Below are 100,201 nucleotides of genomic sequence, written 5' to 3' on the forward strand. Positions count from 1 at the left end.
GCTCGACGGGCCCTACCCCGACGGGATGGAGACGGCGTTGTTCGGCCTCGGCTGTTTCTGGGGGGCCGAGAAGTTCTTCTGGGGCCTCGACGGCGTCCACACGACAGCCGTCGGCTACGCGGGCGGCTTCACGCCGAATCCCACCTATGAAGAGGTGTGCACCGGGCGCACCGGTCACAACGAGGTGGCGTTGGTGGTGTTCGACCCCAGCGTGGTCTCCTACGAGCAGCTCCTGAAGGTCTTCTGGGAGGTCCACGACCCCACCCAGTTCATGCGTCAGCACAACGACATCGGCACCCAGTACCGCAGCGAGATCTACGTCTACTCCGACGAGCAGCGGGCGACGGCCGAGGCGAGCAAGGCCCGCTACCAGGACGCGTTGAGCAGCCGCGGTTTCGGCGAGATCGAGACCACCATCGTCGATGCGCCGACGTTCTATTTCGCCGAGCCGTACCACCAGCAGTATCTCCACCGGAACCCCGGCGGCTACTGCAACCACGGCGTCTGCCAGGTCCCCTACGCCCTTGCCGAGACCTGACGCCCCTCCATCACCCACCCCAAAACCCGGCAACTTGATGGAGTTGACCACCGCGAAGGTGGTCAACCCGCATCAATTTGCGGGGTGGGGGGGTCAGATGGATTGGGCGGGGAAGCCGGGGCCCTCGTGGTCGGTGCCGTTCATGTTGGCGTTGAGTCGGGCGGCCTTCATCAGCTTCTCCATGACGGGGCCGAGATCCGACGGGTCGTCGGTCTGGGTCTCGACCGGGCCGAGGTGCCAGCCCTCGGCGATGCCGAGCTTGGGACCACGGATGTCGAACACGCGACCGGTGACGTTGGCACCCTCGGGCGAGGCGAGCCAGGTGGTCACGATCGAGATCCAGCGCGGCGACATGGCTTCCATCATCTCGTCGGTGAGGTTGTCCTCGCCGCCCATCAGCGGGATGGTGAGCCGCGAGACCGCGGTGGGGGCGAGACAGTTGACGGTGACGCCGTACTTCACGAGCTCCTGCGCGGCGATCACGGAGAACGCGGCGATGCCGGCCTTGGCGGCGCCGTAGTTGGTCTGGCCGACGTTGCCGTAGATGCCGGAGGGCGACGCGGTGTTGATGATGCGGCCGTAGACCTCTTCGCCGGCCTTGGCCTTGGCGCGCCAGTGCACGGAGGCGTGGTGGGCCGGGCCGAAGGTGCCCTTGAGGTGGACGGCCATGATGGCGTCCCAGTCCTCTTCGGTCATCGAGAACAGCATGCGATCGCGCAGGATGCCGGCGTTGTTGACGACGATGTGGATGTCGCCGAACGTGTCGATGGCCTGATCGATCATGGCCTTGGCCTCGTCGAACTTCGCGACGTTGCCGCCGTTGACGACGGCCTTGCCGCCCATGGCCTCGATCTCGGCCACGACCTCCTGGGCCGGGCTGGCGTCGCCGCCCTCGCCGTGGATGTCGCCGCCCAGGTCGTTGACGACCACGGACGCGCCGTGCTCGGCGAACATCAGGGCGTGTTCGCGGCCGATTCCTCGTCCGGCACCGGTGATGAGAGCGACCTTGCCCTCGAGAAGCTTGCTCATGTCCCCTCCCGGGGGTTTGGTTCTCGTCCCGGCCCGCCGCGTTGGGCGGTGTCCGGTCCGCCGGATGGCGGGATGTGAACGATCGTTAGCGTGCCACGGACAGCGGCAAACGGCTACTCGCGCCTACGGATCGACCCACCCGTTGGGCAGGCACCCGTCGAGGCCCTTGGTCTGTTGCATCATCACCGGAGCGACCTCGCCGACACCGGGACACGACTCGTGGTCGGGGCCGACGATGTAGTGACCGACCTCGTGGTTCACGAGATAGTGCCGGTAGGTCTCCAGGTCGGTGGGCCAGTCGTCGGTGGCACCGAACCAGCGCAACGAGTTGAAGGCGATCCATCCGTTGCGGGCACAGGAGTAGCGCCCGACCGTCTGGAGCGGGGCGCACATCTCGTCGACGTCATCGGGCAGGGCGACGATCATCGTGAAGTCGCCGCCGTCGTCGAGGAGCTCGAAGCCGACGCCGCGCCCGACCCAACTGCGTTCGTCCCGGAGGGTGTCGGCCACGAACCGGGCCACCTCGTCTCGGGTGAGGTCGACACCGTCGCCCACCTCGACGGAGAAGCGGATCATCGGTGACCCGTCGATCCGCAGCTCGGGTGGCCCGCCGGGCAGGCTCGTCGTCGGCGTGGTTGTCGTCGTCGGGGTGGGCGTCGATGTGGTGGTCGTCGGGGTCGTCGTCGGGGTCGTCGTCGTTGTCGGGGTGGGCTTCGATGTGGTGGTGGTGGTCGTCGTGGCGGGCGCCACGTCGACGTCGGAGGTGCCGCAGCCGGCCAGCCAGATCGCCGCGACGACGACCACGCTCATCGCGCACCCTCTCCTCGTGTGCCTGTTCATCATGCGCCTGTCTCTCCAGCGCGCTGGAGCGCCCAGGTGAGTCCGCCGGCATGGCATTCGTGCTTGCGGCCGTCGGCGATGAGGCCGGGCATGATCGCAGCGGATCGCTGGATGGCTTCGTCCACCCCGATACCGGCGGTCTCGTAGATCGTCATGTGGTTGGCGCCGCCCGTGCGTGGCTTCGTTCGGCGCCAACGAGTGCCGGCCACGAACGCGCCGCTCTCCATCATGTCGGGCAGATGCCGGGTCTCGTACCAGTCGTCCCACTCGTCGATGCGAGTCGGATCGGTGCTCAAGACGTGGGCGATGATCAGCCCGCTCACCTCTACGTCGGCCTCGCCGGACGGGGGGTCGACCACGATGCCGTCGCCGGCGCGGGTCCAGTGGTCGCGTTGGATCTCAGCGTGATGGAACACCACTGCCTGCCGATCTTCTGCCTCTCGATCTGTGTTGCGAGCGGTCGCGATGGCATGGTCGTGGTCGTGGGTCCGGTCGCCGGGCAGGTGCAGGACGTGGCTGTGACCGGCTCCGGGAAGGCCGGGGCGGGCCGGGTCGAGCAGCCTCCAGAGGGCACCATCGTGGGCCGCGGCGTGCGGCGCCAACCACTCGACCCACGCATCCTGCTCGCCGGCGCGGGTGGTCTTCGTCGCAATGAGCACGAGATCCGCCAGCGCGTGCAGTGCGACCATCGGGGTCAGCGAACCCGGAGCAGCATGGCGTCGCCCTGGCCGCCACCACCGCAGAGCGCGGCGGCACCGACACCGCCACCCCGGCGGGCCAGCTCGTAGGCGAGGGTGATCGCCAGCCGAGTGCCACTCATGCCGATCGGGTGTCCGAGGGCGATGGCACCACCGTTGACGTTGACGACGTCGTCGGGCAGCCCGAGCTCGGCCATCGAGGCGATGGAGACGGCGGCGAACGCTTCGTTGAACTCGAACAGGTCGACGTCGGACAGCGCCATCCCGGCCCGCTCCAATGCACGGGCGGTGGCCCGACTGGGCTGGGTGAGCAGCGAGGTGTCGGGGCCGGCGACCTCGGCGTAGTCGATGATCTCGGCCAGCGGCGCGACGCCGAGCTTCTCGGCCATCGACTTGGTGGTGACGACCACCGCGGCGCCACCGTCGGACAGCTGCGACGCATTGCCGGCAGTGACGTTGCCGCCGTCGGCGAACGCGGCTCGAAGGCCGCCCAACGACTCGGCCGTGGTGCCGACCCGGATGCCTTCGTCGTCCGCGACGATCACGGGATCGCCCTTTCGTTGGGGGATCGCCACCGGCACGATCTCGTCGACGAAGAGGCCGTCCTTCTGGGCTCGGGCCGCCCGGTCGTGGGACTGGGCCGACACCTCGTCCATGGCGGCGCGACCGATGTCGGCTTCGGCGGCGTGCCGTTCGGTGCCGGCGCCCATGAGTTCGTTCTCGAACGAGCAGTAGAGGCCGTCGTAGGTGAGCGAATCGGGCATCGTCGCGTTGCCGTAGCCGTAGCCGTTGCGGGCCTGGGGCAGGAGGTAGGGCGCCTGGGTCATCGACTCCATGCCACCCGCCACCACGATCTCGGCCTCGCCGAGCGCGATCATGCGATGTGCCTGTTGGATTGCGTTGAGACCCGACGGGCAGGCCTTGTTGAGTCCCGTCGACGGCACGCTCATGGGGATGCCACCGGCAACGGCCGCCTGGCGGGCGGGGACCTGCCCGGCGCCGGCCTGCACGACCTGCCCCATGTAGACGTAGTCGACCTGGTCGCCGCTGAGTCCGGCGCGCTTCAGCGCCTCCGCGATGGCGATGCCGCCGAGCTCGGTGCCGCTGAGGCCGGCGAGTCCGCCGTTGAACCTGCCGATCGGGGTGCGGGCACCGCTGAGAATCACGGACTCGGCCACGATGAACTCCTGTCGTTCGAGCGTGGTGCCGAGGGTATCGGAGCAGCGGCGCAGCGGAGAAACAGCGCCGAGGAGGGTGTCGTTATGCGGTGGCGGGTACCCGCAGCAGCAGCCGCAGGATGTCGTTGGCGAAGTCGTTGGCCCGGTGGTCCGACGGCAGGTCGAACTGGGCGACGGACCAGTCCGCGAAGGTGAAGCGGATCTTCGCCAACGCGATGCGGGCCGGAACGATCTCGACCTGGTGGACCGCACCGAGTGAGTCGGAGCCGCAGATCGCGACCTCGTTGCCGATGCGGCCCTTGTGGCACCAGAGGACCCGGCGGTCGGTCACGACCACGAGGTTGGTGCGGTTGGGCATGGCACCCTCACCGGTCATGGCGCCCTTGGGGGCCTGGTTGAAGACCGACGGGCCGAGCAGCGCGAGGGTGGTCTCGTAGGCCCGATCCTCGACCTTGCCGCCGGCGACGACCGGGCGGAAAGCCTCGACGCGCTCGCCCGGTTCCAGAGCGTGGCGCAGTGCGTCTTCGATCTGATCACGGGTGCTCATGTTCGGGTCTCCTGGTGGTCGAGTCCTCGGCGGACGGTGGCTGACCTTTCTTCGGACCGAATGACATCAGGCTTCGCGTGATCGGGTCGTACGGTCCACGCGGATGGACCACTCGGCCCAGTTCTCCCACCTCGGAAGGGCCCGCACGGGCGGACGACGCGGGAATCGGGTGGTGCCGGTGTGCGACGATGCCGGGATGCGGATCATCGGCACGCACGAGACCGGACCGGTCGGCGGACGAGCCGCCACCACCGTCGCGCGGTTTCGTCGGATCCCGTCACCCGATCTGGACCGACTGCGCGCCGCGGTCGATGAGGTGAGGGCAAGTGAGGACAGGTCGGAGCAGGCCACGGGCACCGATCCCCGGTTCGTGCTCGAGCGCGGGTTCTCGGCCGGTGGGCGGGCGATCGCTCGGCTGATCGTGGGGCTCGGCGTGGTGGTGGTGCTCCTCGGCGCGGTCGTTGCCTTCCTCGCCCCGTCCACGACGGTGCCGGTGTCGGGTTTCGTCGTCGCCCCCGCGATCGTCGCGGTCCTGCTCACCGTGGTGTTCGCGGCGACCCATGACACCGGACTGGTGATCGGGCGGGACGGTCGTCTGCGAGTCGAGAGTTGGCAGGGGATCACCGACGTCGATCTGACGTCGTTCGCCGATGTGACGGTGGCGGGGCGCGGCGCCTGACGGCGTCTACCAGCCGCGGGCGGCCCACTCGTCGAACGACGGCGCCTCGGCGCCGATCGTGGTGTCGTCGCCGTGGCCGGGAAGCACCAGCGTGTCGCGGTCGAACACGCGGAACATCCGTTCCTCGATGCTCTCGAGAATGGTGGCGAAGTCGCCGCCCTCGAAGCCGGTGGCGCCGGGCCCACCGGGAAAGAGGGTGTCGCCGGTGAACAGCAACGGGGTGTCCTCGACACTGAACGACATCGAGCCGGGGGTGTGACCCGGTGTGTGGTGGGTGTGGATGCGAAGACGGCCGATCTCGACGACCGATTCGTCTTCGAGCAGGTAGTCGTAGCTCGGCAGCATGGCCGCGTCCTCGGCGGTGATGCCGACGCGATAGCCGGCATCACGGACGGCGGGCACGGCCTGGATGTGGTCCCAGTGGCCGTGGGTCTCGAGCACGGTTCGCACGCCCAGCTGTTCGCAGAGTTGCAGGAGTCGCTCGTGCTCGTTGGCCGCGTCGAGCAGGACCGCCTCACCGGTCTCTCGACACCGGACGACGAAGACGTTGTTGTCCATCGGTCCGACGACGACTCGATGGACCTCGGTGCGGGCGTCACTCCAGTGCAGCGTCATGCCGACAGGCTAGCGACCCGGAGGGTCGCCGTCGGGACGGTGCCGGAGGGTCGCCGACCGGACGGGGCGGCACTGCAATACTCGGTCCGTCTCGATGCGGCCCGTCAGGAGAGTGAATGCGCCACGGGATCGTCGCCGCGAGCGCTCTGCTGCTCGTGCTGACGTTGGGAAGCTGGATTCTCGTCGACCCGGCCACGACCGGGGCGTCGGTCGATGCCGTCACGGCCACCGCGACCGTTCTCCCGTCGACGACGCCCGTGCCGAGCACGACCGTTCCCTCGACGACCCTGCCGTCGACGAGCCTGCCGTCCACGAGCCTGCCCTCCACGAGCCTGCCCACCGCGAGCCCGGTGACGCCCCCGGTCGAGCTCGCCTTCCTCGATGCATTGAACGCCGTGCGCGGCAACGAGGATCTCGTCGATTTCACCCGCGAGACTGCACTCGACGGGCTGGCCCAGTCCTGGGTCGAGAACATGGTGCAAGAGGGTGAGCTCCGCCATTCGACACTGATCTACGACGTCATCGCCGGGTCGTGGACCACCGCCGGCGAGAACGTCGGCTTCGGGCCGACGACGGGCGTGATCGTCGATGCCTTCATGGACAGCCCCGGGCACCGGGCGAACATCGTCAACCCGTCGTTCACCGAGGTGGGCATCGGCGTGGCGATCGTCGACGGGGTCGTCTGGACCGCCCACCTGTTCGCCGGCTGATCCGCCGACGGCTCGGTCAGGCGGCCGAATCGTCCTCGACGATGCGGACCTCGCCGCGCGGCTGGCCGGGGTCGCCGCACACCCAGCACACGTCACCCTCGACGCCGCGCCACGCGACGTCGCAGCGGCCACACCGCAGCGGGTGGTCGAGGTCGGTGACGGTGCCGTGGGAAGCGGTCATTTCCTGCACGCGGATCACCCTATGCACCCCGGAAACCTCGACGGGGTGATCCCCCGTTCGCCGCCGTACCCTTTCCGGGGTCCGCCGCGAGTGCCGGTCGGTCCGACGAGAGGAATTTCCATGGCCACCCCATGCCCCAACGCCGATGGTTCGAGCCCGCAGCAGCGTGAGTTCTCGGCGGCGCCCGAGATGTGCATCGACCCGTCGAAGCGCTACACGGCGACGATGACCACGACCCTCGGCGAGTTGGTGATCTCTCTCGACGCGTCGACCGCCCCGAAGACGGTCAACAACTTCGTCACCCTCGCTCGCTACCACTACTACGACGGCATCATCTTCCATCGCATCATCAACGGCTTCATGTGTCAGGGCGGCGATCCCACCGGCACCGGCCGTGGTGGCCCCGGCTACAAGTTCGAGGACGAGCTGCCCTCGCCCGGGCGCTACGAGATCGGCTCGCTGGCCATGGCCAACGCCGGGCCCAACACCAACGGCAGTCAGTTCTTCATCGTCTCCGGCGCCAGTGGCGTCGGCCTCCCGCCCCAGTACTCGCTGTTCGGCAAGGTCGTGAAGGGCCTCGAGGTCGTCGACGAGATGCAGAAGGTCGACACCGATCGCAGCGACAAGCCGACCACCGATGTGGTCATCCAGTCCGTCACGATCGACGAGGCCGACTGAGATGGCGGTCGACACGCTCGGCATCGTCGGCGCCGGCGCGATGGGCAGTGGCATCATCGAAGTGGCGGCGAAGGCCGGCGTGTCGATCGTCGCTCGCGACATCAGCCCCGAGGCCGTCGAGGCGGGCAAGGCTCGGGTCGAGGGTTCGATGAACAAGGCCGTCGAGCGGGGCAAGCTCGACGAGGCCGCCCGCGACGCGGCGATCGCGCGCATCGCATGGACCACCGACATCGCCGATCTGGGCGGATGTCAGATGGTCATCGAGGCCGCGCCGGAGATCCTCGAACTCAAGCTCGAGATCTTCCGCGAACTCGACGCCGCTCTGCCGGCCGGTGCCGTGATCACCACCAACACGTCGTCGATCCCCATCATCGACATCGCGATGGCCACCAGTCGTCCCGAGTCGGTGTGTGGCATGCACTTCTTCAACCCCGCCACGGTGATGCAGCTGGTCGAGGTGATCGAAACGCAGCGCACGGCCACCGAGGTGCGCGAGGCCGCTACTGCGTTCGCGACCGACGTTCTCGGCAAGCGGGTCGTGTTGTGCAAGGACCGGGCCGGGTTCATCGTCAACGCGTTGCTGGTGCCCTACCTGTGCCAGGCGATCGCCATGTTCGAGGCCGGCCACGCCTCGGCCGAGGACATCGACGAGGCCATGAAGCTCGGCGCCGGTCACCCGATGGGCCCGCTCACCCTCGCCGACATGGTCGGGCTCGACATCGTGTTGTGGACGGCCGAGTCGTTGTACGGCGAGTACCAGGAGCGCTTCCTGGCGCCGCCGCCGCTGCTGCGCCGCATGGTGAGCGCCGGTCAGCTCGGTCGCAAGAGCGGCCAGGGCTTCTACGACTACTGACGAATTCGTGGGGTGTCGACCGTCGCCAGGTCGGGCGCGGTCGGCAGGCTCGCGTTGGACCGCGTCGGCTCGCCTCGGTCCGGCGGACCCGGGTCCGGGAATCTGATCGCGCCGGCGGTGATGATCGCCAGCACCGAGACACCGGCGGCGATCAGGAAGACGGCGAGGAACTGGCCCGGCGTCGATCCCTCGGTGACGAGGGCGGAGAGCAGGCTGATCCCCGCGGCGGCGCCGATCTGACCGGTCATGTTCAACATGCCGGTGCCCACACCCATGTCCTGTTCGCCCACCGCATCGGTGAGCGCCGCGATGATCGGCGGCCGGGCGATACCGCTGCCGGTTCCCGCGATGCTCACGCCGACCACAACGAACACGAGTGAGGTGGTCACTGCGCCGAGTCCGATGGCGGCCAGGCCCGCGAAGATGCCGACGCAACCGAGGATCACCACCGGCCGCGCCCCCAACCGGTTCACCAGCCGGTCGGCCAGCCATGCACCCAGCGCGAACATGATCGGTCGGGGAAGGATCATCAGCGAGATCGCGGTCGTGCTGTAGGCGAACGTCGAGTCGGCGCCGAGCATCAACGAGGTCAGCACGAGTCCGGCCATGTAGGGGCCGTTGAGGAAGAGTTGGCTCACGAGTGGCAGGGCGACGTTGCGCTCGGCGAGCACAGGCAGCTCGATGAGTGGATGGGAGGTGCGCTGTTCCCACCGGATGAAGAGGGCGAGGGCGACCGGCGCGAGGACCAGACCACCCCACACCACCGGATGGTCCCAGCCGAGTGATCCGGCCCGATTGAGCGGGATGAGTATCGCGGCGATGCCCACCCCGAGGAAGACCCCACCGAGCAGATCGAAGGTGAGGTCGTCGCGGCGTTCGCTTTCGGGCAGGACCCGTGACGAGACGATCACGGCGACCACCATGCCGACGCCCTGGATGAGGAAGAGTGTCCGCCAGCTGGTGGCATCGATCAGCGGACCGCCGATGACCACGCCGAGCGCCGGCGACGCGGCGAGCACCGCGCTCCAGACCCCGGCCACCGACGTGCGTTCGTCGTCGGGAAAGGCCCGCATCATGATCGCCAGGGCCGACGGGCCGGTCGACGACGAGAACGCCTGGGCGAGGATGCGGCCGGCGATGAGGAAGCCGGCATTGGGTGCAGCGGCGGTCGCGAACGAGAACACGGCGGCACCGGTGAAACCGATCAGGTACATCCGGCGGTGGCCGTAGAGATCGCCCAACTTTCCCGCCATCGGCGTGAACACGGCGAAGGCCAGGAGTGGGCCGGCGATCACCCATGTGATGGTGCTCGTCGACGAGTCGAGGTCCTCGGCGATGTCGGGCAGCGCCGCCGACAGCACGGTGATCGTGAACGAACTCGCCGCGACGCCGATGAGGGCCACGATCTGGATCACCCGCGGCGAGAATTGCCGGGCCGGGGGGTCGAGGAAGCTCATCGGGGTGGAGGGTAGGTCCGCAGCCGGTCAGTGAGCCGCGGGTATGACGCGCGTCACCGTCGAGCCGCCCACGCCGCCGCCTCGGCCCGGGCATCGACCTCGGCGGGAATGGCCAGATAGGCCCGGCGGTGGTTGCGAAGGCGGCGGAGTTCGACCACGTAATCGCGGAAGTAGCGGAGCAGGAAGCGGGCCACCCCGACCTCTGCGTACTGGCGGACGTGGACCAGTTCGTGGGCGAGCAGGGTGCGGCCGCCGGAGCGATCGACGTCGGTCGTCAGGAACACGAACCGACCGATGGTCATGCCCGAACTTCCCGGCGCGAGGGCCGGCACGCGGATGATGCGCACCCGCTCGGCCAGCGAGAAGTCGATGAGGTCGTAGGCCGCGAGCTCGGGCCCCTCGAGCTTTCTCATCGGGGTGGGTCGGCGTCAGGGGGGAACGGACGGGCGAACGTGAAGGCGCTCGGGCTCGGGCCGTCGGCCTCGAGCCGAGCGAGTCGGGACTCGGCCTCGTCGATCGACGGCTCGTGGCCGGCGGGCACCCACCAGAGCACCAGATGGGCGCGGTCGCGTGGCTCGAACCACTCGAGACGACGGCGCATGAACTCGACATGACCGTCGCCGTAGGTGAACGCCTTCAGACTCTCGATCGAATCCCACACCGACAGGTTGAGAATGCGCAGCGGATCGCCGTCGCGGACGAAGCCGGTGGCGTTGCCGCTGTCGTCCTTCAACCGCCAGACGAACCCCGGTGCAGCCTCGGCGGCGGCGTTCACGGGATCGAGGTTGTCGGCGAATCCGGCCGTGTCGGGATGATCGACCGGTGCACGAAGTCGCCCCACGTTGAGCTGGGCCAGCTGCCAGGTGGTCATGTCCAGTCCGCCAGCAGGTCGGGGAGGTCGCCGAGGCGGTCGATGGTGGGGATGTCGTGGCCGTGGTCGCCGTCGTGGATCTCGTGGACCCAGGTGACGTGGTAGGGCACGTGCACCCCCCGTCCGCCGAGCTCGATCACCGGCAGCACGTCGGAACGCAGCGAGTTGCCGACCATGACGAAATCGTCGATGGGAACCCGGTGCAGGTCGAGCAAACGCGCATAGGTGTCGACGTCCTTCTGCGCCACGACCTCGATGCGCCAGAACCGCTCGGCCAGACCGCTCTCGGCGATCCGAGCGTGTTGTGCGTAGAGATCGCCCTTGGTGATGAGCATCAGCGTGTGGTGGGAGAGCCGGTCGAGCACGTCGAGGACGTCGTCGAGCAGTTCGGGTGACCGGTCGAGGATGGCATGACCGAAGTCGATGATGCGGGCGATCTCGGACCCCGGGATCGCGCCGCCGGACAGGTCGATCGCCGTCTCCGTCATCGACAGCACGAAGGCCTTGGCGCCGTAGCCGTAGCGGCGGAGGTTGCGCATCTGCACCTCGTGGAGGCGCGCCGAGACCTCGGTTGCCGTTCCCCATTCGGCGAGCAGCTGTTCGAACGCCCGGTGGGTCGAATCGAACTGATCCTCGTTGTGCCAGAGGGTGTCGTCGGCATCGAAGGCAACGATCATGCGAGCACGAGGGTACTCAGCGTGGCTGTCCACCGTTCGGGGTTGTCGCGCCATTACGGTCGACGTATGTCGTCGTGCGCTCGTCCTGGATGTTCTCGTCCCGGGGCCGGCGTGCTGCTCTTGCATCGCGGCGATCGACGGGCCGAACTCGTGTCCCTCGACGACCAGGCGGGCGAACGCTACGGCACCCCACTCTGCGAGGAACATCTGTCGCGTTCGACGCCCCCGAGCGGATGGACGCTCGTCGACCGACGGGCGGCGGTACCAACGGCCCCCGGTCGACCGCGCCGCCACGGTGCCGTCGGCAGCACCACGAATCCGGCGCCGTGGGTCCCGCGTCGGGAGCTCGACGAGATCCCCGATGCGGTCAGCTCGGCCCGGTCACCCCTTCTTCGCCGTGCGTTCCTCGGTGCCTCCGACAGCCTCGCCGGGCTCGAGCGGGTTCATGAGAAGGTCGACGGCGACCCACAGCGTCTTGGCCGTGGGGTGGAGGAGCAACGGGACCAGCACGGCGATGGGCAGCATCGGCAACAGGAGTCCGACGAGGCTCACATCGGGCCAGCTGATGGCGACGCCGGCCACCAGGGTGATGAGCAGCAGACCGAACGTGGCGATGGTGCTCATGCCGACCGCACCCACGAAGTGTCCCGGCTTGCGTTCGAAGTGAAAGCCACACCGCGGGCAATCCTCGAGAAGCGTCACCCCTCGGCGGGTAAGGCCGCGCTCGCCGCACACCGCGCAAGCCCGGGTGAAGCCACGCCACAGCAGGGTGCCACGGCTGGGGGTGGGCCTGGTGGTCATACGGACGAGCCTACGGTTCACCAGCTCCGACTCGTGGTTTGAGTTCGACACTTCGACGCCTCAACATCGGACTGGCGGCCGTTGCCGTGCTGTTGCTGCTCACCCTCGTCTGGCCCGACCCCACCGACGATGTCGTCGTCCCCGACGCGAGCATCGCCGACCCGAGCGGGACGTCGACGGTCACGGCGACGAGTTCGAGCACCACGGTCACGACGAGCAGCCCGACCACCACGACCACCACCGCTCCCTACGACGGGTGGGTCGATCCCGCGTCGGCCGGCCAGCCGTGGGGCAACACCGTCGAGGGTCTCCTCACGTTTCGCGGCAACCCCACCCGCACGTTCTACGGCGCCGGCCCGGTGCCGACCGATCCCGAGGTGGTGTGGCGATTCCCCGAGGGCGGTGCCATGTGTTCCAACTCGTCGGTGGGCAGCGAGGTCATCAACTGGTGCGGCACGGGGTGGACCGGCCAGCCGTCGATCTTCGAGCGCGACGGCACGACGTGGGTGGCCGTCGGCGCCTACAGCCGCAACGTGCACTTCCTCGATGCCGACGACGGAAGTCGACTGCTGCCCGACTTCCCGACCGGCGACATCATCAAGGGGTCGGTCACGATCGACCCGGACGGGTACCCGCTGCTCTACACCGGCAGTCGCGACAACTTCTACCGGGTGGTGGCCTTCGACGGTGACGAGCCACGAGAGCTCTGGGCGCTGGCCGCCGACGACGTCTCGCCGACGAAGTGGAACAACGACTGGGACGGCGCCGGGCTCGTCATCGACGACCACCTCTTCATCGGCGGCGAGAACAGCCAGTTCCACATCGTGAAACTCAACCGGGGCTACGACACCGACGGCCGGGTCACGGTCGATCCCGTCCTGGTGTTCAACACGCCGGGCTGGGACGATGAACTGCTGCAGGTCGTCGACGGCAACGTCTCGATCGAGAACTCGGTCGCGATCTCCGGCGACGTCGTCTATTTCGCGAACTCCGGAGGCCTCATTCAGGGGTGGGACCTGTCCGGTCTCGAGGACGGGATCGATCCCACGCGGGTGTTCCGCTACTGGGCCGGCGACGACATCGACGCGTCACTCGTGATCGACGAAGAGGGGATGATCTACGCCGGCATCGAGTACGAGCGGGGGAATGCCCGCAGCCAGGAGGTCGGACAGATCATCAAGCTCGACCCGAGCCGTCCCGACGACCCGCTGGTCTGGGGTGTCGACGAGCGCCCTCGTCTGGACTCCGGGGTGTGGGCCACGCCCGGGCTCCACGGTGACCTGCTGATCGTGCCCACCGACAGCGGCCGGATCCTGGGGTTGGATCGCGACACGGGCGAGGAACGCTGGTCGAAGGAGCTGGCCGGACCGACGTGGCAGTCGCCGGTCATCGTGGACGACGTGTGGATCCAGGGCGATTGTGCCGGGATGCTGCGGGGGTTCGACGTCAGCGACACGATGGTCGACCCACCGTTGCTGTGGGAGGTCGAGCTGTCCGGCTGTATCGAATCGACGCCGGCGGTCTGGGACGGCCGCATCGTGGTGGGCACCCGGGCCGGCTTCATCTACGCACTGGGTTAGCAAGCACTCGGGTAGCAAGCACTGGTCAGCGGGGCGTGATCGCGGTGCTGGTCACCACGTAGCTGGTGATGTGGGCCTGCCCGGGCAGCGTGGCCAGTTCGTTGCGGATGACGTGGTCGTAGGCGTCGAGGTCGGCGACGTCGACACGGATGAGGTAGTCGACATCACCGGTGACGTGGTGGGCCTCGGTGACGGCATCGAGCGCCCGTAGCCCCGCCTCGAACCCGTGTTGGGCCTCGGGATCGCCCACCGCCAACCGGGCGGTCACCCACACGCTGAACCCGCGGTCGATGGCCTCTGGTTCGATGTCGGCGCGATAGCCGCGGATCACGCCCGCGGACTCGAGGCGGCGCAGGCGGCGCAGTGTCGGGGAACCGGACAGCCCGATGCGATCGGCGAGATCGTTGACCGTGATCCGCCCGTCGGCCCGCAGGGTGGCAACGATTCGTCGATCGATCTCATCGAGCGGTTCCATGCGCATGAGTCTGCCATCAGCTGCCGTAGATGCGCAGTAATACTGCGTCAAGACGCAGTGCAGGGGCGGAGAACGCAGCCATGCGCCGGGCGACGTCGGTCATTGTGAGCGGATGCGTCGTGCTCCGTCCCCCGTGTCCTCGTTGGTGCTCGCCGGCACGTGCTGGGGCACGTCCTACGCGGTCGTCGGGTTGGTGGACGGCGCCACGCCGATGCTCATCGCCGGATCCCGGTTCGCCATCTTCGGTCTCGTTGCGGCCGCGCTCCTGCACGGCACCGGTGGGTTCGCCGGTATCCCGTGGGCGACGGCGGGATTGCACGCGGTGGGTGGCTCGGTCGGTCTCTACCTGGCCGAGCTGACCGCGATCTCGATGGCCGGCGCCGGGCCGACGATCGCCGTCGTCGGATCGATTCCCGTCGTCTACGCGGTGGTGGGTGCTCATCGCGACGGGACCGGCTTCCTGGCGTTGGTGCCGTCCGTCGGGCTCACGCTGATCTCCCACGTCGTGATCCATCGGGACTCCTGGCCGTCCGATGGCCGGGGCGTCGGCGGCGTGATCGTCGGGCTGGGGGTTGCCGGTCTCGGCGTCGCCGGGTTCTGTGCGTATGCCCTTCACCTCACCGAACACCTGCGGACCCGCCCCGACCTCGGGCCTCAACGGTGGTCCAGCGCGGTGGGAGTGGCGAGCGGTGTCTGTTCGATCCCGCTGTTGGCGCTCGGATTCCTCGGTGGAATCCCGGGCAATCCGGCGGGGCTGGCGGCCCTGGCCTTCTTCCTTGCCGTCGTACCGTCGTGGCTCGCGACGAGCCTGTGGAATCGGGCGGTGGTCGATGTCCCGCGGGCGTTGGCCGGTCAACTCCTCGTGTTCGAACCGCTCACCGCGTTCGTCTTCGTGCACCTCGTCACGGGCACGCTGCCCGGGTTCACGCTCGTGATCGGCGAGCTGCTGCTCCTGTCCGGTGCATTGCTGGCGGTGCGCGGGGTTCGCACGCCGACCGTCGCTCAGTCGAGAAAGGCTCTGCTCGGATAGTCCGAGGAGTCGAAGGCCACCCAGGCGTCGCCGCCCGACGTCAGCGGCACACTCAGCCCGATGAGGAGATAGTCGCCGGCGGGCACGATGGTGTCGATCGCCGGCATCACCACGGAGACCCGGCCGAAGCCTCCGCCGAAGTCCGCTTGGCGGAACGCCACGGAGCGGGTGCTCAGCTCCTCGCACTCGAGGTAGCCGTGGCAGGTCGAGAGGCTGGCGGTCAGCTCGATGGTCGCGTTTCGATCGAAGTCGGCGGCGGCCGCCCACAGTTCGAGGCGGGGGGTTCCCACGGCGTGGTAGGACTCCTTCACGGGCACGTTCCAGAACTGGACGCGATGCACGTCGGGCAACGGATCGCCGGCGGTGCGCACGATGGTCCGACCGGGGTCGTCGTCGTGGTTCGTGTCGTAGTTCGGCAATGGGCCCTGTGTGGTCCCGCTGCCGACGGGAAGAACCCAGTTGGCCGGGCCGGCGCCGTTGCTGCCGAGATACATCTGCGCGAAGTAGCCGGAGGCGACGGTCGTCGTCGGCGGTGGGGATGTGGTCGCCGGTGCGACCGTCGTGGCCACGGTCGTCGTACTCGTCGGGGGGCGCGGGGGAAGAGTCGGTCCGACGGTGGTCGACGGGACCACGCCGGTGGTCGTCGGTCGGGTGGTGACCGTGCTCGACGGGGGCACCGGGGTGCTCTGGGTGGTCGTCGCCGCATCGATGGTCGTGGTCGTCGACGTGCTGGTGGTGGTCATCGAATCGACGACGGCATCGCCGATGACGACCGTCGATGGCGTGGGCTGATCGGGCGTCGAGGTGACCACCCGGGCGACCGATGTCGTCGGATTCGAGGTTTCGGTGGTGGTCTGGTTCAGCGTGATCGCCGTGGCGATGGCGAGACCGGCCAGGAGCGCGGTGATGCGCGTCAGCCTCGAGCCGAGGCTCCGACGAGGAGTTTCGAGCACGTCGTCCACAGAGACCTATCGGCACGACAGCGCCGAGGGTGAATGACCCGCGATGACGATCTTGCCATGATCAGTCGAAGAGAGCGAGCAACTCGTCGAACCAGGCCACCGGTGTGGGGTAGTCCTCCTCGGCGGTCTTGCCGAGCCGGACGACCACGAGGTCGCTCGAGGGCACGCACGCCACCCGCTGCCACTCGAACCCACTGGCATAGAAACGGCCGCGGCCGTCGGACGAGGTCCACCAGTGCTCGCCGTACTCGCCACCGTCGACGTCTCGGGCTCGTGTGGCGCGGCCGGAGTCGACCCACTCCGCGGGGACGAGTTGGCGGTCGTCCCAGTGGCCGCCGCGCAGGTGGAGCAGTCCGAAACGGGCCCAGTCCCGGGCGGTGGCGTAGAGGTAGCTCGATCCGACGAAGTCGCCCGACTCGGCGAAGCGCGGGTCGGCGGACGTCATCCCGATCGGTGCGAACAGGTGCTCGTGCATCCATGTCCGCGCCTCGTCCCCCCGTCCGATCAGATCGCCGACGATGCGGGCGACGATGTTCGACGTGCCACTCGAGTAGTTGAAGACCGTGCCCGGCGGGTGGGCGAGCGGACGGGCCGCCGCGTAGCCGGCCGGGTCGTCCATGCCTTCGCCGAAGAGCATGTCGATGCAGTGCGACCAGGGCGCACCCTCGCCGCTCGCCGGCAACGCATAGGCCTCGTTGAACTCCAGACCGTCGGTCATGCGCAGGAGATGGCGAAGAGTGATCCCATGGCGAGGATCGTCGGGGTCGGACCACTCGGGCACTGCGGCACGCTCATCGGGGGCGAGACGGCCCGCCTCGACGAGGATGCCGACCAGGGCGTGGGTGACGGATTTCGCCATGGACCACGACAGCAGCGGTGTGGTTTCGTCGATGTCGAGTCCGTAGCGCTCGACCACGATCCGTCCGGACTTCACGACGATGGTGGCGTGGGACTCGCCGAAACCGGGGTCGGGATCGGGCCCGAAGGCTCGATCGAGGAGTGCGTCGAGGGCGTCGCGGTCCACGCTGTCGGGGATCGGGCCGGTGGGCCAGTCGGTGGTCGGCCAGGGAACGTCGTCAGCCTGGGGCGGCAGCGGGTGCAGGGTCACCGGCGGATCGAGAAGCGACATGGGCCGACGCTAGACGCTCGACACCTCAGGCCTCGGGCTGACGAGATCAGCCGCGATGCCAGACCGGACCGTTGGCGGTGTCCTCCACCACGATGCCGCGGGCGGTGAGTTCATCGCGTACGCGGTCGGCCTCGGCGAAGTCCTTGGCCTCGCGGGCGGCGGTGCGAGCCTCGACGAGGGCGTCGATCTCGGCGTCGTCGACGCCGGCGCTGGACGCCCCGATCGTCAGACCGAGTGCACCGGCCAGATCGATCACCGTGGCGACGAGCGAGGCCGCCGCAGGATCGTCGTGATCGAGCGCGGCATTGGCCCGGCGCACGGTCTCGAAGATGGTGGCGACCGCCTCGGGTGTGCCCATGTCGTCGTCCATCGCGGAGCGGAAGGCCTCGACCGCCGCGGAATCGAGCGCTGCGCCGTGCAGGTCGAGGTCGGCGGCGTCGGCCTTGCGGGCCATGGCGTCGAGGCGCTCGACGGCGCCGCGCGCCTGGGCCATCACCTCGGCGTTGATCTCCATGGTCTTGCGATAGTGCGTCTGCAACAGCAGCAGACGGAGGGCACGGGCATTGAGCGGATGCTCGTCGAGCAGATCCTGGATGGTCGTGAAGTTGTTGAGCGACTTCGACATCTTCTCGCCGCCGATGTTGAGCATCGCGTTGTGCATCCAGTGGCGGGCGAACTCGCGGCCGGCGGCGATTGCCTCGGCCCGCTCGTTGGTGTGGTGCGGGAACACGAGATCGGTGCCCCCACCGTGGAGGTCGAACCCGTCGCCGAGCACATCGAGGCTCATGGCGACGCACTCGATGTGCCAGCCGGGGCGTCCATCGCCCCACGGTGACGGCCAGCTCGGCTCGTCCGGCTTCGCCGTCTTCCAGAGCGCGAAGTCGAGCGGGTCCTCCTTGGCGTCGTCGACCTCGACGCGCGCACCGGCACCCTCACGCAGCTCGTCGACGCTGCGGTGCACGAGCGCGCCGTAGTCCTTCACGGCGTGCACCCTGAGGTAGACGCCGGTTTCGTTCGCGTAGGCGCTGCCGTTGTCGACGAGGGCCTGGACGAAGTCGACCATCTGATCGACGTACTCGGTGGCGTGGGGCCGGTCGTGGGGACGGAGAATGCCGAGCGAGTCGAAGATCGCCGCGTCGTAGACGGCCTTCCACGTGGTCGCGATCTCCGATTCGGTGGCGCCCTCGCGGTTGGCCCGGTTGATGATGTTGTCGTCGATGTCGGTGACGTTGGCGACGTGATGGACGATGAGACCTGTCCACTCGAGGTAGCGACGCACGATGTCGTACGTGAACGCCTGCCGAGCGTGGCCGAGATGGGGATGGTCGTAGACCGTGGGCCCGCAGGCATAGAGCGACACTTTGCCCTCGTCGCGGAGTTCGAGCGGGCGGATCTCTCCGCTGAGGGTGTCGTAGAGGCGCATCAGGTGAAGGGAGTGGACGGGTGGTCGAGGCGGACGCCCACCAGGGCGCCGAGCTCTGCCAACACCGTAGGTGCGGTCGTGTCGTCGCCCCCGGCGATTATCGCGTCGCCCAACTCGACGAGCGCGGCACGAGCCGTCGGGCCATCGAGGTCGTCGTCGAGTGCGTCTCGCACCCGCGCGGCGTAGGGCGCGGGATCGGGTCCGCTCGTGTGATCCCTCGCGGTGAGGAGCCGGTCGAGAATCGCCGCGGCGTCGTCGATGTCGGAGTCGAACCACTCCCAGTCGTCGCGATAGTGATGTCCCATCAGCGCCAGCCGGATGGCTCTGGGATCGGCCGTCTTCGAGAGCTCGCTGATGAACACGAGGTTCCCGAGCGACTTCGACATCTTCGTGCCCTCGTAGGCGACCAGGCCGCAGTGCATCCAGTGTCGGACGAACGGCACGCCGGTCGCCGCCTCGCTCTGCGCTCGTTCGCACTCGTGATGGGGGAAGATCAGGTCGCTGCCGCCACCGTGGAGGTCGATCGTGTCGCCGAGAATGCCCATCGACATCGCGCTGCACTCGATGTGCCAGCCGGGGCGACCCGGTCCCCACGGTGAATCCCAGCTCGGTTCGTCGTCGAGCGACGGTTGCCAGAGGACGAAGTCGAGCGGATTGCGCTGACGCGGGTCGTCGGGCTTTCCGCCTCTCTCGCGGGCGAGATCGATCATCGTCGTCTCGTCGTAGCCCGACACCGCGCCGAACGAGTCGAACGTCGCAACGTCGAAGAAGACGGTGCCGTCGTCGACGTAGACATGACCGCCGGCGTCGAGCCGTGAGATGAGCTCGACCATCTCGCCCACCCACTTCGTGGCGTGGGGTTCCGCCTCGACCGGACGGGTGTCGAGGGCCACCATGTCGCCGTGGAAGCGAGCGGTCTCGGCCGCAGCGAGCTCGAGGAAGTCGATGCCGAGCTCGCGGGCCTTCGGGAGGATCGAGTCGTCGACATCGGTGATGTTGCGCACGAGACGAACCGTGTGGCCCAGATCTTCGAGCCGCCGGATCAACAGGTCGTAGGTGATGTAGGTGTTGGCGTGGCCGAGGTGGGTCGAGTCATAGGGCGTGATGCCACAGACGTAGATCGAGACCACCTCGCCCGGTTCGAACGGAACGATCTCGGCGCGAGCCGTGTCGAAGAGACGCACGGCGACACGGTAGCGGCCGATCGCGGTGGCCCCTGTCGCTGCGGCGGTGGCGTTCAGGTCGGTGCCGTTCAGGTCGGTGGCGTAGGGTCGTCGTGGGCCGCGTCGTCGACGGGGTCGGCGGCTCCTTGGAGGAACCGGGCGACCACGAGACCCAACAGCGCCAGTCCGACGAGCATCACGCCGGCCGCGGTGAACGCGGTGACGTCGATGTCGTCCCACTGGGATTCGGCGAGGATCGCCAGGCCGGCGAGACCGAAGAAGAGTCCGGTGACGAGAGCGACGGGGTCGATCGGGTGTGAGTCCATCAGGGTTCCTTGGTGAGCTGGTCGAGCAGGACGGCGATCATGAGGCCGAGCATCCAGAAGCTGATCACGGGCACGGCACGGTCTCGCTTCCGCAGATGATCACTTCGGCCTCGCCGATACCGAGGTCGACATCGAGCAACAGCGTGCCGCCGCTCGGGTCACCCGTGGTGCGGTCGATCGCGACCTCGTGGCCATCGTCGTTGCGTCGGGCGCCCTGATCATCGATGATCACGGAACCGAGGTTGCCGTCGAGGTCGATGTCGGTCTCGAAGGTTTCCGGCACCCAGATCTTCAGCTCGCCGATCGTGAGGCCGATCGCCAGTTCTCGGGTCTCTCCGTCGAGGTCGAGGTCGGCCAGGTTCACGTGGAACTCGCCGACGCCCCATCGGTACTCGTCGTCGAGCGAGCCGAGATCATCGACGACCACGAGTTCCTCGCCGATGCCCTCCCACCAGGTCAGGTCCACCGCCGTGATCGCCCAGGCGATCGGCAGCAACAGCAGGCCCAACCACACGAGGCCCCGGGCCCGTCCGACGAAGGCCGACACGACCAGCACGGCGCCGAGGATCATCAGGCAGATGGCGAGGAACGCCCCCGGGTCGGTGTGCCACCAGTCGACACGATCGGCGAAGACGGTGAGACCGGTGAAGAGCAGCACGAGGGCGAGGCCGACAGGTCCCAGAAAGGGAGTGGGGCGTCGCCGACGACGGTGACGGGGACGCGGCGGCTGTGGTTCCGACACATCCGCCGCCGGTTCGTCGCGGTGGAAGCCCTGCCGATAGCCGTGTTGCCAGTCGGGGCGAACCTCGCTGTCGCGGTCGCCGTCGCGGTCGCCGTCCACACCGCCATGGCCGGGTTGGCGACCCCGCCATCCGGTGCCATCACTGGGCCACACGAGCAATGCGATGCCGGCGGCGAGGACGAGGAGAGGGAGGAAGAGCTCGTCACCGCCCGGGAACCAGAAGAACGAACCCGAGAACACGATCACACCGAGAAGGAGCAGGCCCAGCGCGAACAGGGAGCGACCCCGCGGCCGACGACGAGTCCGCAGCGCACTGACCGCTGCGCTCTCGTCCTCGTGGGCGTCGGGCATGACGAGCCAGGCGAGGAGATAGAGCCCGATGCCGCTGCCGCCGAGCAGGGTCAGCGCGACGAAGCCGAGGCGGACGATGATCGGGTCGATGCCGAAGTGCTCGCCGATGCCGCCGCTCACGCCGCTGATCATCCGGTCGTAGTCGCTCCGGCGGAGCCGCGGGGGACCGGTGGGGCCGCCGGGGAGCGGCGGCGACGGCTCGTCCGTCGTGTCGTAGCTGGTGGTCTCGTCGTTCATGGGTTCCACTCTGACGGGTCGGTCCCCCTTCGACCATCGGGGTCAACCCTGAGTTGACCCCGAGAGTCGGGGGTCGTCTCCGGGATGGCCCCGAGCCGCGACCGGGCGCGTTCGTGGGACCATGGAGTGGTGACCGAGGCCATCGCCACACCGAGCCGAAATCTCCCTCGACGCTCCACCGACGATCGCGTGGTGGCGGGTGTCTGTGCGGGCCTGGCCCGGACCGTGGGCGTCGCCCCTCCGGTCGTGCGCATCGCGGCGATCGTGCTCGGCGTCACGGGGACCGGGGGGCTTCTCTATCTGATCGGCTGGGCGCTGCTCCCGGCCGGTGATACGGCGGACCCCGACCAACAGGCGTCACCCGAGGTTCGTCGCGGGGTCGGGCTCGCCCTCGTCGTGGTCGGCGTGGTGCTCACCCAGCATGCGCTGGGTCTGGGCTTCCCGCCGGCGGTCGTCTGGCCGGTGGTCGTGGTCGGGATCGGTGTGGGGGTCGTCGTCTGGCAGGTGAAGCCGCAGCTCGAGGCCACTCGTTCGGAGGCGGTCCGCATCGGTGCGGGCATCGTGGTCGTCGGCTCGGGTATCGCCGCGCTCATCGCCGGCAATCTCTCGTTCGAGGTCATCCGCAGCAGCCTTCTGGCCACCACACTCGTGCTCGGAGGTGTGGCGTTGATCGTCGGTCCGTGGATCGCCGTGCTGATGCGCGAGCGCACCGACGAACGGCGCCGCCGACTCCACGCCGACGCCCGAGCCGACATGGCCGCGCACCTGCACGACTCGGTGCTCCAGACCCTGGCGCTGATCCAGCGCACCGACGACCCGTCGGCGATCGCCCAGCTCGCCCGCCAACAGGAACGTGAACTGCGGCGGTGGCTCTACGCCGACTCCGACGACCCGGAGGCGACCACCTTGAAGAACGCCGTCGACCGTGTCGCCGGCGTGGTCGAGAGTCGATTCGATGTGTCGGTCGAGACCGTGGTGGTGGGCGATGTCGCCCTCGACACCACGCTCGAAGCGCTGATGGGTGCCATGGGAGAGGCGGCCACCAACGCCGCCAAGTGGTCCGGTTGCGGTCAGGTCTCCGTCTACGCCGAGGTGGAGGACGACGGAGTACGGGTCTTCGTACGCGACACAGGCGACGGCTTCGATCCCGCCACCGTGGCCGATGATCGTCTCGGGGTGCGCGAGTCGATCGTCGGGCGGATCGAGCGCGTCGGGGGCAGTGCCGAGATCCGATCGGTCCTCGGTGCCGGCACCGAGGTGGAGTTGTTCGTCCCGCTGGTCAAGGCGGCCCGCAGGGATACGGTCTGAGGATGCCGGTCGCCCCTCCACGAGTCGTGCTCGTCGACGATCATCAGATGTTCCGCAGCGGTGTGCGGTCCGAGATCGGCGACCGCGTCACCGTGGTGGCCGAGGCCGACGACATCGCCGACGCAGTCGCCGTCATCGAGCAGTGGTCGCCCGATGTCGTGCTGCTGGACGTGCACCTGCCTTCGGGGACGGGTCGTGAAGTCATCGAGGCGATCGACGCGGCGGGTGTCGACACGCGGTTCCTGGCGCTCTCGGTGTCCGACGCGGCCGAGGACGTGATCGACGTCGTGCGGGCGGGCGCCCGGGGCTATGTCACCAAGACCATCTCGGCCGATGACCTCGTCGACGCCATCATCCGGGTGAGCGAGGGCGATGCGGTGTTCTCGCCCCGGCTCGCCGGCTTCGTGCTGGATGCCTTCGCCGGTGGCGCTCCGGCCGCGGAACTCGAGGATCCGGCCGATGATCTCGACGTGCTGACGAAGCGGGAGAAGGAGGTGCTGCGGCACCTGGCCCGGGGCTACGCCTACAAGGAGATCGCCCAACAGCTCACGATCTCGGTGAAGACGGTCGAGACCCACGCGTCGGCGGTTCTACGCAAGCTCCAGCTCTCGAACCGCAACGAACTCAGCCGCTGGGCGGCAGCCCGCCGCATCTGGTGATTGCGGTCCGGGTCGGCGACGGACTCGGCAACCGGCCCGGTGCTGCGCCACTATGGCCGCCATGCGCACCCGACTGACCGACGACGAGGAGGCGGTGAAGTCCGTCTTCGACGGGTTCTTCGCCAACGAGTGTCCGATCGAGGTCGTGAGGGCCGCGGCTCCCGGCGGCCACGACGCCGACCTCTGGGCGAAACTCGCCGCCACCGGCGCCCCCGGAATGGCCGTTCCTGAAGCCGCCGGCGGCGGAGGCGCGACCCTTCGCGATCTCGCGCTGGTCGTCGAGAGCTGGGGTCACCACCTCGCGCCGGCGCCGCTCGTCGAACACGCAGTGGCGACGCGCCTGCTCCATCACGTCGGCGCCGATGTGGCGGCGCTCGTCGACGGTGACCGCATCGCCACCCTGGCGTTGCGGGATCCCTCCGACGGACGGGCCCGCCTCGTGCCGGCCGGTGCGGTGGCAACGACGGTCGTGGCTCGCGTCGACGACGCTGTGGTGCGTATCGACGGCGATGCTCCCGGAACCGGACCGCGCAACACGGGCGACCTGCCGATCGCCGACCGCTCGCTCGGCGGCGCCGTGACCCTCGGTTCCGCCGACGCCTGGCCGCGTGCGCTCGACGAATGGCGGGCCCTGATGGCGGTCGCCTATTGCGGGCTGGCCCGGCGGGCTCTCGACATCGGTCTGGACTACGTGAAGGAGCGCATCCAGTTCGATGTGTTGGTCGGGAGCTTCCAGGCGGTACAACACGGGTTCGCCGACGCCGCGACCAGGCTCGAGGGCGCCCGTCTTCTCGCTCATCGGGCGGTGTGGGCGCTCGACACCGACCAACCCGAGGGAAGCGCCGACGATCCGGCCCGGCTCGCGGGCATGGCCCTGCTGTTCGCGGCCGAGACCGCCCGGTTCGTGACCGACCGGTCGCTCCAGTACCACGGCGGCTACGGGTTCTCCGAGGAGTACGACATCCAGCTCTACCACCGACGTGCATCGGCCTGGCTGCTCCAGCTCGGTGAGCCCGCGCTCGAGTACGCACGTCTGGCCACCGCCGAGTTCGGCCCGGTCGGATCGACCAAGGAGGCTTGCTGATGGACTTCTCCTTCCCGCCCGAGGTCGAGGCGTTTCGCGCCGAGGTCCGCGAGTTCCTGGCCGAACACCTCACCGAGGAGATGATCGAGGCCACCCACGACGGCACGGTGCATGCACCGGCCCTCCACGCGGCGATGGCGGAGCGGGGCTGGTTGTCCGGCCCCGTCCCCGAGGCGCTCGGGGGCGGGGGCCGCTCCGCGCTCGAGTCGGTGGTGCTCAACGAGGAGCTCCAGCTCGCCCGGGCCCCGATCGACGCGATGGCCGTTTCGATCGTGGTCGCGTCGATCCTGCTCGAACACGGCAGCGACCATCTGAAGGAGACGGTCGTACCCCGTCTCCTCGACGGCACCGCCCTCGGCTGCTTCGGCTACACCGAACCCGAGAGCGGATCCGATGTCGCGGCTGCCCAGACCAAGGCCGTGCTCGACGGAGACCAGTGGGTCATCAACGGCGCCAAGATGTGGACCACCCTGGCCCACATCTCCGATTACGTGATCCTGCTCACACGCACCGACCCCGAGGTGCCCAAGCACAAGGGCCTCACCTTCTTCCTCGTGCCGCTCGACACGCCGGGCATCGAGATCCAGCCGGTGCCGACGATGGCCGTCGAGCGCTCGAACGCGACCTTCTACGACGACGTGCGACTCGACGACGAATGGCGCGTCGGCGAGGTGAACGGCGGATGGGCCGTCATGAAGACCGCGCTGAAGTACGAGCGCGGCATCGCCGGCGGCCAGTTCCCGTCGCCGCCGGTGATCGATGCGGCCGTCGACTGGTCAGAGACCCACGTTCGTTCCGATGGCTCTCGTCCGATCGACGACGCGACGACCCGCGAGAAGCTGATACGGGCGCTCATCGACGTCGAGGTGTGCCGAGGCTTCGCCTACCACACCGCCGCGTTGGCCGAGGAGGGTGTGATGTTCGGCGTCGAGGGCTCGATGACGAAGCTCTTTGCGTCCGAGAGCTACAAGCGCCACTGCCGTGAGTTCCACGACCTCATGGGGGTCGAGGGTCTCCTCACCCATCACAACGCCGATGCCCACCTTTCGGGACGAATCGAGGAGAACCTGCGACATTCGCCGGTGACCACGATCTACGGCGGCACCAGCGAGATCAGCCGCAATCTGATCGCCGAAGGCCACCTCGGTCTTCCCCGCGCTCGCTGACCGCCTGGCGCGGGCAGTGCCCCTGGGCAGAATCGAACTGCCGCTCACGGTTTAGGAAACCGATGCTCTATCCACTGAGCTACAGGGGCTGGCCGGGTGCTCGACGAGCGCCCGATCCGGGGCTGATCGTACTTGTGACCGGCCGGCACCCCCACGGCTAGGGTCGGCCGACATGAGCGACTTCTCTGACCAGTACGGGCCGTGGGCAGTGGTGACGGGGGCGGCGATGGGTGTGGGCCTGGCGTTCGTCCAGGAGCTTCACGACCGTGGAGTGGCCGTGGTCATGGTCGATCGCAACGAGGTCGTGGGCGAGGTCGCCGCCGGTCTCGAAGGCGAGACGCGCGCGGTGGTCGTCGACGTGACCGACCCCGACTGGACCGACGCGCTCGACGCGGCGGTCGACGGTCTCGAGATCGGCTGTGCCGTCGCCAACGCCGGCGTCAGCTACGTGAAGAACTTCCTCGACATGACAGCGCAGGAACGGCGACTCACCGTCGACGTCAACGCCCAGGCCGTCACCGACCTGGCCGCATGGTCGTTGCCGCCGATGGTCGAGCGGGGTCGAGGTGGCTTCGTGGTGACCAGCAGCGGTTCGGCGCTCGCCGGCACCGCGGGCGTCGGCCTCTACAGCGCCACCAAGGCCTTCACCGTGAACCTGGTCGAGTCGATCGGCTGGGAGATCCGCAACACCGGTGTGCAGACCCTGGCGGTCGTCGCGCCGAGCATGGAGACGCCGGCATTCCTGAACAACGGCGCCGACCACTCACGGATGATGGCGCCGCCCGTGGACCCGCGCACCGTGGTCTCGAGCGCGCTCGACGCACTCCCGGCGGGCGGACGCTGGCTGGCCGATGCCGGTCTCGAGTTCGCAGCCACCGTGCCCCGCGCCGAACGCGTCGACATGATGAGCCAGGCGACCACCGCGATGTACCCCCAGATCTTCGGCGAGTAGCCCCCGAGGGCGCCGGGTCAGCCGCCGCGGCTGGCGAGGGCCCCGCTCGAGCGTTTGGCCGCGAGTTGGGTGGCGAACACGGCCGCTTCGGTGCGGGTGTCCTTGCCGAGCTTGCGCAGCATGACCGAGACGTAGTTCTTCACCGTCTTCTCGGAAAGGTGCAGACGCTCACCGATCTGGCGATTCGTGAGTCCCTCGGCGACCAGTTCCAGCAGAGTCCGTTCGCGCTCGCTCAGCTCGGCCAGACGCTCCTCCTCTTCGGACTGCCCGGACCGGAGACGGTCGAACATGCGGTCGGTGAGCCGCGGGTCGACGAGCGACTCGCCGGCGTGCACACTGCGGACCGATCTGATCAGTTCGTCGGAGCCGACCCGCTTGAGGACATAGCCCGACGCGCCGGCGTTGATCGCGGCGAAGAGGGTCTCGTCGTCGGAGAACGAGGTGAGTACGAGGATCTTCACGTCGGGTGCATGGGCGCTCAGCGCCTCGCACACGGCGACCCCGTCGCCGTCGGGCAGGACCACGTCGACGAGCGCGATGTCGGGCCGCAGTTCGACGATGGCGCGCACGCCGTCGTTGACCGTGCCGGCCTCACCGATGATCTCGAGGTCCTCTTCGGCCGAGAGGATGTCACGGAGCCCTCGCCGCACCATCTCGTGGTCGTCGAGCAGGAAGATCTTGATACTCATCTGGTTGTCGGGTCCTTCCGCTTCGGCGCTGCGACTCGTCGCCCGCCCGGTGGGTGTCTGTCGGATTTTGTGGACAAGACCTGAGAAGTCCGCCGGTATTGCCGATGGATCACCAGGAGGGTGGGTGAGATTCAGATGGCTGACGCGACGGCGACAAACGAACGAACGGGACGGATCGGGCCGACGGTCGATCCTGGCGCCCTCCTCGCGGCGACGATCGAGCACACAGGCGAGTTCCACACACTTCTCTCGGCTGATCTGGACACGCTGTGGGTGTCCGAGTCGGTTCGTACCGTGCTCGATCTCACCCCGAGTGCCTACCTCAACGTCGCCGCGTCGATGCACATCCACCCCGATGATCTCGAGCGGTGGCACCGAGCGATGGGCGAGCTCCTCAAGGAGCGTGGTGGCCGTCGCCGCGTCCAATACCGGACACATCACGCCGACGGCACCTGGCGGTGGGTCGAGTGCGTCTCCTCGAACCTGCTGCACAAGCCGGATGTCGCCGGCGTGGTCTCGACCCATCGCGACGTCACGACCCGGGTGCTGGCCAAGCGGCGACTCTCCCAGAGCGAGCGCCGCCTTCGGTCGATCGTGTCGAGCGCAGCCGACATCATCGCCATTCTCGATGACGAGGGCTCGATCGAGTACATCACGCCGACGGTCGCCACCATTCTCGAACGCTCGACCTCGTCGATGCAGGACGGCTGGATGGCATTCGTCCACGATGACGACCACGAGACCATCGAACGGCTCTTCTCCGCGGCGCTCGCGGACCCGGGCGTGACAAAGGGACCGGCCGACCTGCGTCTGCTGCGGGGCGACGGCGAGTGGGTGCTGATGGAGGCGCTCTTCACCGACTATCGGTCCGACCCGATCGTGCGCGGCATCGTGTGCAACGCCCGCGACGTCACCGCCCGGCGCCGGGCCGAAGCCGAGAAACAGGCCAACCAGACGATCTTCAACGCGCTCGTCGAGATGGCCCCGATCGGCATCTTCCTCGCCGACGCGGACAACACCTGGAGCTATGTCAACGCCCGGATCGCCAACGAGCTCGGTGTCGGTCCCGAGAAGCTGCTCGGCACCGGATGGATGTCCGTCTTCGACGCCGCCGACGTGGTTCGGCTCCGCAGCGAGATAGCCCGTTGGGACGGCGAACGACCGTTGGTCACCGAACTGCGAACACGAACGAGTCCTGATGCACGCGAGCTGCGACTGACGATGAGCCGCCCGCAGGATGGGCTCGACACCCACGGCCTGGTCGGCACGCTCGAGGATGTCACCGACCGTCGAGCCGTCGACGACATGCTGGTCGAGGGTGCCGCGCTCGGTTCGGTAGCGGGCGTGGTCGGCAGTGCCGCCCACGACCTCCACAACCTGCTGGCGTCGATCGGCATGCAGCTGGGACTCCTCGATCGCGAAGCCGAGGGCTCGGCTCGTGTCCATGCCGCCGAGGAGGCGGTCGACCGGGCCTGCAACATCGCCGAGGACCTGATGGCGATGAGCCGTCCGAGTCGCGGTCGCGTGCAGCCGCTCGACGTCGGGCCCATCGTCGCCGACCTCACGAACATGTTGCGTGTCCTCGTCGACCACCAAGCCGATCTGGTCTTCGACGATTGGTCGGATGGAACGCTCGTTGCCGCCGATCGTTCCGGCCTCGAACGCATCGTGACGAACCTGGTCGTCAACGCCCGCGATGCCGTCGAGCCCCGAGGAAGGATCCGTATCGAGGTCGCCCCCATCGAGCTCGACGAGCACGAGCGACCCGAGAAATCCCGCGGGGCGACGTATGTGGCGATCAAAGTGATCGATGACGGCTGCGGTATACCCGACGCCTTGGCGGAGCGCGTGTTCGAGCCGGACTTCACGACCAAGGAGGACGGCAACGGCATCGGCCTCGCCGCCTCCCGGCGCAACGTCCGTGCGTGGAACGGTGATCTGCGGTTCACCTCGACGGAGGGACGCGGCACCACGTTCACGGTGCTGCTGCCGGCACTCGGCTAACGGCCCTGCCAGCGGGGAGGCCGCTTCTCGACCCGCGCGGCGCGGCCTTCGGCTGTGTCCTCGCTCTGGGACACGACCCGACGCATGGCTTCGCCCATGCGTACGGCGTCGGTCCACGGCAGATCGCGGCCGCGATGGGCCATCTCGTTGGTGGCCCGAACCGCCAACGGTGCGCCCTGACACAGTCGGCGGGCCAACGCGTTTGCCGCGGTCAGGAGCTCGTCGTGGTCGTGGACCCGCCACGCCAGGCCCATCTCGCGGGCCCGCTCGGCATCGATGGTGTCCCCGGTGAGCAGCAGCTCGAGTGCGTCCGGCATCGACACATGGTCGGGCAGTCGCAGGGCGCCGACGATCGTGGCGACGCCGATGGTCACTTCGGGGTAGGCGAACGTCGCTCGATCGCTGGCCAGCACGAAGTCGCAGGCGAGCGCGGCGGTCAGGCCGTAGCCGATGCAGGGACCGTTGATCGCGGCGATGGTCGGCTTCCAGATCTCCATGCCGCTCTCGAACGTGGTGATGGTCGGCCACTCCCAGAACGATCCCGGCCACGTGCCGGTGGAACCGGCCCCGTCCCGCAGATCGGCGCCGGCACAGAACGCACGGCCGCGTCCGGTCACGATCGCGACCCATGCCTCTTCGTCCTCGCGAAACCGTGTCCATGCCGCGTCCAGAGCGACCCGCATCTCACCGTTGACGGCGTTGAGCGCATCGGGTCGGTTGTAGGTGATCGTCGCGACGTGGCCATCGCGCTCGTAGGTGGCGGCCGAGTTCGTGGGCATGGTCCGAGAGCTTTCCCTACGCTGCGGCCCATGGCCACCATCACCGCAGATCTGTCCACCGGTTTCGCCGTCGAACTACGCGCCGGCGACCACGTCTGGCATGCCGACGAGCCCGCTGAGCTCGGTGGCACCGACTCGGGTCCCAACCCGTACGAACTGCTGCTGTCCGCCGTGGCTGCGTGCACCTGCATCACCGTGTCGATGTACTGCCAGCGCAAGGGTTGGCCGCTCGAGTCGATCTCGGCCCGCTACGAGTTCGACAAGGTCCACGCCGACGATTGCGAGGAATGCGACGACGACACGAGTGGCCACATCGACCGGGTTCGCAGCGAGATCTTCATCGAGGGCCACTTCGACGAGGAGCAGCGAGAACGACTCGCCGACGTCGCCCGGAGGTGCCCCGTCCACAAGACGCTCGACCACGGGGTGAGCTTCACCATCGAAACCGTCTTCGTCGGCTGACCGAGAAACGGCGAACGGGCGACCCCGAAGGGCCGCCCGTCACGCCTGCGACGGGAGTGACTACCGGTTGGCGAGCGAGTCTCGGATCTCGGTGAGGAGGTCGATTTCGCTGGGTCCTGCCTCGTCTTCCTCGACCGGACGCTTCATGGCGTTGTAGGCCTTCACCACGAAGAACACCGCCAGCGCGATGAACAGGAAGCTGATGAGCGCCGTCAGGAAGGTGCCGATGTAGATCGGCGTGTCACTGATGGTGATCTTGACGTTGCTGAAGTCGGGCTCACCGAAGATCAGCGCCACGATCTGCATGAGGACATTGTCGACGAACGACGTCACGACGGCGCCGAAGGCGGCGCCCAAGACCACGGCAACGGCCAGGTCGACGACGTTCCCCTTGTTGATGAAGTCCTTGAATTCCTGGATCACGTGACTACTCCCTCTCGAGGGCCACGGAGTGTGACCCGCCAATGCATCCCGACGCCGAAAGCTCGCCGAAAGTCGCGCCCGAGACTACGGCAGCCCCGGTCGCGCCGCTCGAAAGGTCCGGCAGAGCCGGACTGACTAGAGTCCGCTCGAGGACGAAGGCAATGGGGGCACAGGCATGACGGACGGTTCGATCGAGGTCTACGAGAGCGAAAAGCGCACGTTCGCGCCGAGCCCGACGTTCGCCGCGTCGGCGCTGACCAGCGATCGTTCGCTCTACGAAGAGGCCGATGCCGACTACGAAGCGTTCTGGGCCCGACAGGCCCGCGAGCTGCTGACCTGGTCCAAGGACTTCGACACCGTGCTCGAATGGGACCTGCCGTTCGCCAAGTGGTTCCCCGGCGGTGAACTCAACGTGAGCGAGAACTGCCTCGATCGTCATGTCGCCGCCGGCCGCGGCGACAGGGTGGCGTTCCACTTCGAGGGTGAGCCCGGCGACACCCGGACGATCACCTACGCCGACCTCCTCGCCGAGGTCGAACGGTTCGCCAACGTGTTGAAGAGCCTGGGGCTCGAGAAGGGCGACCGCATCGCCATCTACATGCCGATGATCCCCGAACTGCCGATTGCCATGCTCGCCTGCACCCGGATCGGCGTGGCCCACTCCGTGATCTTCGGCGGGTTCTCGCCCGACGCGATCACCGATCGCTGTGTCGACGCCGATGCCAAGGTGATCATCACCGCCGACGCCGGCTATCGCCGAGGCGAGCCGTCGGCGCTGAAGCCCAATGTCGATGCCGCGCTCGCCGCAGGCGCGCCCTCGGTCGAGAACGTGATCGTGGTCGACCGCTGTGGCACCTCACCCGCGATGGTCGAGGGCCGCGATCACTGGTGGCACGACCTCATGGACGCGGCCGAGGCCCACTGCCCGGCCGAGCCGATGGACGCCGAGCAACTGCTCTACCTGCTCTACACCTCGGGCACCACCGCCAAGCCCAAGGGCATCATGCACACCACCGGCGGCTACCTGACCCAGGTCGCGTTCACCCACAAGTACGTCTTCGACCTCCAACCCGACACCGACGTCTACTGGTGCGCGGCCGACATCGGCTGGGTCACGGGCCACAGCTACATCGTCTACGGCCCGCTGGCCAACGGTTGCACCTCGGTGATGTACGAGGGGACACCCGATACGCCGCGCCCCGAGGAACGTGAGGGGGACCGGGCGGGGTGGAAGAAGGACCGACTCTGGGACATCATCGAGCGCTACGGCGTCACCCAGCTCTACACCGCGCCCACCGCGATTCGCACCTTCATGAAGTGGGGCGAGGAATGGCCCGCCGGCCACGACCTGTCCTCGCTACGCGTGCTCGGCACCGTCGGCGAGCCGATCAATCCCGAAGCCTGGATGTGGTACCACCGCAACATCGGTGCCGAGTCGTGCCCGATCGTCGACACCTGGTGGCAGACCGAGACGGGTGGACACATGATCACCCCGCTGCCCGGTGTCACCACGACCAAGCCGGGCACCGCCACCACCACCATTCCCGGCGTCTACGCCGAGGTGGTCGACGACGCGGGCAACCCGGTGGTCGAAGGCGGCGGCTACCTCACGCTCACCAGGCCGTGGCCGTCGATGCTCCGCGGGATCTGGGGTGACGAGGCGCGCTATCGCGCAACCTACTGGTCCACCTACGAGGGTCGCTACTTCGCCGGTGACGGCGCCCGGGTCGACGAGGACGGCTACTTCTGGCTGCTCGGCCGGGTCGACGATGTGATGAACATCTCGGGTCACCGCATCTCCACCGCCGAGGTCGAGAGCGCGCTCGTGGACCATCCTGCGGTGGCCGAGGCCGCCGTCGTGGGGGCCACCGACGACATCACCGGGCAGGCCATCGTCGGTTATGTGATCCTGCGCGGGACCGCGGTCGCGTCCGACGAGCTGGGTGAGGAGATTCGCCAGCACGTGGCGAAGAAGCTCGGTCCGACGGCGCGGCCCAAGGCGGTCTTCCTGGTGCCCGACCTGCCGAAGACCCGTTCGGGCAAGATCATGCGTCGGCTGCTGCGGGACGTGGCCGACGGGCGCGACCTCGGCGACACCACCACCTTGGCCGACCCGGGCGTCGTCGCAGCGATTCGCGAGGGAGTAGCGACCGGCGACGAGGAGTGAGAGATCCTGAGCCGGGAAACTGGCGATGGCGAGGTGAACGGCGCTTCGACGCGCCGGTGGCCGTCTTCGACATGGACGGCGTGCTCTCCGATGCCTCCCGCCGGCAGAAGTATCTCGCCGTCGATCCGCCCGACTGGGAGAGCTTCAACAGCCGCGCCTGGCAGGACGGGCCGATTCTCGACGGGATCGACGCCCTCCATGCCGCGGCCGTCGATCATGTGATCGTGGTGGTCACGGCCCGACCGTTGACGTCGATCGACATGACCGATCGCTGGCTCGAGGACCACGAGGTACCCGTGGACCTGCTCGTGTTGAGAGACCGTGACGACGAGCGCCACAGCCCCGCGGTGAAACGCAGCGAGCTGGCCAAGCTCCGGGCGGCCGGTGCCGACGTCGTGATGGCGGTCGAGGACCATCCGGGCATCGTCGCAATGTACGAGGAGGAAGGCGTGGCCGTGCGCTACGTCCACTCGGGTTACTACGAAATCGGCGAGGTTTGACCGGGAATTTCGGTGCCTGCTCCTACTGTTGAGTCGTTCAGGCGGTTCCCGACCGCCCCGGACCCGGAGGTTCCCGACCGAGATGGTCAACACCGCAAAGACGTTCACCCTGCTCGCCGCTCTGGGCGGTCTCATCATCGTTGCCGGTGGCGCGCTCGGAGGCCAGGGCGGTCTGGTCATCGGTCTGGTCATCGGCCTCGTGATGGCCGGCGGTTCGTACTGGTTCAGCGACAAGCTCGCGATCAAGTCGGCCAAGGCGCAGCCGGTCACCCGCGAACAGATGCCCGAGTACTTCCAGATCATGGAGGAGCTGACGGCCAAGGCGAACATGCCGATGCCGAAGCTCTACGTGGCGCCCAACCCGCAGCCCAACGCCTTCGCCACCGGCCGCAATCCGAATCATGCCGCAGTGGCCGTCACCGTCGGCCTGCTCGACGCGATGAACTGGGACGAGGTGCGAGGCGTGCTCGCCCACGAGCTCGCCCACATCCGCAATCGCGACATCCTCATCGGCTCGGTGGCCGCCGCCATCGGCATGGGCATCACCTTCGCCGCCCGTATGGCGATGTGGGGCGCGATGTTCAGCGGTGGTCGGGGACGCGACCGCAACCCGATCGGAGAGATCGCGTTCGCGATCCTCGCCCCGATCGCCGCGGCCGTGATCCAGGCCGCGGTCAGTCGCAGCCGCGAGTTCCAGGCCGACGAGTCGGCCGCCAAGCTCATCGGCACCGGCGAGCCCCTGGCCCGGGCGCTCGAGAAGCTCGACGCCTACGCCATGCGCATTCCGGCCGATGTCGACCCGAACCAGGCCAGCGCCTACATCATCAATCCGCTGTCGGCCCAGGCCGCCGGCCGGGGCGGTGGCGGGCTGGGCAAGTGGTTCAGCACCCACCCGCCGACCGAACAGCGCATCGCCCGTCTCCGCGCCTTCTGACCCGGGGCCAGGGAGTCAGTCGCGGAAGTTGTTGAACTGGAGTGGGAGACCGAAGTCGCCCTCCTTCAGTTTCGCGATCACTTCCTGGAGCTGATCGCGCTTCTTGCCCGAGACCCGCAACTGATCACCCTGGGTCGACGACTGCACGCCCTTGATGCCGAGTGTCTTGATGAACTTGTTGAGCTCGCGGGCCTTGTCGGCGCTGATGCCGGACTGCAATGTCGCGGTCTGGCGAACGGTGCCGCCCGATGCGGGCTCGATGTTGCCGTAGTCGAGCACCTTCAGACTCACCTTGCGCTTCACCAACTTCTCTTCGAGCACCTGGCGCAGGGCGGCGAGACGATCCTCTGAGAGGGACGCCATGTCGACGACGCCATCCCCCAGCTCGATCGAGGAGTTGGTGTTCTTGAAATCGAACCGCTGGGCCACCTCGCGCGCCGCCTGATCGACGGCGTTGCGCACTTCTTGCTGATCGACCTCTGAAACCACATCGAATGTCGGCATGAACAGGAACGTACCAAACGGCATGCGCCGTACGAACCAGCACGCCGGACTCCGCTCATGTCGGGCGACTTCGTGCCGAACGGAGAACCATGTCTCCCTTCCGATTCTGCGCGATCGTCACCGGCGTCGTCTATCTGACCTGGCGGCTGATCTTCACCTGGGAGGGAGCGAACCCGGTGTTGTTCTTCCTGCTGCTGGCCGCCGAGGCCTTCGGATTCGTGCGGGTGCTCACCGAGACGTCGCTGCTCGGTGATGTCCGTCCGGCCATCCGGAATCCCGAGAAGACCATGGCCCCCGACGGCGATGTCATCCTCGTCGTCACCGACGAGCCGGCGAGCGAGGTCCATGCGGCCGTGCTCTCCGCCCGCGTCATCTCGGGCTACAACAACCTCCGCATCGTCGACCGGGACAACCGCCCTGATGTCGCCAACCTCGCCCGGCGACTCGGTCTCGTCCGCATCGTCGGCAGCCCTCGCGCCGACCTGGGCGAGCTGATCGACCGGGCCATGGGTGACTGCACCTCGCTCTTCGCGCTCCTCATGCCCGCCGATCTCGTCGTGATGCCCGACATCCTCGAGGTGACCGCGAGCGCGTTCGACGACCCGTCGGTCGCGGTCGTCGCATGCCGAGTCGAGAACGTGAACGCCGTCGACGCCGTGGACTTCGGCGGCTACGGGGAACACCGACGACGCGATGAACTCATGGTGGCGAAACTCGACGACGCCGAGGCGCTGCCGTGGTGGCCGGGCCTCGCGGTCGTCCGCCGTAGCGCGGTGAGTGAGATCGGGGGAATGAGTCGTGGTCGCCAGGGGGTGACGATGTCGACCGGCGTGCGTCTCCAGGCCGTCGGCTGGAAGATCACCGATGTGCCGGTGATCGTCGGTCGTCGACTCGCCCCGTGGACCGACGATCGGCACCTGCATCGCTGGGCTCGCGACCTGCACGAGCGGCTGTCGGTGCTCGTCGACGACGAGGCTCCGCATCGCAACGAACACGCGACACCGCTTCGTCGTCGGGTCTATCGAGCCGCCGATCTCCACATCGGACGCAGCATCCAACGCCTCGTCCTCCTCGGCGTCCTCTTCACCGTGCTCTACTCGTCGTCGTTGCCGCTCGTCGCCGACGCCCGAGTCCTGGTTCCGCTCTGGGGTGCCTGGCAGTTCGCATCGCTGCTCTATCGGCGCAAGGCCCAGGAACCGGTGGGGTTCACGAACTGGATCACCAACGATCTCCGCCTTCTCTCGACCGATCTCTACGTCGCGTTCCGGGCGCTGCCCGGCAAGCCTCTGGGTGTCGACCTGGTCGACCGGGCTCCCGGACGCATCGCCCGGACGGTCTTCCTCGTCGGCCTCCAGATCGCACTGGCGGGCTCGCTGGCCGTCTTCGGGCTCGGCATCGCTCGGCCGCCGCATGGGGATTTCGCGACCCTCGCCTCGCTCGCGGTCGCTGCCTGGCTGTGGGGTATGAGCCTTCAGGCCCGGACCGCGTCACGCCTCCACCAGAAGCGGCAGAACTTCCGAGCGAGCGACGAACTGCGGGTGCTCGCCAGCAAGGATCGCATGGGCGTGATCGGCGTATCACCGTTCGGCATCGACGTGGTCTCGGCGGATCCGCTGGGCATTGGTGAAAAGGTCCGTCTCGCCTTCGCTCTCCCCCAGGCCGACGGCTCCTCGATCAGATTCGACTGCCCCACGGCCGTGCGCCGCTGCTCCAAGACCCGCGGCGCCTACGTGTCCTACCTCCGCTTCGCCCAACTGAGCGACGCCGAGGTCGACCAGATCGCCGAATACACCGCCGTCGTCGCCGGCGTACACGGGCTGCGCGACAACCTCGAGAGCCCCCTGGAACATCTCGTCCCGATCGAAGCCACGCTGGTGAAGCCCCGAGCCGAGGTCGCAGAAGTCTGAACGGCAGATAGTCTTTTCTCGTCCAGGGGTCGGTGCCCGAGCGGCCAAAGGGAACGGGCTGTAAACCCGTCGGCTTTCGCCTACGAAGGTTCGAATCCTTCTCGGCCCACGTGACACGAGACCCGGCGCCCAGCGCCGGGTCTCGCAGTTTTCTCAACTGTTGGCTCACGCCAACATGCGGTTCTCACGCCAACATGCGCTGCATCACGACGACGTCGAGCCAGCGGCCGAACTTGCGGCCGACCTCTCGCTCGGTGCCCACCACCTGGAATCCGCAGGACTGGTGCAACCCGATGCTGGCATCGTGACCCCCGACGACTCGGGCCATGATCGTGTGGAAGCCGCGGCTCGTCGCAACATCGATCAGTTCGTCCATGAGGGCCCGTCCCACTCCGGCCCCCCGGGCGGACTCGGCGACATAGACGCTGTTCTCCACCGATGTGCGGTAGGCGGCCCGGGGCCGATACGGCGAGAGCGACGCGAAGCCGGCGACCTCCGTGTCGATCTCGGCGACCACCACCCCGAACGCACCCTCGCGCTCGCGGATCCATTCCTGCTGTGCTTCCAGCGAGCGGGGCTCGAGATCGAAGGTGTGGGTCGTTTCCAGGACTTCGCGGTTGTAGATCGTGCGCAGCGCCTCGGCGTCGTCGATCGTGGCAAGTCGCAGCTTCATGGGTTTGCGGCCACCTTGCCGGTGACGCGCCGCAGGGCCGCCAACGGCGCGACCTTCAACAGGCCGACTGCGACGGTGTTGAGCGCGCCGGGTACGACGCGGGCCTTGCCCTCCGCGACGGCGGCCAGCGCGCTCGCGGCCACCGTGTCGGCGTCCTGCCAGAACGCGTTCGGGTAGCGACTCGCGTCGGCCTCGGCCCGCTCGTGGAACTCGGTCCGCGTGAAGCCTGGGCACGACACCGTCACGGTCACCCCGGAGCCGGCGAGCTCCTGGTGCAGCGACTCGCTGAAGCTGTTCACGAATGCCTTGGTGGCGGCATAGGTCGCACTCCCGGCGGACGGGAGGTAACCGGCGACGCTGGCGATGTTGAGGATGCCGCCCGAGCCGGCGCGGACCATCGTCGCGGCCGCGGCGTGCGACAGCTCGTGCAGGGCCAGCACGTTGACGGCCACCACCCGCCGTTCCTTCTCGTAGTCGAGCGCGGCGAAGGATCCGGAGAAGCCCAGGCCCGCATTGTTGACCAGGAGGTCGATCGGATCCTCGCTCGATGCCAGGCGGGCACCGATACGAGCGACGTCGTGGGGATCGGCGAGGTCGGCCACCAGGACCTCCACGTCGACGGGGACATCGGCGGCCAGGGCATCGAGTCGGGCCTCGTCACGGGCGACCACGACCAGTGGGGTGCCCTGCTCGGCGAGCTGGCGCGCGATCGACGCGCCGATACCGCTCGACGCGCCGGTGACCAGTGCGCGTTTCCAACGGGACATGTGACCTCGATCGTGGTGGGCGATGGCAGCTCCGAATCTACTGCCGTGGTTGTATGTGGGATGCCCCTGCCCCACGACGCTCGAAATGTTCTCGGCGGCGCGCTCGCCGAATGCGGCACCGATCCCGTCACCGGCTTCTTTCGCGACGGCTGCTGCAACACCTCGGACGACGACGTCGGCTCCCACACCGTGTGCACCACGGTGACGGCTCGCTTCCTCGAGTTCTCCAAGGAGTCCGGCAACGACCTCTCGACCCCCCGACCCGAGTGGGGATTCGCCGGTCTGCAGCCGGGCGACGGATGGTGTGTGTGCGCGGCTCGTTGGCTCGAAGCCGCATTGGCCGGTGCCGCCGCGCCGGTGCGACTCAGCGCCACCCACGAGCGCGCACTCGAGGTGGTGCCGCTCCAGATGCTGCGGGCGCACGCGGTCGACGCCGAGAACTGATCGGCGCGTCAGGCGGCCGCCACGTCGCGTGCCACCTGGGCCCACCGATCGAGGATGTCGGGATGGGTCCGCAGCTGACTCGACGCGGTGTAGGTCATCAGCCGGGTCGAGGGCGCGACGTCACGGTAGCGAGAAACGAGATTCGCGCCGAGCGTCGACCACGATCCGGAGACGGTGTAGTGATCGAGGATGTCGTCGGTGATCAGGCCGACCATGCCGGCGAGATCGCCGTCGCGCTGGCGGGCGTGGAGTTGCTCCGACAGCCCGTCGAAGCCGTGGGTCTCGAACACGGGTGAGTAGGTGCGGGTCGACCCGTAGAAGGCGATCATCTGTCGGGCGTGCTCGCGGGTTGCCGCGAGTTCCTCGTCGGTGTCGCCGACCGGCGTCATCACCGGGATCTCGAAGGTGATGTCACCCAGTTCACGACCGCTGCGCGCCGCGCCCTCCGCCACATGCGGCCGCTGCCGTTCGACGATGTACTCGGGCGAGTTGAACGGATGGATGTGGATGCCGTCGCACACCTCGCCGGCCATTCGACTCATCCAGGGGAGCACGGCGGACACGAAGATCCGCGGGTCGGGCGCGTCGATCGGGCCGGGCGACCATTGCGCAGGGAGCAACGAGAACTGGTAGAAGTCACCCTCGAAGTGGAGCTTCTCCTCACCGCGGAAGGCCCGAAAGATCGCCTGGATCGAGCGGACGTACTCCTTCATCCGCGGGCCCGGCGGCGCGTACTCCGACGAGTAGCGGCGTTCGACATGGGCCTTGACCTGTGTGCCCAGGCCGAGGGTGAAACGACCGTTGGTCGCGTCGGCGAGCTCCCAGGCCGTGGACGCAGTGATCATCGGGCTGCGCGGGAAGGCAACGGCGACCGCGGTGCCGATACCGAGCTGCTCGGTCGCGAGCCCGGCGGCGGCGGCAGACAGGTAGGCGGTCCGCCCCGACTCGGTGAGCCAGAGCGTGCCGAACCCGGCGGCCTCGACCGCGTGCGCGTGGCGTTGCATCGAATGCAGTTCCATCGAGCCGGACATGATGTCGAGTTCCATGATCCCCCGTGTGCCGGCCCCGAGAAGGGCCGCTCCGTCCACGCGAACGTAGTGGGGCCGTTGCCTCTGGGCCTCAACTCGTCGGCAGGGAGGCCGATCGAAAAGCAAACGACTCACGAATCGGTGCCCCTTGCCGTCATCCACCTCCGACGTTCACGATTCCGCATCGAGCCCGTCATCGCGCAACCCGCTGGCCATCGTCGACGGGGTCGGTGGCGCGCTCGCAGCCGCGGATGGGGAGAGCGTCGCTGCCGGCTTCGCAGAGTCTCTCCGGCTACTGGCCGAGGGCTTCGACGCGAGCCTCAGCACGATGTTGCGGTTCGCAGACGACGGTGCGCATCTCATCGGGCTCTGGGCCGGTGGGCGATTCGTTCGCGATCCGCAGATTCGCATCGGCAACGAACACCTGCCGCGCGGGATGCCGTTGCGATCGAGCCGCGAACCGCTCACGCTGGCGCCGGAGTTCTTCGGCGCCGAGTTCGCCTCGTTGCTCCGTGACCTCGGTGACGGTCAGGTGTTGCTCATCGCCCCGATCAGTGATGCGAACCAGGTGACCGGTGCCGTGGCCGTGCTCGCGCCGGGAGACTTCACCGAGGAAGATCGGGTGGCACTGCAACTCAGTGGGGAGCTCCTCTGGCGCCACGTTCGTCACCACGACTCGCGTGACGAGCTGCACGAACGGGCCGAGATCGCCGAGATCCTCGCCCGGGTGGGGGCCCGCTTGCACGAAGGGGGGCTCGACGAGGCCGGTGCGATGACTGCCGACGTCGTCGAGTTGGCGGGCGGCTATGTCGGCGCCGACCGGATCGTCATCTACGAACGGACTGCGTCGGGCGTGCTCGCCGTGGTGGAGTGGCCACCGCGTGATCCGCGCACGAGCGCGGGGACCGTGGACTTCGCCGAGACTGACTGGGCTCGGATCGGGCAGGGGCCGATCAGCTGGAGCGAACTCGAGTCGGATCCCGTCGTGTCGAAGATCCGTGGGCTGCACAACGCCGGTCTCGTGGTCCCCGGCATCGTCGAGGGTGAGGTCGTCGGGGCATGGGTCCTCGCGAAGTACGACAATCGTCCCTTCTCACGAGCGCACCGTGAGCTGTGCGTCTCGATCGTCGACCTGCTCGGCCAGTTCAGGATTCGGCTGAGAGCTGAGTATGCGCTCGAGCGCCGCGGACTCGTCGAGCAGTGTCGTACCGAACTCGCCGAAACGTTCGTCAACTCATCACCGTCCGCCGTGGACGCCGCATTGGCGGCCGCCCTCGAGCGGATCGGTGGGGTGTTCGACGCCCGCCAGGTGCGTTGGGTCGAGCCTTCACCCGACCGGGCCGGCTCGTTCGTCGCGATCGAGTGGTCAGACGAGACGGATCCCGACACACCACCGGTGTTCCGGCCGACCACCCTCGTCCTCGACCCCGGGGGTGCCACGGAACCGTTCTTCCTGCCGTCCGAGGACGATGCCGATCCGAATCCCGAGGAGTCGGCGTTGTCCACGCTCGTCATCCCTGCAGTGGTCGGCGACCGGACGTGCGGTGCGCTCACGCTCTCCGACGAGGGTCTCAGTCGCGCGTTGCCGCCGGTCGAGCTGCGTGCTCTGGTCGACCTGGCCGGACTCGTCCACCAGGCCCGCCGTCGTGCGCATCAAGAAATCGAGGCCGAATACCGGAACCGACTCGACGGACTGCAGCTCCGACTTGCCCACCGCTTTCTGGACCGCACCGTCGTCGACGACGGACCGGTGCTCGAGTGGGTGCTCGGCGAGATCGGTGATGCGCTCGAGTGCGACCTGATCGCGTTCGCAGAGTTCGTCGGCTCGACCGAGGGCGAGATCCACTGGTGGTCGCGCCAGGACACCCACGCCGAGGTCGCGGTGGCGATGTCGAATCGTCAGGCCACCTTCGACGACCATTTCCGACAGTGTCTCGAGGCCGGGGAACCGACGGTGACCCGCAGTCGACTCCTGCCGGAACACGTCCGGCAAGGGGCCGAGATCATTGCCGGCGATGAGTTCTCGATGCTCCTGGTGCCGTTTCGGGCACCCGGCATCGCCCTGATGCTGGGGGTTTGCACGCTGGGCGATCGCGAATGGCAGACCGTCGAGACGGCGATGCTCCAGAAGGTGATCGGCCAGGTTCGCCAGTTCATCGAAGTGGTGGCGAGTCGCCGTCGCCTGGAGTACGACGCGACGCACGACGAGCTCACCGGCCTCGCCAACCGCCGCCGGCTGCACGAGGAGTTCGCGGCCCTGGTCGGCGCCGGTCGGCGGGGCGCGATGCTGATGATCGACATCGACCGCTTCAAGGTCGTCAACGACTCCCTCGGTCACAGTGCCGGCGACGCCGTGCTGGTGGCGCTGGCCGACCGCATCCGTACGTCGGTACGAGATTGCGACCTGGTGGGACGTTTCGGCGGCGACGAGTTCGCGGTGGTGGTCCCCGACGGTGTGGGTGAGATGGAGTTGGCGGCCACCGCCGATCGTCTCATCGAAGTGATCCGTGAGCCGATCGTGGTGCGCGGTACGACGATCATCCCGACCTGCAGTATCGGCATCGCAGTGTCCGGGGAGAGCGACGATGTGGAAGCGGTGTTGCGCCACGCCGATGCGGCGCTCTACGAGGCGAAGGCCAAGGGTCGCGATCGCTATGAGTTCTTCGACGACGCTCGCCGACAATCCCTCACGGACCGATTGCACCTGGAGACCGCGCTCCGTAGCGGGGTCGCCGCCGGTGAGTTCGAACCATGGTTTCAGCCCGAGTACGACATCGAGACCGGTCTGGTCGTCGGCGTCGAGGCGTTGGTTCGCTGGCACCATCCCGAGAAGGGCATCATCGAGGCCGGCGACTTCATCGAGGCCGCCGAGGAGATCGGGCTCGCTCCCGAGCTGAGTCGGATCGTGATCGCGAAGAGTTTCGCCGCACTCGAGGGCTGGATCGTCGAAGGGTTCGACACCCGCCTTCGGGTGAACGTCGCCATCGCGCAGCTGCACTCGGCCGACGTCGCTGCGCAGCTCGCCACTGCGCTCGATGCGTACGGCATCCCAGCCGAACGGCTCTGCATCGAGATCACGGAACGTTGTCTGATGCTCGATCCCGGGAGCGCGTTGGAGGCGCTCGAGGCGGTGCGCGGACTCGGGGTCGAGGTGGCGATCGACGACTTCGGAACCGGCCTGAGTTCACTTGCCCGACTCAAGCACCTGCCCGTCGACACGCTCAAGATCGATCGCACCTTCGTCTCGGGCATCGTCACGAACGCGACTCATCGTGAGATCGTGCGCACGATCATCGGACTGGCCCGCGGTCTCGGCCTGGGCGTGGTCGCCGAAGGAGTCGAACACGTCGAACAGGCGGAGTTGCTTCTCGAGCTCGGCTGCCGGCGAGCCCAGGGATGGCTCTGGTCCCCGGCCCTCCCTGCTGCCGAGGTGCCCCGCCTGGCCCGAGTGTGAATACTCTGTAGGAAACTTCGAGGAGGGCGCCATGGAGCCGACCGACACACAGGACCGCACCACAACCGACGATTCGGCTGCCGAGGTGGCCGACACCGCCGAACTCGTCGAGGAAGAACTCCTCGTCGAGGAGATCTCCATCGACGGGATGTGCGGCGTCTACTAGTCCCGTGGATTTCGATGCCGGCCGTCGCTACCGCTTGCACGAACGTGTCGCGCTGCGCCCCGAGCCGTTCGGCGCGCTTGCGTATCACTACGGCAACCGGCGCCTGAACTTCCTGCGGGCGCCCGAACTCGTCACGCTCGTCGAGTCGCTGGCCGATCACGACAACCCCCGGGCGGCCTTCGACGCGTCCGGAATCGAATCACGACGCTGGCCGTCGTTCGAGAAGGCGCTCGCCTCTCTCGCCGCCTCCGACTTCCTGGTGACCGCATGACCGACCTGCAACTCCCTCCCACTGCAATCCCGCCCACGGCAGTCCCTTCCACGCCGGCCCCCGACAATCTCGTGCTGTCGCCGGTGAAGCAGAGCGGTCTCGGCGAACAGATGAAGGCCGGCCTCGACGCGCCGATCTGTCTCACCTGGGAACTGACCTACGCGTGCAACCTCCGGTGCGTGCATTGTCTGTCGTCGAGCGGACGGCGTGACCCACGCGAGCTCAGCACTGCCGAGGCCGAGGCCGTCATCGACGAGCTCGAGCGCATGCAGGTCTTCTACATCAACATCGGGGGCGGCGAACCCACCATTCGTCCCGACTTCTGGCATCTCGTCGAGTACGCGGTGGACCACGGTGTCGGGGTCAAGTTCTCCACCAACGGCTCGAAGATCGACGCTGCGGTCGCCGAGAAGCTCGCCGGCATGGACTACGTCGACGTCCAGATCTCGATCGACGGCGCCGACGCCGCCACCAACGACGATGTCCGCGGCGAGGGCTCGTTCGCCACGGCCGTCGCAGCCATGGAGCGCCTCCACGCTGCGGGCTTCGGCGAGTTCAAGATCTCGGTCGTGATGACCCGGCACAACATCCCGCAGGTCGACGAGTTCAAGGCAATGGCCGACGCCTACGGCGCCCAGCTCCGACTCACCCGCTTCCGCCCCTCGGGGCGGGGCGCCGACAGCTGGCACGAGCTGCACCCCACCGACCAACAGCAGCGCGACCTCTACCACTGGCTCCTCGACCGGCCCGACGTGCTCACCGGTGACTCGTTCTTCCATCTGTCCGCCCTCGGCGAGGCGCTCCCCGGACTCAACCTCTGTGGTGCCGGTCGGGTGGTCTGCCTGATCGACCCGCTGGGCGACGTCTACGCCTGCCCGTTCGTGCTCCACGACGAGTTCCTGGCCGGCAGTGTGCGCGACGAGGGTGGTTTTCAGAAGGTGTGGCAGGAGAGCGAGCTGTTCCGCGAGCTTCGGGAACCCCAATCCGCGGGCGCGTGCGCATCGTGTGGCCACTTCGACGCCTGTCAGGGCGGCTGCATGGCTGCGAAGTTCTTCACCGGGATCCCGCTCGACGGCCCCGATCCCGAGTGTGTGCTCGGTCACGGCGAGGCGCTCGTCGAGGCCGCCGATCAGGCCCTACGTCCCGTCGGGCAAGACCACTCTCGGCCGACGCCCGTAGCGTTCCTCGGTCGCAAGTGACCATCCGGCTCGCCGCGGCTCTCGCCGTGGTGGCGCTGTGCGGCGTCGCCTGCGGCGACGACTCGGCCGACGCTCCCGAGTCGGCCACGACCACCGCAGCCGTCGACGATGTCACCTCGACCACAGCCACCTCCACGACGACGCCCACGGCGACCCTGGAGTCGACCGCCCAGGACGCCACGACCACTTCGTCGCCGGCCCTGGTCGACCCGCTCGGGGTAGGCGGATGCGCGGCCGATCCGGCCGAGACGCGGACCTTCGTCGACGACACGCGCGTGACGCCGGCGACTGCGCAGTCCGACGAGATCGATTCCCGCACGCTCGACGTGTGGATCGATCGGCCCGCCGGCACGACCGGGGTGCCGCTCGTGATCTTCGCTCATGGCCTCACCGGCCATCCCCGTTCCCACGAGATGCATCGGCAGTCGCTGGCCGAGGACTGCTTCCTCGTCGTGGCACCGGCGTTCCCACTCACGAACAACGACGTGCCCGGCGCGGTCGCCAACTCGGGCGACGTCAATGCGCAGATGGTCGATGTGTCCTTCCTCATCGACGAGGTGTTGGCCGACCCCGAGCTGGGCCCGCTCGTCGACCCCGAGCGCATCGGCGTCATCGGCCACTCGCTCGGTGGCCTCACCACCGCCGGCGCCGCCGTCAGCCCCGAGGGTGATCCTCGTGTCGACGCGGCCGTCGTGATGTCGGCCGGTTTCGGACAGGCTCGCGACGACATCTCGGTGATGGTTCTCCACGGCGACAGCGATCCGGTGGTCCCTTACGCCAGCGGTGACGGTTCCTATGACCTCCTGACCGGGCGCCGCATGCTCGTCACGCTCTTGGGCGGCGACCACAACACCGGCATCCTCGACGACGATTCCGACCTGGGTGTGCTCGTGCGCGGCCTGACCGGGGCGTTCTTCGTGCACGAGTTCAGCGGCGAGCCCATGCCCGCGGGGGTGTTCGACGAGCTCCCGCTCGATGCCGTCGACGTCGAGGCCGGTACCGCCGACGGGGCGCTCGACGACTGGCGCGACTACTTCGCAGCGTGATCGGCGCGGCTACGGCCGCTGATCCCGGACCTCTTGTACGCGATCGATCGCCTCGCGCAGGTCGTGGATCCAGTCGTGCTCGTGCTCGCCGACCAGCCGCACGCACCAGGCCAGGGCCTCACTGCGGCTGCGGGCGATGCCTGCATCGATGAGGGTGTCGAGCACCTGCCGTTCCTCGAGTCGCAGGCGGGTCATGGCCGGTGCGTTCACCGTGGTGAAGCGGATCTCGTGATCGCCGCAGACGACGCCCCAGCTGACGGTGCGACGGAATCGGGCCTCGGCCTCGTCGGCGATGGCCATACGTTGCTCACGGGTGGCCTCGCGGAACGCGGCGATCTGTTGCTCGTGGCTGAGACCGGCGCCCGGGGGACCGAGGTCGCCGGTCACCAGTATCTCGTCGGCATCGTGGCGCACGGTCAGATCGCTGCTGAACCAGCCGTCGGGAAGTGCGTCGGCGAACCAGTCGGTCAGCGAGGCGCCGTCGACGGGTGGTGGCGGGGGCGAAGCCTCGCGGCGGGAGCGGGATGTTCGCGGTGGGGTCATGGGAATGCCGTCATGGGAATACGGGGCATCCTAGGAGGTTGTAAGCATGTAATCAAGCCGTCTCAGGAGTCTGTTACATGAGTCACGACACGCCGTCGACCGAATCCGACCCGACCCGTCCCGCCGGCGCGGTCCGCACCGTCCCCGTCCTTCCCACCAGCGGCGTGGTACTCCCCGAGATGGTCGTGACCATTCGCGTCGAGTCGGCCGAGGCGGCTGCGGCAGTCGCGGCAGCCGCCGACCACGACGACCATGTCGTCCTGGTGCCGCGCGACCTCGACGCAACCCAGGCCATCGGCACGCTGGCCCACATCGAGCAACGCGGCCCGCTTCCGGGTGGCGGCGACGGTCTCGTGATCCGGGGCGTCGGTCGCGTGAAGGTCGGCCGCGGTTCACTCGACGGATCCGGTGCATTGCTGGTCGACGCCACCGAACTCGACCCCGGCGAACCCACCGCGGCCACCGAGGAACTGGCGGCCCGGTATCGCGCCGCGGCCACCCGTCTCCTCGAGGCCGTCGGTGGTTCGCGGATGGCCCGACTGCTCCACGACGTCGGCGATCCCGGCGCGCTGGCCGACACCATCGCGTGGTGGCCCGAGCTCAGCGACGAACAACGGGTCCGGCTGCTCGAGACGGTCGCCACCGATGCTCGGCTCGAGCTCGCCACCGGGTGGGCCGAGGCGGCTGCGGCGGAAGCCGAGGTCTCCGGCGACATCCACCGGCAGGTGAGCGAGGACCTCGATGCCACCCAGCGCGAGGCGATCCTGCGGCGCCAGATGGCCGCGATCCAGAGCGAGCTGGGCGAGGGCGACAGCGACGGCGTCGGTGAGTACCGAGTGCAGCTGGCCGCTCGACGTGACGCGGGACTGGCCTCCGAGGTCGGCGACGCCATCGAGAAGGAGATCGACCGCCTGGAGCGGGCCGGTGGCCAGAGCCAGGAGTCGGGCTGGATCCGCACCTGGCTCGACACGATGTTCGAGGTGCCATGGACCGACCGCACCGAGGACGATCTCGACCTCGAACGCGCTCGCGCGGTGCTCGACGCCGACCACACCGGTCTCGACGACGTGAAGGAACGCATCATCGAGTTCCTGGCCGTGCGCCGGCTTCGGGAGGAACGGGCCGTCGATCGCGCCGCGGGGCGCGGCGGGACCATCCTGGCGTTGGCCGGTCCCCCCGGCGTGGGCAAGACCTCGCTGGGCCGCTCGGTGGCCCGCACGCTCGGTCGCGAGTTCGTGCGGATGTCGCTCGGCGGCATCCACGATGAGGCCGAGATCCGCGGTCACCGGCGGACCTATGTCGGCGCCCGACCCGGTCGCATCGTCCGGGCGCTCACCGAGGCCGGCGCCATGAACCCGGTCGTCCTGCTCGACGAGATCGACAAGATCGGCAGTGACTACCGGGGCGACCCGTCGGCTGCGTTGCTCGAGGTGCTCGACCCTGCGCAGAACGACACGTTCCGCGACCACTATCTCGAGGTCGATCTCGATCTGAGCGACGTGGTGTTCATCGCCACGGCCAACGAGATCGAACGCCTCCCGGCCGCCCTGCTCGACCGGATGGAGGTCATCCGTCTCCGGGGCTACAGCGAGGACGAGAAGGTCGCGATCGCCCGTGACCACCTACTGCCCCGCCTCTACGAAGAGAACGCGGTCCGGCCCAAGGAGGTCGTGATCTCCGACGATCTCGTGAAGACGATCGTTGGCGACTACACGAGGGAAGCCGGCGTGCGCTCGCTCGAACGGCGTCTCGATCGGTTGATCCGGCGCGCCGCGACCAAAGTCGCGACCGGCGCCGACGAAGTGATCGTCGTCACCGACGAGGAGCTGATCGACGCGCTCGGCCGGCCCGCATTGCGCGAGGACCCGGTCGATCGCACGGTCGACCCGGGCGTGGCCACCGGGCTCGCCGTCACCGGCGCCGGCGGCGACGTACTCTTCGTCGAGACGGCGGTGATGCCCGGCGACGGCGGCCTCACCCTCACGGGCCAGCTCGGCGACGTGATGCAGGAGTCGGCGCAGATCGCGCTGAGTTTCCTGCGGGCCAACGGCGAGCGGCTGGGCATCGAGCTGCCCGACGACCGGCGTGTCCACGTCCACTTTCCGGCCGGTGCGGTTCCCAAGGACGGACCGTCGGCCGGCGTCACCATGACGGTGGCGCTGGTGAGTCTGCTGAGCGGACGACGGGTGCGTGGCGACGTGGCCATGACCGGCGAGGTCACCCTCCAGGGCCGGGTCCTGCCCATCGGCGGCGTGAAGGAGAAGGTGCTCGCCGCGCATAGAGCGGGGGTCACCCACGTGATCCTGCCCATCGCCAACGAGGGCGATGTCGACGACATCCCGCAGGCCGTGCGCGATGACGTGACCATCCACCTGGTCACCCGGGTGGAAGAAGCCGTCGAACTCGCCCTTGTCGCCTGAGCAACGCGAGGCGTTGCTGAAGCGTTGCCTAGCGGCGGCTGAGGAGGCTCAGCACGTACCAGAACATCGTCATCACTGACGAGAAGAGCCCGAGCGCCGCGGCAACGTGGGCCTGCGACGGGTACTTCCGGATGATGGTCTGGGTCTGGTAGAGGATCGCCACGCCCGAAAGGGCGATCATGGCGACCGAGAACCAGACGCCGAGGTTGAAGCCGAAGAGGATCGCACCGAGGATCAACACCCCGGCCACGACGAATCCGTACATCACCATGGGCCGCAGGAACGAGAGGTCCTTGCGGGTGACGAAGCCGACCACGGTGAGGCCGGCGAAGGCGACACCGGTGATCAGGGCGGCGGCGGCCACCGTGGTGCCGCCGTCCTGTGTGCGAAAGACGTAGTGGAGCATCGGCGCGAACAGCACCGCGTAGACGAGGGCCGAACCGAACAGGCCCGCGTACTGCTTCTGGGGGTTGAGGAGGTCCGCTGCCGCGTTGGCCGCGATCCACTGGCCGACCATGAAGAGACCCAGGATGAGCAGCCAGGTCATGCCGCCGCCGCTGCTCACGAAATCGTAGATGCTCTCGGCGATCGGCGTATTGAGGAAAATCGCCTCGATGCCGGCGAACACGAGGATCGCGGCCATCAGGTGTTGGTACACCCGCACCACGAAATCGCCGCGGGCCTCGTCGTCGAGAACGGCTACCGGTCGGAGGTCGAGTTCGCCATAGGACATGTTTCCAGTCTACCGCTTGCGCGGGCGCACAGCCGTTCGGGACGCACCGCCGTTCGGGGCGCCCGACCCGGAGGTCGATCTCTGGAGTGCCTTTCTCGACCTGGCCCCCGACACGTCGCGATGCCGGAGTTCCGTGGCTGGAGGAGCCGGAGCGATTCGCCCTACGTCTACTCGTCCAACGCCGGGGCGCCGGGTGCCGAGGACTCCGGCGCCTTGATCACTCCGGCGTCCAGCAGGGCTCGTCGCTGTTCCGCGGTGATGCCGATCTCGGCGAGAACCTCGTCGACGTGTTCGTTGAGAACCGGGGCCGATGCCTTGAACGGCGGCGGCGTTGCGCTGAAGGTGGCGGACATGCGAGGGCTGCGGATACGGCCGGCCGTCTCGTGCTCCCACTCGACGAACGTACCGCTGTGCACGATCTGCGGATCGGTGGGCAGATCCTCCATCTGATTCACGTGACCGCACGGCACCGAGTTCTCGTGCATGCGCGGCAGGAGGTCGGCGAGCTTCCATTCGAGGAACGCGTTGCCGAGCAGTGCCCCGAGTTCCTCTCGATGCTCCTGGCGATACTGCGCGTCGCCGTAGGTGTCCATCCACTCCGGGTGACCGAGTGCGGTGAAGAGGCCGCGGAACTGCTCGTCGGAGATGACGAAGTAGACGAGGTGGCCGTCGGCACATTCGCTGAGTGTGTAGATCTGGCTGAGACGGAAGCTGGGCGGGATGTCGGGATCGAGCATGGTGTCGGCCATGCCGCCGTCGGGCCAGAGGAACTGCACGGCGATGTCGAGCATCGAGAGCTCGATGTGCTGGCCGCCCTTGCCTTCAGCGCGGGCGAAGAGCGCGCTGGTGATGGCGAGCGCGGCCATCCACGCGGCGGCCTTGTCGACCACGCCGTTGCGTACGAGATCGGGAATCGGGACCTGCGGGTTGACCTGCAGGGCGACATAGCCGGCCATTGCCTGGATGATCGGGTCGTAGACGGCCCGGTCGGCATACGGGCCGGTGGCGCCGTAGCCCGACATCGAGCAGTAGATGATGTCGGGATTGACGGCCGAGCTGCCGTCCCATCCGACGCCCAGGCGTTCCATCACGCCGGGGCGCATGTTCTGCACCACGACATCGGCGTCCTTGATCATCTCGAGCACGAGGTCGCGACCGTCTGGTTGCGCGATGTCGATCTGTATCGAGCGCTTTCCCCGGTTGTTGCTGACCACCGAACTGTTGAGTCCGCCCTTCGAGAACTGGGCGAGCCGGGTGAGATCGCCGAACGCCGGAGGCTCGACCTTGATCACCTCGGCCCCCAGGTCGCTGAGCAACATGCAGGCCAGCGGACCAGCGATCACTTGGGTCATGTCGATGACCTTGATTCCCTCGAGCGGGCCGGGCATCGGCACTCCCTTCTTCGGTGAATCGGACAATAGCGGGTAGTGTCGAATCGTAGTTTTGACCACGAGGTCAAATCGAAGACCAGGAGGCCCCATGGGCATTCTCGACAAGATCAAGGGCCTTGTGGGCGGCAACGCCGGCAAGGTGGAAGGCGCCATCGACAAGGCCGCCGACGTCGCCAAGGACAAGCTCCCCGATGAGCACGATGGCAAGGTCGACCAGGCCGCCGACAAGGCGAAGGACGTCATCGACGGCCTGAGCGGCGACGAGGCCTGAGTCTCTTCGTGTCGATGAACCGCGCCCTGCGGGGCGCGGTTTTTCGCGTCCGGCGGGCACACGCGTTGCCGCCGCTCGGCGGTACCGTCGACAGTCGGACGAGAGGGCACGAGCGTGGGTAATCCTTGGTTTGAAACGGTCGCAATCGCTCAGCAGCGTGCGAAGAAACGAATCCCGAAGTCGGTCTACGGCGCACTGATCGCCGGTTCCGAAGCCGGCATCTCGATGAACGACAACGTGACGGCCTTCAACGAGTTGGGTTTCCGCCCGGTCACCGCCGGCCAGGCGGCTGAGCGCACGATCGATGTCAACGTCATGGGCCAGCCGGCGTCGATGCCGGTGATCATCTCGCCCACCGGCGTGCAGGCCGTTCACCCCGACGGCGAGGTGGCGGTCGCTCGCGCCTCCGCCAACCGTGGTGTCCCCATGGGCCTGAGCTCGTTCGGCTCGAAGCCGGTCGAAGAAGTGGCCGCCGCCAACCCGCAGCTGTTCTTCCAGCTCTACTGGGCCGGTGATCGAGACTCGATGATCGCCCGCATGGAGCGCGCCAAGGCTGCCGGCGCGGTCGGCCTCATCCTCACCCTCGACTGGTCGTTCTCCCATGGTCGCGACTGGGGCAGCCCGGCGATCCCGCAGGCGTTCACCGTCAAGGAACTGCTGCCCCACGTGCCCGATGTGATCAAGAAGCCTCGCTATGCGTGGGAATGGGCCAAGTCACGTCAGATCCCGTTGCTCACCGTCCCCAACTTCGTCACCGGCGACGACGAGCCCCCGGTTTTCTTCGAGGCCTACGGCACCTGGATGGGGACGCCGCCGCCCACCTGGGACGACGTCGCCTGGCTGCGTTCGCAGTGGGACGGGCCGTTCATGGTGAAGGGCGTCGTGCGGGCCGACGAGGCCCGCCGGGCGGTCGATGCCGGCGCCACCTGCGTGTCGGTGTCCAACCACGGCGGCAACAACGTCGACGGCGCCCCGGCATCGATCCGCATGCTGCCCGAGATCGTCGCCGCCGTCGGTGATCAGATCGAGGTCGTCCTCGACGGTGGTGTCCGACGCGGCTCCGATGTCGTCAAGGCCTGTGCCCTCGGCGCCGACGCGGTGCTCATCGGGCGCGCCTACCTCTGGGGCTTGGCGGCCAACGGCCAGGCCGGGGTCGAGAACGTCCTCGACATCCTGCGTGGCGGTATCGACGCAACCCTGCGCGGTATCGGCGTCGACTCGATCGCCGACCTCACCCCCGACGACCTCATCGTCCCCGACAACTTCTCCCCACCCCCCACCTGACTCCCCACACCCCGGCAAATTGATGCGAGTTCACCACCTCAGCGGTGGTCAACTCCATCAAGAACCGCCGGGTGAGCTCGGCGAAGCGCATCGCGGACGGTCGCGACGAGCACAATCGGCCGTTCGTAGTACTGCTGGTAGGTGAAGGCGAGCGGTGTCCAGCCGGCGTTCACCACCTGGTTGCGCCGCGCCGGGTCCCGCTCGAACGACTCTCGGTTGAGGTGCCAGCGCACGCTCTCCAACTCGATCGCGACTCCCTCGGCCGGGTAGGCGAGATCGACTTCGGCCAGTACGACACCACCGCGCGTCGTGACCGGGTACTCGAACTCGGGTTTGGGAAGGCCGTGGTCGACCAGCAGACGAGCGACGTGTCGACTCCAATCGCTGCGTGGCACACCGATCTCACCGACTCGTTCGTCGAGCACGGCGCGCAGTCGCCCGCACCCGTCGCGTCCCTTCCGGGAGTGGCGGGCGAGCACGTGGACGAGATCGTCGAGGCCGAGACGTTTGCTCCTGATCAGCGAATCGATGACACCGTTGGTGCGGATCAAGCTGGATACGGCGGCGAAGTCGAGAACGGTCCGGGCCAGACCGGTGACGGGGATCGCGTCGATCGTCGTTGGTTCGGCCAGGCGCATCTGGGTCGATTGGTGAAGGTGCACACCCTCCGGGTCCCGAAAGCGTCCGTGACCCACGCTCACTTCGACAATCGGGGTCGTGACGCCATCGACGGCATGGAGACGGGCTGCCGCCCGATGGCTGGCCAACGCATCGAACGCGAGGCACGCCGCGAGGACTCGAGCGTGCCAGCCAGCCGGCGCGATGTGATGGCGGTAGACGCCGCGGTGGGTAGCGATCCACTCGCCGCCACTGATGCGTCGGTCGATCTGGCGGTCGGTCAGGCCGAGACGTCGGGCCTGTGACCGCGAGACGACACCGTGCTGGTCGCGCATCAGCTGGGCGAGGGATTCGGGTGGGAACATGGACTTCCTCCGTGAGAGAAGGAGGAAGTGGCGCTCAGTCTGGCGTACCCGGGCGCGATCGCGTCAACCGCCCCGTTCTTGATGGAGTTGACCACCGTTGGGGTGGTGAACTCGCATCAATTTCGGGAAGGTGGGGGTCAGGAGGCGAGGGACTTTCCGAGGGTGCGGAGCTGTTGGCTGGCGGCGCCGAGGGTGACCTCGAGGTGCTTGTTCCACAGGGTGTAGCGATGCAACGGATAGTCGACGTCGACACCGATACCGCCGTGCATGTGCTGGGCACCGTGGGCGACGAAATGGGCGCCCTCGGAACCGAACCACTTCGCGATGCGCAGGTCCTCCCACGGGTCGATGTCGTTCGCGATCCGCCACAAGGCGGACTGTGTCATCAGGCGCAGGCCCTCGACCTGGATGAAGCAGTCGGCGAGCCGCTGGGTGACCGCCTGGAACGTGGCGATCGGGCGACCGAACTGCTCGCGTTCGCTGGTGTACTGCGCCGTCAGGCGGAGTTGACCCTCGACCACGCCGAGCTGGGTGGCGCACACCAGGGCGAGACAGCGGGCCTCGAACCAGCGGACCGCGTCGTCGCCCGACGCCAACAGTGTGGCCGGGGTCGACGCGAAGGTGAGCTCGTGGACGGGTTCCCGCCGACTCGTCGTTCCGGCCTGCGAGGCGACGCCGTCGAGCTCGACCAGGTGGAGGCCCACGCCGTCGGGACCGATCGCATTGACGACGGCGTGGGTTGCCGAGTCGGCGAACTCGACGACGGACTTCACGCCCGTCAGCGAGCCGTCGGCGGACGCGGTGACGCCGGGACGCGTCAGGTCGTCGCGCAGGTACTCGGCGGTCGCGACCGTGAGGATCCGTGAGCCGTCAGACACGCCGGGGAGGAGCTCCGCGGAAATCGCGTCGTCGGCGAACTCGGCGATGGTCAGCGCGGCGAGCATCGTCGGCAGCGCAGGCACCGGCGCCACGTGGCGTCCGACAGCCTCGCAGACCAGCCCGGCCTCGATGATGCCGAGCCCTCCGCCCCCGTGCGCCTCCGGGAGGGCGATGCCGATGAGGCCGGCATCGGCCATCAACGCCCATTCGTCGGCGGCGAACCACCGGTCCCCGGCCTCGATCTGCTTGAGCCGCTCGTGGTCGATCTTGTCGCCGAGGATCTGCATCGCCAGGTCGCTGACGGCCTGCTCGGTCTCGTTGAGGTTGAAGTCCATCGTTACTTCCTGCGCTTCTCGCGGGGCAGGGCCATGCCGGCCCACCCGATGATGTCTCGTTGCAATTCGTTGGTTCCGCCGCCGAAGGTGAGGACCCACACGCCGCGGTACAGCTCCTCGATCCGTCCGGCCAGGATGGCACCGGGCGAGCCCGGCCGGAGGGCGCCGAGGGCGCCGAACAACTCGGTCGCCTCCTTGTAGATCGTGTGCATCGACTCGGAGCCCCACACCTTCACCGAGCTGGCCACTGCCGGGTTGAGCACCCCGGTGGTCTGGTTGTAGGCGACCTTCCAGTTGAGCAGGTCGAGGAAACGGACTCGCGCCCGCATCTCGGCCAACTTCACCTGCACCCACTCCTGGTCGATCACACGACCGCCGTCGGGATGCTCGGTCTCGCGGGCCCAGTCGATGATCTGGTTCACGGTGTTGGTGATGCCACCGGCCGCGCACAGCGACACCCGCTCCTGGTTGAGCTGGCTGGTGATGAGGTTCCAGCCGCCGTGGACCTCGCCGACGACGGCCGACTCGGGCACCCGTACGTCGTCGTAGAACGTGGCCGTGGTGTTGGTCGTGCCCATCGTGATGAACGGCGTGATCGAGAAGCCGGGATCACTCGTGGGCACGAGGAAGATGGTGATGCCCTTGTGGGCGGGTGCGTCGGGATCGGTGCGGGCTGCGAGCCAGATGTAGTCGGCGTCCCACGCGAGCGAGGTGTAGAGCTTCTGGCCGTTGATGACCCACTCGTCACCGTCCTTCACCGCCTTCGTCTGCAGCGAGGCGAGGTCGGACCCGGCGCCCGGCTCGGAGTAGCCGATGGAGAAGAACATGTCGCCGGTGAGGATCTTGGGCAGGAAGTCGTTCTTCTGCTCTTCGGTGCCGAAGTTGCGCAGCGTGGGACCGACCGTGTTGGTCGTGAGGAACGGGATGGGGCAGCCCGCCTTCTGGGCTTCGTTGAAGAAGATGTAGTTCTCCACGGGTGAGTAGCCCTTGCCCCCGTACTCCTCGGGCCACGCCACCCCGAGCCAGCCGTCGGCGCCGATCTTGCGGATGAGATCCCGGTAGGGCTCGTTGGCACTGAGCTCGTCGTTGCGAATCGACGCCTTCACCTCGTCGGTCATCAACGTCGTGAAGTAGTCGCGGAGCTCGGCCTGGAGGTCCTTCTGGTCGGGTGTCAGGTCGACATGCATGCCGCGACTGTCTCAGACCGGATCGCCGACCGCCATTCGGGCCATCTCGCGACGCGCCGGGAAGTGGCCGGCGCCGGCAAAGTGCTGCGTCGACCGCGGCGCCCAGGTCACATCGGTGTGCCGGCGGATCTCGAAGGCAGCCATGGCGGGACAGTACCGTCGAGGACGATGCACCTCGGAATCCACACATCGCCGCAGCTGTCGGGCCGCAAGCTCACCCTGCTCGTCCCACTCGGGGCGACCGAGCAGCACGGACCACACCTCCCCCTCGACACCGACACCCGCATCGCGGTGGCGGTGGCCGACGGCGTGGCCGGTCGACTCGACGATGTCGCGGTCGGGCCGCCCATCGCCATCGGTGCGTCGGGAGAACATGAGGGGTTCGCCGGTACCTTGTCGATCGGCACGCAAGTGCTGGCCGACCTGCTCGTCGAGCTCGTGCGTACGGCGGGGCCCGAGTTCGCCCGCATCGTGGTGATCAACGCCCACGGCGGCAACGCGTATGCGCTACGGGCTGCGTCGGCCACCTGCACGGAGGAGGGACGGGCGCTCGAGGTCTGGTCCGTCCGGGTCGCCGGCGCCGATGCCCACGCGGGCCGCACCGAGACGTCACTCATGCTGCACCTGGCCCCCGAGCTGGTGGACCTCCCGTCAGCGGTAGCCGGCAACACCGAACCGCTCACCGAACTGCTGCCGGAGATGATCGAGTCGGGCGTGCGCGGCGTGTCGCCCAGCGGTGTTCTGGGTGACCCCGCCGGGGCGTCGGCCGAAGAGGGCGGCGCGCTGCTGGCGTCACTGGTCGACGACGCGGCGGCCCGGATCGATGTGAGGTAGCCACCACGGCCGGTACCTGCGACGCTGGGCGGATGACCCGACCTGTCGCCCTCGTCACCGGAGCTGCCCGCGGGATGGGGGCGGCCACCGTCGCCCGCCTCGTCGCCGATGGCTGGTCCGTGGTCGCCACCGACATCTGTGCCGACGAACCCGCGATTCCGTACGGACTGGGCACCCGTGACCAGCTCGAGGCGGTCGCCGCCGAGGGTGGCGAGCACGTTCACGCGATGGTCGCCGACGTGCGGGACCAGGCCGCGGTGCGCACTGCGGTCGAGGCGGCCGTCGATCTCTACGGCCGCCTCGACGCCGCGATCGCGATCGCCGGTGTGTTCGCGGCCGGCAAGCGCATGTGGGAGGTGTCCGACGAGGAGTGGGATGCAGTGGTCGACATCGACCTGCGTGGCGTGTTCCACACCGCCCGCGCGGCCATCCCCGCGATCCTCGAGAGCCCCGAGCCGTGGCGCGGCCGCTTCGTCGGCGTCGCGTCGACCGCCGCCATCGTCGGTCTCCAGAACATGGCGCCCTATGTCGCGGCGAAGCACGGTGTGGTCGGGCTCGTCCGCGCGCTCGCCGTCGACCTCGCGGGAACGGGCGTGACCTCGAACGCCATCGCCCCCGGGTCGACCCGCACGGCCATCCTCGAGGCCTCCGCCACCGCCTACGACACCGACATCGACGAGTTCGCGACCCACCAGCGGCCCATCGGTCGGTTGGTCGAGGCCGAGGAGATCGCCGGAGCGGTCGCCTACCTGTGCTCGGAATCGGCAGCCGCCGTCACCGGCGTCGTCCTGCCCGTCGACGGCGGGATGACCAGCACCATCTGAGGTGGTCCTCTCCGGGTCGGTGCATCTGACTCGGCGGTGGGGCCGGGACTACGGTTCGCTCATTCACCGGACGGAGGAACGAACCGAGATGATGACGCGTGCTGCAGTGCTCTACGGGGCCAACCAGGAATGGAAGGTCCAGGACGTCGAGCTCGACGCGCCGGGCAAGGGCGAAGTGCTCGTCAAGACCCACGCGGCCGGTCTCTGTCACAGCGACGAGCACCTCGTCACCGGCGACCTCGGCAGCCCCGAGGGTTCGATGTTCCCGGTCATCGGTGGCCACGAAGGATCCGGGGTCGTCATCGAACTCGGTGAGGGCGTCACCGACTTCGAGGTGGGCGACCATGTCGCCGTCTCCTTCGTGCCCGCCTGCGGCAAGTGCCGCTGGTGCGCATCCGGTCAGCAGAACCTCTGCAACCTCGGCGCCGGCACGCTCGGCCCGGGGATGATCAGCGACGGCCGGTGCGGTCACCACGGCCCCGACGGCGAAGACGTCAACACGATGGCGAAGCTCGGTACGTTCGCCGAACACATGCTCCTGCACCAGGACTCACTCATCAAGGTCGACAAGGACCTGCCGCTCATCCCCGTCGCGCTCGTGAGCTGCGGCGTCGCCACGGGCTACGGCAGCGCCGTCAACCGGGCCGAGGTGACGGCGGGCGACACCGTGGTGGTGGTCGGTTGTGGCGGCATCGGGGCCAACGCACTCCAGGGGGCGAAGGTCGCCGGGGCCAAGAACGTCGTCGCCGTCGATCCGTCGGAGTTCAAGCGGGAGAAGGCCGCCGAGTTCGGCGCCACCCACACGGCATCGTCGATGGAAGAAGCGATGGAACTCGTCGGCGGTCTCACCGAGGGCGTGATGGCCGACAGCGTGATCCTCTCCGCGGGCGTCATCCACGGCGACATGCTCGCGCCGGCCCAGTTCCTCACCCGCAAGGGCGGCACGATCGTGGTCACCGGGCTCGCCCCGATGATGCAGATGGACGTGTCACTCAACCTCTTCGAGTTCGCCATGATGAACAAGCAGATCAAGGGCACCATCTTCGGATCGGACAGCCCCCGCCGCGCCGTGCCGCACCTGCTGGGCATGTACCAGGCCGGTCAGCTGAAGCTCGACGAGCTCGTCACCCAGACCTACTCCCTCGACCAGATCAACGAGGGCTACCAGGACATGCGCGACGACAAGAACATCCGCGGCGTGCTCGTCTTCGACTGACCTCGCCGGCCGCCCGGACCTCAGACCGTGTCGGCGGGCTCAGCTCTCGGTCGGCGCCGGTCGGCAGAGAAGGGTGCTGCCGCCGATGGCGAGCAGGCGGTGGTCCTCGGACCAGACCTCGGATTCCACGCCGATCAACCCGGCCCGCCCCACCGGCGCGTCGCCCCAGCTCAGCAGCCACTCGTACTCGTGGGCGGGTTGCAGGAAGCGGCAGGTGAGTTCGATGGTCGGGGCGAACCAGGCGAGCTCGCCGGTGTGGGCGTTGGTTGCGGCCCCCCATGCATCGAGGTCGGTCAGGATCAGCAGCCGGGTGTCGTCCAGCCACGGTTCGTCGAAACGGGGACCATCGACGAACCGGTACCACGAGCTCTGTGCCGGCTCGGTCGGCGCCCGGTTCATCCAGTCGTCGGTCCACTCGGTCGGGCGGAAGTCGAGCCGATTCCAGAACTCGTACATCACCGCTTCGTCCTGCGCGGCGAGGCGTTCGTGGAAGCTGGGCAGGGTGGAATGATGGGGGACGTCGGGCGCCCGCCGGGTCGTGTGGTGTTCGAGCCCGTCGGTGGTGTCGGTGCCCCAGACGGTGGCTTCGATCACGGGCCGTTCGTCCTGGACGACCGTGACCCGCACGCAGGTGGCGACCCGCGTGGTCCGCAGCGTGGTCGCCTGCACGGTCACCGGCGCGAACGCAGCGGCGGCCAGGAAATTCGCGTTGATCGACGCGGGACGAGCGCGACCGCAGTGCTCGCCGGCGGCGCGGAGCGCGATCGACGCGATGTAGCCGCCCATCGGTCCCCATATCGCCCATTCGGCGGAGATGTCGGCGGTGAAGTGGGTGAACGACTCAGCCCGGTCGGTCGTGACCACCGAGGTGTCGTGCGCGAGGTCTGCCACGGAGCGACCGTAGTCCTCATCCCGGACGAGGCCCGAGGATTATCGTTCGGAGCCGTCGGGCCTCGGCACGTGCGGCCGGTAGCCGCTCGGCAGAGTTCTCGATGGCGCCCGGCCGTGTGCTGCCGACGGCCGGTCAGCCACCGGGCGGGAGATCTAGAAGCACACCGGGATCTGCTCGTGCGGGTAGGTCGACGGCGCGAAGAACCATGTCTCCAGCGCGTAGCGGGTTTTCGTCATGGTTTCGGGATCGCGGCCCGTCTGGTGCAGCGTCTTCTCGTCGAACAGCATCGCGTCGCCGGCGTTGAACACCGGCCGCTCGAGCACATCGCCGCCCTTCTCCCGCGCCAACTGTTCGCTCACCGACCAGGTGAACTGTGCGCCTTCAGTTCCCGTTTCCAGAATCTCTTCGAAGCTTCGGTGCACGACATCGAGGCCAGGGGCGTCGACCCCCGAGTCGGTGAGTGACGTCCACACATTCACCGACCGCGTCGACTTGCCGAGAAAGGCGCCGTCCTGGTGCCACCCGTTGCGGCAGTCCGGTCCGGCACGACGCAGCGTTGTCTTCTTCGCCGAGAGCGCGGGCCGTTCGCCGAGGTAGCCCGCGATGACATCACCGATGCCGGTTGCTCGCAAGGTCTCGACCACGTGGAACCATGCTCTCGGGGAATCGACGGCGTGGACTCCACCGCCGTACGTGACGAAGAGACGTTCCCACGCTCCGAGTGAGTACCCCTCGTCCGGCTGGAACTCGACGAACCAGGGCGAGAGATCCGCCTCTGGGTCGACTTCCCAGGCCGCCATCGCGTCGAAGGCGCGATCGATCATCGTCCGCAGGAACTCGTGGTGATCCGGAGCGATGAACTCACGGACGATCAGTGACCCGTGGTGTTGCAGCGCCGAGGCCAGGTGTTCCGCAGTCAGCTCGGAACCAAGAATCTCGGGAATCGCATCGTGATCGGTGAAGAAATCGGGGACAGTCGGCGGCCATTCCGGCGGACCGTCCTCATCGGCGAGCGTGGCGAACGCAGAGTGTTGCCCCTGCACGAACGCCGACTCCAATGCGAGATCCTCTGAAACGACCAGTTGGCCCCGGAGCAGATCGACTGCATCGGGCCACCGGCCTGCGTCACGAAGCGTCTCAACCTGCTCGAGCACGTGGTGAGTCATCCCTGTCCTCCTCGCTCATCACCGTCCTGCTGCACACAAGGGCTCCGGACCGTGGGTTCAGCAAACCACAGACTGCTCTCGACGGGAAAGTGCACGCCGTTCATCCGGGCTCCGGCGGCTACTCTCGCCGCGTGTCCATGCCAGTGATCGTCAACGTCCTCAGAGGTGGCGACATCGAGAGCTGCCACGAAGTCGATGTCGTCGCGGTCGATCCCGAGGGGCGCATTCTGTGGTCGCGTGGCGTCGGGAAGCGTGACGTCTTCGCTCGTTCTGCGCTCAAGCCGGTGCAGGCGCTGCCGTTCGTGCGCAGCGGCGCGGCCGACCGGTTCGCCATCAGCGACGAACGACTGGCGGTTGCTTGCGGCAGTCACGGCGGCGAGCCCCGCCACGTCGAGGTCGTGGGTGACTGGCTCGCGGACCTCGGCCTCGGCCCCGACGATCTCGAGTGCGGAGCTCACGTGCCGGTGCACCGTGCGAGCGCCGATGCGCTGGCAGCGGCGGCCACCGCCCCCACGCCACTGCACAACAACTGCTCAGGCAAGCACGCCGGGTTCCTCTCGGTGTGCCGTCAACTCGATCTCGACCACCGCGGCTACCTCGCTCCCGGCCATGCCCTCCAGGCCGACCATCTCACCCCGGCGATCGAGGAGTGCTGCGGCGTCGACCTCGCCGGGACCACGCCGGGCATCGACGGATGCGGCATCCCCGTGTGGGCGATGCCACTCGACCGACTCGCTGCCGGGTGGGCCGTGCTGGGTCGGACCGATGAGGGTCGCAGGATCTTCGCCGCCATGACGGCGCAACCCTTCATGGTCGCCGGCACCGACCGTGCGTGCACGCGACTCATGGAGGCCGGTCGGGGTGCGTTCGCGGTGAAGACCGGGGCCGAAGGTGTGTTCTGCGGCATCGATCTCGCTTCGGGTGCCGCCATCGCGCTCAAGGCTCGAGACGGTGCCACCCGGGCGGCGGACCTGGCCATCGAGTGGGCGCTGGCGGAGCTCGGCCTCGTCCCCGCGCCGGTGCCACGTGTCCTGCGCAACTGGGTCGGCACCGAGGTCGGATCGGTTCGCGTCGCCGGCTGAGGGCCTCGAACTGTCCGAAGCACGGGCGTCGCTGGTACGTTCTCGACGTTCGCCAGAACTCGTTCAGAACCACGTCCTTCGAAGGAATCGTCATGAAGACCAGAGCAGCAATTCTCCGCGAAGTCGGCTCCGACTGGAGCGTCGAAGAGATCGAGCTCGACGATCCTCGTGAAGGGGAGATCCTCGTCAAGACGCTCGCCGCGGGCATGTGCCACTCCGACGAGCACGCCCACGACGGCTCCATGCCGGTCACCCTGCCGCTGGTCGGTGGCCACGAGGGCGCCGGCGAGGTCATCGCCCTCGGTCCCGGCGTCACCGAGTTCGAGATCGGCGATCACATCTCGTGCTCGTTCATCCCGTCGTGTGGCAAGTGCCGCTGGTGCGCATCCGGTCAGCAGAACCTGTGTGACCTCGGTGCGCACCTGATGGAGCCCGGCATGATGGCCGGTGGTTTCCGCCACCACACCGCCGCCGGGGAAGACCTCACCCCGCTGCTGAAGCTCGGCACCTTCGCCGAGCACATGGTCCTCAGCGTCGACTCGGCCATCAAGATCCCGAAGGACATCCCGGCCGGTCCGGCTGCCCTCGTGAGCTGCGGCGTCACCACCGGCTACGGCTCGGCCGTCAACCGGGCCGACGTCACCGCGGGCGACACCGTGGTCATCGTCGGTTGCGGTGGTCTCGGCACCGCGGCGATCCAGGGCGCCAAGGTGGCCGGCGCCAAGAACGTCGTCGCCGTGGATCCCTCGGAGTTCAAGCGCGAGAGCGCCCAGGAGTTCGGCGCCACCCACGCGGCCGCGTCGATGGAGGAGGCGATGGCGCTCGTCGGCGGCATCACCGAGGGCGTGATGGCCGACAGCGTCATCCTCACCCCGGGTCTGCTCACCGGCGACATGATCGCCCCGGCCCAGTTCCTCACCCGCAAGGGCGGCACCATCGTGGTCACCGCGGTGGCCAACGCCATGTCGATGGACGTGTCGCTCAACCTCTTCGAGTTCGCCATGATGAACAAGGAGATCAAGGGCTGCCTGTTCGGTTCCACCGCTCCCCGCAAGGAGATCCCGCACCTGCTCTCGATGTATCAGGCCGGTCAGCTCAAGCTCGACGAGATGATCACCACCACCTACACGCTCGACCAGGTCAACGAGGGCTACGCCGACATGCTGGCGGACAAGAACATCCGCGGCGTCATCACGTTCGACTGAGCCGCTCGACGAATGACGGAGACGGTGACCGCGCTCGACGACGCCGCGATTCTCGACGCCCTCGACGCAGCCCTCGTCGGGCGTCGTCGCGAGCTCGAGCTGCTCGTCGCCGCGCTGGCGGCCGATCGCCATGTGCTGCTCGAGGGACCGCCCGGCACCGGCAAGTCCACGATGCTGCGCGAAGTGGCCGGCACCGCGGGCACCGGATTCGTCTTCGTGGAGGGCAACGCCGAACTCACCCCGGCCCGCCTGGCCGGTCAGTTCGATCCGGCCCGCGTGCTCGAAGAGGGATACGTGCCCGACGTCTTCGTCGACGGCCCGCTGGTCGAGGCGCTGCGGGCGGGATCGTTGCTCTATGTCGAGGAACTCAACCGGGTGCCCGAGGAGACCGTCAATCTCCTGATCTCGGTGATGTCCGAGGGTGAGCTCCATCTGCCGCGTATCGGGCGCATCGAGGCCGCGCCGGGTTTCCGACTCGTCGCCGCGATGAACCCGTTCGACAATGTCGGCACCGCCCGTGTCTCGGGTGCGGTCTACGACCGCATGTGTCGGATCTCGATGGGTTACCAGTCCCGCAGCGACGAGGCCGACATCGTTGCCCGACGGGCCTGCGAGTCGGGCGACCTGATCCTCGTGCGCGCCGTGCTGGCCACCCGCGGTACCCGTAACCACGAGGACGTCCGAGTCGGATCGTCGGTACGCGGGGCGATCGATCTCGTCGAAGTCGCCACCCGTCTGGCTCGTATCCGGGGCACCGACGTGACCGACCCCGAGGTCGGCCTCGACGCGGCGCTCGTCGCGTTGTCCGGCCGCATCCGTTTGCACGAAGGCGGCGAGACCCAGCCCGAGGACGTGATCCGCGATCTGTGGTCGCAGGTCCTCGCCGCCGAGAATCCCGATCCCGTCCCCGACGGCGACCAGGGAAAAGTGACCGCCCCGTAGGGGGCGACCCGGGGGCGCCGCTCACGCTCGAGGGCGACGACGCCCAGGAGGCGCTGGCCGACGAGAACCAACGAACCACACCGCGCGAACAGTTGCGCCGCGACCCCGCGTTCGACGACATCTCGCCCGAAGTGGGCGAGATCGACGAGCAGGCGCTCGCTGACCTCGTGGAGGACGACGCCGAGCACGCGCTCGCCCTGCTGGCCGAGATGACCGCAGCGACCGACCCGGTGCTCGCCTCGCTCGCCGCCCGACTCGCCGGGCGCCTGATGCTCGATGTCGCTCGCGTGGGCCCGACCGACAGCCGGGGCATCGGCCGCATCGTCTCGGCCCCCGCCGACCGGGCCGACGGCGACCTCGACCTCGATGCCAGCATCGAGGCGCTCGTGCAGGCTCGGGCCGGGCACTCCGCCATCGCGGCCGACGAGCTGCGGGTCCGCCACTGGACCAAGCCGACGATGGCGATCACGTTGCTCGTCGATCGCAGCGGCTCGATGAGCGGCGACCGTCTCGCCATCGCCGCAGTTGCTGCGGCGGCGTGCTCGTGGCGAGCGCCGGCCGACTGGTCGGTGCTGGCCTTCTCGGATCGTCAGCTCGCCCTGAAGTCGCAGGACGACAACCGTGCACCGGCGGCCGTCGTCAACGATCTGCTGCGGTTGCGGGGGAAGGGCACGACCGATCTCGCCGGCGCACTTCAGGGCGCGGCCCGTCAGCTCGAACGCTCCCGAGCCAGACGTCGAGTGACGATCCTGCTGTCGGACTGCCGGTCCACGGCCGGCGTCGACCCCGATTCGATGGCCCGTCGCCTCGACGAGCTCTGTGTGATCGCCCCCGCGGACGACCGTGACGACGCGACAGAGTTCGCTCGGCGGGCCGGGGCCCGCTTCGCCACTGTCAGTGGTGCGTTCGACATCCCCGCGGCCCTCGCTGCCGTGCTCTGAGCGACCCCCGCTCGGTGGCTTTTCGTATACGCAGAGTGACGAGTAGTGTGGGTGGGATGCAGGTGGGCAGCCCTACGGCTTCGAGTGACCCCGCGCCCGCCGCACCGGCGGGGCGGCAGGTACGCGCGTTCGGTGGCTATCTGGTCGGGTTCGACGGGCTGCGCGGATTCACCATTTTCTGCGTGCTGTTCTACCACGCTCGTCTCGGTCCCTATGAGGGGTTCTATCTCTCGCTCTCACTGTTCTTCGTCCTCTCCGGATTCCTGATCACGGCGATCCTCCTCGACGACCGCCAACGGTCCGGCCGCATCGATTTCCGCCGGTTCTGGTCGCGTCGGATCCGCCGCCTCGCCCCCGCGGCCATTCTCGGCGCGGTTCTCGCGGTCGTCTACGGGGCGACGCTGGCCACCCGCAGTCAAGCCGAACAGTTGCCCGGCGATCTCGTCGGCGTGGTCTTCTACGTCGTCAACTGGACCTTCATCACCACGTCGCAGTCGTACACCGACATCTTCGCGGCGCCGTCGCCGGTGCAGCACTACTGGTCGCTGGCGGTCGAAGAGCAGTTCTACCTCGTCATCCCGTTGCTGCTGGGCTTTCTGCTCCGCTCCAAGGTGTCGTATCGGGCGATCGTGGCCGTCGTCAGCGCCACGATCCTCGCCTCGACTGTCTGGATGGTGGTGCTCTTCGACGGGGGCGCCGACGTGGACCGCCTCTACTTCGGCACCGACACTCGCATCGCCGAGGTCATGGTGGGTGTGCTGATCGCGGTGGTCATGGACCAGCGCCGGGCGGTGCTGAGCGAGCGGGCACGGAACCTCTGGGCCCTCGCCGGATTCCCGGCGGTGGTGGCCCTCGGCTGGCTGTGGACGACGGTCGGCGTCACCGAGTCGTTCGCCTACCGCGGCGGTTTCCTGCTCAATGCCGTTCTGACCGGTGTGCTCATCATGGTGCTGGTCGCCGATCGCGGTTTCCTCGTCCGCATCTTCAAGTTCCCGCCGGCCGTGTTCATCGGCCGCTTCAGCTACGGGATCTACATCTACCACTTCGTGATTTTCCTGACGCTCACCGAAGAGCGAACCGGGCTGGACACGTGGCCGAACTGCGCCCTTCGCTTCGCGGTGACGCTGTTGGTCGCGTGGCTGTCGTACCGCTACATCGAGGGACCGATCCGCAGTGGCGCGTCGCTCGGTCTTGGTCGGCCCGGCATCGCGCTCGCCTATCCCGTGGCCGGGCTATTGCTGGTCGTCGGCGCGTACCTCACCGCCAACACCGATGGTGACGATCCGCTCGCAACCCTCCGAGACGACGGCCGCTCGTTGCGGGCACCGGTGGCGACCGCCGACGGCGTGCTCGACATCGTGGTCATCCACAGCGCCGAGAGCGCGGCAGTGGTCGACGAGTTGGACGAGATCCTCGCCGGCGAGGACACGATTCGCCTCGCGGCGCGATCGGTGTTCGGGTGCGAAGGTGGCGCAGTGCCGGTGGGCGCGGGCACGACGTGCGGGAACTGGGTGGACGACTGGCCGGATCTCGTCGCCGAACACGATCCCGACAGTGTGCTCTTCTTCGTCGATGGATGGGTGGACGACGATACGTCGCCGCTGAGCGACCAGCCGGGAGTCGCCCAGGCCGAGATCGCCGATCGACTCGACGTCGGATTCGACCTTCTGACGTCGAACGGCGCCTCGGTTGTCGCCGTCGGTTCCGGGCACGACTACGCCACTGGCTACCTCCGGGGGCTGGCGCCGTTCGGACGGGCGCTCGCAACGCTCGGCGAGCGCGCGGACGTCAACGTCGTGCTGTCCGACGTGATGCCGGACCCGACCGACATCAGCGACGACACCTATGTCGAGACCTCGGCGGAAACCCTGGTCGATCTCGCCGCGCTGTACCAACGCGCCGACCGGGCCGATGCGCCGAGAGTGCTGATCGTCGGCGACTCGCAGGCTCGTTCACTGGGGTTCGGTTTGGAGCGGTGGGCGGCCGACAACGGTGTGTGGGTCTGGAACGCGGCGACCAACGGGTGTGGTCTGGCCGACGAGGGTTTCAAGTACGACACCGGGGAGCCCCGTGCGATCAGCGACGAATGCGTCGATGCCGTCGGCGGTCTGGATGCGAAGGTCCGCAGCTTCGAACCCGACATGGTCGTGGTCTTGACGAGTGCCTGGGACGTCGGTGATCGACGTCTCGAAGCGTGGCCCGAGCCGCTCTCGATCGGCGATCCACAGTTCGACGCATATCTCACTGACGAGTACAGGCAGGTCGCCGACACGCTCACCGGAGGCGGCGCCACCGTCGTGTGGATGCTGGCGCCGTGCTTCGACCGTGGTCTCGAGAACAATCCGCTCGGCGTCAGCGGCGACTGGGGAGGCGCACGGGAACTCGCGGTGCTCAACGACGACATCCTTCCGAGCGTTGCGGCGCACAACCCGGGCCGGGTCGTGCTCTACGATCTTGCCGACGTGCTCTGCCCTGACGGCGAACCGTTGCGCGAGGCCGACGGGGTGTCGCCCATACGCAGCGACGGCGTGCACTTCAGCGTCGACGGCAGTGCGTGGTTCGCCGAGAACCACTCGACGGAACTCCTCGCCTCCGGCGGAATCGGCGAAGGCTGAACGACGCCCTCGTCAACCCTGTCGCGAGCGAGGATCGGCCTGCGGGCCGCGTAGTAGGCGCCCCGGACGTTCACCGGTGAACTCGTCGTCGACGACGGTCACGACGCCGCGGCACACGGTCGCCCCGTAGCCCGTGGCTCGCTGCACATAACGGTTCGCTCCGGTCGGCAGGTCGCCGACGAGATGGGGGAGTTCGACGCCGAGGCCGTCCATGTCGATGACATTGAGATCGGCTCGCATGCCCGGGGCGACGAGGCCGCGGTCGAGCAGGCCGTAGAGCTCGGCGGTCTGGCGCGTCTGACGATGGATCACCCACTCGAGCGGCATGTGGTCGCCGCGCACCCGGTCGCGGGCCCAGAACTGGAGCATGAACGTGGGCATGCCGCCGTCGGCGATGGTGCCGCAGTGGGCGCCCGCGTCGGCGAGCCCCATGCGCGTGTGGGGATGCTGGTGGAGTTCCCACAGGTGATCGAGGTTGTGGTTCGTGTAGTTGAAGAGCGGGAAGTAGAGCAGCCCGCGCCCGTCCTCGGTCATCAGATGGTCGTAGGCGATCTCCGCAGGAGTGCGGCTGTCGTCGGTCGACCTCGCCGCGCAGGTGGTCGACGGATCCGGCTCGTAGTCGGCCTCGCCGGCGAAGGGGTAGAGCTTCTCCCAGTCGCGGGTGACCGAGGTCATGAAGTCGCTCCACACGGCGGGCGCCTCCGTGGTGAGCGAGGTCCGGACGTCGTCGCGGCGCAGATGGGCCAGGCGTTCCTCGGTTGCGAGCCGGCCGATCAAGCCCCACGTGGGGCACAGCATGAACGGGTTCACGGTTGCGGACCAGGACTCGAGGATGCCGACCGGGCGACCGGAGACCTGGGCGAGGACGTTGAGACCATCGGCCTGCGCCTCGTCGAGGAGACGCAGATCCTCGCGCCACAGGTCGGGCGCGTAGTCGGGCTGATTGAGGTTGAAGATCACCGGCTGACCGGTGACCTCGGCAACCGCCCGCATCCAGCCGAACGAGTCGGGCACGTCAGCGTGGTGTGAGGCGGTCTGGAACACGCCGTGGCCGACGGTGCGGATCGCCTCGGCGATGGCGAGCAGTTCCCGGTCGGGAGCGAAGGTGCCGGGCACCAGTTCGCCGTCGACCGACTTGTGCAGCGGCGTACGCGAGGTGGAGAACCCCAGGGCGCCGACCTCGAGCGCTTCCTGCACGAGGGCCGACATGGCGGCGATGTGGGACTCGTCCGGATCGTCGAGCGCCCGCTCACCCATCACGTAGGCCCGCAGGGCACCGTGGGGGATCTGCGAACCGAGGTCGAGCACCCACGAGCGTTGGGCGAGGTCGTCGAGATACTCGGGGAACGTCTCCCAGCCCCACTCGATGCCGTCGGTGAGCGCGGCCCCGGGAATGTCCTCGACGCCCTCCATCAGCTCGATCAGCCAGTCGCGCTTGTCGGCGGCCACCGGGGCGAATCCCACGCCGCAGTTGCCCATGACGACCGAGGTGACGCCGTGCCACCCGGACGGCGTCAGCTCGGGGTCCCAGGTGGCCTGGGCGTCGTAGTGCGTGTGGGTGTCGACGAACCCGGGGGTGACGATGCGGCCGTCGGCGTCGATCTCTCGGCGCCCGGATCCCACGTCGGTACCGACGTCGACGATGGTCTCGCCCTCGACGGCCACGTCGGCCGCAACGGCCGCCGATCCCGATCCGTCGATGACCCGACCGTTGCGAATCACCAGATCATGCATGCGACCGATGGTAGGTCGACGAAGGGGGTACCGTCCCGTGCATGCACTCCGAGACGACCTCGGGCCCCGCGACGGCCGCGCTTCCGCCGGCCGGGATCGGGCTCGTGGCCGATGCCGGTCTCCGCCGGACCGACGCGGGTCGCACCCTGATCGGCGGCTCGCCGCTGCGCATCATCAGGCTGTCCGGGGCCGGTGCTGCCGTGGTGACGGCCTGGCTCGAGGGGACACCGCTGGCCGCGGTGAAGTCGGCCCGGGGTCTGGCCCGCCGCCTTCTCGATGCCGGCATGGTGCATCCGGTCGTCGTGCCGATGACGGATCCGCCGCCGGTCACCGTGGTGGTGCCGGCCAAGGACGACGCCGATCATCTCGCCCACCTCCTCCCGTCGATCGGTCAACCCACGCTGGTCGTCGACGATGCCTCCGACCGCCCGAGCGAGATCGAGTCGGTGGGCCGTGTCCATGGCGCGCGCGTGGTCCGCCGCGAGGTCAACGGTGGCCCGGGCGCCGCGCGGATGACGGGTCTGGGCGCGGTCGACACCGAGCTCGTGGTGTTCGTCGACGCCGATGTGGTGCTGCCCGACGGATGGTGGCCGGCGCTGGCTGCGCACTTCGACGACCCCGCGGTGGTCGCGGTCGCCCCGCGTGTCCGCAGTGCCCCCGGGCCGTCCCTGCGCGAACGGTACGAAGAGATCCACTCCCCGTTGGACCTGGGTGCCGAGCCGGCCAACGTGGCACCTCGTCGGAGGGTGGCCTACGTGCCCACCGCCGTCCTCGCAGTTCGAGCCTCGGCCGTGGACCGGGTCGGCGGCTTCGACCCGGCGCTGCGAGTGGGAGAGGACGTCGACCTCGTCTGGCGGCTGGCCGCCGAGGCCGGCACGGTGCGCTACGCGCCGGAGGTGGTGGCCCACCATCGGCCGCGGGCCTCGTGGCTGGGTCTGCTGCGCCAGCGGCATGCCTATGGCGGTTCGGCCGTGGACCTCTCGGCTCGCCACGGACGCCTCGTCGCACCTGCTCGTTGCTCGCGTTGGAGCATGACCGCCTGGTCGGTGACGGCGGTCGGTCACCCCTTCGTCGGCACCGGCATCGCGGCCGGCGCCGGTGTCGCCCTCGCCGGGAAGCTCTCGGCCGTGCCCGACGGGTCCGCCGAGGCCGCCCGTCTCGCGGGGTGGGGACACATCCAGGCGGGTCGGGGATTGGCGAGCGCGATATCGCGGGTGTGGTGGCCGTTCGCCCTCGGCGCCCTGACGGTCCGTCGACTGCGGCCCGCGGTCCTGGCGGCCATGGTGGGCCCGGCGGCGTGGCAGTGGTGGCGGGGCGAACGGGTCGCCGACCCGATCCGTTCCGTCGGTCTCCGCATCGCCGACGACATGGCGTACGGGTCGGGCGTGTGGCGCCAGGTGCTGCGCCGGACAGATGGCCGCGCTCTGGTGCCCGACCTCGTGGAATGGCCTGGCGGGCAGGCTGCGGTCGAGACCGCTACGGTCGCCGAACGATGAGCAGCTCTTCCCCCGACCGTGTGATCCCCGCCCGCATGACCAAGCTGATCGACCGGTGCGCCCGCGAGGTCGACGAGGGCCGGGTGCCCGGCTGCCAGGTGGCCATCGGCTTCGAGGGTGAGATCGTGCTCTTCGAGGCGTTCGGTGACGTCACCACCGACCATCGCTTCCACACCTACTCGGCCGTGAAGCCCACGGTCTCGCTCACTGTGCTCGAGCTGGCCGCCGAGGGGCTGCTCGATCTCGCTGCCCCGGTCGCGTCGGTGCTGCCCACGTTCGCCACCAACGGCAAGGACGTGATCACGTTGTCGCAGGTGCTGCTCCATGCGGGCGGCTTCCCCCACGCGCCCGTGTCGATCGGAGAGTTCAGCGACCGGGAGGCCCGCCTGGCCCGCTACGAACGCTGGCGCACCACCTGGGAACCCGGTTCGGCGTTCGAGTACCACGCGTCGGCCGCCCACTGGGTCTTGGCCGACTGCATCACCGCGGTGACGGGGCGACACCACGCGGACGTCGTCACCGAGCGGGTCATGGCGCCCGCCGGTTGCGCTCGCTGGCTCGCGATCCCGGTCGACGAGCAGGACGACATCGCCTCGGTCGTCTCGGTGGGCGACGCCCCCGACCTCGAGGAGTTGGCCCGCCAGTTCGGGCTCGACTCCCTCCCGGCCTCCGAGGTGACCGACGACGCGTTGCTCGCCTTCAACGACCCTGCGGTCCGCGCGGCCGGCCACCCTGGCGGCGGTGGGATCGCCTCGGCGGCCGAGCTGGCCCGCTGGTACCAGGGCGTGCTCCACAACGTCGGCGGGTTCCTGCGTCCCGAGGTCCATCGCGACGCGCTGGAGGTCGTCCGTCAGAACCATGCCGACTGGATGAACGTTCCGGCCAACCGCACCCACGCGTTCACGATCGGTGGCGACGACGGCCAGGCGCTCATGCGCGGCTTCGGTCACACGACGGGACCGGCGACCTTCGGCCACGGCGGGGCCAAGGGCCAGCGTGGCTGGGCCGATCCGGACACCGGCCTCTCGCTGGGCTTCGTCACCCACGGCCTCGATCGTGACGATCTCGTCCACGCCCGTCGCGGCGCCGGTGTGTCGTCCGCGGCCGGCGCGCTCACGCAGCCCGTCTGATCCTCTTCGTGCCGACCCTGCCCCTGTCCCTCCGTCAGCGGGGCGTGAGGTCGGCCTGCGCGACCCGTTCGATGGACCACCAGAGCACGCCGAGGGCAACGACGCTCACCAGCGTCACCGGCGCGGTGACACCCACGTCACGGCGATCGGCGAGCACGCCGATCAATGCGGGAAGAGCGATCGCCCCGACCGAGCTCGCGCCGATCTGGTGGCCGACCGCTCGGGTCGCCCGGGCCTCGCCGAGGTACACCGCAGTGCGACTCATGACGAGTGGGAACATCGCCGAGAAGGTCAGCCCGATCACCGGGAGCGAGAGTCCACCGACGCCGGCGGGGTCGGCCCAGAGGACAACGACGGCGAGCGCCGCAGCGGCCGTCGACAGGCGCAGTGTCCGTTCCGGTGGCGTGCGATGGCCCACCGACGCGAGCAGCAGGCGGCCACCCATCAGCCCGCCCCAATAGCCGGCGGTGACGATGCCCGCCGACGCGTCGGAGAAGCCCCGGGACTCGGTGAGGAAGGTGTAGGCCCACGATCCGACGGCGACCTCGATGCCGACATAGAGCGAGAACCAAGCGACCATCAGGGCCCCGAGACGAGGCGAGCCGATCATGGCGGTGTCCTGCGCGCTGATCGACGCGCTCACCCGGGCGGCCCCGAACCCGTCCCGGAACCGCAGCACCACCGCCACGGAGACCGCAGTGAGCGCTGCGCACGCAACGTAGGGACCGCGCCAGGCGATGCCGTCGGCCACGAAGGGGGTGGCCAGCAGAGGTCCGAGAAAGGCGCCGATGCCGTAGGACGCGTGCAACATCCCCATCGCCCTCGGTCCCTGGGTCAACGCCATCCACGCGTTCACCCCCGAATCGGCGAGACCCCAGACGACGCCCAGCGCGAGGTAGCCGACCGTCACCACCCACCACTCGGGGGCGGCGGCAACCATCACGAGCGCGACCAGCGCGCCGGTCATCGACGCGGGCAACAGGCGTCCGACCGTGAACCGATCGGTGAGGTGGCCCGAGGCGAAACCGCCCACGGCGTAGCCGACGGAGATGGCGACGATCAGCAGGCCGAGGCTGCCGTCGGAGCGGCCGAAGTCGTCACGCAGGTTGGGCCAGACCGTGCCGAACACCCCATCGGGCAGCCCGAAGGCGGCGTACAGCACGAACGACGCAACCATCGCCCGCCTGATGCGACGGGTGTTCTGCAGCGGCGTCAACGATCGCTCGATCGGGCCCGCTCGGCCAGATAGCGGCCGGCGACTTCGCGACTCTCGGGATCGTGCATCGCGGTGACGAACTGGTCGGCGTCGGCCCACGCGCCGTTGGTCGGCACCAGCGCCTCGGCTGCCGCGTCGACGGCATCGAGCGTGGCGCGCAGGGTGTACTCGGACTTCGTGGCGAGCGCCTCGGCGAGGGCCTCGACCTCCTGCTCGAGTCGGACGTCGACGGCGACGCGGCCGACCATGCCGAGGCCGTGGGCTTCCGCAGCCGAGAACGGCCGACAGGACAACACGAGGTCGCGAGTGGCGGCGGGACCGATCTCCCGCACGAGCCGGGGAATGCCGCCCCAGGTCAGCGGAATGCCGAGGTCGACCTCGGGGATCGCGAAGCTGGTCGACGCCGCGGCGATGCGGAGATCGCAGGCCATCGCCAGGAGCACGCCCCCGCCGATGCAGTGACCGTGGATGGCGGCGATCGTGACCGCTCGCATCCCCTCGATCGACTCGACCATCAGGCGGCCCGCATCGGCGCCTGCCCGCAGGGATCGCTCGCCGGGCCCGGTGAAGCCGGCCAGGTCCGCTCCCGCGGAGAACGCCCGTCCGGCGCCGGTCACCACGACCACCCGCACGTCGTCCAGTGCGTCGAACCAGCCGGCTGCGGCGGCGAGTTCGTCGAGACACCGCGTGGACAGAGGGTTGAGCTTCGCCGGGCGGTTCAGCGTGAGTCGGCCGATGCGGCCGTCGACCGCGACGGTGAGGGTCTCGAACTCGGGTGGGGCGACGTCGTCCATGCGCGACGATGCCACGCCCGTCGAAGGGGCGTGGCACCGAAGCATGCGACTGGCGAGTCGCCGCTCGCCATCTGCGGCGCTCCCTCTCGGGGACGCCAGCTCTTGTTCGCCTGGATCAGGCGATCTTCAGCGAGGCATCGGCACCGACGGTCGCCGGCTCGTCGGCGGCCGTGGGCTCGAGGATCGAGAGGTCCCCGGTGATCGCCTCGACGCGGGCCCAGTCGGTGACGTCGGCGTCCTCGGTGAGGAAGACGATCTGCTGCGATTCGCTCGAGCGCACGAGCATCTCGAGAAGGGGCGCCTTGAGGGCCATGTCGAGCCCGTGGAGCGAGTCGTCGAGGATCAGCGGCAGGTTCTCGCCCGCTGGGCCGATACCCCGGGTCTCCTCGAGCTTCAACATGAGGGCGTGGGCGAGGGCGGCGACCTCGTCGTTCTCGGGATCGATGGGCAGCGGGCCGAGGTTGAGAGCATCGACGCCCTTCGCCCGCAGGGCCGCGTCCTCGATCTCGGCACGATGCTCGTAGGCCCAGTCGACGACGATCTCTCCGGCGACACCGAACCATTCGGCCAGGGCGGTCTCGTGGTCGGCACCGGCCTGGATGAGACGCTGACGCGACGCCTGGCTGTCGAGCAGGCCGTTGACCCGCTGGAGATGGAAGCCGAGGTAGGACTGGGCGCCGGCTTCGGCGAGGGCGGCCTCTTCTCCCGAGCGGGCCCGCTCCATGCGCTGGTTCTGGATGAACGAGAGCGCGGTGACCATCGCCGCCAGGATGAGCAGGCCCATGGCTGCGGGGCGGCTGATCCACATCACCGACGGGACGGCGAGGAGGGTCGCGGCCACACCGACGAAGAAGGAGATCTTGCGGACCTTCTCGGCCCGGGCCTGTGCCTCCTCGAACTCGGCGTGGCGTTCCTCGATGCGGGCCACGACGGATGCATCCTCGGGGGCCGAACCCGAGGCCTGCGCCTCTTCGTCGAGGATCTGCTGTGCGGCGGTCACGCGGTCGGCGAGCTCCCACAGCCGGGCCGGCTCGACCGATGCCAGGCGTCGGATGATCTGGTCGTGGTGCGTGCTCGTGGTGAGATCGCTCGAGGTGAGGCGCAGCCGGCGCTTGGCACCGCGAGCGTCGAGGCCGGCGACCCGGAGCAGGTCGATGTTGCCCTCGGCGTCGGCGAAGCGGGAGCTGACGTCGGCCGCCGCCTCGACGTCGATGACCCGAGCGCGGGCACCGAACGGCCGGAACACGGCGAAGCGGTTGCCGTTGTCGGCAACGATCTCCGCGTGCACCCCGGCGCGACTGGAACTCAGCGAGCCGACGAGCTCGGTGATGAGTCCTTCACGCTCGAGCCGTCCGACACCGCCGATGACGGTGAGACGGGGGTGGAATTCCAACGAGAAAGTGTTCTCGTCGGCCTCGATGACAAGCCGGTCGAATCGCATGGTTTCTCTACGGCGCGTGCACCCACGGACTTGAGTCGTACGACCCAATTCACCGAGCCGTTCCGCCTACTCGACGGATTGGGTCGGAAGCGGGTTGGAGGTGGTCCGGTCGCGTGGCATCATTGCCGACGCTTCCTCGGTCGATTTCGCCCGCGGTCGCAGGCTCCCTTAGCTCAGTCGGCAGAGCGTCTCCATGGTAAGGAGAAGGTCGTCAGTTCAATTCTGACAGGGAGCTCCACGGAACGGTCCGCCGATCCGAGGGCGGCGACGTAGCTCAGTTGGTGAGAGCGCTCGACTCATAATCGAGAGGCCGACAGTTCGAATCTGTCCGTCGCTACGCAGGTTCCCGATCAACCCGATCATCTCGATCAACTCCCGTGCGGGTAGCGCACGATCTCATGGCCGACTCGTCTGTAGCTCCCCGCCCCCTCCGGATCGTCACCGATCCGCCACGCGGTGGCGCAGCGGCGGGCGGGGGCGGCCTCGTGACCGCGGCGATGGACGAGCTGGTCCAGCGGGCGGTGGCCGGCGAACGCGAGGCGTTCGACGAGATGGTGCGGCGTACGCACCGAGACGCCTACGGTCTCGCGTTGCGGTTGACGAGCAACGAGGACGATGCGAGCGACGTGGTGCAGGACGCCTACCTCCGCGCCTATCGCAGCATCGATCGCTTTCGCGGCGACGCGAAGTTCTCCACCTGGCTCTACCGCATCGTCGCGAACTGTGCGTCCACCGCGATGGGGAAGCGTCGTCGCCATCGTCACGACCCACTGCCCGACGAGGCACACGTGGTCGATCTTCGACCCGAGAGCGACCCTGTGGCCCAGGCCGACGCCAACGCCCTGCGGGCCCAGCTCGACGAGGCGATCCGCGAGCTGCCCCCACGACTGCGGTCGGTGGTGGTGCTGCGCGACGTCTACGACCTGCCGCACGACGCCATCGCGGACGAGCTCGGCATCTCGGTGAGCGCGGCCAAGGTGCGGCTCCATCGCGCTCGACGACGGCTGAGGGAACGGGTGTTCCCGCTGCCCGGAGAGGAACTCCATGCAATCTGATCGCCAGTCCGATGGCTCGCCGTCGTGTGACGACCTGCTCGAGGCCCTGTCCGCAATCGACGACGGCACCGAAGCCGCGCTCATGTCCGAACCGGCCCGCCGCCACGTTGCGCAGTGCCTGCGTTGCCAGGCCGAGGTGGCGAACTACCGGCGGCTGCGCCGTGCGATGCGCGACCTCGCCTCGTCGGGTGTGCCGGTCGACCCCACCCTCGAGCACGAGATCCTCCTGACCCTCGACGAGTACGACGGCCGTAGCGGTCGCCGGGTGCCGGGCTATGCGGCGGCCACGATCGGCGGCCTCGCGGCCGCCGCCGGCGTGATCGCGCTGGCCACCCGGCAACGACGCGGCGGCCGGCTGGTCGGCTGAACGCGCGTTGTCGCCCCTACCCGGGGCAGGTATTTCCGAGGCCAGTGATATCGTTGTCCACCGTTCTCAGGGGCGTGGCTCAATTGGTAGAGCATCGGTCTCCAAAACCGAAGGTTGCAGGTTCAAGTCCTGTCGCCCCTGCATGGCGACGCCGTCACACGGTGGCGCCGCTCACTGATCCAAGGATTTCCTCATGTCGATGAACCGACAGCAGAAGCGCATGATGCAGAAGCAGGGCGAGCTCGGCGCGGACGGCGAGCCGGTCCGCGCCCGTCGCCAGCAGCCGAGCGCCGCGCCGCCGCAGGAGCGCACCAGCCCCGTGCAGTTCCTCCGCGAGGTGCGCGGCGAACTCCGCAAGGTCGCATGGCCGTCGCGTCCGGAGACGATCAACTACTCGATCGTCGTACTGGTCACCATCGTGGTCCTCGGCGCGATCATCTACGGCCTCGACTGGCTGTTCTCCACCTTCATCCTCGAGCTCTTCGAGGCCTGATCGACATGACTGACGAGAACGATATGAACGAAGAGACCGTGGCCGAGGAAACCGCCGCCCCGGCCGAGGCCGAGGAGACCGTTGCCGAGGCCGCCGGCGAAGCGAACCCATCGAGCGCACCGATCGGCGCCGGCCTTTCCAATCAGTGGACCGGCGCGTCGGCCGAGGCCGCTCCGGTCGACGTCGTGGTCGACGAGGACGAGCTGCTCGACGACGACGGCGAAGAGGCCGAGGCCTACGTCTCGCCCTACGACCGTCCGGGTCGTTGGTTCGTGCTCCACACCCAGTCGGGCTACGAGAAGAAGGTCAAGCAGAACCTGGAAGCTCGTATCGCCTCGATGAACATGGAGGAGCGGATCTACGAGGTGGTCATCCCCACCCGCGAGATCCCCGAGTTCAAGAACGGCAAGAAGGTCATGACCGAGAAGAAGCTCTTCCCGGGCTATCTCCTCTGTCGCACCTCGCTCGACGACGACGCCTGGTACGTCATCCGCAACACGCCCGGTGTCACCGGCTTCGTCAACCAGGGCGGCAAGCCGTCGCCGATGCGCCGCAAGGACGTCGAGAACTTCCTCGGCGTCGAGGCCGATCGCACCCAGGAAGCCACCAAGAAGTCCAAGCCGATGTTCGAATACGACATGGGGGAGACGGTACGGGTCAAGGAAGGCCCCTTCGCCGACTTCTCGGGCGAGATCATCGAGATCAACGAGGATCAGCTCAAGGTCAAGGTGCTCGTCAACATCTTCGGCCGCGAGACCCCGGTCGAGCTCGAGTTCGCCCAAGTGGCGCGCCTCTGACTTCTCGCCCGTGATTCCCCGCTCGCGCGGGTTGTCGCGCGGGCAGTCTCCGTCCAGACTTAACGGTTCCCGCGTTTCGCGGGGCCTCTCTTCTACAGGAACGTGTCATGGCCAAGAAGCAGGTCGCTGCAACCGTCAGAATCCAGATCCCGGCCGGGCAGGCCTCGCCGGCTCCGCCCGTGGGCACCGCGCTCGGCCCCCACGGTGTCGCGATCATGGACTTCTGCAAGGACTACAACGCCCGCACCGAGGATCAGCGCGGCCAGATCGTGCCGGCCGAGATCACGATCTACGAAGACCGTTCGTTCTCGTTCATCCTGAAGACTCCGCCCACCGCGTTCCTGATCAAGAAGGCCGCCGGTCTCGACCTGGCCTCCAACAACCCCGGTCGTGAGACCGCCGGTTCGATCACCGACGCCCAGGTCACCGAGATCGCCGAACTCAAGATGCCCGACCTCAACGCCATCGACATGGACGGCGCCAAGCTGCAGGTCGCCGGCACCGCCCGCTCCATGGGTATCGACGTCGTCGGCTAGCAAGTTCGCTGAGTCGAAGTTCGACTCACCTGCTCGACCCGGATCACCTCGCCGGGCGGCAGTACACAGAGGGAGCCACACATGGCGCAGAGCAAGCAGTACAGGGACAACGCCCAGAAGTACGATCGCGACCGGCTGCATTCCGATGCCGAAGCCATCGCCATCATCAAGTCGCTGGGCACCAAGAAGTTCGACGAGACCGTCGACGTCGTGATCCGTCTCGGCGTCGATCCCCGTAAGGCGGATCAGATGATCCGGTCCACGGTGGCGCTCCCGTCGGGCACCGGCAAGGACGTGCGCATCGCCGTGTTCGCCCAGGGCGAGGCCGCCCAGGCGGCGCGCGATGCCGGCGCCGAACACGTCGGTGGCGACGATCTCGCGGCCGAGGTCGAGGCCGGGATGACCGACTTCGATCTGGCGATCGCCACCCCCGACATGATGCCCACGGTCGGCAAGCTCGGTCGTGTTCTCGGTCCGCGTGGTCTGATGCCCAATCCGAAGACCGGCACCGTCACCGCCGATGTCGCCAAGGCGATCGAGGAGTTCAAGGGTGGCATGGTCGAGTACCGCACCGACCGCTTCGCCAATGTGCACGTGCCGATCGGCAAGGTCTCGTTCGACGAGGCTGCGCTGCTCACCAACCTGCGTGCGCTGGTGACCGAGCTCGATCGTGTGCGTCCGGCGTCGGCCAAGGGCCACTACATGCGCAAGGTCGTCCTGAGCAGCACGATGGGTCCCGGCGTGCGCGTCGATCCCAGCCAGATCGCCTCTGCCTGAGCGGAGGATCTGCTCGGCCGGCGCTCTACGCTGGCGGGCACAACTGAAGAATCTTGTTCACCGAAGACCTCCGGTGCGCTCCACGGGGAGCACCAATGAGCCAGCTGGCTCGCCGGACGAGGAGAACCTCCTGAATCCCACGGCTTCCGTGGCATGTCTGGGCGTTCGCCGATCGGTGGGCGCCCAGTTCGCATTTTCGGATGAGAACGCCAGAAGGAAATGAACCAGGGAGTCGGCTCCGGTCGCCTTCCGCGAGTCCGGCCACATGTGCCGGAATGAAGAAGAGGAGGTGACAGTAATGGGAGACCCAAGACCAGAGAAGGTTGCGGTCGTCGACGAGGTGAAGCAGATGCTCGCCGATTCCGACGGCGCAATGCTGACCGAGTATCGCGGCCTCAACGTGCGGGCACTGGCCGAGCTGCGGAGTGCGCTGCGTGACGCGGGTGGCGAGTACAAGATCTACAAGAACACCCTCGTGCGCCTCGCGGCGCGTGAGGCAGGGCTTGAGATCGACGACCTTCTGACCGGTCCGACGGCCATCGCCTTCGTGGGCGAGCGTGCCGATGGATCCGCCGGTGATGTCGCGGCCGTTGCGAAGGCCCTCAAGGAATTCGCGAAGACCAACGACGCACTGGTGATCAAGGGTGGTGTGGTCGACGATCAGCTGCTCAGCGCAGACGATCTCAAGGCCCTCGCCGAACTGCCGTCGCGTGAGGTGCTGCTGGCGATGATCGCCGGTGCCTTCCAGGCGCCGATGGCGAAGTTCGCCGGTCTGCTCGCTGCCGTTCCGCGCGACTTCGCGTACGGCTTGCAGGCACTCATCGAGAAGGGCGGTGGCCCCGATGCCGCTGCCGATGCGCCGGCTGTCGAGGCCGCTGAAGAACCTGGTGACGCCCCCGAGGCCGAAGCCACCGAAGAAACCGAAGTAAGCGAAGAAACCCCAGAAACCGAGGCGTCAGCCGACGCCGCCGATGAGTCCGGCGATGCCGGTGAAGAACAGGAGGCCTGATCATGGCTACCAAGGATGAGATTCTCGACGCGATCGGCGCCATGAGCGTCCTCGAGCTGAGCGAACTGCTGTCGGAGTTCGAAGAGAAGTTCGGCGTGACCGCGGCCGCTCCGGTTGCCGTCGCTGCGGCGCCCGGCGCCGGTGGTGGCGATGCCGCTGCGGAGGAGGAGAAGGACTCCTTCGACGTCGTGCTCACCAGCGCCGGCGACAAGAAGATTCAGGTCATCAAGGAGGTCCGCGGTCTCACGTCCCTCGGGCTCAAGGAGGCCAAGGAGCTCGTGGACAGCGCCCCCAAGCCGATCCTCGAAGGTGCGTCCAAGGCTGACGCCGAGAAGGCCAAGGAGGCCCTCGAAGCTGCCGGCGGCACCGTCGAACTCCAGTAGTACCTGCCCCTCGGGGCACGCGCTGTTGCAGACCGCGCCGGCCTTCGGGTCGGCGCGGTTCGCTGTTTTCGCCCGCTGCGTGGCTCTAGGGTGCGAATGTGCCTGACACTGTCCCCCTCACCCCCGTCTCCCATGTGAACGTCGTCGCGGTCGGGGAGGAGCTGCTCGTCACGTGGCGGGGTGGATCCGACGAGATGTCGGTGTTCCTCTCGGCCGACCCCGATGACGCCGGTACCGATGTACGGGCCCCCGACGCACCCGGGCATGTCGCACTGCCGATGCCGCGGCACAGGGCCTACGTCCATCTGTTCGAACCGACGCAGGGCTTCGTCGTCGCGGCCGAACGTCGTCTCGCCATGGACGGACCGGCGAACTTCCGTGATCTCGGCGGCTATCCGACCCTGGACGACTCGTGGACCCGGTGGGGACGGGTCTTTCGCAGTGACGGGCTCCATGCCCTCAGCGCCGCCGATCACGACCGCATGCTCGAGCTGGGCATCTCGGTCGTCTTCGACCTCCGATCCGACAGCGAGGTCGAGCAGGCGCCCGACCGTCTGCCCGCCGGCGTGCGCCATGTGCACCTTCCGATGTCGAGCGATGTCGCCCAGGGGCGGTCGATGTTGCAGCGGATCCTCGACGGTGACCTTCCCAAGTTCGACGACGACGACATGGCGGAGGGGTATCTCCGCATGCTCGACGGCTTTCCCGGCCATCTCGCCGAGATCGTGTCGGCGGTCGCGGACGGCGAACGCGTGCTCTTCCACTGCACCGCCGGCAAGGACCGGACCGGCATCGCGGCGATGACGCTGCTCGGTCTCGCCGGCGTCGCCGACCCGTACATCCTCGATGACTACGAAATCACCAGTCGCTTCCGAGCAACCTCCGCCGAGGGCACCAAATGGTTCGAGGACCAGATTCGCGGCGCCGGGTTCGACCCGGCGGATTTCACGGCGCTCTGGGGTTCACCGCGACCGGTGATGCGCAAGACGCTCGACGGCCTCCGCTCGCAGTGGGGTGACCACGACGGCTACCTCCGCCGTATCGGCGTGGTCGATGACATCGCCGCCCGGGCCAGGGTTGCGCTGCGCGTCGACTGAACGCCGTCGTTCGCCTCGCGCCGTGCTCGTGACGACTCCGTTGCAGACCACCGGGAGTGCTTGACCTCGCTCGTGGGAACCTTTACCGTTCGCGTTCAATCCGCCCGCCTCTCCGGCTCCGGATCGTGCACCGCCCGCCACGGCCGGTGCCGGTTCTGGTTGCCCGAGAGTTGTTGGACCGCCGCGGAACCACTAGCGTGCAAAGCAACGTGGTCGTCCTCGCGCCTGTTCCGACTTTTTCAAGTCGTTGCGTCGCGCCCGGGCGACCCTGTTGTCGTCCTCATCCACGGCCAACTTTGGAGCCAAGGTGACCACACGCGCCGCTCATCGCGAACGCTACTCGTTCGGAAATCTCCCTGAGGTTCTCGAACTCCCCGATCTCATCGCTGTGCAGCGTGAGTCTTTCAAATGGCTACTCGACGAGGGTCTCGCGCAGACCTTCCGCGACATCAGCCCGATCAAGGACTTCACGGAGACCCTGCAACTCGAACTCGAGTTCGATCCCGACGACGAGGACCTGCGCCCCCCGCCGAAGTTCACGGTGGAGGAGTGCAAAGAGAAGGACATGACCTACAGCGCGCCGATCTTCGTGCGCGCCCGCTTCATGAACGCCAACACCGGCGAGATCAAGGAACAGACGGTCTTCATGGGCGACTTCCCCATGATGACCGACAAGGGCACCTTCATCATCAACGGCACCGAGCGTGTCGTCGTGTCGCAGCTCGTGCGTTCCCCCGGCGTCATCTTCCAGCCGGGCGAGCGGTTCCGTCTGCGCAACCTGAGCAAGCACCAGCTCGTCACCGGCACCGTGCATCCGTACCGCGGCGAGTGGATCGAGTTCGACGTCGAACAGAAGCCCGGCAAGGACGTCACCGCCGGCGCCCGTGTGGCCCGCAAGCGCCGCATCTCGCTGTTCACCCTGCTGCGTGCCCTCGGCTACGACGAGGAGAACGAGCCCGGGTTCCTCGACAAGTTCGTCCAGTACTTCGACTTCCTCGAGGGGCAGTGGGAGAAGGACAAGGAGATCTCGCCGACGCAGGAAGAATCCCTGCTCGAGATCTACAAGCGTGCCCGCCCGGGCGAACCGCCCACGGTCGAGTCGGCTCGCGCCTACTTCCGCAACGCCTTCTTCGAGCCGCGTCGCTACGACCTCAGCCGGGTCGGTCGCTACAAGCTCAACCGCAAGCTCGGCCCCGAACTCGACTTCCTCGAGAAGCAGTTCAAGCTCGATCTCGATCGCCCCGACGCCGACCAGTCGGTGTTGGCGCAGGCCGAGATGCTCGCCGCCACCACCTACCTGCTGAATCTGGCCAAGGGCGAGCCCGGCTACCGCCTCGATGATCAGGACCACTTCGCCAACCGCCGCATCCGCAGCGTCGGCGAGCTGATCCAGAACCAGGTCCGCATCGGTCTCTCCCGCATGGAGCGGGTCGTGCGCGAGCGCATGACCACCCAGGACGTCGAGGCCATCACCCCGCAGACGCTCATCAACATCCGACCCGTGGTCGCGGCGATCAAGGAGTTCTTCGGAACCTCCCAGCTCTCGCAGTTCATGGATCAGGTCAACCCGCTGTCGGGCCTCACCCACCGTCGGCGCCTGTCGGCGCTCGGCCCGGGTGGTCTGTCCCGCGAGCGTGCCGGCTTCGAAGTGCGAGACGTGCACTTCTCCCACTACGGCCGCATGTGCCCGATCGAGACGCCGGAAGGCCCCAACATCGGCCTCATCGGTGGTCTCGCGTCGTTCGCACGCGTCAACCCCTTCGGCTTCATCGAGACGCCCTATCGGGTGGTGAAGAAGGGCGTCGTCAGCAACGAGATCGTCTATCTCACCGCCGACGAGGAAGAGGACTACGTCGTCGCCCAGGCCAACGCGCCGATCGACGCCAAGGGCAACTTCCTCGCCGACCGCGTCCTCGTGCGACGGTCTCCCCAGGCGGCCAGCCTCCAGGACCTCCGTCTCCAGCTGGAGCAGGAAGTGTTCTTCGGCGCCACCACCGAGATCTCTTCGGTGGTGCCGGAAGAAGTCCAGATGATGGACGTCTCGCCGAAGCAGATCGTCTCGGTGGCCACCGCGCTGATCCCCTTCCTCGAGCACGACGACGCCAACCGTGCCCTCATGGGCGCCAACATGCAGCGCCAGGCCGTGCCGCTGGTCCGGGCCGAAGCGCCCTACATCGGCACGGGCATCGAGGCCCGTTGCGCCACCGACGCCGCCGACATGGTGCTGGCCGAGGACGACGGCACCGTCGTCGAACTCGACGGTGACCACATCGTCATGGACTACAAGAACCTCGGTCAGCAGACGATCCGCCTGAAGCGCTTCGAACGGTCCAACCAGGACTCCTGCATCTCCCAGAAGCCCCGCGTGGCCGAGGGCGACAAGGTCAAGGCCGGCCAACTCCTCGCCGACGGCCCCAGCACCGACAACGGTGAGCTGGCGCTCGGCAAGAACCTCCTCGTGGCCTTCATGCCGTGGGAGGGCTACAACTTCGAGGACGCCATCATCCTCTCCGAGCGACTGGTGAAGGACGACGTGCTCACGTCGGTCCACATCCATGAGCACGAGATCGATGCCCGTGACACGAAGCTCGGCCCCGAAGAGATCACCCGCGACATCCCGAACCTGAGCGAGGAGATCCTCGCCGACCTCGACGAGCGCGGCATCATCCGCGTCGGCGCCGAGGTCGGCCCGGGCGACGTGCTCGTCGGCAAGGTCACGCCCAAGGGCGAGACCGAGCTGACCCCCGAAGAGCGCCTCCTGCGCGCCATCTTCGGCGAGAAGGCCCGCGAGGTCCGTGACACCTCGCTGAAGGTCCCCCACGGCGAGACCGGCAAGGTCATCGACGTCAAGGTCTTCAACCGCGACGATGCCCACGAGCTGCCCCCCGGGGTCAACCAGCTCGTGCGGGTCTACGTCGCCCAGAAGCGCAAGATCAGCGTGGGCGACAAGCTCGCCGGTCGCCACGGCAACAAGGGCGTCATCTCCAAGATCCTCCCGATCGAGGACATGCCGTTCAACGCCGACGGCCAGCAGGTCGACATCATCCTCAACCCGCTCGGCGTGCCGTCTCGCATGAACGTCGGTCAGGTGCTCGAGGCCCACCTGGGCTACTGCGCCCGCTGGGGTTGGAGCATCGACGGCGAGCAGGTCGGCGACGACCCGGTCCGTGGCACCGAGCGCAAGACGCGTCCGACCACCAAGCCCGCCACCTTCGTGGCCACGCCGGTGTTCGACGGTGCGAAGTGGGACGAGTACGAACTCGCCGGTGACAAGCCGGTGATCGTCGACATCCTGAAGAACCTGAATCCCGAGTCCAAGGACGGCGAAACCCGTCTGATCGGCGTCAACGGCAAGCAGCCGCTGTTCAACGGCCGTACCGGCGAGCCCTACGACAACGACATCATGACGGGCTACGTCTACATCCTGAAGCTGGCCCACCTGGTCGACGACAAGATCCACGCCCGGTCCACCGGCCCGTACTCCATGATCACCCAGCAGCCGCTCGGTGGTAAGGCCCAGTTCGGCGGCCAGCGCTTCGGCGAGATGGAAGTGTGGGCCCTCGAGGCCTACGGCGCGGCCTACTGCCTGCAGGAGCTGCTCACCATCAAGTCCGATGACGTGCTCGGCCGGGTGAAGGTCTACGAGGCCATCGTCAAGGGCGAGAACATCCCCGAGCCCGGCATTCCCGAGTCCTTCAAGGTGCTCATCAAGGAAATGCAGGCGTTGTGCATCAACGTCGAAGTGCTCTCCAAGGACGGTCAGGAGATCGAGATGCGTGAACTCGACGAAGAGACCTTCCGCACGGTCGAGGAGCTGGGGATCGATCTCCAGCGACCCGAACGTGGATCAGATGAAGAAGACGCTGCCCGTGCCGCCGCTCGTGCGGCCCGCGGCTGAGCCCAAGAGAACTGAGAGAGGACCGTCATGCTTGACGTCAATGATTTCTCCAACCTGAAGATCGGGCTCGCGACCGCGGACAGCATCCGCATGTGGTCCAACGGCGAGGTGAAGAAGCCCGAGACCATCAACTACCGCACCCTCAAGCCCGAGAAGGACGGACTCTTCTGCGAGAAGATCTTCGGTCCGACCAAGGACTGGGAGTGCGCGTGCGGCAAGTACAAGCGGGTGCGCTTCAAGGGCATCATCTGCGAGCGTTGTGGCGTCGAGGTCACCCGTTCGAAGGTGCGTCGCGAGCGCATGGGCCACATCGAGCTCGCCGCGCCCGCGGTCCACATCTGGTACCTGCGGGGCACTCGTTCCTGGCTGGCCTACCTGCTCATGGGCACCGAGCCGAAGGAAGAGCTCAAGGCCAAGCAGCTCGAGAAGGTCATCTACTTCGCCGCCAACCTCGTCGTCACCGTCGACGAGGAGCGTCGCGATGCCGACCTCGCCTCGCTCGAAGCCGAGGTCATCGGTGAGCGCGAAGCGATCGACAAGGACATGGAACTCGACCTCGCGCGTCGGGCCGAGGACCTCGAGAAGGAACTCGGCGAACTCGAGAAGGACGGCGCCAAGGACACCGAGCTGAAGGCGGCTCGTCGTCAGGCCGACAAGGACCTGGCCGAGATCCGCGAGCAGTTCGAGTTCGAAAAGGAGATCCTCGACCGGGCGTGGGACGAGTTCAAGAGCCTGTTCGGTCGCCAGATCATCGAAGACGAGATGCTGTGGCGTGAGCTGCAGGACCGTTGGGGCGACTACTTCGTGGGCGGCATGGGTGCCGACGCGATCGCCCGTCTGGTCGAGGCCCTCGACTTCGACGAGGAAGAGGTCAAGCTCCGCGCCCAGATCGACCCGCCGGAAGGCGTCAAGGGTCTGTCGGCCCAGCGCAAGCAGAAGGCCATCAAGCGACTGAAGATCGTCGCGGCGTTCAACCGTCGTGACGAGCACGGCCGGCGGATCAACGATCCCCGCGCCATGATCCTCGACGTCGTGCCGGTGATCCCGCCGGAGCTGCGTCCGATGGTGCAGCTCGATGGTGGCCGCTTCGCGACCTCCGACCTCAACGATCTCTACCGTCGTGTGATCAACCGCAACAACCGGCTCAAGCGTCTGCTCGACCTCGGTGCGCCGGAGATCATCGTCAACAACGAGAAGCGCATGCTCCAGGAGGCCGTCGACGCCCTGTTCGACAACGGTCGTCGTGGACGTCCGGTGACGGGGCCGGGCAACCGCCCGCTCAAGTCACTGTCCGACATGCTCAAGGGCAAGCAGGGCCGGTTCCGTCAGAACCTGCTCGGCAAGCGCGTCGACTACTCGGGCCGTTCGGTCATCGTGGTCGGCCCGACGCTCAAGTTCCACCAGTGCGGTCTGCCCAAGATCATGGCGCTCGAACTCTTCAAGCCCTTCGTCATGAAGCGCCTCGTCGACGCCGAGCTGGCCCAGAACATCAAGTCGGCCAAGCGCATGGTCGAGCGTCGTCGCCCGCAGGTGTGGGACGTCCTCGAGGACGTCATCAAGGAACACCCGGTGATGCTCAACCGTGCACCGACCCTTCACCGTCTGGGTATCCAGGCGTTCGAGCCCGTGCTCGTCGAGGGCAAGGCCATCAACCTCCACCCGTTGGTCTGCACTGCGTTCAACGCCGACTTCGACGGCGATCAGATGGCGGTGCATCTTCCGCTGTCGGCCGAGGCGCAGGCCGAGGCCCGCGTGCTCATGCTCAGCGCCAACAACGTGCTCAGCCCGGCCAACGGTCGTCCGCTGGTCACCCCGACCCAGGACATGATCATCGGTGCGTTCTACCTCACCGACATCGTCCCCGGTTCCAAGGGCGAAGGTCGCGTTTTCCGCGACGTGCAGGAGCTCGAAGCGGCCTACGAACGCGGCGACGTCGCGATCCACGCCGAGATCCAGTTCCGCACACCCGACCTGATGGTCAGCCCCGCCAACGGCGAGGCCGCCAAGTACGAGCCCACCACCGTGGGCCGCGTCTTCTTCAACCAGACCCTCCCCGAGGCGTACCCCTACGTCAACGAGAAGGTCGGCAAGAAGCAGATGGGCGCCATCGTCGACACCCTGGCCCGCGGCTACGCGAAGCAGGAAGTGGCGATCAGCCTCGATGCGATCAAGGACACCTGCTTCAAGTTCGCCATGCGGTCGGGCCTCACGGTCTCGATCGACGACGTGAAGACCCCGGTCGAGAAGGCCGAGATCCTCGATCGTCACGAGAAGATGGCCGACAAGATCGAGCAGCAGTTCCGTCGCGGCATCATCACCGACGGCGAGCGTCGCCAGATGGAAGTGGAAGTCTGGTCCGAGGCCACCGAAGAGGTCACCAACCGGATGAAGGACGACCTCGAGTCGCAGCAGTTCAACCCGGTCAACATGATGGTCGAGTCGGGCGCTCGAGGAAACATGATGCAGGTGCGCCAGATCGCCGGCATGCGTGGCCTCGTCGCCAACCCGCGTGGTGACATGATCCCTCGTCCGATCAAGAGCAACTTCCGTGAAGGCCTGAAGATGCTCGAGTACTTCATCGCCACGCCGGGTGCCCGCAAGGGACTCGTCGACACGGCGCTGCGTACTGCGGACTCGGGCTACCTCACCCGTCGACTCGTCGATGTGGCCCAGGAACTCATCGTCAACGACGAGGATCCGTTCGATCGGAGCGGACCGGTCGGTGGCATCTGGATCGAAGACGTCATGCCCGACACGCCCAACAAGCGCAGTCACCTCGAGACCAAGCTGTTCGGTCGCGTGCTGGCCGATGACGTCGAGCTCGCCGATGGTTCCACCATCGCCAAGGGCACGATGGTCGGCGACGACGAGCTGGAAGCGCTGCGTGACGACGAGAAGGTCACCCGCGTGCGGGTCCTCTCACCGCTGACCGACGACTCGGCGTTCGGCATCTCGGCCAAGAGCTACGGCATGTCGCTGGCCACCGGCGGCAAGATCGAGCTCGGCGAAGCCGTGGGCGTCATCGCCGCCCAGTCGATCGGTGAGCCGGGTACCCAGCTCACCATGCGGACGTTCCACACCGGTGGTGTGGCGGGTGCGCAGGACATCGCCGGCGGTCTGCCCCGCGTCGTCGAGCTCTTCGAGGCTCGCACGCCGAAGGGCAAGGCCACACTGGCCCGCACCTCCGGTGTGGTCCGAGTGGGCGAGGACGACGGTCGTGGACGTGAGGTCCTCATCGTCGCCGACGACGGTGAGGAAGACGCCTACACGATCCCGTCGGGCGCCCGTCTCGAGGTCACCGACGGCCAGGAACTGAAGGCCGGCGACGCCATCGTCGAAGGTGCCCGCGATCCGAAGGAACTCCTCGAGATCAAGGGTGTCCGTGAGACCCAGAAGTACCTCGTCGACGAGGTGCAGAAGGTCTACCGCGACCAGGGTGTGTCGATCCACGACAAGCACATCGAGCTCATCGTGCGGCAGATGACCAAGCGGATTCTGATCAACGAGCCGGGCGACACCGATTTCCTGCCGGGCTACCAGATCGACAAGAAGACGTTCGCCGACACGAACCGTCGTGTGGTCGAAGAAGGTGGCAAGCCCGCCGAGGGACGTCCCCAGCTGATGGGTATCACCAAGGCGTCGCTGGCGACCGAGTCGTGGCTGTCCGCCGCCTCGTTCCAGGAGACCACCCGGGTGCTCACCGAAGCCGCCATCGAGTCCAAGAGCGACTCGCTGCACGGCCTCAAGGAGAACATCATCATCGGCAAGCTGATCCCGGCCGGTACCGGCATGACCGAGTACCGCAACATCAAGACCAACGCGCCCGACTACGAGCCGATGGACTACTACAGCAGCGATGATGCCGAGGAGCAGGACCTCGCCGAGTGGCTGGCGGGCCGCAGCGACGCCGGCGCCGACGTCATCGCCATGCCGACCGCCGAAGGCTGAGGCATCGACCAAGGGCCCGGGTACCACCCAGGCCCTGATCATCACCCCTTCCGCAAATTGAGGCGGGTTCTCCACCGCGACGGTGGTCAACTCGCCTCAATTTCGGGGTTTTGGCGGGGTGGATGAGGCGAGGGTCCAGGCGCGGAAGTGGGGACCGCCCACGTCGGCGGCGGTGACGACGGGGCTCGCCAACAACGTGGCGGTCCGGGCGACCGGATCGTGTCGCGGCCAGGCACCGATGGGTGCGCAGGCGGGAACGCCGGTGTGGCAGAAGGCGGCCCATGCGGCGCGCATGGCGGCGGACAGGGTGTCGGCGGCACTCGAGCGGTCGCCGTCAGCGCCGAGCACACTGCGCCAGTCGGCCACGTCGAGGGTGCCGAAATGAAACGGCAGATCGGTGGCGTGGGCGGCACCGATCCGGGGCGCCTCCCAGCCGAAGAGGTACCGCCAAACCGGTAGACCCCTCGCTGCGTGGCTGTCGGCGAGGAGCCCGGCGGGCACGTGGAGGTCGGTGTCGGCGATGGCATCGACCAGCGCGCCATCGCACGCGGCGAAGCCGGCGGCAGCCGCCGCGGCCGGGTCGTCGGAGAACGCCGCGCACTTCGCCGTGAGCCAGCCGATGGCGAACTCCTCGGGGAGGTCGGGCACCTGGTCGCGGAACAGCGCCATCTCGTCGGCCGTGGTGCCGATCACGAGGGGCACGGGAGCGAGTGCGGCGTCGAGCGGACCTTCGGTGAGCAGGTCCCCGTCGATCCAGGGGTGGAAGGGCATCATTCCGACGGTGGCGAGCACGGCTGCGTCGGCGGTGGCCTGCGCGGCGAGAAGGTCGTCGAGGTCGACGGCGGCGAGCGCCGCCGCATCGTCCACACCGGCGGCCGACAGGAACTCGGCCGCCACCGACCGGGCGGCCGCCGCGTCCAGCGTCGCCCCCGGCGCCGCGCTCGCCACGATGGCGGCGTCGAACAGGCCCTGGGCGGCGGGACTGGCGAGGAGATGGGTGATCGCTCCGGCGCCGGCCGATTCGCCGATCAGGGTGATGTTGGCCGGGTCGCCACCGAAGGCGGCGACCTCGGCTCGGATCCACTCGAGCGCGGCGATGAGATCCCGCAGCCCGAGGTTGCTGGGGACGCCGTCGGTGGCGAGGAAGCCGAGCGCGCCCAGTCGATAGTTGAGCCCGATGACCACGAGGTCGCCCTCGGCCGAGAGACGTCCGCCGTCGTAGGTGGCGAGACCGGCGCCGCCGATCTGGTAGCGCCCGCCGGGGATCCAGACGAGTACCGGACGCGCCCCCTCGGTCGACGGTGTCCAGATCTGAGCCCGTAGGCAGTCCTCGCCGATCTCGGCCACGCCCATGTCGGGAATCAACGGGTCGGTGGTGATCCGCTGGGGGGCCGCGGGTCCCACACGATCCGCGGGGACAACACCGTCCCAGGGCTCGACCGGCGATGGCGCCGCGAAGCGGGCCGCCGTGGCGTAGTGCACGCCACGGAAGCTCGCGCCGTCCTCGGTGGTGACGCCGGCCAACACACCGGCCGATGTCGTCGCGGTGGGTGCCATGGAGGTCAGTCGAGGACGTCGGGTTCGGCCGCGACCAGCTGACGTATGGCGCCGTCCCAGTAGACGTCGGCGGCCCGTTCGATGAGTGAGGCCTGGAGTTGGCGCTGGAAGACCGGGGCGATCGGCGCTGCCCTCTCACCGAACGCACGGAGGCGCCAGTGCATCTCGCAGGTCCGTTCGAAGAGGATGCTCTTGTAGATCGCCTCCTGCATCGTGGGTGCCGTGACGATCACGCCGTGGCTCACCAGCAGGGCAACGGAGGCATCGCCGATGGCGTCGGCGAGCGCGCCGCCGAGCAGGGGAGTGTCGACCTCGCCGTCGTAGTCGTCGACCAACACCATCTGGTCGGCGAGGATGCTCGAGTTCTGATGGACGAGATCGGGGAGCTCGGGCACGGCGGCGAGGACTGCCGCGTACATGGGGTGACTGTGCACCACGACCCGGGCGTCGGGGCGCCGCCGATGGAGCTCGGTGTGGATGTGGATCGCCGGCGTGACGTCCCACGATCCGGCCACGACCCGACCGTCGAGGTCGACCTCGAGAATGTCGGCCGCGCTGACCTCTCGCCACCAGTAGCCCCATGGATTGACGAGGAGGGTGTCGGCGCCCGGCGGTTGCCAGGTCACATGGCCCGTCATGTTCTCGGAGAACCCGGCCACGTCGAGGTGACGCATCGCGCAGGCGAGCTCCTGCTCGGCGGTCAGTTCCACACCCCGGGGCGGCGTTCGGCTCGGTGCCCATGCGGCGGTGCCGCCCACTCGGTCGTTCGTCGTGCTCACCCTCGGGATACTACGAGTCAGCGCCGGTCCCGTCAGAACGAGTGCTCAGGGCCGCAGCCGTCGTGCCGATGGAATGCCAGGACCGACGAGGACGAGCTTTGCCGCCCACAACCGACGACGCCCAGATCCAGGCGCCCGAGCCCGGAGCCGACCGCCCGCGAGGGGAATGGAAAGCGCGGCCCGTGCTGGCGTGGTTCATCCGCGCCGCGCTGATCGTGGTGCCACTCGCGATCAGCTGGGTGGCCGTCCACTACGCCATCCGAGCCGTACCCCGGCCCGCCGGCGTCGGGCCGACGATCGCCTGGTTCGGTGGCGCGGTCGTCGTCTCGATGCTCGTGTTCGAGGTGGCTCGGCGGGCGCTCGGACACGCCAGTTCTCTCGGGATTCTCTTCAGCCTCTCGCTGACCTTTCCCGACGCGGCACCGTCGCGGATGCGGGCGTTCCTGCGAACGGGGCGCGCCGACGAAACGGCCGATCGCCTCGCCGAACTGGCCGGCGACTCGCTCGAAGCGTCGATGAAGGCCAGGCGACTGGCCGACCTCGTGGCCAAGGTGAGCCGCCGTGAGGCCCGCACCGGACGCCATGGCGACCGCGTGCGCGGCTACGCCGAGCTGATCGCCACGGAGCTCGCCCTCGACGACGACGAGATGCAGCAGCTCCGATGGGCCACGCTGCTGCACGATGTCGGGCTACTCGACGTCCCCCGCCGCATTCTCGACAGCCGGGGTGAACTCACACCCGAGGACCGGCTGATCATCGAGCAGCACCCCGTGCATGCCGTTGGTCATCTGTCGCCATTCGCCGACTGGCTCGGCGACTGGGTGGGTGCGGCGACCGAGCACCACGAACGCTGGGACGGCACCGGCTATCCCGATGGTCTCGCCGGTGACCAGATCTCGCTCGCCGGCCGGATCGTCGCCGTCGCCGACGCCTACGACGCCATGACCGCGTTGCGGTCCTACCAGAAGCCGATCTCGCCCGCGGCCGCTCGACGTGAGCTCGTCGACAACGCCGGAACCCAGTTCGATCCCGCGGTCGTGAGGGCCTTCCTGAACGCGGGGATCTCCACCAATCGGGCCGGCGCCGGAGCCCTCGGCGCCATCGCCGAGGCCCCGGCGCAGCTCCTGAGCTTCATTTCGGGTACCGGCTCCGGTGTCGGCGCGGGCGCCGCGGTCGCAGTGGTCGCCGCCGTCGCGGTCGCCTCGAGCGCGGTGGCCGTGCCGGCCATCTTCTCGCCCGACGTGGAGGCGCCTCGGGCCGAACGGGTCGTCGACGAGGTCGTGGAGGACACCTCGACCACCACGGCGCGACCGACGACCACTCGACGGGCAACGACGAGCACGACGACGAGCACGACGACGACGACCAGCACGACGACGACGGCCCCGCCGACCTCTCGGGCACCGGCCACCACGCGGGCACCGGTGACCACGGCGCCGCCACCGCCTCCGACCACCACGGCGGCATCGACGACGACTGCGCCGCCGGCGTATGCGACTCTGCCGACAGCGCCGCCGCCGATCTATCCGTCGACGTAGGCCCAGCGGTCGGGTTCGGGCTCCCCGGCGCGTTCGAAGCACTGGATGTCGAACCAGATCGGCAGCAGGAAGCGAACGTAGAAGGCGTGGGTGACGTGGTCGCCGTTGACGAGGTCGTCGTATTCCTTGATGAGCACCCGCTCGTCGGCGCTCTGGAGTTCCTTGGCCCGGGCGAGGCAGTCGTCGACCTCGCGGCGGGTGTCGACGCGCATGCCGAGGTGGTCATAGCCGGGCGAGTCGATGTGGACCTTCTGCTCGGTGACGAGGATGAACTGACTGGTGGCGGGGTCGGTACGGAGCAGCAGACCGACCTGACCGAGAATCGGCACGTCGGTCGCCGACCAGCCGAGGAGCTCGGAATAGAACCGGCGGATGTCGTCTCGCTGTGCGTCGAGGACGCCGGGAGCGACCGTGAGTTCCATGTGGTTGAAGCGTGCGGGCATGAGTGGACTCTGGTCGGGCACCCGGACGAATGTCCAGCGAACGAAGTCGACTGTCCAGCGAAAACGCCGCGCGGGTTGAGGTTCCCATACCTCGGTCGTATGCTTTCACGTCGGCCTGAGCGCGCTCCCGAGGGCGCTGCCGGCCGTGTTCACGCTCTCATTTCCCCGACGTTCTCCAACAAGCAAGGTTTTTCTGTGCCAACGATTCAGCAGCTGGTCCGCAAGGGTCGCCAGTCGAAGCGTCGCAAGGAAGCGACACCCGCGCTCAAGGGAGCGCCCCAGCGCCGTGGTGTCTGCACCCGCGTCTACACCGCCACGCCGAAGAAGCCGAACTCTGCGCTTCGCAAGGTCGCTCGTGTGCGCCTGACCTCGGGCGTCGAGATCACTGCCTACATCCCCGGCGAGGGCCACAACCTCCAGGAGCACTCCATCGTGCTCGTGCGCGGTGGTCGTGTGAAGGATCTTCCCGGCGTGCGCTACAAGATCGTCCGCGGCACGCTCGACACCTCCGGTGTGCGCGACCGCAAGCAGGCCCGCAGCCGCTACGGCGCGAAGAAAGAAGGCTGACGATGCCTCGCAAGGGACCAGCCCCGCGTCGAGAGATCCATCCCGACCCGATCCACGACTCGGTGCTCGTCACCCAGTTCATCAACAAGATCCTCCAGCGCGGCAAGCGCAACCTGGCCGAGCGCATCGTCTACGACGCACTCGCCATGGTCGAGGAGAAGACCGGTTCCGAGCCCGTCGCCACGCTGAAGCGTGCGGTCGACAACGTGCGCCCGCAGCTCGAGGTCAAGAGCCGCCGTGTCGGTGGCGCCACCTACCAGGTGCCGATCGAGGTGCGTCCCCGCCGGGCCACCACGCTCGCCATCCGCTGGATGGTCGGCTTCTCCCGTGACCGTCGTGAGCGCACGATGGCCGAACGCCTCGCCAACGAAATTCTCGATGCCAGCAACGGCATCGGCGCTTCCTGCAAGCGTCGCGAAGACGTCCAGAAGATGGCGGATGCCAACAAGGCGTTCGCCCACTACCGCTGGTAACCCCGCGGTAGCGAGCCAGTAGTCCATTACACGTTCACGACGACCGGGCATCTCCCAGGAGAGAAGCCCGGTCGTGGTTTGTGCGAACCCAGATCGGGTCGTGCGCCACACCCCCCTTACCTGAGGAAATCCCATGGCAGAGAAGCGAACGCCGCTCGAGAAGACCCGCAACATCGGGATCATGGCCCACATCGACGCGGGCAAGACCACCACCACCGAGCGCATCCTCTTCTACACCGGCCGGTCCTACAAGATCGGTGAGGTCCACGACGGCGCGGCCACCATGGACTGGATGGAGCAGGAGCAGGAGCGTGGCATCACGATCACCTCTGCTGCCACCCACTGCATCTGGAACGACCATCGCATCAACATCATCGACACGCCGGGCCACGTCGACTTCACCGTCGAGGTCGAGCGGTCGCTGCGCGTGCTCGACGGCGCCGTTGCCGTGTTCGACGGTGTGGCCGGCGTGGAGCCCCAGACCGAGACGGTGTGGCGTCAGGCCGACCGCTACAAGGTCCCCCGCATGTGCTTCATCAACAAGATGGATCGCACCGGCGCCGACTTCTTCTTCTGCCTCGACACCATCAAGGATCGTCTCACCCCTCACGTCGCCGTGCTCCAGCTGCCGATCGGCGCCGAGGGCGACTACCAGGGCATGATCGACCTCGTTCGCATGAAGGCCCTCGTGTGGCCGCCCACCACCGATGAGAAGGACCTGGGCGCCACCTACGACATCGTCGACATCCCGGCGGAGTTCCAGGAGCAGGCCGACGAGTACCGCATGATGCTGCTCGAGGCTGCGGCCGATCAGGACGAAGACCTGATGATGAAGGTCCTCGAGGACGAAGAGATCAGCGAAGCCGAGCTGATGGCCGCGATCCGCAAGGGCACGCTGGCCGGTGTCCTCGTCCCCGTGCTCAACGGCACCGCGTTCAAGAACAAGGGCGTGCAGCCTCTGCTCGACGCGGTCATCGACTACCTGCCCTCGCCGCTCGACGTCCCCCCGATCAAGGGCGAGGACAAGGCCGGCAACGAGGCCACCCGCAAGGCGAGCGACGAGGAGCCCTTCTCGGCCCTGGCGTTCAAGATCATGACCGACCCCCACGTCGGCCGCCTCACCTACTTCCGGGTCTACTCGGGCACGTTCGAGAAGGGCGACGTGGTTCTCAACACCCGCACGTCCAACAAGGAGCGCGTGGGCCGCATCCTCGAGATGCACGCCAATGACCGCGTCGACAAGGACCTGGTGCGCACCGGCGACATCGCCGCCGGCATCGGCATCAAGAACACCCGCACCGGCGACACGCTGTGTGATCCGTCGCACCCGATCACGCTGGAGAACCTCGACTTCCCGGCACCGGTGATCGAGGTGGCCGTCGAGCCGAAGTCCAAGGCCGACCAGGAGAAGATGGGCAAGGCCCTCCAGGCGCTCGCCGAAGAGGACCCCACCTTCCAGGTCACGACCAACGAGGAAACCGCGCAGACGATCATCGCCGGCATGGGCGAGTTGCACCTCGAGATCCTCGTCGATCGCATGCGTCGCGAGTTCAAGGTCGAAGCCGCGGTCGGCAAGCCCCAGGTGGCCTACCGCGAAACCATCACCGCCGAAGTGCCGAGCTACACCTACACGCACAAGAAGCAGACCGGTGGCACCGGCCAGTTCGCGGTCATCACCGCCACGCTGTCGCCCAACCCCGGCGGCGAGTACGAGTTCGAATCCACCGTCACCGGCGGCAACATTCCGAAGGAATACATCAAGCCGGTCGATCAGGGCATTCAGGAGGCGATGAGCAACGGCGTGCTCGCCGGCTTCCCCACGGTCGACATCAAGGTGACCCTCGAAGACGGCAAGACGCACGACGTCGACTCGTCGGAAATGGCCTTCAAGATCGCCGGGAACGCCTGGTTCCGCGAAATCGCGCGCAAGGCGAAGCCGACCCTGCTCGAGCCGGTCATGGCCGTGGAAGTCGTCACTCCCGACGACTATCTCGGCGATGTGGTCGGCGATGTGAACTCCCGCCGCGGCCAGGTGCAGGGCACCGAGCAGCGCGGTCAGAACCAAGTCGTGAATGCACTCGTGCCGCTCTCCGAGATGTTCGGATACAGTACGGACCTGCGTTCACGAACGCAGGGGCGGGCGACGTACACGATGCAATTCGATTCGTACCAGCCCACGCCTGCAAACGTCCAGGAAGAGATTGTCGCCCGAGTCCGCGGCGAATGATCGTCTCCTCACCACACACCCCGAAGCACACCCTCTCGTAGAGAATAAGGAAAAACAGTTATGGCCAAGGAGACGTTCCAGCGGAACAAGCCTCACGTCAACGTGGGCACGATGGGCCACATCGACCACGGCAAGACGACGCTCACCGCTGCAATCACCAAGGTGCTCGCCGACAACGTCGAAGGTTCCGCCTTCACGGAGTTCGCCAACATCGACAACGCGCCCGAAGAGCGCGAGCGCGGCATCACGATCAACGTGTCGCACGTGGAGTACGAGACGGAGAACCGTCACTACGCCCACGTCGACATGCCCGGTCACGCCGACTACATCAAGAACATGATCACCGGTGCGGCCCAGGTCGACGGTGCCATTCTCGTGGTGTCGGCCGCCGACGGCCCGATGCCGCAGACCCGTGAGCACGTGCTGCTCGCCCGTCAGGTCGGCGTGCCGAAGATCATCGTTGCCCTCAACAAGGTCGACATGGTCGACGACGACGAGCTCATCGAGCTCGTCGAGATGGAAGTCCGCGAGCTCCTCAACGAGTACGACTTCCCCGGCGACGACACCCCCGTGATCCACGTCTCGGCCCTCAAGGCCCTGGAAGGTGACGACACCTATGCGGCCGGCATCCTCGACCTCATGGCGCAGGTCGACGAGTTCATCCCCACGCCCGAGCGCGATCTCGACAAGCCGTTCCTCATGCCGATCGAGGACGTGTTCACCATCACCGGTCGTGGCACCGTGGTGACCGGCAAGGTCGAACAGGGCAAGGTCAACACCGGCGACGAGATCGAGATCGTCGGCATCAAGGACACCACCAAGACCACCTGCACCGGTGTCGAGATGTTCCGCAAGCTGCTCGACTCGGGTCAGGCCGGCGACAACATCGGCGCCCTGCTCCGTGGTATCGACAAGGACGATGTGCAGCGTGGCCAGGTGCTCGCCGCCCCCGGCAGCATCACCCCGCACACCGACTTCGAGGCGCAGGTCTACGTGCTGTCGAAGGAAGAAGGCGGCCGCCACAAGCCGTTCTTCACCAACTACCGTCCGCAGTTCTACTTCCGGACCACCGACATCACCGGCACCATCCAGCTGCCCGAGGGCACCGAGATGTGCATGCCCGGTGACAACACCGAGATGACGGTGGAGCTGATCCACCCGATCGCCATGGACGAGGGTCTGCGCTTCGCCATCCGCGAAGGTGGCCGCACCGTCGGTGCCGGCTCCGTCACGAAGATCCTCAAGTAGAGACGCTGACGATGGCTGCAGGACAGAAGATTCGTATCCGACTCAAGGCGTACGACCACGAGATCATCGATCAGTCGACGAAGAAGATCGTCGAGACGGTGAAGCGGACGCAGGCGCACCTGTCGGGTCCGATCCCTCTGCCCACCGAGAAGCACCGCTTCACGGTCATCAAGGGTCCGTTCAAGGACAAGGACTCCCGGGAGCACTTCGAGATGCGCATTCACAAGCGTCTCCTCGACATCCTGGATCCGTCGCCCAAGACGGTCGATTCGCTCCAGCGGCTCGATCTGCCGGCCGGCGTCGACATCGAGATCAAGATCCAGCAGGCCTAGCCAGGCGGACCTGAGAACTGAGAGAGCCCCGGACGCAAGTCCGGGGCTCTTTCGCGTGCGGATGTCGGCGTTCTGGTGGACCAGATGTTCGGAATCCGAACATCTGGTCCACCAGAACGGTCACGTAGCCGCCGACAACTAGACCGGGGCAAACACCATCGTCATCATCGAGTCCCAGACTGCGCCACTCCCCCCGGATGCGCCACAGACGAGATTCATGGTCAGCTCCTCGCCGTCTGCGACCGCCACCCCGCGAGTGAACGCGAGGGTAGACCACTCAGCAAAGCCATCGGGCCCCGTCACGACCATGTGGTCGAAGTCGAGCGACTCGGTGGTCCCGAGGCTGCATTCGAAGAAGGTCCCCGCTTCCGATGCGCGGACGTTGCCGGTCGCCGTCACGATCATCAACCCGTCGGCCGGCGCGGTGAGCGACAGCGTCTGGACCACGACTGGGGTCGAGACTGCAACCGCACTATTGCCACTCACAAATGAGGCCGTCGAGTTCGTCAATGGCGCGATCTGAGCCTGAATCGAAGCGATGTCTGCCTCGGCCGTGTCGATGTCGTTGGCGTTCGCATCGGCGTCGGCTTGGGCGGCGGCTGCGGCGGCGGCGTTGGCTTCGTCGGCGGGTTCGACGATGTTGTCGTTGTAGCGCTTGAGGAAGGTGACGGATTCGCCGCGGGTGACGTTGTCCTCGGGGGCGAAGCTGGTGGCGGTCTTGCCGGTGGTGATGTCGTTGTTGAAGGCCCAGTCGACGGGGCCGGCGT

The 100,201-nt window shown here is 67.9% G+C and carries 97 protein-coding genes and 5 tRNA genes (1 of these 102 running past the window's edge); 58 read left to right on the plus strand and 44 right to left on the minus strand.

What is annotated here, in order from left to right; all coding sequences use genetic code 11:
- On the plus strand, positions 1 to 538 hold the 3' portion of the coding sequence (msrA, locus tag RIB98_17705; GenBank protein MEQ8842819.1) for a peptide-methionine (S)-S-oxide reductase MsrA. Its footprint begins 107 nt before the window's first position; the window shows 538 of its 645 coding nt (coding positions 108-645); its start codon lies beyond the left edge, outside the window; the stop codon is at positions 536 to 538.
- Between the two features lie 93 nt (positions 539 to 631).
- On the opposite strand, the gene RIB98_17710 is transcribed toward msrA, so the two are convergent.
- From RIB98_17710 to RIB98_17730, 5 genes are all read right to left on the minus strand, one after another.
- On the minus strand, positions 632 to 1,567 hold the full coding sequence (locus RIB98_17710) for an SDR family NAD(P)-dependent oxidoreductase (GenBank protein MEQ8842820.1): 936 nt from the start codon (positions 1,565 to 1,567) through the stop codon (positions 632 to 634).
- A gap of 123 nt (positions 1,568 to 1,690) precedes the next feature.
- The gene (locus RIB98_17715) at positions 1,691 to 2,377 is read right to left on the minus strand and encodes a DUF3152 domain-containing protein (GenBank protein MEQ8842821.1); all 687 of its coding nucleotides are present in this window, start codon (positions 2,375 to 2,377) and stop codon (positions 1,691 to 1,693) included.
- Between the two features lie 29 nt (positions 2,378 to 2,406).
- Complete coding sequence (locus RIB98_17720; GenBank protein MEQ8842822.1) at positions 2,407 to 3,096, minus strand: hypothetical protein; 690 nt, start codon at positions 3,094 to 3,096, stop codon at positions 2,407 to 2,409.
- Between the two features lie 5 nt (positions 3,097 to 3,101).
- Positions 3,102 to 4,283 (minus strand): acetyl-CoA C-acetyltransferase, encoded by a 1,182-nt coding sequence (locus tag RIB98_17725; protein ID MEQ8842823.1) that lies wholly within the window; start codon positions 4,281 to 4,283, stop codon positions 3,102 to 3,104.
- A gap of 82 nt (positions 4,284 to 4,365) precedes the next feature.
- The gene (locus tag RIB98_17730; GenBank protein MEQ8842824.1) at positions 4,366 to 4,830 is read right to left on the minus strand and encodes a hypothetical protein; all 465 of its coding nucleotides are present in this window, start codon (positions 4,828 to 4,830) and stop codon (positions 4,366 to 4,368) included.
- A 103-nt stretch (positions 4,831 to 4,933) separates the two neighbouring features.
- Between RIB98_17730 and RIB98_17735 the strand changes: the two genes are divergently transcribed.
- Positions 4,934 to 5,509, plus strand: coding sequence for a hypothetical protein (locus RIB98_17735; GenBank protein ID MEQ8842825.1), 576 nt, complete (start codon positions 4,934 to 4,936; stop codon positions 5,507 to 5,509).
- A 6-nt stretch (positions 5,510 to 5,515) separates the two neighbouring features.
- On the opposite strand, the gene RIB98_17740 is transcribed toward RIB98_17735, so the two are convergent.
- Positions 5,516 to 6,124, minus strand: a complete 609-nt coding sequence (locus tag RIB98_17740; protein ID MEQ8842826.1) for an MBL fold metallo-hydrolase — start codon at positions 6,122 to 6,124, stop codon at positions 5,516 to 5,518.
- Between the two features lie 116 nt (positions 6,125 to 6,240).
- On the opposite strand from RIB98_17740, the gene RIB98_17745 reads away from it, so the two are divergent.
- Complete coding sequence (locus RIB98_17745) at positions 6,241 to 6,834, plus strand: CAP domain-containing protein (GenBank protein MEQ8842827.1); 594 nt, start codon at positions 6,241 to 6,243, stop codon at positions 6,832 to 6,834.
- Positions 6,835 to 6,850: 16 nt separating this feature from the next.
- Here the strand turns inward: RIB98_17745 and RIB98_17750 are convergent, their stop codons facing one another.
- Complete coding sequence (locus tag RIB98_17750; GenBank protein ID MEQ8842828.1) at positions 6,851 to 7,024, minus strand: hypothetical protein; 174 nt, start codon at positions 7,022 to 7,024, stop codon at positions 6,851 to 6,853.
- A 180-nt stretch (positions 7,025 to 7,204) separates the two neighbouring features.
- Here RIB98_17750 and RIB98_17755 point away from each other — a divergent pair, with 180 nt between their 5' ends.
- Both RIB98_17755 and RIB98_17760 read left to right on the plus strand, forming a co-directional pair.
- Positions 7,205 to 7,693, plus strand: a complete 489-nt coding sequence (locus RIB98_17755; protein ID MEQ8842829.1) for a peptidylprolyl isomerase — start codon at positions 7,205 to 7,207, stop codon at positions 7,691 to 7,693.
- A gap of 1 nt (position 7,694) precedes the next feature.
- Entirely contained in the window at positions 7,695 to 8,546 is an 852-nt protein-coding gene (locus RIB98_17760) for a 3-hydroxybutyryl-CoA dehydrogenase (protein MEQ8842830.1), read from the plus strand.
- Here RIB98_17760 and RIB98_17765 read toward each other — a convergent pair.
- The 5 genes from RIB98_17765 to RIB98_17785 all read right to left on the minus strand — a co-directional run bounded on the left by RIB98_17765 (position 8,540) and on the right by RIB98_17785 (position 12,352).
- Entirely contained in the window at positions 8,540 to 10,003 is a 1,464-nt protein-coding gene (locus RIB98_17765; GenBank protein MEQ8842831.1) for an MFS transporter, read from the minus strand. The genes RIB98_17760 and RIB98_17765 overlap by 7 nt on opposite strands.
- Positions 10,004 to 10,056: 53 nt before the next feature.
- Positions 10,057 to 10,416: a DUF4157 domain-containing protein gene (locus RIB98_17770; protein ID MEQ8842832.1), complete on the minus strand. Its 360-nt coding sequence runs from the start codon at positions 10,414 to 10,416 to the stop codon at positions 10,057 to 10,059.
- The gene (locus RIB98_17775; GenBank protein MEQ8842833.1) at positions 10,413 to 10,874 is read right to left on the minus strand and encodes a DUF3291 domain-containing protein; all 462 of its coding nucleotides are present in this window, start codon (positions 10,872 to 10,874) and stop codon (positions 10,413 to 10,415) included. Before RIB98_17775 ends, RIB98_17770 begins: the two co-directional genes overlap by 4 nt.
- Positions 10,871 to 11,551, minus strand: coding sequence for an HAD family hydrolase (locus tag RIB98_17780; protein ID MEQ8842834.1), 681 nt, complete (start codon positions 11,549 to 11,551; stop codon positions 10,871 to 10,873). Before RIB98_17780 ends, RIB98_17775 begins: the two co-directional genes overlap by 4 nt.
- A gap of 381 nt (positions 11,552 to 11,932) precedes the next feature.
- Positions 11,933 to 12,352: a DUF983 domain-containing protein gene (locus RIB98_17785; GenBank protein ID MEQ8842835.1), complete on the minus strand. Its 420-nt coding sequence runs from the start codon at positions 12,350 to 12,352 to the stop codon at positions 11,933 to 11,935.
- 38 nt (positions 12,353 to 12,390) lie between these two features.
- Between RIB98_17785 and RIB98_17790 the strand changes: the two genes are divergently transcribed.
- Positions 12,391 to 13,932, plus strand: coding sequence for a PQQ-binding-like beta-propeller repeat protein (locus RIB98_17790; protein ID MEQ8842836.1), 1,542 nt, complete (start codon positions 12,391 to 12,393; stop codon positions 13,930 to 13,932).
- Positions 13,933 to 13,957: 25 nt separating this feature from the next.
- Here RIB98_17790 and RIB98_17795 read toward each other — a convergent pair whose 3' ends face one another.
- The gene (locus RIB98_17795; protein MEQ8842837.1) at positions 13,958 to 14,407 is read right to left on the minus strand and encodes an Lrp/AsnC family transcriptional regulator; all 450 of its coding nucleotides are present in this window, start codon (positions 14,405 to 14,407) and stop codon (positions 13,958 to 13,960) included.
- Between the two features lie 112 nt (positions 14,408 to 14,519).
- Here RIB98_17795 and RIB98_17800 point away from each other — a divergent pair, with 112 nt between their 5' ends.
- Positions 14,520 to 15,437 (plus strand): EamA family transporter, encoded by a 918-nt coding sequence (locus RIB98_17800; protein ID MEQ8842838.1) that lies wholly within the window; start codon positions 14,520 to 14,522, stop codon positions 15,435 to 15,437.
- Here the strand turns inward: RIB98_17800 and RIB98_17805 are convergent.
- The 6 genes from RIB98_17805 to RIB98_17830 form a co-directional block, all read right to left on the minus strand.
- On the minus strand, positions 15,410 to 16,390 hold the full coding sequence (locus tag RIB98_17805) for a hypothetical protein (GenBank protein ID MEQ8842839.1): 981 nt from the start codon (positions 16,388 to 16,390) through the stop codon (positions 15,410 to 15,412). The genes RIB98_17800 and RIB98_17805 overlap by 28 nt on opposite strands.
- Positions 16,391 to 16,460: 70 nt before the next feature.
- A complete protein-coding gene (locus RIB98_17810) occupies positions 16,461 to 17,528 on the minus strand; it encodes a serine hydrolase (protein ID MEQ8842840.1) in 1,068 nt (355 codons plus the stop codon).
- 46 nt (positions 17,529 to 17,574) lie between these two features.
- Positions 17,575 to 18,951, minus strand: coding sequence for a cysteine--tRNA ligase (cysS, locus tag RIB98_17815; GenBank protein ID MEQ8842841.1), 1,377 nt, complete (start codon positions 18,949 to 18,951; stop codon positions 17,575 to 17,577).
- Complete coding sequence (gene cysS, locus RIB98_17820) at positions 18,951 to 20,135, minus strand: cysteine--tRNA ligase (protein MEQ8842842.1); 1,185 nt, start codon at positions 20,133 to 20,135, stop codon at positions 18,951 to 18,953. The genes cysS (RIB98_17815) and cysS (RIB98_17820) overlap by 1 nt, the downstream gene beginning before the upstream one ends.
- 68 nt (positions 20,136 to 20,203) lie before the next feature.
- Positions 20,204 to 20,440, minus strand: coding sequence for a hypothetical protein (locus tag RIB98_17825; protein MEQ8842843.1), 237 nt, complete (start codon positions 20,438 to 20,440; stop codon positions 20,204 to 20,206).
- A 64-nt stretch (positions 20,441 to 20,504) separates the two neighbouring features.
- Positions 20,505 to 21,770 carry a PspC domain-containing protein gene (locus tag RIB98_17830; protein ID MEQ8842844.1) on the minus strand — a complete coding sequence of 422 codons (1,266 nt, stop codon included), beginning with the start codon at positions 21,768 to 21,770 and terminating at the stop codon, positions 20,505 to 20,507.
- 129 nt (positions 21,771 to 21,899) lie between these two features.
- Here RIB98_17830 and RIB98_17835 point away from each other — a divergent pair, with 129 nt between their 5' ends.
- The 4 genes from RIB98_17835 (at position 21,900) to RIB98_17850 (ending at position 25,987) form a co-directional block, all read left to right on the plus strand.
- A complete protein-coding gene (locus RIB98_17835; protein MEQ8842845.1) occupies positions 21,900 to 23,078 on the plus strand; it encodes a PspC domain-containing protein in 1,179 nt (392 codons plus the stop codon).
- A 2-nt stretch (positions 23,079 to 23,080) separates the two neighbouring features.
- A complete protein-coding gene (locus tag RIB98_17840; GenBank protein MEQ8842846.1) occupies positions 23,081 to 23,737 on the plus strand; it encodes a response regulator transcription factor in 657 nt (218 codons plus the stop codon).
- A 61-nt stretch (positions 23,738 to 23,798) separates the two neighbouring features.
- On the plus strand, positions 23,799 to 24,821 hold the full coding sequence (locus tag RIB98_17845) for an acyl-CoA dehydrogenase (GenBank protein MEQ8842847.1): 1,023 nt from the start codon (positions 23,799 to 23,801) through the stop codon (positions 24,819 to 24,821).
- Entirely contained in the window at positions 24,821 to 25,987 is a 1,167-nt protein-coding gene (locus tag RIB98_17850; protein ID MEQ8842848.1) for an acyl-CoA dehydrogenase family protein, read from the plus strand. The genes RIB98_17845 and RIB98_17850 overlap by 1 nt, the downstream gene beginning before the upstream one ends.
- A gap of 17 nt (positions 25,988 to 26,004) precedes the next feature.
- Here the strand turns inward: RIB98_17850 and RIB98_17855 are convergent.
- Positions 26,005 to 26,076: transfer RNA gene (locus RIB98_17855), tRNA-Arg, on the minus strand.
- 83 nt (positions 26,077 to 26,159) lie between these two features.
- Here RIB98_17855 and RIB98_17860 point away from each other — a divergent pair.
- Positions 26,160 to 26,939, plus strand: coding sequence for an SDR family NAD(P)-dependent oxidoreductase (locus RIB98_17860; GenBank protein MEQ8842849.1), 780 nt, complete (start codon positions 26,160 to 26,162; stop codon positions 26,937 to 26,939).
- A 17-nt stretch (positions 26,940 to 26,956) separates the two neighbouring features.
- Here the strand turns inward: RIB98_17860 and RIB98_17865 are convergent, their stop codons facing one another.
- Positions 26,957 to 27,628, minus strand: coding sequence for a response regulator transcription factor (locus tag RIB98_17865; protein MEQ8842850.1), 672 nt, complete (start codon positions 27,626 to 27,628; stop codon positions 26,957 to 26,959).
- Between the two features lie 135 nt (positions 27,629 to 27,763).
- Between RIB98_17865 and RIB98_17870 the strand changes: the two genes are divergently transcribed.
- Complete coding sequence (locus RIB98_17870) at positions 27,764 to 29,632, plus strand: PAS domain S-box protein (protein ID MEQ8842851.1); 1,869 nt, start codon at positions 27,764 to 27,766, stop codon at positions 29,630 to 29,632.
- On the opposite strand, the gene RIB98_17875 is transcribed toward RIB98_17870, so the two are convergent.
- Positions 29,629 to 30,411 (minus strand): enoyl-CoA hydratase-related protein, encoded by a 783-nt coding sequence (locus RIB98_17875; GenBank protein ID MEQ8842852.1) that lies wholly within the window; start codon positions 30,409 to 30,411, stop codon positions 29,629 to 29,631. The two genes, RIB98_17870 and RIB98_17875, sit on opposite strands and share 4 nt — an antisense overlap.
- A 30-nt stretch (positions 30,412 to 30,441) precedes the next feature.
- On the opposite strand from RIB98_17875, the gene RIB98_17880 reads away from it, so the two are divergent.
- Positions 30,442 to 30,873: an OsmC family protein gene (locus RIB98_17880; protein MEQ8842853.1), complete on the plus strand. Its 432-nt coding sequence runs from the start codon at positions 30,442 to 30,444 to the stop codon at positions 30,871 to 30,873.
- A 60-nt stretch (positions 30,874 to 30,933) separates the two neighbouring features.
- Here RIB98_17880 and mscL read toward each other — a convergent pair whose 3' ends face one another.
- On the minus strand, positions 30,934 to 31,296 hold the full coding sequence (mscL, locus tag RIB98_17885; GenBank protein MEQ8842854.1) for a large conductance mechanosensitive channel protein MscL: 363 nt from the start codon (positions 31,294 to 31,296) through the stop codon (positions 30,934 to 30,936).
- A 175-nt stretch (positions 31,297 to 31,471) separates the two neighbouring features.
- On the opposite strand from mscL, the gene acs reads away from it, so the two are divergent.
- The 3 genes from acs (at position 31,472) to RIB98_17900 (ending at position 34,897) form a co-directional block, all read left to right on the plus strand.
- Positions 31,472 to 33,463 carry an acetate--CoA ligase gene (acs, locus tag RIB98_17890; protein MEQ8842855.1) on the plus strand — a complete coding sequence of 664 codons (1,992 nt, stop codon included), beginning with the start codon at positions 31,472 to 31,474 and terminating at the stop codon, positions 33,461 to 33,463.
- On the plus strand, positions 33,460 to 33,963 hold the full coding sequence (locus RIB98_17895; protein MEQ8842856.1) for a hypothetical protein: 504 nt from the start codon (positions 33,460 to 33,462) through the stop codon (positions 33,961 to 33,963). The genes acs and RIB98_17895 overlap by 4 nt, the downstream gene beginning before the upstream one ends.
- A gap of 82 nt (positions 33,964 to 34,045) precedes the next feature.
- Entirely contained in the window at positions 34,046 to 34,897 is an 852-nt protein-coding gene (locus tag RIB98_17900) for a M48 family metalloprotease (protein MEQ8842857.1), read from the plus strand.
- Between the two features lie 15 nt (positions 34,898 to 34,912).
- Here the strand turns inward: RIB98_17900 and RIB98_17905 are convergent, their stop codons facing one another.
- Positions 34,913 to 35,401 carry a YajQ family cyclic di-GMP-binding protein gene (locus RIB98_17905; protein ID MEQ8842858.1) on the minus strand — a complete coding sequence of 163 codons (489 nt, stop codon included), beginning with the start codon at positions 35,399 to 35,401 and terminating at the stop codon, positions 34,913 to 34,915.
- 89 nt (positions 35,402 to 35,490) lie between these two features.
- On the opposite strand from RIB98_17905, the gene RIB98_17910 reads away from it, so the two are divergent.
- Both RIB98_17910 and RIB98_17915 read left to right on the plus strand, forming a co-directional pair.
- Positions 35,491 to 37,308, plus strand: coding sequence for a glycosyltransferase family 2 protein (locus RIB98_17910; GenBank protein ID MEQ8842859.1), 1,818 nt, complete (start codon positions 35,491 to 35,493; stop codon positions 37,306 to 37,308).
- Between the two features lie 26 nt (positions 37,309 to 37,334).
- Positions 37,335 to 37,417, plus strand: a tRNA-Tyr gene (locus RIB98_17915).
- Between the two features lie 75 nt (positions 37,418 to 37,492).
- Here the strand turns inward: RIB98_17915 and RIB98_17920 are convergent.
- Together RIB98_17920 and RIB98_17925 are read right to left on the minus strand one after the other, a co-directional pair.
- Positions 37,493 to 37,981, minus strand: a complete 489-nt coding sequence (locus RIB98_17920) for an N-acetyltransferase family protein (GenBank protein MEQ8842860.1) — start codon at positions 37,979 to 37,981, stop codon at positions 37,493 to 37,495.
- Positions 37,978 to 38,748, minus strand: a complete 771-nt coding sequence (locus tag RIB98_17925; protein MEQ8842861.1) for an SDR family oxidoreductase — start codon at positions 38,746 to 38,748, stop codon at positions 37,978 to 37,980. The genes RIB98_17920 and RIB98_17925 overlap by 4 nt, the downstream gene beginning before the upstream one ends.
- Before the next feature lie 60 nt (positions 38,749 to 38,808).
- On the opposite strand from RIB98_17925, the gene RIB98_17930 reads away from it, so the two are divergent.
- The gene (locus tag RIB98_17930; GenBank protein MEQ8842862.1) at positions 38,809 to 39,192 is read left to right on the plus strand and encodes a DUF2237 domain-containing protein; all 384 of its coding nucleotides are present in this window, start codon (positions 38,809 to 38,811) and stop codon (positions 39,190 to 39,192) included.
- An 8-nt stretch (positions 39,193 to 39,200) separates the two neighbouring features.
- Here RIB98_17930 and RIB98_17935 read toward each other — a convergent pair whose 3' ends face one another.
- Positions 39,201 to 40,238 carry a TIGR03617 family F420-dependent LLM class oxidoreductase gene (locus RIB98_17935; protein ID MEQ8842863.1) on the minus strand — a complete coding sequence of 346 codons (1,038 nt, stop codon included), beginning with the start codon at positions 40,236 to 40,238 and terminating at the stop codon, positions 39,201 to 39,203.
- Positions 40,239 to 40,548: 310 nt separating this feature from the next.
- On the opposite strand from RIB98_17935, the gene RIB98_17940 reads away from it, so the two are divergent.
- The 5 genes from RIB98_17940 to RIB98_17960 are packed head-to-tail and all read left to right on the plus strand — an operon-like array spanning position 40,549 to position 46,356.
- Positions 40,549 to 43,674, plus strand: a complete 3,126-nt coding sequence (locus tag RIB98_17940) for a bifunctional diguanylate cyclase/phosphodiesterase (protein MEQ8842864.1) — start codon at positions 40,549 to 40,551, stop codon at positions 43,672 to 43,674.
- A 31-nt stretch (positions 43,675 to 43,705) separates the two neighbouring features.
- Positions 43,706 to 43,840 (plus strand): mycofactocin precursor MftA, encoded by a 135-nt coding sequence (mftA, locus tag RIB98_17945; GenBank protein ID MEQ8842865.1) that lies wholly within the window; start codon positions 43,706 to 43,708, stop codon positions 43,838 to 43,840.
- Between the two features lie 4 nt (positions 43,841 to 43,844).
- Positions 43,845 to 44,111, plus strand: a complete 267-nt coding sequence (mftB, locus tag RIB98_17950; GenBank protein MEQ8842866.1) for a mycofactocin biosynthesis chaperone MftB — start codon at positions 43,845 to 43,847, stop codon at positions 44,109 to 44,111.
- Positions 44,108 to 45,310, plus strand: a complete 1,203-nt coding sequence (gene mftC / locus RIB98_17955; GenBank protein MEQ8842867.1) for a mycofactocin radical SAM maturase — start codon at positions 44,108 to 44,110, stop codon at positions 45,308 to 45,310. The genes mftB and mftC overlap by 4 nt, the downstream gene beginning before the upstream one ends.
- Complete coding sequence (locus tag RIB98_17960; protein ID MEQ8842868.1) at positions 45,307 to 46,356, plus strand: hypothetical protein; 1,050 nt, start codon at positions 45,307 to 45,309, stop codon at positions 46,354 to 46,356. Before mftC ends, RIB98_17960 begins: the two co-directional genes overlap by 4 nt.
- 9 nt (positions 46,357 to 46,365) lie before the next feature.
- On the opposite strand, the gene RIB98_17965 is transcribed toward RIB98_17960, so the two are convergent.
- A complete protein-coding gene (locus RIB98_17965; protein ID MEQ8842869.1) occupies positions 46,366 to 46,899 on the minus strand; it encodes a hypothetical protein in 534 nt (177 codons plus the stop codon).
- Between the two features lie 77 nt (positions 46,900 to 46,976).
- Here RIB98_17965 and lon point away from each other — a divergent pair, with 77 nt between their 5' ends.
- Positions 46,977 to 49,319 (plus strand): endopeptidase La, encoded by a 2,343-nt coding sequence (gene lon / locus RIB98_17970; GenBank protein ID MEQ8842870.1) that lies wholly within the window; start codon positions 46,977 to 46,979, stop codon positions 49,317 to 49,319.
- 28 nt (positions 49,320 to 49,347) lie between these two features.
- Here lon and RIB98_17975 read toward each other — a convergent pair whose 3' ends face one another.
- Together RIB98_17975 and RIB98_17980 are read right to left on the minus strand one after the other, a co-directional pair.
- Positions 49,348 to 50,052, minus strand: coding sequence for a Bax inhibitor-1 family protein (locus RIB98_17975; GenBank protein MEQ8842871.1), 705 nt, complete (start codon positions 50,050 to 50,052; stop codon positions 49,348 to 49,350).
- Between the two features lie 167 nt (positions 50,053 to 50,219).
- Positions 50,220 to 51,440, minus strand: a complete 1,221-nt coding sequence (locus RIB98_17980; protein ID MEQ8842872.1) for a CaiB/BaiF CoA-transferase family protein — start codon at positions 51,438 to 51,440, stop codon at positions 50,220 to 50,222.
- A gap of 91 nt (positions 51,441 to 51,531) precedes the next feature.
- Here RIB98_17980 and RIB98_17985 point away from each other — a divergent pair, with 91 nt between their 5' ends.
- Entirely contained in the window at positions 51,532 to 51,714 is a 183-nt protein-coding gene (locus RIB98_17985; GenBank protein ID MEQ8842873.1) for an antitoxin, read from the plus strand.
- 114 nt (positions 51,715 to 51,828) lie between these two features.
- Positions 51,829 to 52,998, plus strand: coding sequence for a mycofactocin biosynthesis FMN-dependent deaminase MftD (gene mftD / locus RIB98_17990; protein MEQ8842874.1), 1,170 nt, complete (start codon positions 51,829 to 51,831; stop codon positions 52,996 to 52,998).
- 38 nt (positions 52,999 to 53,036) lie between these two features.
- Here mftD and RIB98_17995 read toward each other — a convergent pair whose 3' ends face one another.
- From RIB98_17995 to RIB98_18010, 4 genes are all read right to left on the minus strand, one after another.
- Positions 53,037 to 53,981, minus strand: a complete 945-nt coding sequence (locus tag RIB98_17995; protein ID MEQ8842875.1) for a type IV toxin-antitoxin system AbiEi family antitoxin domain-containing protein — start codon at positions 53,979 to 53,981, stop codon at positions 53,037 to 53,039.
- Positions 53,982 to 54,118: 137 nt separating this feature from the next.
- Complete coding sequence (locus RIB98_18000) at positions 54,119 to 55,195, minus strand: acyl-CoA dehydrogenase family protein (GenBank protein ID MEQ8842876.1); 1,077 nt, start codon at positions 55,193 to 55,195, stop codon at positions 54,119 to 54,121.
- A 2-nt stretch (positions 55,196 to 55,197) separates the two neighbouring features.
- Positions 55,198 to 56,382: an acyl-CoA dehydrogenase family protein gene (locus RIB98_18005; GenBank protein ID MEQ8842877.1), complete on the minus strand. Its 1,185-nt coding sequence runs from the start codon at positions 56,380 to 56,382 to the stop codon at positions 55,198 to 55,200.
- Positions 56,383 to 56,394: 12 nt separating this feature from the next.
- Positions 56,395 to 56,526: a hypothetical protein gene (locus RIB98_18010; protein MEQ8842878.1), complete on the minus strand. Its 132-nt coding sequence runs from the start codon at positions 56,524 to 56,526 to the stop codon at positions 56,395 to 56,397.
- Positions 56,527 to 56,550: 24 nt separating this feature from the next.
- On the opposite strand from RIB98_18010, the gene mftE reads away from it, so the two are divergent.
- From mftE to RIB98_18025, 3 genes are all read left to right on the plus strand, one after another.
- Positions 56,551 to 57,216, plus strand: coding sequence for a mycofactocin biosynthesis peptidyl-dipeptidase MftE (mftE, locus tag RIB98_18015; GenBank protein MEQ8842879.1), 666 nt, complete (start codon positions 56,551 to 56,553; stop codon positions 57,214 to 57,216).
- 32 nt (positions 57,217 to 57,248) lie between these two features.
- Positions 57,249 to 58,040, plus strand: coding sequence for a mycofactocin-coupled SDR family oxidoreductase (locus RIB98_18020; GenBank protein ID MEQ8842880.1), 792 nt, complete (start codon positions 57,249 to 57,251; stop codon positions 58,038 to 58,040).
- A 91-nt stretch (positions 58,041 to 58,131) separates the two neighbouring features.
- The gene (locus RIB98_18025) at positions 58,132 to 59,256 is read left to right on the plus strand and encodes an NDMA-dependent alcohol dehydrogenase (GenBank protein ID MEQ8842881.1); all 1,125 of its coding nucleotides are present in this window, start codon (positions 58,132 to 58,134) and stop codon (positions 59,254 to 59,256) included.
- A 39-nt stretch (positions 59,257 to 59,295) separates the two neighbouring features.
- Here RIB98_18025 and RIB98_18030 read toward each other — a convergent pair whose 3' ends face one another.
- Positions 59,296 to 60,147, minus strand: coding sequence for a thioesterase family protein (locus RIB98_18030; GenBank protein ID MEQ8842882.1), 852 nt, complete (start codon positions 60,145 to 60,147; stop codon positions 59,296 to 59,298).
- 153 nt (positions 60,148 to 60,300) lie between these two features.
- Entirely contained in the window at positions 60,301 to 61,314 is a 1,014-nt protein-coding gene (locus RIB98_18035; GenBank protein ID MEQ8842883.1) for a phytanoyl-CoA dioxygenase family protein, read from the minus strand.
- A gap of 137 nt (positions 61,315 to 61,451) precedes the next feature.
- On the opposite strand from RIB98_18035, the gene RIB98_18040 reads away from it, so the two are divergent.
- The 5 genes from RIB98_18040 to RIB98_18060 all read left to right on the plus strand — a co-directional run bounded on the left by RIB98_18040 (position 61,452) and on the right by RIB98_18060 (position 68,099).
- Positions 61,452 to 62,396: an asparaginase gene (locus RIB98_18040; GenBank protein ID MEQ8842884.1), complete on the plus strand. Its 945-nt coding sequence runs from the start codon at positions 61,452 to 61,454 to the stop codon at positions 62,394 to 62,396.
- Positions 62,397 to 62,488: 92 nt separating this feature from the next.
- Positions 62,489 to 63,601, plus strand: a complete 1,113-nt coding sequence (locus RIB98_18045) for an NDMA-dependent alcohol dehydrogenase (protein ID MEQ8842885.1) — start codon at positions 62,489 to 62,491, stop codon at positions 63,599 to 63,601.
- Between the two features lie 12 nt (positions 63,602 to 63,613).
- Entirely contained in the window at positions 63,614 to 64,543 is a 930-nt protein-coding gene (locus RIB98_18050) for a MoxR family ATPase (protein MEQ8842886.1), read from the plus strand.
- Between the two features lie 92 nt (positions 64,544 to 64,635).
- Complete coding sequence (locus tag RIB98_18055) at positions 64,636 to 65,484, plus strand: VWA domain-containing protein (protein MEQ8842887.1); 849 nt, start codon at positions 64,636 to 64,638, stop codon at positions 65,482 to 65,484.
- A 56-nt stretch (positions 65,485 to 65,540) separates the two neighbouring features.
- Positions 65,541 to 68,099, plus strand: a complete 2,559-nt coding sequence (locus RIB98_18060; GenBank protein MEQ8842888.1) for an acyltransferase family protein — start codon at positions 65,541 to 65,543, stop codon at positions 68,097 to 68,099.
- A 12-nt stretch (positions 68,100 to 68,111) separates the two neighbouring features.
- Here RIB98_18060 and RIB98_18065 read toward each other — a convergent pair whose 3' ends face one another.
- Entirely contained in the window at positions 68,112 to 69,833 is a 1,722-nt protein-coding gene (locus RIB98_18065; protein ID MEQ8842889.1) for an amidohydrolase family protein, read from the minus strand.
- A gap of 41 nt (positions 69,834 to 69,874) precedes the next feature.
- Between RIB98_18065 and mftF the strand changes: the two genes are divergently transcribed.
- Positions 69,875 to 71,329 carry a mycofactocin biosynthesis glycosyltransferase MftF gene (mftF, locus tag RIB98_18070; protein ID MEQ8842890.1) on the plus strand — a complete coding sequence of 485 codons (1,455 nt, stop codon included), beginning with the start codon at positions 69,875 to 69,877 and terminating at the stop codon, positions 71,327 to 71,329.
- Positions 71,326 to 72,459, plus strand: coding sequence for a serine hydrolase domain-containing protein (locus RIB98_18075; GenBank protein MEQ8842891.1), 1,134 nt, complete (start codon positions 71,326 to 71,328; stop codon positions 72,457 to 72,459). The genes mftF and RIB98_18075 overlap by 4 nt, the downstream gene beginning before the upstream one ends.
- A 34-nt stretch (positions 72,460 to 72,493) precedes the next feature.
- On the opposite strand, the gene RIB98_18080 is transcribed toward RIB98_18075, so the two are convergent.
- From RIB98_18080 to RIB98_18090, 3 genes are all read right to left on the minus strand, one after another.
- Positions 72,494 to 73,636 carry an MFS transporter gene (locus RIB98_18080; GenBank protein MEQ8842892.1) on the minus strand — a complete coding sequence of 381 codons (1,143 nt, stop codon included), beginning with the start codon at positions 73,634 to 73,636 and terminating at the stop codon, positions 72,494 to 72,496.
- A gap of 35 nt (positions 73,637 to 73,671) precedes the next feature.
- Complete coding sequence (locus RIB98_18085) at positions 73,672 to 74,469, minus strand: enoyl-CoA hydratase/isomerase family protein (protein MEQ8842893.1); 798 nt, start codon at positions 74,467 to 74,469, stop codon at positions 73,672 to 73,674.
- Positions 74,470 to 74,584: 115 nt separating this feature from the next.
- Complete coding sequence (locus tag RIB98_18090) at positions 74,585 to 75,862, minus strand: hypothetical protein (GenBank protein ID MEQ8842894.1); 1,278 nt, start codon at positions 75,860 to 75,862, stop codon at positions 74,585 to 74,587.
- Positions 75,863 to 76,072: 210 nt separating this feature from the next.
- Between RIB98_18090 and RIB98_18095 the strand changes: the two genes are divergently transcribed.
- The 14 genes from RIB98_18095 to RIB98_18160 all read left to right on the plus strand — a co-directional run bounded on the left by RIB98_18095 (position 76,073) and on the right by RIB98_18160 (position 90,270).
- A tRNA-Thr gene (locus tag RIB98_18095) sits at positions 76,073 to 76,148 on the plus strand.
- 25 nt (positions 76,149 to 76,173) lie between these two features.
- Positions 76,174 to 76,247: transfer RNA gene (locus RIB98_18100), tRNA-Met, on the plus strand.
- A gap of 61 nt (positions 76,248 to 76,308) precedes the next feature.
- Positions 76,309 to 76,965, plus strand: coding sequence for a sigma-70 family RNA polymerase sigma factor (locus RIB98_18105; protein ID MEQ8842895.1), 657 nt, complete (start codon positions 76,309 to 76,311; stop codon positions 76,963 to 76,965).
- Entirely contained in the window at positions 76,955 to 77,332 is a 378-nt protein-coding gene (locus tag RIB98_18110; GenBank protein MEQ8842896.1) for a hypothetical protein, read from the plus strand. Before RIB98_18105 ends, RIB98_18110 begins: the two co-directional genes overlap by 11 nt.
- Positions 77,333 to 77,400: 68 nt before the next feature.
- A tRNA-Trp gene (locus RIB98_18115) sits at positions 77,401 to 77,473 on the plus strand.
- Between the two features lie 52 nt (positions 77,474 to 77,525).
- Complete coding sequence (gene secE, locus RIB98_18120; GenBank protein MEQ8842897.1) at positions 77,526 to 77,825, plus strand: preprotein translocase subunit SecE; 300 nt, start codon at positions 77,526 to 77,528, stop codon at positions 77,823 to 77,825.
- A 23-nt stretch (positions 77,826 to 77,848) separates the two neighbouring features.
- Positions 77,849 to 78,622 carry a transcription termination/antitermination protein NusG gene (gene nusG / locus RIB98_18125; GenBank protein MEQ8842898.1) on the plus strand — a complete coding sequence of 258 codons (774 nt, stop codon included), beginning with the start codon at positions 77,849 to 77,851 and terminating at the stop codon, positions 78,620 to 78,622.
- A gap of 107 nt (positions 78,623 to 78,729) precedes the next feature.
- Entirely contained in the window at positions 78,730 to 79,158 is a 429-nt protein-coding gene (gene rplK, locus RIB98_18130) for a 50S ribosomal protein L11 (GenBank protein ID MEQ8842899.1), read from the plus strand.
- An 81-nt stretch (positions 79,159 to 79,239) separates the two neighbouring features.
- Entirely contained in the window at positions 79,240 to 79,935 is a 696-nt protein-coding gene (rplA, locus tag RIB98_18135) for a 50S ribosomal protein L1 (protein MEQ8842900.1), read from the plus strand.
- Positions 79,936 to 80,233: 298 nt separating this feature from the next.
- Positions 80,234 to 80,944, plus strand: a complete 711-nt coding sequence (gene rplJ / locus RIB98_18140) for a 50S ribosomal protein L10 (protein ID MEQ8842901.1) — start codon at positions 80,234 to 80,236, stop codon at positions 80,942 to 80,944.
- Positions 80,944 to 81,327: a 50S ribosomal protein L7/L12 gene (rplL, locus tag RIB98_18145; GenBank protein ID MEQ8842902.1), complete on the plus strand. Its 384-nt coding sequence runs from the start codon at positions 80,944 to 80,946 to the stop codon at positions 81,325 to 81,327. Before rplJ ends, rplL begins: the two co-directional genes overlap by 1 nt.
- Before the next feature lie 98 nt (positions 81,328 to 81,425).
- Entirely contained in the window at positions 81,426 to 82,424 is a 999-nt protein-coding gene (locus RIB98_18150; protein MEQ8842903.1) for a tyrosine-protein phosphatase, read from the plus strand.
- Between the two features lie 307 nt (positions 82,425 to 82,731).
- Positions 82,732 to 86,322 carry a DNA-directed RNA polymerase subunit beta gene (locus RIB98_18155; GenBank protein ID MEQ8842904.1) on the plus strand — a complete coding sequence of 1,197 codons (3,591 nt, stop codon included), beginning with the start codon at positions 82,732 to 82,734 and terminating at the stop codon, positions 86,320 to 86,322.
- A 27-nt stretch (positions 86,323 to 86,349) separates the two neighbouring features.
- On the plus strand, positions 86,350 to 90,270 hold the full coding sequence (locus RIB98_18160; GenBank protein MEQ8842905.1) for a DNA-directed RNA polymerase subunit beta': 3,921 nt from the start codon (positions 86,350 to 86,352) through the stop codon (positions 90,268 to 90,270).
- Positions 90,271 to 90,366: 96 nt separating this feature from the next.
- Here the strand turns inward: RIB98_18160 and RIB98_18165 are convergent, their stop codons facing one another.
- Both RIB98_18165 and RIB98_18170 read right to left on the minus strand, forming a co-directional pair.
- Positions 90,367 to 91,827 (minus strand): carboxylesterase family protein, encoded by a 1,461-nt coding sequence (locus RIB98_18165; GenBank protein ID MEQ8842906.1) that lies wholly within the window; start codon positions 91,825 to 91,827, stop codon positions 90,367 to 90,369.
- A 5-nt stretch (positions 91,828 to 91,832) separates the two neighbouring features.
- Complete coding sequence (locus RIB98_18170) at positions 91,833 to 92,606, minus strand: class II aldolase/adducin family protein (GenBank protein MEQ8842907.1); 774 nt, start codon at positions 92,604 to 92,606, stop codon at positions 91,833 to 91,835.
- Positions 92,607 to 92,704: 98 nt separating this feature from the next.
- On the opposite strand from RIB98_18170, the gene RIB98_18175 reads away from it, so the two are divergent.
- Positions 92,705 to 94,144 carry an HD-GYP domain-containing protein gene (locus tag RIB98_18175; protein ID MEQ8842908.1) on the plus strand — a complete coding sequence of 480 codons (1,440 nt, stop codon included), beginning with the start codon at positions 92,705 to 92,707 and terminating at the stop codon, positions 94,142 to 94,144.
- Here RIB98_18175 and RIB98_18180 read toward each other — a convergent pair.
- On the minus strand, positions 94,129 to 94,587 hold the full coding sequence (locus RIB98_18180) for a hypothetical protein (GenBank protein ID MEQ8842909.1): 459 nt from the start codon (positions 94,585 to 94,587) through the stop codon (positions 94,129 to 94,131). The two genes, RIB98_18175 and RIB98_18180, sit on opposite strands and share 16 nt — an antisense overlap.
- Positions 94,588 to 94,782: 195 nt before the next feature.
- On the opposite strand from RIB98_18180, the gene rpsL reads away from it, so the two are divergent.
- From rpsL to rpsJ, 5 genes are all read left to right on the plus strand, one after another.
- Complete coding sequence (gene rpsL / locus RIB98_18185; GenBank protein ID MEQ8842910.1) at positions 94,783 to 95,154, plus strand: 30S ribosomal protein S12; 372 nt, start codon at positions 94,783 to 94,785, stop codon at positions 95,152 to 95,154.
- Between the two features lie 2 nt (positions 95,155 to 95,156).
- Positions 95,157 to 95,627 (plus strand): 30S ribosomal protein S7, encoded by a 471-nt coding sequence (gene rpsG / locus RIB98_18190; GenBank protein ID MEQ8842911.1) that lies wholly within the window; start codon positions 95,157 to 95,159, stop codon positions 95,625 to 95,627.
- Positions 95,628 to 95,760: 133 nt separating this feature from the next.
- Positions 95,761 to 97,854, plus strand: coding sequence for an elongation factor G (gene fusA / locus RIB98_18195; protein MEQ8842912.1), 2,094 nt, complete (start codon positions 95,761 to 95,763; stop codon positions 97,852 to 97,854).
- Positions 97,855 to 97,914: 60 nt separating this feature from the next.
- Entirely contained in the window at positions 97,915 to 99,102 is a 1,188-nt protein-coding gene (gene tuf / locus RIB98_18200) for an elongation factor Tu (protein MEQ8842913.1), read from the plus strand.
- An 11-nt stretch (positions 99,103 to 99,113) separates the two neighbouring features.
- The gene (gene rpsJ / locus RIB98_18205) at positions 99,114 to 99,434 is read left to right on the plus strand and encodes a 30S ribosomal protein S10 (GenBank protein ID MEQ8842914.1); all 321 of its coding nucleotides are present in this window, start codon (positions 99,114 to 99,116) and stop codon (positions 99,432 to 99,434) included.
- Positions 99,435 to 99,572: 138 nt separating this feature from the next.
- Here rpsJ and RIB98_18210 read toward each other — a convergent pair.
- A partial coding sequence (locus tag RIB98_18210) for a hypothetical protein (protein MEQ8842915.1) occupies positions 99,573 to 100,201 on the minus strand: 629 nt, incomplete at its 5' end.

Source organism: Acidimicrobiales bacterium, from assembly GCA_040219515.1.
GTDB lineage: Bacteria > Actinomycetota > Acidimicrobiia > Acidimicrobiales > Aldehydirespiratoraceae > JAJRXC01.

What these genes read in the sequence shown, in the direction of transcription:
- mftF (MEQ8842890.1), top strand. Translation starts at nt 69,875, where the DNA reads ATGCACTCCGAGACGACCTCGGGCCCCGCGACGGCCGCGCTTCCGCCG.
- RIB98_17795 (MEQ8842837.1), bottom strand. Translation starts at nt 14,407, where the DNA reads ATGGAACCGCTCGATGAGATCGATCGACGAATCGTTGCCACCCTGCGG.
- RIB98_17755 (MEQ8842829.1), top strand. Translation starts at nt 7,205, where the DNA reads ATGTGCATCGACCCGTCGAAGCGCTACACGGCGACGATGACCACGACC.
- RIB98_17760 (MEQ8842830.1), top strand. Translation starts at nt 7,695, where the DNA reads ATGGCGGTCGACACGCTCGGCATCGTCGGCGCCGGCGCGATGGGCAGT.
- RIB98_17785 (MEQ8842835.1), bottom strand. Translation starts at nt 12,352, where the DNA reads ATGACCACCAGGCCCACCCCCAGCCGTGGCACCCTGCTGTGGCGTGGC.
- RIB98_17825 (MEQ8842843.1), bottom strand. Translation starts at nt 20,440, where the DNA reads ATGGACTCACACCCGATCGACCCCGTCGCTCTCGTCACCGGACTCTTC.
- RIB98_17710 (MEQ8842820.1), bottom strand. Translation starts at nt 1,567, where the DNA reads ATGAGCAAGCTTCTCGAGGGCAAGGTCGCTCTCATCACCGGTGCCGGA.
- RIB98_18020 (MEQ8842880.1), top strand. Translation starts at nt 57,249, where the DNA reads ATGACCCGACCTGTCGCCCTCGTCACCGGAGCTGCCCGCGGGATGGGG.
- RIB98_18045 (MEQ8842885.1), top strand. Translation starts at nt 62,489, where the DNA reads ATGAAGACCAGAGCAGCAATTCTCCGCGAAGTCGGCTCCGACTGGAGC.
- mftA (MEQ8842865.1), top strand. Translation starts at nt 43,706, where the DNA reads ATGGAGCCGACCGACACACAGGACCGCACCACAACCGACGATTCGGCT.
- RIB98_17940 (MEQ8842864.1), top strand. Translation starts at nt 40,549, where the DNA reads ATGTTGCGGTTCGCAGACGACGGTGCGCATCTCATCGGGCTCTGGGCC.
- RIB98_18075 (MEQ8842891.1), top strand. Translation starts at nt 71,326, where the DNA reads ATGAGCAGCTCTTCCCCCGACCGTGTGATCCCCGCCCGCATGACCAAG.
- RIB98_17745 (MEQ8842827.1), top strand. Translation starts at nt 6,241, where the DNA reads ATGCGCCACGGGATCGTCGCCGCGAGCGCTCTGCTGCTCGTGCTGACG.
- RIB98_17980 (MEQ8842872.1), bottom strand. Translation starts at nt 51,440, where the DNA reads ATGCCCGGCCCGCTCGAGGGAATCAAGGTCATCGACATGACCCAAGTG.
- RIB98_17905 (MEQ8842858.1), bottom strand. Translation starts at nt 35,401, where the DNA reads ATGCCGACATTCGATGTGGTTTCAGAGGTCGATCAGCAAGAAGTGCGC.
- RIB98_17920 (MEQ8842860.1), bottom strand. Translation starts at nt 37,981, where the DNA reads ATGAAGCTGCGACTTGCCACGATCGACGACGCCGAGGCGCTGCGCACG.
- RIB98_18110 (MEQ8842896.1), top strand. Translation starts at nt 76,955, where the DNA reads ATGCAATCTGATCGCCAGTCCGATGGCTCGCCGTCGTGTGACGACCTG.
- RIB98_17775 (MEQ8842833.1), bottom strand. Translation starts at nt 10,874, where the DNA reads ATGACCACCTGGCAGCTGGCCCAGCTCAACGTGGGGCGACTTCGTGCA.
- RIB98_17930 (MEQ8842862.1), top strand. Translation starts at nt 38,809, where the DNA reads ATGCCCCTGCCCCACGACGCTCGAAATGTTCTCGGCGGCGCGCTCGCC.
- tuf (MEQ8842913.1), top strand. Translation starts at nt 97,915, where the DNA reads ATGGCCAAGGAGACGTTCCAGCGGAACAAGCCTCACGTCAACGTGGGC.
- mftE (MEQ8842879.1), top strand. Translation starts at nt 56,551, where the DNA reads ATGCACCTCGGAATCCACACATCGCCGCAGCTGTCGGGCCGCAAGCTC.
- RIB98_17995 (MEQ8842875.1), bottom strand. Translation starts at nt 53,981, where the DNA reads ATGTTCCCACCCGAATCCCTCGCCCAGCTGATGCGCGACCAGCACGGT.
- RIB98_18105 (MEQ8842895.1), top strand. Translation starts at nt 76,309, where the DNA reads ATGGCCGACTCGTCTGTAGCTCCCCGCCCCCTCCGGATCGTCACCGAT.
- RIB98_17800 (MEQ8842838.1), top strand. Translation starts at nt 14,520, where the DNA reads ATGCGTCGTGCTCCGTCCCCCGTGTCCTCGTTGGTGCTCGCCGGCACG.
- RIB98_17965 (MEQ8842869.1), bottom strand. Translation starts at nt 46,899, where the DNA reads ATGACCCCACCGCGAACATCCCGCTCCCGCCGCGAGGCTTCGCCCCCG.
- RIB98_17730 (MEQ8842824.1), bottom strand. Translation starts at nt 4,830, where the DNA reads ATGAGCACCCGTGATCAGATCGAAGACGCACTGCGCCACGCTCTGGAA.
- cysS (MEQ8842841.1), bottom strand. Translation starts at nt 18,951, where the DNA reads ATGCGCCTCTACGACACCCTCAGCGGAGAGATCCGCCCGCTCGAACTC.
- RIB98_17780 (MEQ8842834.1), bottom strand. Translation starts at nt 11,551, where the DNA reads ATGATCGTTGCCTTCGATGCCGACGACACCCTCTGGCACAACGAGGAT.
- nusG (MEQ8842898.1), top strand. Translation starts at nt 77,849, where the DNA reads ATGAACGAAGAGACCGTGGCCGAGGAAACCGCCGCCCCGGCCGAGGCC.
- RIB98_17715 (MEQ8842821.1), bottom strand. Translation starts at nt 2,377, where the DNA reads ATGAGCGTGGTCGTCGTCGCGGCGATCTGGCTGGCCGGCTGCGGCACC.
- fusA (MEQ8842912.1), top strand. Translation starts at nt 95,761, where the DNA reads ATGGCAGAGAAGCGAACGCCGCTCGAGAAGACCCGCAACATCGGGATC.
- RIB98_18160 (MEQ8842905.1), top strand. Translation starts at nt 86,350, where the DNA reads ATGCTTGACGTCAATGATTTCTCCAACCTGAAGATCGGGCTCGCGACC.
- mftC (MEQ8842867.1), top strand. Translation starts at nt 44,108, where the DNA reads ATGACCGACCTGCAACTCCCTCCCACTGCAATCCCGCCCACGGCAGTC.
- rplK (MEQ8842899.1), top strand. Translation starts at nt 78,730, where the DNA reads ATGGCCAAGAAGCAGGTCGCTGCAACCGTCAGAATCCAGATCCCGGCC.
- RIB98_17880 (MEQ8842853.1), top strand. Translation starts at nt 30,442, where the DNA reads ATGGCCACCATCACCGCAGATCTGTCCACCGGTTTCGCCGTCGAACTA.
- RIB98_17735 (MEQ8842825.1), top strand. Translation starts at nt 4,934, where the DNA reads ATGGACCACTCGGCCCAGTTCTCCCACCTCGGAAGGGCCCGCACGGGC.
- rplJ (MEQ8842901.1), top strand. Translation starts at nt 80,234, where the DNA reads ATGGGAGACCCAAGACCAGAGAAGGTTGCGGTCGTCGACGAGGTGAAG.
- RIB98_18050 (MEQ8842886.1), top strand. Translation starts at nt 63,614, where the DNA reads ATGACGGAGACGGTGACCGCGCTCGACGACGCCGCGATTCTCGACGCC.
- RIB98_18005 (MEQ8842877.1), bottom strand. Translation starts at nt 56,382, where the DNA reads ATGCATGTCGACCTGACACCCGACCAGAAGGACCTCCAGGCCGAGCTC.
- RIB98_18025 (MEQ8842881.1), top strand. Translation starts at nt 58,132, where the DNA reads ATGACGCGTGCTGCAGTGCTCTACGGGGCCAACCAGGAATGGAAGGTC.
- RIB98_17840 (MEQ8842846.1), top strand. Translation starts at nt 23,081, where the DNA reads ATGCCGGTCGCCCCTCCACGAGTCGTGCTCGTCGACGATCATCAGATG.
- RIB98_17845 (MEQ8842847.1), top strand. Translation starts at nt 23,799, where the DNA reads ATGCGCACCCGACTGACCGACGACGAGGAGGCGGTGAAGTCCGTCTTC.
- RIB98_17865 (MEQ8842850.1), bottom strand. Translation starts at nt 27,628, where the DNA reads ATGAGTATCAAGATCTTCCTGCTCGACGACCACGAGATGGTGCGGCGA.
- RIB98_17720 (MEQ8842822.1), bottom strand. Translation starts at nt 3,096, where the DNA reads ATGGTCGCACTGCACGCGCTGGCGGATCTCGTGCTCATTGCGACGAAG.
- RIB98_17935 (MEQ8842863.1), bottom strand. Translation starts at nt 40,238, where the DNA reads ATGGAACTCGACATCATGTCCGGCTCGATGGAACTGCATTCGATGCAA.
- RIB98_17900 (MEQ8842857.1), top strand. Translation starts at nt 34,046, where the DNA reads ATGGTCAACACCGCAAAGACGTTCACCCTGCTCGCCGCTCTGGGCGGT.
- RIB98_17875 (MEQ8842852.1), bottom strand. Translation starts at nt 30,411, where the DNA reads ATGCCCACGAACTCGGCCGCCACCTACGAGCGCGATGGCCACGTCGCG.
- RIB98_18085 (MEQ8842893.1), bottom strand. Translation starts at nt 74,469, where the DNA reads ATGGACGACGTCGCCCCACCCGAGTTCGAGACCCTCACCGTCGCGGTC.
- rplA (MEQ8842900.1), top strand. Translation starts at nt 79,240, where the DNA reads ATGGCGCAGAGCAAGCAGTACAGGGACAACGCCCAGAAGTACGATCGC.
- lon (MEQ8842870.1), top strand. Translation starts at nt 46,977, where the DNA reads ATGAGTCACGACACGCCGTCGACCGAATCCGACCCGACCCGTCCCGCC.
- RIB98_18180 (MEQ8842909.1), bottom strand. Translation starts at nt 94,587, where the DNA reads ATGCCCGCACGCTTCAACCACATGGAACTCACGGTCGCTCCCGGCGTC.
- RIB98_18000 (MEQ8842876.1), bottom strand. Translation starts at nt 55,195, where the DNA reads ATGGACTTCAACCTCAACGAGACCGAGCAGGCCGTCAGCGACCTGGCG.
- acs (MEQ8842855.1), top strand. Translation starts at nt 31,472, where the DNA reads ATGACGGACGGTTCGATCGAGGTCTACGAGAGCGAAAAGCGCACGTTC.
- RIB98_17870 (MEQ8842851.1), top strand. Translation starts at nt 27,764, where the DNA reads ATGGCTGACGCGACGGCGACAAACGAACGAACGGGACGGATCGGGCCG.
- secE (MEQ8842897.1), top strand. Translation starts at nt 77,526, where the DNA reads ATGTCGATGAACCGACAGCAGAAGCGCATGATGCAGAAGCAGGGCGAG.
- RIB98_17765 (MEQ8842831.1), bottom strand. Translation starts at nt 10,003, where the DNA reads ATGAGCTTCCTCGACCCCCCGGCCCGGCAATTCTCGCCGCGGGTGATC.
- RIB98_18010 (MEQ8842878.1), bottom strand. Translation starts at nt 56,526, where the DNA reads ATGGCTGCCTTCGAGATCCGCCGGCACACCGATGTGACCTGGGCGCCG.
- RIB98_18165 (MEQ8842906.1), bottom strand. Translation starts at nt 91,827, where the DNA reads ATGGCACCCACCGCGACGACATCGGCCGGTGTGTTGGCCGGCGTCACC.
- RIB98_18080 (MEQ8842892.1), bottom strand. Translation starts at nt 73,636, where the DNA reads ATGGTTGCGTCGTTCGTGCTGTACGCCGCCTTCGGGCTGCCCGATGGG.
- rpsG (MEQ8842911.1), top strand. Translation starts at nt 95,157, where the DNA reads ATGCCTCGCAAGGGACCAGCCCCGCGTCGAGAGATCCATCCCGACCCG.
- RIB98_17810 (MEQ8842840.1), bottom strand. Translation starts at nt 17,528, where the DNA reads ATGTCGCTTCTCGATCCGCCGGTGACCCTGCACCCGCTGCCGCCCCAG.
- RIB98_17850 (MEQ8842848.1), top strand. Translation starts at nt 24,821, where the DNA reads ATGGACTTCTCCTTCCCGCCCGAGGTCGAGGCGTTTCGCGCCGAGGTC.
- RIB98_17975 (MEQ8842871.1), bottom strand. Translation starts at nt 50,052, where the DNA reads ATGTCCTATGGCGAACTCGACCTCCGACCGGTAGCCGTTCTCGACGAC.
- RIB98_17925 (MEQ8842861.1), bottom strand. Translation starts at nt 38,748, where the DNA reads ATGTCCCGTTGGAAACGCGCACTGGTCACCGGCGCGTCGAGCGGTATC.
- RIB98_17830 (MEQ8842844.1), bottom strand. Translation starts at nt 21,770, where the DNA reads ATGAACGACGAGACCACCAGCTACGACACGACGGACGAGCCGTCGCCG.
- RIB98_17910 (MEQ8842859.1), top strand. Translation starts at nt 35,491, where the DNA reads ATGTCTCCCTTCCGATTCTGCGCGATCGTCACCGGCGTCGTCTATCTG.
- RIB98_17860 (MEQ8842849.1), top strand. Translation starts at nt 26,160, where the DNA reads ATGAGCGACTTCTCTGACCAGTACGGGCCGTGGGCAGTGGTGACGGGG.
- rpsJ (MEQ8842914.1), top strand. Translation starts at nt 99,114, where the DNA reads ATGGCTGCAGGACAGAAGATTCGTATCCGACTCAAGGCGTACGACCAC.
- RIB98_17985 (MEQ8842873.1), top strand. Translation starts at nt 51,532, where the DNA reads ATGGGCATTCTCGACAAGATCAAGGGCCTTGTGGGCGGCAACGCCGGC.
- RIB98_17770 (MEQ8842832.1), bottom strand. Translation starts at nt 10,416, where the DNA reads ATGAGAAAGCTCGAGGGGCCCGAGCTCGCGGCCTACGACCTCATCGAC.
- RIB98_18065 (MEQ8842889.1), bottom strand. Translation starts at nt 69,833, where the DNA reads ATGCATGATCTGGTGATTCGCAACGGTCGGGTCATCGACGGATCGGGA.
- RIB98_18035 (MEQ8842883.1), bottom strand. Translation starts at nt 61,314, where the DNA reads ATGACTCACCACGTGCTCGAGCAGGTTGAGACGCTTCGTGACGCAGGC.
- RIB98_18040 (MEQ8842884.1), top strand. Translation starts at nt 61,452, where the DNA reads ATGCCAGTGATCGTCAACGTCCTCAGAGGTGGCGACATCGAGAGCTGC.
- RIB98_17740 (MEQ8842826.1), bottom strand. Translation starts at nt 6,124, where the DNA reads ATGACGCTGCACTGGAGTGACGCCCGCACCGAGGTCCATCGAGTCGTC.
- RIB98_18060 (MEQ8842888.1), top strand. Translation starts at nt 65,541, where the DNA reads ATGCAGGTGGGCAGCCCTACGGCTTCGAGTGACCCCGCGCCCGCCGCA.